Annotated in this window: 100 protein-coding genes and 1 pseudogene (2 of these 101 only partly in view); 43 read left to right on the top strand and 58 right to left on the bottom strand. The window is 66.0% G+C overall.

Annotated features, from left to right (window positions below; genetic code table 11):
• The 8 genes in view from ACFB49_RS21350 to ACFB49_RS21315 are tightly spaced (at most 51 nt apart) and all read left to right on the top strand, a layout consistent with a single transcriptional unit that may run on beyond the window.
• On the top strand, window positions 1-3,339 hold the 3' portion of the coding sequence (locus ACFB49_RS21350; RefSeq protein ID WP_380873589.1) for a hypothetical protein. It extends 78 nt beyond the left edge of the window; only the last 3,339 of its 3,417 coding nucleotides appear in the window; its start codon lies off the left edge, out of view; it ends in the stop codon at window positions 3,337-3,339.
• Between the two features lie 5 nt (window positions 3,340-3,344).
• Window positions 3,345-3,755 carry a hypothetical protein gene (locus tag ACFB49_RS21345; protein ID WP_380873588.1) on the top strand — a complete coding sequence of 137 codons (411 nt, stop codon included), beginning with the start codon at window positions 3,345-3,347 and terminating at the stop codon, window positions 3,753-3,755.
• Window positions 3,756-3,804: 49 nt separating this feature from the next.
• Window positions 3,805-4,254 (top strand): hypothetical protein, encoded by a 450-nt coding sequence (locus tag ACFB49_RS21340; RefSeq protein WP_380873586.1) that lies wholly within the window; start codon window positions 3,805-3,807, stop codon window positions 4,252-4,254.
• Window positions 4,255-4,275: 21 nt separating this feature from the next.
• Window positions 4,276-4,890 (top strand): TIGR02594 family protein, encoded by a 615-nt coding sequence (locus ACFB49_RS21335; RefSeq protein ID WP_380873585.1) that lies wholly within the window; start codon window positions 4,276-4,278, stop codon window positions 4,888-4,890.
• Complete coding sequence (locus tag ACFB49_RS21330; RefSeq protein ID WP_380873584.1) at window positions 4,887-5,252, top strand: hypothetical protein; 366 nt, start codon at window positions 4,887-4,889, stop codon at window positions 5,250-5,252. Before ACFB49_RS21335 ends, ACFB49_RS21330 begins: the two co-directional genes overlap by 4 nt.
• A complete protein-coding gene (locus ACFB49_RS21325) occupies window positions 5,249-5,545 on the top strand; it encodes a hypothetical protein (protein WP_380873582.1) in 297 nt (98 codons plus the stop codon). Before ACFB49_RS21330 ends, ACFB49_RS21325 begins: the two co-directional genes overlap by 4 nt.
• A complete protein-coding gene (locus ACFB49_RS21320) occupies window positions 5,542-6,036 on the top strand; it encodes a hypothetical protein (protein WP_380873581.1) in 495 nt (164 codons plus the stop codon). Before ACFB49_RS21325 ends, ACFB49_RS21320 begins: the two co-directional genes overlap by 4 nt.
• Window positions 6,037-6,087: 51 nt before the next feature.
• The gene (locus tag ACFB49_RS21315) at window positions 6,088-10,023 is read left to right on the top strand and encodes a hypothetical protein (protein ID WP_380873579.1); all 3,936 of its coding nucleotides are present in this window, start codon (window positions 6,088-6,090) and stop codon (window positions 10,021-10,023) included.
• A 10-nt stretch (window positions 10,024-10,033) separates the two neighbouring features.
• Here ACFB49_RS21315 and ACFB49_RS21310 read toward each other — a convergent pair whose 3' ends face one another.
• A complete protein-coding gene (locus tag ACFB49_RS21310; protein WP_380873578.1) occupies window positions 10,034-10,957 on the bottom strand; it encodes a phosphotransferase in 924 nt (307 codons plus the stop codon).
• Window positions 10,958-11,015: 58 nt separating this feature from the next.
• Between ACFB49_RS21310 and ACFB49_RS21305 the strand changes: the two genes are divergently transcribed.
• Window positions 11,016-11,978, top strand: coding sequence for a class I SAM-dependent methyltransferase (locus ACFB49_RS21305; protein WP_380873576.1), 963 nt, complete (start codon window positions 11,016-11,018; stop codon window positions 11,976-11,978).
• Here the strand turns inward: ACFB49_RS21305 and ACFB49_RS21300 are convergent.
• Window positions 11,947-12,555 (bottom strand): PEPxxWA-CTERM sorting domain-containing protein, encoded by a 609-nt coding sequence (locus ACFB49_RS21300; protein ID WP_380873574.1) that lies wholly within the window; start codon window positions 12,553-12,555, stop codon window positions 11,947-11,949. The genes ACFB49_RS21305 and ACFB49_RS21300 overlap by 32 nt on opposite strands.
• A gap of 204 nt (window positions 12,556-12,759) precedes the next feature.
• The gene (locus ACFB49_RS21295) at window positions 12,760-13,815 is read right to left on the bottom strand and encodes an acyltransferase family protein (protein ID WP_380880072.1); all 1,056 of its coding nucleotides are present in this window, start codon (window positions 13,813-13,815) and stop codon (window positions 12,760-12,762) included.
• Here ACFB49_RS21295 and ACFB49_RS21290 point away from each other — a divergent pair.
• On the top strand, window positions 13,708-13,938 hold the full coding sequence (locus tag ACFB49_RS21290; protein ID WP_380880147.1) for a hypothetical protein: 231 nt from the start codon (window positions 13,708-13,710) through the stop codon (window positions 13,936-13,938). The two genes, ACFB49_RS21295 and ACFB49_RS21290, sit on opposite strands and share 108 nt — an antisense overlap.
• Window positions 13,939-13,954: 16 nt before the next feature.
• Here ACFB49_RS21290 and ACFB49_RS21285 read toward each other — a convergent pair whose 3' ends face one another.
• Entirely contained in the window at window positions 13,955-14,161 is a 207-nt protein-coding gene (locus tag ACFB49_RS21285) for a hypothetical protein (RefSeq protein WP_380873572.1), read from the bottom strand.
• A 178-nt stretch (window positions 14,162-14,339) separates the two neighbouring features.
• Here ACFB49_RS21285 and ACFB49_RS21280 point away from each other — a divergent pair, with 178 nt between their 5' ends.
• Complete coding sequence (locus ACFB49_RS21280; protein ID WP_380873570.1) at window positions 14,340-14,630, top strand: hypothetical protein; 291 nt, start codon at window positions 14,340-14,342, stop codon at window positions 14,628-14,630.
• Between the two features lie 2 nt (window positions 14,631-14,632).
• Here ACFB49_RS21280 and ACFB49_RS21275 read toward each other — a convergent pair whose 3' ends face one another.
• Window positions 14,633-14,845, bottom strand: a complete 213-nt coding sequence (locus tag ACFB49_RS21275) for a hypothetical protein (protein ID WP_380873568.1) — start codon at window positions 14,843-14,845, stop codon at window positions 14,633-14,635.
• 381 nt (window positions 14,846-15,226) lie between these two features.
• Between ACFB49_RS21275 and ACFB49_RS21270 the strand changes: the two genes are divergently transcribed.
• Window positions 15,227-16,402: an AAA family ATPase gene (locus tag ACFB49_RS21270; protein ID WP_380873567.1), complete on the top strand. Its 1,176-nt coding sequence runs from the start codon at window positions 15,227-15,229 to the stop codon at window positions 16,400-16,402.
• 18 nt (window positions 16,403-16,420) lie between these two features.
• Here ACFB49_RS21270 and ACFB49_RS21265 read toward each other — a convergent pair whose 3' ends face one another.
• A complete protein-coding gene (locus tag ACFB49_RS21265) occupies window positions 16,421-17,011 on the bottom strand; it encodes an exopolysaccharide biosynthesis protein (RefSeq protein WP_380873565.1) in 591 nt (196 codons plus the stop codon).
• 183 nt (window positions 17,012-17,194) lie between these two features.
• On the opposite strand from ACFB49_RS21265, the gene ACFB49_RS21260 reads away from it, so the two are divergent.
• Window positions 17,195-17,335 carry a hypothetical protein gene (locus ACFB49_RS21260; RefSeq protein WP_380873564.1) on the top strand — a complete coding sequence of 47 codons (141 nt, stop codon included), beginning with the start codon at window positions 17,195-17,197 and terminating at the stop codon, window positions 17,333-17,335.
• A 273-nt stretch (window positions 17,336-17,608) separates the two neighbouring features.
• On the opposite strand, the gene ACFB49_RS21255 is transcribed toward ACFB49_RS21260, so the two are convergent.
• From ACFB49_RS21255 to ACFB49_RS21245, 3 genes are all read right to left on the bottom strand, one after another.
• On the bottom strand, window positions 17,609-17,923 hold the full coding sequence (locus ACFB49_RS21255) for a hypothetical protein (RefSeq protein WP_380873562.1): 315 nt from the start codon (window positions 17,921-17,923) through the stop codon (window positions 17,609-17,611).
• 78 nt (window positions 17,924-18,001) lie between these two features.
• Window positions 18,002-20,428 (bottom strand): zinc-dependent metalloprotease, encoded by a 2,427-nt coding sequence (locus ACFB49_RS21250; RefSeq protein WP_380873561.1) that lies wholly within the window; start codon window positions 20,426-20,428, stop codon window positions 18,002-18,004.
• 78 nt (window positions 20,429-20,506) lie between these two features.
• Window positions 20,507-20,959: a MarR family winged helix-turn-helix transcriptional regulator gene (locus tag ACFB49_RS21245; RefSeq protein WP_380873559.1), complete on the bottom strand. Its 453-nt coding sequence runs from the start codon at window positions 20,957-20,959 to the stop codon at window positions 20,507-20,509.
• A 91-nt stretch (window positions 20,960-21,050) separates the two neighbouring features.
• On the opposite strand from ACFB49_RS21245, the gene ACFB49_RS21240 reads away from it, so the two are divergent.
• The gene (locus tag ACFB49_RS21240; RefSeq protein ID WP_380873558.1) at window positions 21,051-21,800 is read left to right on the top strand and encodes a DUF899 domain-containing protein; all 750 of its coding nucleotides are present in this window, start codon (window positions 21,051-21,053) and stop codon (window positions 21,798-21,800) included.
• 311 nt (window positions 21,801-22,111) lie between these two features.
• Here the strand turns inward: ACFB49_RS21240 and ACFB49_RS21235 are convergent, their stop codons facing one another.
• Window positions 22,112-24,877, bottom strand: a complete 2,766-nt coding sequence (locus ACFB49_RS21235; protein ID WP_380873557.1) for a TonB-dependent receptor — start codon at window positions 24,875-24,877, stop codon at window positions 22,112-22,114.
• Window positions 24,878-25,096: 219 nt separating this feature from the next.
• Between ACFB49_RS21235 and ACFB49_RS21230 the strand changes: the two genes are divergently transcribed.
• Window positions 25,097-25,486, top strand: coding sequence for a VOC family protein (locus tag ACFB49_RS21230; protein ID WP_380873556.1), 390 nt, complete (start codon window positions 25,097-25,099; stop codon window positions 25,484-25,486).
• A gap of 3 nt (window positions 25,487-25,489) precedes the next feature.
• Here the strand turns inward: ACFB49_RS21230 and ACFB49_RS21225 are convergent, their stop codons facing one another.
• Both ACFB49_RS21225 and murA read right to left on the bottom strand, forming a co-directional pair.
• Window positions 25,490-27,691 carry a putative bifunctional diguanylate cyclase/phosphodiesterase gene (locus ACFB49_RS21225; protein ID WP_380873555.1) on the bottom strand — a complete coding sequence of 734 codons (2,202 nt, stop codon included), beginning with the start codon at window positions 27,689-27,691 and terminating at the stop codon, window positions 25,490-25,492.
• Between the two features lie 68 nt (window positions 27,692-27,759).
• Window positions 27,760-29,043, bottom strand: a complete 1,284-nt coding sequence (gene murA / locus ACFB49_RS21220; protein WP_380873554.1) for a UDP-N-acetylglucosamine 1-carboxyvinyltransferase — start codon at window positions 29,041-29,043, stop codon at window positions 27,760-27,762.
• A gap of 161 nt (window positions 29,044-29,204) precedes the next feature.
• Here murA and ACFB49_RS21215 point away from each other — a divergent pair, with 161 nt between their 5' ends.
• Window positions 29,205-29,939 (top strand): Crp/Fnr family transcriptional regulator, encoded by a 735-nt coding sequence (locus ACFB49_RS21215; protein WP_380873552.1) that lies wholly within the window; start codon window positions 29,205-29,207, stop codon window positions 29,937-29,939.
• A gap of 172 nt (window positions 29,940-30,111) precedes the next feature.
• On the opposite strand, the gene ACFB49_RS21210 is transcribed toward ACFB49_RS21215, so the two are convergent.
• Entirely contained in the window at window positions 30,112-30,918 is an 807-nt protein-coding gene (locus tag ACFB49_RS21210; protein ID WP_380873550.1) for a cold-shock protein, read from the bottom strand.
• Window positions 30,919-31,172: 254 nt separating this feature from the next.
• On the opposite strand from ACFB49_RS21210, the gene ACFB49_RS21205 reads away from it, so the two are divergent.
• The 4 genes from ACFB49_RS21205 to ACFB49_RS21190 are packed head-to-tail and all read left to right on the top strand — an operon-like array spanning window position 31,173 to window position 33,812.
• Window positions 31,173-31,973: a TerC family protein gene (locus tag ACFB49_RS21205; protein ID WP_380873549.1), complete on the top strand. Its 801-nt coding sequence runs from the start codon at window positions 31,173-31,175 to the stop codon at window positions 31,971-31,973.
• 50 nt (window positions 31,974-32,023) lie between these two features.
• Window positions 32,024-32,641 carry a ribonuclease D gene (locus tag ACFB49_RS21200; RefSeq protein ID WP_380873548.1) on the top strand — a complete coding sequence of 206 codons (618 nt, stop codon included), beginning with the start codon at window positions 32,024-32,026 and terminating at the stop codon, window positions 32,639-32,641.
• Complete coding sequence (gene lptC, locus ACFB49_RS21195) at window positions 32,641-33,279, top strand: LPS export ABC transporter periplasmic protein LptC (protein ID WP_380873547.1); 639 nt, start codon at window positions 32,641-32,643, stop codon at window positions 33,277-33,279. The genes ACFB49_RS21200 and lptC overlap by 1 nt, the downstream gene beginning before the upstream one ends.
• A 5-nt stretch (window positions 33,280-33,284) precedes the next feature.
• Entirely contained in the window at window positions 33,285-33,812 is a 528-nt protein-coding gene (locus ACFB49_RS21190; protein ID WP_380880070.1) for an LptA/OstA family protein, read from the top strand.
• Between the two features lie 92 nt (window positions 33,813-33,904).
• On the opposite strand, the gene ACFB49_RS21185 is transcribed toward ACFB49_RS21190, so the two are convergent.
• On the bottom strand, window positions 33,905-34,900 hold the full coding sequence (locus tag ACFB49_RS21185; protein WP_380873546.1) for an adenosine kinase: 996 nt from the start codon (window positions 34,898-34,900) through the stop codon (window positions 33,905-33,907).
• Between the two features lie 80 nt (window positions 34,901-34,980).
• Here ACFB49_RS21185 and ACFB49_RS21180 point away from each other — a divergent pair, with 80 nt between their 5' ends.
• Together ACFB49_RS21180 and ACFB49_RS21175 are read left to right on the top strand one after the other, a co-directional pair.
• Window positions 34,981-35,679, top strand: coding sequence for an EI24 domain-containing protein (locus ACFB49_RS21180; protein ID WP_380873545.1), 699 nt, complete (start codon window positions 34,981-34,983; stop codon window positions 35,677-35,679).
• Entirely contained in the window at window positions 35,676-36,038 is a 363-nt protein-coding gene (locus tag ACFB49_RS21175) for a hypothetical protein (protein WP_380873543.1), read from the top strand. The genes ACFB49_RS21180 and ACFB49_RS21175 overlap by 4 nt, the downstream gene beginning before the upstream one ends.
• Here ACFB49_RS21175 and queG read toward each other — a convergent pair.
• Window positions 36,013-37,164 carry a tRNA epoxyqueuosine(34) reductase QueG gene (gene queG / locus ACFB49_RS21170; protein ID WP_380873541.1) on the bottom strand — a complete coding sequence of 384 codons (1,152 nt, stop codon included), beginning with the start codon at window positions 37,162-37,164 and terminating at the stop codon, window positions 36,013-36,015. The two genes, ACFB49_RS21175 and queG, sit on opposite strands and share 26 nt — an antisense overlap.
• Before the next feature lie 23 nt (window positions 37,165-37,187).
• On the opposite strand from queG, the gene ACFB49_RS21165 reads away from it, so the two are divergent.
• Genes ACFB49_RS21165 through msrB form a run of 3 tightly spaced genes read left to right on the top strand, consistent with a single transcriptional unit; the run spans window position 37,188 to window position 39,921 of the window.
• Window positions 37,188-38,144 carry an ABC transporter ATP-binding protein gene (locus tag ACFB49_RS21165; protein WP_380873539.1) on the top strand — a complete coding sequence of 319 codons (957 nt, stop codon included), beginning with the start codon at window positions 37,188-37,190 and terminating at the stop codon, window positions 38,142-38,144.
• Window positions 38,141-39,370, top strand: coding sequence for an ABC transporter permease (locus tag ACFB49_RS21160; RefSeq protein WP_380873537.1), 1,230 nt, complete (start codon window positions 38,141-38,143; stop codon window positions 39,368-39,370). The genes ACFB49_RS21165 and ACFB49_RS21160 overlap by 4 nt, the downstream gene beginning before the upstream one ends.
• 50 nt (window positions 39,371-39,420) lie before the next feature.
• Entirely contained in the window at window positions 39,421-39,921 is a 501-nt protein-coding gene (gene msrB / locus ACFB49_RS21155) for a peptide-methionine (R)-S-oxide reductase MsrB (RefSeq protein ID WP_380873535.1), read from the top strand.
• On the opposite strand, the gene ACFB49_RS21150 is transcribed toward msrB, so the two are convergent.
• The 3 genes from ACFB49_RS21150 to ACFB49_RS21140 all read right to left on the bottom strand — a co-directional run bounded on the left by ACFB49_RS21150 (window position 39,918) and on the right by ACFB49_RS21140 (window position 42,653).
• Entirely contained in the window at window positions 39,918-40,673 is a 756-nt protein-coding gene (locus ACFB49_RS21150) for an isocitrate lyase/phosphoenolpyruvate mutase family protein (RefSeq protein WP_380873534.1), read from the bottom strand. The genes msrB and ACFB49_RS21150 overlap by 4 nt on opposite strands.
• Window positions 40,674-40,761: 88 nt before the next feature.
• Window positions 40,762-41,562, bottom strand: a complete 801-nt coding sequence (locus ACFB49_RS21145; protein ID WP_380873532.1) for a LytR/AlgR family response regulator transcription factor — start codon at window positions 41,560-41,562, stop codon at window positions 40,762-40,764.
• The gene (locus ACFB49_RS21140) at window positions 41,559-42,653 is read right to left on the bottom strand and encodes a sensor histidine kinase (RefSeq protein WP_380873530.1); all 1,095 of its coding nucleotides are present in this window, start codon (window positions 42,651-42,653) and stop codon (window positions 41,559-41,561) included. Before ACFB49_RS21140 ends, ACFB49_RS21145 begins: the two co-directional genes overlap by 4 nt.
• Before the next feature lie 643 nt (window positions 42,654-43,296).
• Between ACFB49_RS21140 and ACFB49_RS21135 the strand changes: the two genes are divergently transcribed.
• Both ACFB49_RS21135 and ACFB49_RS21130 read left to right on the top strand, forming a co-directional pair.
• Window positions 43,297-45,153 (top strand): putative bifunctional diguanylate cyclase/phosphodiesterase, encoded by a 1,857-nt coding sequence (locus ACFB49_RS21135; protein ID WP_380880068.1) that lies wholly within the window; start codon window positions 43,297-43,299, stop codon window positions 45,151-45,153.
• On the top strand, window positions 45,150-47,033 hold the full coding sequence (locus tag ACFB49_RS21130; protein ID WP_380873529.1) for a CHASE4 domain-containing protein: 1,884 nt from the start codon (window positions 45,150-45,152) through the stop codon (window positions 47,031-47,033). The genes ACFB49_RS21135 and ACFB49_RS21130 overlap by 4 nt, the downstream gene beginning before the upstream one ends.
• Before the next feature lie 138 nt (window positions 47,034-47,171).
• Here ACFB49_RS21130 and ACFB49_RS21125 read toward each other — a convergent pair whose 3' ends face one another.
• From ACFB49_RS21125 to ACFB49_RS21075, 11 genes are all read right to left on the bottom strand, one after another.
• Window positions 47,172-48,278 carry an SET domain-containing protein gene (locus ACFB49_RS21125; protein WP_380873528.1) on the bottom strand — a complete coding sequence of 369 codons (1,107 nt, stop codon included), beginning with the start codon at window positions 48,276-48,278 and terminating at the stop codon, window positions 47,172-47,174.
• A gap of 175 nt (window positions 48,279-48,453) precedes the next feature.
• A complete protein-coding gene (locus ACFB49_RS21120) occupies window positions 48,454-49,464 on the bottom strand; it encodes a transporter (protein WP_380873527.1) in 1,011 nt (336 codons plus the stop codon).
• 191 nt (window positions 49,465-49,655) lie between these two features.
• Window positions 49,656-52,151, bottom strand: a complete 2,496-nt coding sequence (gene gyrB / locus ACFB49_RS21115; RefSeq protein ID WP_380873525.1) for a DNA topoisomerase (ATP-hydrolyzing) subunit B — start codon at window positions 52,149-52,151, stop codon at window positions 49,656-49,658.
• A gap of 39 nt (window positions 52,152-52,190) precedes the next feature.
• Window positions 52,191-52,625, bottom strand: a complete 435-nt coding sequence (locus ACFB49_RS21110) for an energy transducer TonB (RefSeq protein WP_380873523.1) — start codon at window positions 52,623-52,625, stop codon at window positions 52,191-52,193.
• 113 nt (window positions 52,626-52,738) lie between these two features.
• Window positions 52,739-53,284 (bottom strand): energy transducer TonB, encoded by a 546-nt coding sequence (locus ACFB49_RS21105; RefSeq protein WP_380873521.1) that lies wholly within the window; start codon window positions 53,282-53,284, stop codon window positions 52,739-52,741.
• 63 nt (window positions 53,285-53,347) lie between these two features.
• Window positions 53,348-54,430, bottom strand: a complete 1,083-nt coding sequence (gene recF, locus ACFB49_RS21100) for a DNA replication/repair protein RecF (protein ID WP_380873519.1) — start codon at window positions 54,428-54,430, stop codon at window positions 53,348-53,350.
• Window positions 54,431-54,507: 77 nt separating this feature from the next.
• Window positions 54,508-55,512 carry a diguanylate cyclase gene (locus tag ACFB49_RS21095; RefSeq protein WP_380873517.1) on the bottom strand — a complete coding sequence of 335 codons (1,005 nt, stop codon included), beginning with the start codon at window positions 55,510-55,512 and terminating at the stop codon, window positions 54,508-54,510.
• Between the two features lie 111 nt (window positions 55,513-55,623).
• Entirely contained in the window at window positions 55,624-57,174 is a 1,551-nt protein-coding gene (gene rpoN / locus ACFB49_RS21090) for an RNA polymerase factor sigma-54 (RefSeq protein WP_380873515.1), read from the bottom strand.
• A gap of 45 nt (window positions 57,175-57,219) precedes the next feature.
• Window positions 57,220-57,999, bottom strand: a complete 780-nt coding sequence (gene lptB, locus ACFB49_RS21085; RefSeq protein WP_380873513.1) for an LPS export ABC transporter ATP-binding protein — start codon at window positions 57,997-57,999, stop codon at window positions 57,220-57,222.
• A 127-nt stretch (window positions 58,000-58,126) separates the two neighbouring features.
• Entirely contained in the window at window positions 58,127-59,311 is a 1,185-nt protein-coding gene (rlmN, locus tag ACFB49_RS21080; RefSeq protein WP_380880066.1) for a 23S rRNA (adenine(2503)-C(2))-methyltransferase RlmN, read from the bottom strand.
• A 66-nt stretch (window positions 59,312-59,377) separates the two neighbouring features.
• Complete coding sequence (locus ACFB49_RS21075) at window positions 59,378-59,872, bottom strand: hypothetical protein (protein ID WP_380873511.1); 495 nt, start codon at window positions 59,870-59,872, stop codon at window positions 59,378-59,380.
• Between the two features lie 149 nt (window positions 59,873-60,021).
• On the opposite strand from ACFB49_RS21075, the gene ACFB49_RS21070 reads away from it, so the two are divergent.
• The 3 genes from ACFB49_RS21070 to dnaN all read left to right on the top strand — a co-directional run bounded on the left by ACFB49_RS21070 (window position 60,022) and on the right by dnaN (window position 62,631).
• Complete coding sequence (locus ACFB49_RS21070; RefSeq protein WP_380873509.1) at window positions 60,022-60,594, top strand: outer membrane protein; 573 nt, start codon at window positions 60,022-60,024, stop codon at window positions 60,592-60,594.
• 260 nt (window positions 60,595-60,854) lie between these two features.
• Window positions 60,855-61,370: an outer membrane protein gene (locus tag ACFB49_RS21065; protein WP_380873507.1), complete on the top strand. Its 516-nt coding sequence runs from the start codon at window positions 60,855-60,857 to the stop codon at window positions 61,368-61,370.
• Between the two features lie 148 nt (window positions 61,371-61,518).
• Window positions 61,519-62,631, top strand: coding sequence for a DNA polymerase III subunit beta (gene dnaN, locus ACFB49_RS21060; RefSeq protein WP_380873506.1), 1,113 nt, complete (start codon window positions 61,519-61,521; stop codon window positions 62,629-62,631).
• Window positions 62,632-63,253: 622 nt separating this feature from the next.
• Here dnaN and ACFB49_RS21055 read toward each other — a convergent pair.
• From ACFB49_RS21055 to ACFB49_RS21045, 3 genes are read right to left on the bottom strand one after another with little or no spacing between them, the layout of a single operon-like run.
• Window positions 63,254-63,802 (bottom strand): DUF2585 domain-containing protein, encoded by a 549-nt coding sequence (locus ACFB49_RS21055; RefSeq protein WP_380880064.1) that lies wholly within the window; start codon window positions 63,800-63,802, stop codon window positions 63,254-63,256.
• Window positions 63,803-63,816: 14 nt separating this feature from the next.
• The gene (locus ACFB49_RS21050; RefSeq protein WP_380873504.1) at window positions 63,817-64,251 is read right to left on the bottom strand and encodes a lipocalin-like domain-containing protein; all 435 of its coding nucleotides are present in this window, start codon (window positions 64,249-64,251) and stop codon (window positions 63,817-63,819) included.
• Complete coding sequence (locus tag ACFB49_RS21045) at window positions 64,248-64,793, bottom strand: DUF1697 domain-containing protein (protein ID WP_380873502.1); 546 nt, start codon at window positions 64,791-64,793, stop codon at window positions 64,248-64,250. The genes ACFB49_RS21050 and ACFB49_RS21045 overlap by 4 nt, the downstream gene beginning before the upstream one ends.
• A 75-nt stretch (window positions 64,794-64,868) precedes the next feature.
• On the opposite strand from ACFB49_RS21045, the gene gmk reads away from it, so the two are divergent.
• The 3 genes from gmk to ACFB49_RS21030 all read left to right on the top strand — a co-directional run bounded on the left by gmk (window position 64,869) and on the right by ACFB49_RS21030 (window position 66,555).
• Entirely contained in the window at window positions 64,869-65,501 is a 633-nt protein-coding gene (gene gmk, locus ACFB49_RS21040; RefSeq protein WP_380873500.1) for a guanylate kinase, read from the top strand.
• Between the two features lie 62 nt (window positions 65,502-65,563).
• Entirely contained in the window at window positions 65,564-66,121 is a 558-nt protein-coding gene (locus tag ACFB49_RS21035; RefSeq protein ID WP_380873498.1) for a hypothetical protein, read from the top strand.
• Complete coding sequence (locus ACFB49_RS21030) at window positions 66,118-66,555, top strand: cupin domain-containing protein (protein ID WP_380873497.1); 438 nt, start codon at window positions 66,118-66,120, stop codon at window positions 66,553-66,555. The genes ACFB49_RS21035 and ACFB49_RS21030 overlap by 4 nt, the downstream gene beginning before the upstream one ends.
• A gap of 6 nt (window positions 66,556-66,561) precedes the next feature.
• Here the strand turns inward: ACFB49_RS21030 and ACFB49_RS21025 are convergent, their stop codons facing one another.
• Together ACFB49_RS21025 and ACFB49_RS21020 are read right to left on the bottom strand one after the other, a co-directional pair.
• Window positions 66,562-66,906 (bottom strand): glycine zipper 2TM domain-containing protein, encoded by a 345-nt coding sequence (locus tag ACFB49_RS21025; RefSeq protein ID WP_380873495.1) that lies wholly within the window; start codon window positions 66,904-66,906, stop codon window positions 66,562-66,564.
• A 437-nt stretch (window positions 66,907-67,343) separates the two neighbouring features.
• A complete protein-coding gene (locus ACFB49_RS21020; RefSeq protein ID WP_380873493.1) occupies window positions 67,344-68,093 on the bottom strand; it encodes a sulfite exporter TauE/SafE family protein in 750 nt (249 codons plus the stop codon).
• A 67-nt stretch (window positions 68,094-68,160) separates the two neighbouring features.
• Between ACFB49_RS21020 and ACFB49_RS21015 the strand changes: the two genes are divergently transcribed.
• Window positions 68,161-68,658 carry a hypothetical protein gene (locus ACFB49_RS21015; RefSeq protein ID WP_380873491.1) on the top strand — a complete coding sequence of 166 codons (498 nt, stop codon included), beginning with the start codon at window positions 68,161-68,163 and terminating at the stop codon, window positions 68,656-68,658.
• A 2-nt stretch (window positions 68,659-68,660) separates the two neighbouring features.
• On the opposite strand, the gene ACFB49_RS21010 is transcribed toward ACFB49_RS21015, so the two are convergent.
• The 4 genes from ACFB49_RS21010 to hemC all read right to left on the bottom strand — a co-directional run bounded on the left by ACFB49_RS21010 (window position 68,661) and on the right by hemC (window position 71,992).
• Window positions 68,661-69,356: a pirin family protein gene (locus ACFB49_RS21010; protein WP_380873490.1), complete on the bottom strand. Its 696-nt coding sequence runs from the start codon at window positions 69,354-69,356 to the stop codon at window positions 68,661-68,663.
• 120 nt (window positions 69,357-69,476) lie between these two features.
• Window positions 69,477-70,370, bottom strand: a complete 894-nt coding sequence (locus ACFB49_RS21005; protein WP_380873489.1) for a hypothetical protein — start codon at window positions 70,368-70,370, stop codon at window positions 69,477-69,479.
• Window positions 70,371-70,406: 36 nt separating this feature from the next.
• On the bottom strand, window positions 70,407-71,084 hold the full coding sequence (locus ACFB49_RS21000) for a uroporphyrinogen-III synthase (protein WP_380873487.1): 678 nt from the start codon (window positions 71,082-71,084) through the stop codon (window positions 70,407-70,409).
• Window positions 71,081-71,992, bottom strand: coding sequence for a hydroxymethylbilane synthase (gene hemC, locus ACFB49_RS20995; protein ID WP_380873485.1), 912 nt, complete (start codon window positions 71,990-71,992; stop codon window positions 71,081-71,083). Before hemC ends, ACFB49_RS21000 begins: the two co-directional genes overlap by 4 nt.
• Before the next feature lie 42 nt (window positions 71,993-72,034).
• Between hemC and tsaD the strand changes: the two genes are divergently transcribed.
• Window positions 72,035-73,066, top strand: a complete 1,032-nt coding sequence (gene tsaD, locus ACFB49_RS20990; protein ID WP_380873483.1) for a tRNA (adenosine(37)-N6)-threonylcarbamoyltransferase complex transferase subunit TsaD — start codon at window positions 72,035-72,037, stop codon at window positions 73,064-73,066.
• Window positions 73,063-74,037 (top strand): NAD(P)H-dependent glycerol-3-phosphate dehydrogenase, encoded by a 975-nt coding sequence (locus ACFB49_RS20985; protein ID WP_380873481.1) that lies wholly within the window; start codon window positions 73,063-73,065, stop codon window positions 74,035-74,037. The genes tsaD and ACFB49_RS20985 overlap by 4 nt, the downstream gene beginning before the upstream one ends.
• On the opposite strand, the gene ACFB49_RS20980 is transcribed toward ACFB49_RS20985, so the two are convergent.
• The 9 genes from ACFB49_RS20980 to ACFB49_RS20940 all read right to left on the bottom strand — a co-directional run bounded on the left by ACFB49_RS20980 (window position 74,038) and on the right by ACFB49_RS20940 (window position 90,241).
• The gene (locus ACFB49_RS20980) at window positions 74,038-75,570 is read right to left on the bottom strand and encodes a lipopolysaccharide biosynthesis protein (RefSeq protein WP_380873479.1); all 1,533 of its coding nucleotides are present in this window, start codon (window positions 75,568-75,570) and stop codon (window positions 74,038-74,040) included.
• A 50-nt stretch (window positions 75,571-75,620) separates the two neighbouring features.
• Window positions 75,621-78,695, bottom strand: a complete 3,075-nt coding sequence (locus ACFB49_RS20975) for a CHAT domain-containing protein (RefSeq protein WP_380873478.1) — start codon at window positions 78,693-78,695, stop codon at window positions 75,621-75,623.
• Entirely contained in the window at window positions 78,692-84,643 is a 5,952-nt protein-coding gene (locus tag ACFB49_RS20970; protein WP_380873477.1) for a beta strand repeat-containing protein, read from the bottom strand. Before ACFB49_RS20970 ends, ACFB49_RS20975 begins: the two co-directional genes overlap by 4 nt.
• Entirely contained in the window at window positions 84,643-86,406 is a 1,764-nt protein-coding gene (locus ACFB49_RS20965) for a ShlB/FhaC/HecB family hemolysin secretion/activation protein (RefSeq protein WP_380873476.1), read from the bottom strand. Before ACFB49_RS20965 ends, ACFB49_RS20970 begins: the two co-directional genes overlap by 1 nt.
• A gap of 272 nt (window positions 86,407-86,678) precedes the next feature.
• Window positions 86,679-87,395, bottom strand: a complete 717-nt coding sequence (locus ACFB49_RS20960) for a hypothetical protein (RefSeq protein WP_380873474.1) — start codon at window positions 87,393-87,395, stop codon at window positions 86,679-86,681.
• Between the two features lie 289 nt (window positions 87,396-87,684).
• Window positions 87,685-88,440 (bottom strand): 23S rRNA (guanosine(2251)-2'-O)-methyltransferase RlmB, encoded by a 756-nt coding sequence (rlmB, locus tag ACFB49_RS20955; protein ID WP_380873471.1) that lies wholly within the window; start codon window positions 88,438-88,440, stop codon window positions 87,685-87,687.
• Window positions 88,441-88,502: 62 nt separating this feature from the next.
• Window positions 88,503-89,042, bottom strand: coding sequence for a translation initiation factor IF-3 (infC, locus tag ACFB49_RS20950; RefSeq protein ID WP_380873469.1), 540 nt, complete (start codon window positions 89,040-89,042; stop codon window positions 88,503-88,505).
• Window positions 89,043-89,189: 147 nt separating this feature from the next.
• Window positions 89,190-89,726, bottom strand: coding sequence for a YceD family protein (locus tag ACFB49_RS20945; RefSeq protein WP_380873468.1), 537 nt, complete (start codon window positions 89,724-89,726; stop codon window positions 89,190-89,192).
• Window positions 89,723-90,241: a ubiquinol-cytochrome C chaperone family protein gene (locus tag ACFB49_RS20940; protein WP_380873466.1), complete on the bottom strand. Its 519-nt coding sequence runs from the start codon at window positions 90,239-90,241 to the stop codon at window positions 89,723-89,725. Before ACFB49_RS20940 ends, ACFB49_RS20945 begins: the two co-directional genes overlap by 4 nt.
• A gap of 155 nt (window positions 90,242-90,396) precedes the next feature.
• On the opposite strand from ACFB49_RS20940, the gene ACFB49_RS20935 reads away from it, so the two are divergent.
• Window positions 90,397-90,888: an outer membrane protein assembly factor BamE gene (locus tag ACFB49_RS20935; protein ID WP_380873465.1), complete on the top strand. Its 492-nt coding sequence runs from the start codon at window positions 90,397-90,399 to the stop codon at window positions 90,886-90,888.
• Between the two features lie 98 nt (window positions 90,889-90,986).
• Here the strand turns inward: ACFB49_RS20935 and ACFB49_RS20930 are convergent, their stop codons facing one another.
• The gene (locus ACFB49_RS20930) at window positions 90,987-93,251 is read right to left on the bottom strand and encodes an NADP-dependent malic enzyme (RefSeq protein WP_380873464.1); all 2,265 of its coding nucleotides are present in this window, start codon (window positions 93,249-93,251) and stop codon (window positions 90,987-90,989) included.
• A gap of 100 nt (window positions 93,252-93,351) precedes the next feature.
• Between ACFB49_RS20930 and mutS the strand changes: the two genes are divergently transcribed.
• Window positions 93,352-95,967, top strand: coding sequence for a DNA mismatch repair protein MutS (gene mutS, locus ACFB49_RS20925; protein ID WP_380873463.1), 2,616 nt, complete (start codon window positions 93,352-93,354; stop codon window positions 95,965-95,967).
• 4 nt (window positions 95,968-95,971) lie between these two features.
• On the opposite strand, the gene ACFB49_RS20920 is transcribed toward mutS, so the two are convergent.
• Genes ACFB49_RS20920 through ACFB49_RS20910 form a run of 3 tightly spaced genes read right to left on the bottom strand, consistent with a single transcriptional unit; the run spans window position 95,972 to window position 101,706 of the window.
• On the bottom strand, window positions 95,972-97,393 hold the full coding sequence (locus ACFB49_RS20920; protein WP_380873461.1) for an efflux transporter outer membrane subunit: 1,422 nt from the start codon (window positions 97,391-97,393) through the stop codon (window positions 95,972-95,974).
• The gene (locus tag ACFB49_RS20915; protein ID WP_380873459.1) at window positions 97,386-100,541 is read right to left on the bottom strand and encodes an efflux RND transporter permease subunit; all 3,156 of its coding nucleotides are present in this window, start codon (window positions 100,539-100,541) and stop codon (window positions 97,386-97,388) included. The genes ACFB49_RS20920 and ACFB49_RS20915 overlap by 8 nt, the downstream gene beginning before the upstream one ends.
• A 4-nt stretch (window positions 100,542-100,545) precedes the next feature.
• The gene (locus ACFB49_RS20910; protein WP_380873458.1) at window positions 100,546-101,706 is read right to left on the bottom strand and encodes an efflux RND transporter periplasmic adaptor subunit; all 1,161 of its coding nucleotides are present in this window, start codon (window positions 101,704-101,706) and stop codon (window positions 100,546-100,548) included.
• A gap of 156 nt (window positions 101,707-101,862) precedes the next feature.
• Here ACFB49_RS20910 and ACFB49_RS20905 point away from each other — a divergent pair, with 156 nt between their 5' ends.
• Together ACFB49_RS20905 and ACFB49_RS20900 are read left to right on the top strand one after the other, a co-directional pair.
• Window positions 101,863-102,510 (top strand): TetR/AcrR family transcriptional regulator, encoded by a 648-nt coding sequence (locus ACFB49_RS20905; RefSeq protein ID WP_380880062.1) that lies wholly within the window; start codon window positions 101,863-101,865, stop codon window positions 102,508-102,510.
• Window positions 102,507-103,277, top strand: coding sequence for an NUDIX hydrolase (locus ACFB49_RS20900; protein WP_380873455.1), 771 nt, complete (start codon window positions 102,507-102,509; stop codon window positions 103,275-103,277). The genes ACFB49_RS20905 and ACFB49_RS20900 overlap by 4 nt, the downstream gene beginning before the upstream one ends.
• Before the next feature lie 61 nt (window positions 103,278-103,338).
• Here ACFB49_RS20900 and ACFB49_RS20895 read toward each other — a convergent pair whose 3' ends face one another.
• The 4 genes from ACFB49_RS20895 to hisS all read right to left on the bottom strand — a co-directional run bounded on the left by ACFB49_RS20895 (window position 103,339) and on the right by hisS (window position 107,613).
• Window positions 103,339-104,169 carry a DUF4167 domain-containing protein gene (locus ACFB49_RS20895; RefSeq protein ID WP_380873452.1) on the bottom strand — a complete coding sequence of 277 codons (831 nt, stop codon included), beginning with the start codon at window positions 104,167-104,169 and terminating at the stop codon, window positions 103,339-103,341.
• Window positions 104,170-104,469: 300 nt separating this feature from the next.
• Window positions 104,470-105,291 carry a peptide chain release factor N(5)-glutamine methyltransferase gene (gene prmC / locus ACFB49_RS20890; protein ID WP_380873450.1) on the bottom strand — a complete coding sequence of 274 codons (822 nt, stop codon included), beginning with the start codon at window positions 105,289-105,291 and terminating at the stop codon, window positions 104,470-104,472.
• Window positions 105,284-106,366, bottom strand: a complete 1,083-nt coding sequence (prfA, locus tag ACFB49_RS20885; protein ID WP_380873449.1) for a peptide chain release factor 1 — start codon at window positions 106,364-106,366, stop codon at window positions 105,284-105,286. The genes prmC and prfA overlap by 8 nt, the downstream gene beginning before the upstream one ends.
• Window positions 106,366-107,613, bottom strand: coding sequence for a histidine--tRNA ligase (gene hisS / locus ACFB49_RS20880; protein WP_380873448.1), 1,248 nt, complete (start codon window positions 107,611-107,613; stop codon window positions 106,366-106,368). The genes prfA and hisS overlap by 1 nt, the downstream gene beginning before the upstream one ends.
• Window positions 107,614-107,701: 88 nt before the next feature.
• On the opposite strand from hisS, the gene ppa reads away from it, so the two are divergent.
• The 3 genes from ppa (at window position 107,702) to ACFB49_RS20865 (ending at window position 109,208) form a co-directional block, all read left to right on the top strand.
• On the top strand, window positions 107,702-108,235 hold the full coding sequence (ppa, locus tag ACFB49_RS20875; protein ID WP_380873446.1) for an inorganic diphosphatase: 534 nt from the start codon (window positions 107,702-107,704) through the stop codon (window positions 108,233-108,235).
• 93 nt (window positions 108,236-108,328) lie between these two features.
• Window positions 108,329-108,940, top strand: coding sequence for a bifunctional 4-hydroxy-2-oxoglutarate aldolase/2-dehydro-3-deoxy-phosphogluconate aldolase (gene eda, locus ACFB49_RS20870; RefSeq protein ID WP_380873444.1), 612 nt, complete (start codon window positions 108,329-108,331; stop codon window positions 108,938-108,940).
• 97 nt (window positions 108,941-109,037) lie between these two features.
• Window positions 109,038-109,208, top strand: a complete 171-nt coding sequence (locus tag ACFB49_RS20865; protein ID WP_380880145.1) for a hypothetical protein — start codon at window positions 109,038-109,040, stop codon at window positions 109,206-109,208.
• Here the strand turns inward: ACFB49_RS20865 and ACFB49_RS20860 are convergent.
• The 3 genes and pseudogenes from ACFB49_RS20860 to ACFB49_RS20850 form a co-directional block, all read right to left on the bottom strand.
• Window positions 109,149-109,469: pseudogene (locus tag ACFB49_RS20860) on the bottom strand (GIY-YIG nuclease family protein). The gene ACFB49_RS20865 and the pseudogene ACFB49_RS20860 sit on opposite strands and share 60 nt — an antisense overlap.
• 136 nt (window positions 109,470-109,605) lie before the next feature.
• Complete coding sequence (pbpC, locus tag ACFB49_RS20855) at window positions 109,606-111,738, bottom strand: penicillin-binding protein 1C (RefSeq protein ID WP_380873442.1); 2,133 nt, start codon at window positions 111,736-111,738, stop codon at window positions 109,606-109,608.
• A gap of 1 nt (window position 111,739) precedes the next feature.
• Window positions 111,740-113,846, bottom strand: partial view of an alpha-2-macroglobulin gene (locus tag ACFB49_RS20850; protein ID WP_380873440.1) — the 3' portion only. It continues 3,629 nt past the right edge of the window; the window shows 2,107 of its 5,736 coding nt (coding positions 3,630-5,736); its start codon lies off the right edge, out of view; its stop codon occupies window positions 111,740-111,742.

Below are 113,846 nucleotides of genomic sequence, written 5' to 3'. Positions count from 1 at the left end.
AACGATGCTGCCGTTTGCCATCTAAACGGGCAGACCTGGTGGCCGGCGATCGCCCAGTTGCCGACGCTGGCATATGATCTGTTCGACGGCGGTTTCGGTGGCGCGATTTCCACGCCGGCGGCAAACCTCGCCCTTGTTGTCGAGCCGTTCCCGAACCTGCCACGTTACATGCTCGCCGATGCGCGTATTCAATTGTGGACCGGCGAGGTCGGCGACGCGTGGGCCAGTTGGACGCAGCGCTTCGACGGCCGGCTGAAGGCTCAGCCGACGGTCGCCGACGGTATTGCCAACATCACCTTTGCCGTCGACGATCGCTGGTTGGATCAGCCGCTGTTGACGACCTATGCGGGCACAACCGGGGCGGAGGGTCCGGCGGCGCTGAAAGGGACGGTGAAGCCGCTCGCGCTGGGCGCCCCGCGTTACGTCGAAGGCGTGCTCGTGGACCCGACGAACAACGTCTTTCAGGTCTCGGGCTATGGCCTGATCGAGGATGTTGAGGTCGCGCTCGAGCGGCTGGCTCGGTTCGGTGCCTCGGCCAGCGATTATGCCAGCTATGCCGCGCTCGTCGCCGCGTCGATTCCGCCGGGGCGCTGGGCGACGTCCAAGGCCGTCGGCATGGTGCGGTTCGGCGCCCCGCCGGCGGGGCAGATCAGCTTCCTCGTCAAAGGCGACAAAGCTGGGCCTAACGGTTGGGCCCGCAAGCCCGGCCAACTGATCCGGCGGCTGGCGCTCCTCGCTGGCGGCACCGGCAAGATTGACGATGCGTCGCTGAACGCGCTGGACGCGGCGCGCCCCTATAATGTCTCGCTTTATGCAGGCGCACAGGCCACCGCGCGGGAACTCATCCAATCGATCGCCGCCTCGGTGAACGCGGTCGCGGGCGTAACCTGGATGGGGAAGCTGTTCGTCGCCCCCGTCGGTATCGGTGCCCCGTCCCTGACTTATCAGGCCGATGGGTCGGCGCTTCCGCCTGTCGCGAAGGTCGATCAGCTGGAAATGGCCGCGCCTTGGTGGAAACTGGCGATCGAGGCCGAACGGACCGAGACCGTTCACGGCATGGGCGACGTGGCATTCACCGCCGAGCTCATCGACATGGGCGCCTATGTTTCCACCGCGACCTATCGCGAAGGCAATATCGTCCAGAACCAGAATTCGAGCTGGCTCTATATCAACCCGACGCCGACGGCCGGTAACGCGCCGCCGACGCTACCGACCACCAGCAATGCCTATTGGAAGGTGCTCGCCAAAGCGGGCGACACCGGCGCACAGGGGCCCAATGGGGCCGATCCCTGGCGAGCGATATTCGACCCGACATATTACAGCAACTTGGGCGGCGGGGACTTCCAGCGGATCGCAGCTACAGGTTGGAGCGGCCAATATATCCGCTCCAACGAGAAAATCTCGAACGGCGCTCGCGTATCGTTCACTCCCCCGCTCCTCGGCGAAGCCGTGGTGGGCATGCATCGAACCACGACACCGGCAGTCGCCAGCGAGTGGGTCTCGATCGACGTAGCCTGGCACAAGGCCCCCGCCGGCATGACGGCCGTCAACCGATTGGGCGGCACGCTTTCGACCGGTTATCCCGCCGCCGCCGCGAACGATATCTATGAGGTCCAATATCGCGAGACATCGGCGACGGCCGGCATTGTTGAGTGGCTGAAAAACGGCGCTGTCGTGCAGTCCTATGTCACAACGGCCGGGCTGGGCTTCTACTTCTTCAGCACCATCGCCAGTCTGAATGTGAAGATCGAAAGCGCGCGGTTCGCGTCGCTCGGTGCGGCGGGCGCTGACGGACTGTCCATCGCGGAACTGACCATCTATCGCCGAGCGACATCTGCTCCGGCGGTGCCGTCAGGCGGTAGCTATAACTTCGCCACCGGCGTTCTGACACCGCCGAGCGGATGGTCCGCGACGGTGCCCGCAGGCAACGATCCTTGCTACGCCGCGTCTGGCGTTGCGGCTATCCAAGGGTCGGCTGGCACAGATACCCCGGACTGGTTGGGTGTCGGTCTCGCCTTCCAAGAGGGCGCGGCCACCAACGTCGTCTTCCGCCGCTCGGCGACACAGCCTGCCACGCCAGGGGCGTCATCCGGGACCCCGGCAAGCTGGTACGATTCGACCGGCAGCGTGCCCGCCGGGGCCGATCCAATTTGGGCGAGCTATGGCAGCCGCCCCAATGCTGGCGCGAACTGGACGTGGCAGACGCCGAAAAGGGTCGAAGGGCAGGATGGCCTATCCGTCGCGGAACTCACGATCTATCGCCGCGGGACGTCGGCGCCGGCTACGCCCACAGGCGGCAGCTACAATTTCGGCACCAAGGTTCTCACCCCGCCGAGCGGCTGGTCCAACGCCATCCCTGCTGGAAATGACCCCTGTTATGCTTCATCCGGCTTTGCCTCCATTCAGGGCACTACCGGCACCGACACCCCCGACTGGCTCGGCGTGGCCCTTGCCTTCCAGGAGGGCGCGTCGACGAACATCGTGTTTCGCCGCTCTGCGACGCAACCCGCAACCCCTTCGGCATCCGCCGGCACACCGGCAAGCTGGTACGATTCGACCGGCAGCGTGCCCGCCGGCGCCGATCCGATCTGGGCAAGTTATGGCAGCCGCCCCAATGCGGGCGCCAACTGGACGTGGCAGACGCCAAAGCGGGTCGAGGGGGCGGATGGTACACCCGGGGACCCTGGCCTATCGATCGCGGTCACGCCGGGGCATGTTCAGGTGGCCGCAGCGGTAGATGGCACCCCAAAGTCGGGGGTGCTGCCGAAGACGGCGCAGATTATCCTTTTCGCTGGCACGACCAGTGTTGTCGAAAGCGCCAGCTATTCCATCACGCCGAGCGGGTGCGCAGCGACCGTCTCCAATACGGCAGGGACGCGCGGCAGGATCACCGTCACGGACGTCACCACTGATACAGCTTATGCTGACATCACTGCGACCTATTCCGGCTATTCGATCACGCAAAGACTGCCCGTTCCGCGCACGCGCGACGGGGCGTCGGCACAACAGGGCGGGCCGGCCGGCACAGTGCTGCGCGTCGTTCTCTCACCCGGCCAGTCCGCCAGTTTCGAGGGTTGGAGCTATTATATCGGCACCACGACGTCGGGCACGATGGGCTATCAGCTCCAGCGCGCAGAGGATAGCGGATCGCCTTCCTATTCGGCCTTCGCGACGGCGGTCGGCAACCCCTATGGCCCGTCCGAGAGCGTCGGCAATGGCGTGACCGGATCGTTCACCAACACGAGCGGCGTGACGAAATCCTATCTCGTCCGCGGTGTGCCGTCCGGCCAATCGGGCACGCTCCTCGCTTCCGAAAGCTTCATCAAACAGACGGGGTGACCGGCATGTGGTTTCTCATCGACGCGTCGACGGGCGCGATTGTGTCCGATGTTGTCGAAGAGGAGCCGACCCCGGCCGAGGGGCAGGAGGCGGTCATCGTCTCGCCGCTCTATCTGATGGAGCCGCCCAAGGCGGTGTGGGATCCTGTCACCCGCGGGTTCATCGACATTATTCCGGCGCTGCTCACCGAATGGGAATTCCGACTGCTCTTCGGCGATGCCGAGCGGATCGGGATCCTCGTTGAGGCGAAGACCAATGTCATCATCGAGGACATCCTCGGGCTTCTGGCCGCCGCAAAGAATGGCATCGACCTCGCCCATCCGAAGGTCATCGCCTCGGTCAACTACCTCGAATCGGTCGAACTGATCGCCACCGGTCGCGCGGCCGAGATCCTAGCCGGCACGCCGCCGGCCTGACGGAGCGCCCCTCATGTCCCAGCCTCACTATGCCACAGGAGCAATGCCGATGAGCCCGTGGCTCGAAAGCTGGATCGCGAAATATGGGGCCATCCTTCTCGGCGTCGTCATCGGCACGAGCGCGAAATACGGCCTCACGCTGGTCGAGGGCCGCAAGGTCACCACACGCATGATCGTCGCTGATGCCCTCCTGATCGGCATGGTCGTGCTTGTCGCGCGGACGGTCGTCGTTCGGCTGGGGCTCAGCGATGCGGATGCTGCGATGATCGCCGCACTGTTTGCGGTGTCGTCAGACCGCGTGATCCGGCTGATCCGGGAGCGCTTCCTCCGCCGCGTCGATGCCGAGGCGCGCTCGATCGCCGCTGAACAAGTGGGGCTGGCCCGCCAGGTCGTCCAGGCCGAGCAGTCGGCAAGCAACATCATCGAAGACACGCTCACCGGCCGGGCGCCCGACGAATATGTCGCACTGAGGCCGCACCCGTCTCCCGACGACCTCTGATCTAACCGAAAGGACTGAAACATGCCGTATCCGAAGGGATACGAGCACCTCGGCACGCTCGGGGTGCTCCCCCGCGTCGTGTCCGAAGGGCTCAAGCTTGTCGGCACCGTCGAGACGCCCGGTGCGGCGTCGAACCCGATCATCATGGCCTGGCGCGACGAGCTCAACCGCGCCGGCAAGCCGATCGTCGGTTATTCAAACGACGGCATCCCATGGTGCGGCCTTTACATGGCGATTGTCGCGCTGCGCGCCGGTAAGCCCGTGGTCGCCAACCCGCTCTGGGCGCGCAATTGGGCGACGTTCGGCGCGGCCGTTGCGCGGAACCGTGGAACGGCAGCCACGCCGAAGCTGGAATTCCTGCCCGGAATGGCGGCCTCGCTCGGTGACGTTCTGGTCTTCGTCCGCGACGGCGGGGGGCACGTCGGGATCTATATCGGCGAGGATGGCGACCAGGCCAAGAACACCGGCGCCTATCATGTCCTCGGTGGCAACCAGTCCGATCAGGTCTGCATCCGGCGCATCGAGCGTGCCCGCTGCATAGCGGTGCGCCGTCCGCCCTTCACGTCCGCCCTGCCCGCAAGCGCCAAGCCCTACCGGCTCACGGCGGCCGGCGCGATTTCGAGGAATGAAGCATGAACCGCCAGCATATTCTCGCTGCCGCGATCGCTTTCACGGCGATGTGCCTGCTTGCCCTCTCGGCATGCCAGCCTCCGCGCGGGTCCGACGGCTACAGCTTCGAGCAGGCCGAATGGTCGAACAGCAACCTCCGCGTGACGCTGGTTCTGCATCCGACGCTCGGCGACCTTGAGCGCGAAGGAAAGGCCGCGGGCGCCCTCGTCCATCGCGAAGAGGATATCCAGGCGTGGAGCCTGATCGACGCGCACGGCAACTGCACCGTGCATATCGTCGACCCTGCCAAGCGCTACATGCCGGAATTCGCCGGCCATGAGCTTACGCACTGCGCCTTCGGCCGGTTCCATGGCGCGAGGCTCCGGTGACCGATCGCGAGGCTGCCGAGATCCTCGAAGCCGCGGAGCAGGACCGCGCTTCCATGGCCGAAGAGAAGGCCGCGACCTCGGCGCCTATCGGCATATCGTCGCGGCAGATCTTCGCGATCGCCATTCTCGCCATCGGAAGCTGGATGATCATTTCCGGCTGGATCCTGCTCACGGACGCCAGCGAGGCTGAGCGGGCCGGAATCCAGAAGGCGGCGGAGACGATCGCGACGGCGGCCTTCTTCTTCTACCTCGGGTCGTCCGCCTCGTCCCGAAACAAGGACCATCGGCCATGATCCCCGGCGCTGTCCTCTCTGGCGCCGGCATGGCGCTGCGCGCGCTCCGCCGCTTCTGGTGGGCCGTGCCGATCATTGGTCTGGCGCTAGCCCTTCAGGTCACGCGACACACCCTCGCCGAGGCGCGCGAAGACCATCAGGCCTATGTCGACGGGATGAAGGCCGCCCAGGCGGCCGAACTGGCGAAGCGGCTGGAAACCGAGCGCGCCCGCACCGTCATCAACCAGGAGACCGACCTTGCGCATCGACAAGCGATGGATGCTCAGCGCGCTCGTTATGAGCAGCGCCTGCGCGAACTCACTGGACGGCCCGATGCCGCCCTGCCCCGCATTCCCGACCCCGCCCGCAGCTTTGATGCAAACGCCTGCGGTGACGGACTTCTCTCAATACCTACCGAAACCGCCGTCGCCCTGATGATGGCGGCCGACGACAACACCCGACAACTACTCGACCTGCAGACCTGGGTTCGCCGTCAAATCGACGTCCGCTGAGCCCGTCCATTTCTCGCCTGGCGCGCTGCGCCATCATCCCGGAGACCGCCCATGAAGACGATCCTGCTTTGGGATCCGCGCAACGCTATCCTCGCGCCGAAGCGGCTGACGCTTCCGGACGAGGTCGCTTCCGCGGCCGTGCGCTCCGGCCTCGCCGCGGCCGCCAATCCCGGGGATCAGGGCGCGCTGCAGGTGGGCGGTGCCGTCGACCCTGCCAATCTGCGCGAGGTCGCGATCCAGCACGGCGTTGTGCCCGATATGGCGCGGGTGTGGCTGCCCGAGGCGGTCATCGCGGTCGCGGCGCCGTTGGGCATCGTCAGCATGATTTCCGGCTCGCTGCCGAGCGGGGTCGCTCCGACCCTCGCCGCGCTCACCCTGTCGAGCTATGGCGGCGCAGCTGGCAGCCCGTTCTCCGCGAACATCCTGGGCAAGACTGCCGGTTCGACGATCACGATCCAGACCAATCCCGGCGGCCGCTATTCGCTGGGCGGTTCGGGCGAGAGCCGGACGCTCGTCTGCTCGACACCGATTGCGACGACCGAGAATGTCGTGCTCCGCGAGACGCTTGCCGGCGCGACGAACAACCCGCGCGATAGCTCGCTCGGGATGACGTTCGCCGGCGAGGGTGCGCCGGTCAACACCGCCCCGCCGGAGATCGAGGGCCTTGAGGTCGACGGCGCGACCCAGACGCTGGACTATGGTTTGTGGGACGATACGACGTCGCTGACGGTCGAATATCAGCGCGACGGCGTCACGATCACCACTTACACGCCGAACTATGGCGATGCGGCTCCGACGCGGGCCTTCAGCGCGGCCAATGACGTCGGCAAGGCTCGCCGCCTGAAGATCGTTGCGCATGGCCCTGATGGCGACAGCGAGCCGGTCTACAGCCCTGTCCGTGTCGCCTTTCCGGAAGCCAATTATTACCGCACCTCGTTCGCCAACGATGCCGGCAACCCGGATCCGACGCTGCTCTACCAGTATAACGAAGCGTCCTCGCCGGCTGGTGCCGACTTCACCACGACCGGGACGGCGGCGCAGCATCAGAGCCTTCGCGCCTCGGGCAACGAACTCAAAGCCTATGCCTCGGGCAATTCTGTGTCGTGGCTGCGCTCGAACGGCGCGACGAAGGGCAAGCTGCGCGTCTGGCCGATGCGCAACCCTGGCGACAATGCGACCACTCAGAACCGCCTTTTCTACGTGTCCTATGCCGACACCACTAACTTCGCCTATGTGACGATGACCGGGACGTTCGTGACCCTTTATTCGCGCGTGGGCGGCACGGACACGGTGCTTATCAACGCCGCGACGAGCGGCTATTCGACCGGCGACGTTTATGCGGTCGTTCCGGTCGTCGACAGCGGCAACCTTTATTACCAGCTTTGGAAGAACGGCGTTCACCTGTCGGAGAGCGTCGCGCTCAATGGGGGCAAGGGCGCCGGTCCGATCCATGCAACGCTCGCGGCCGCGACGCAGGTCGGGTTCCGCAACGGCATCGGCGATGTCACCGGCCTGACGCTGCCGGCCAATTATATCAGCGAGATCGAATATGTGACGCCGCAGGCGAACGCACTGCTCGTCTCGACCGGCACGCTGATCGTTTCGCCCGATGATGCGACGAAGGTCCGGATTCCACTGCTCATCAGCTATCTCGGCACCGCCAATAACGCACAGGTGATGGTGCTCGGACCTAGCGGCGAGGTACTGCTCGATTGGACCGCTGCCGGCACGCCGACCTATGTCGATGTGACCGGCGCCGACAATGGCGGTATCGGCGCGGTCTATGTCCGCGACCCCGATCTTCCCGGGTCGATCGCGACCTGCCAGACGGCGTTCCCGGTTCTGCCTCTGGTCCTCGGCCGCCTCGGCGCCAACCATGGCTATGACCGCTATTATTCCACCCAGGACAAGTTCACCGACGCCGGCGGCAGCGGCATCGAATGGACGAAGGTTTCGGATGGCGGCGCGATCGTCCAGCGGTCGAAGCAAATCACCAGCGCCGGCGCGGGCCTGACGTCGGCCGATGGCGCCGGCTCCACCTTCAAGATGGACATGGACGGCAAGTTCTATGGAACGAACGGGGCCGGGGAAACCGAGTTCTTTCTCGGTGTCCGCCGCTTCTACGCCCGCGCCGGCACCTACCAGATTAAGCTGGTGCCTGGCCTGACGATCACCGCCGGTGCCGTCTCCGGATCGTGGTCGTATGTCGACGACACGTTGAGCTACACCATCGACACCGCGGGCGTGAGCCGGGTCAATTATTGGAAGATCACGAAAGCCTCGATCGAGGCCGCCGGCGGCGTGCCCTGGCCGCAGGTCAAGCTTTCGACTGACCCGGCGCTTGGCGCCGTCGCCATCAACTCGGTCGCCGCCGCGTCGATCCCGCAAATCGCGTCGGTCAGCCGCTGTATGACCGAGAGCGACGTCAACCATTGGGACAACCGGGCCGGCGGCCGCACGGCAACGGCGCTCCCCGTGGACACGGTTGCGAACTATGGAACGCAAGGGAATTTCGACCCCATCTCTCGCCTGATCGCCTTGGCGAACATCGGGCAGGACGTGTGGATGACACCGCCTCATACCGCAGGCGACAGCCTCATCACGGCTTGGGCAACGCGCCTCGCCGCGTCGGTCAGCGCAATGGCGATGGTCCTCGCCGAGTTGGCCAACGAGATATGGAATGAAGGCTTCCCTCGCCAGTTCCTCGAATCCAAGCTGGAAGGCTGTCGCCGTGGCTACGGCCCGATCGGCGTCACCACGCACGCTGCGGCGGTGCCTGAAACGATCATCGACGGCGCCTATTCGAACGTCAGCACCGCTCGGATCGTCAATCGCAACACCCGCGCCGTCACCGGCTCCTATCCGGCCGGAACCCTGATGTTCGCGGAGGTCAGCGGCGTTGGCTGGCAGGTTTACCAGGCCACCGGGACGACCGTCGACGGCCAAACTCTCCCCGCGGGGTCGACAGAGGGCACGTCCGCGAACAACTGGACGATCAAATACAACACGACCTCGACCTTCCGCGCGCAGCTGCGCTGGATCGGTCGACGGTCGAAAGAGGTGTGGGCGCTCATGGACGCGGCGTTCGCGGCCGCCGGCAAGCCGCGCCCGCTGCACGTCATTTCGTGGCAGGCGACGTCCAGTTTCTCCGTGCTTCAGCCCGCGCTCGACTTCGATAGCGTCTACCTCGAGGTCGATCGGGTTGCCATCGCGCCATATTATGGTGGCGGCGTCGCCGGGTATGAGCTCGGCAACTATATGAGCGCCGCGGATGATGGCTGGACGGAAGCTCAGCGCGATCTGATGTATGCGGGGAACACGGCCGGGTTCATCGCTGCATATCTGCCTCGCGCGACGACCGCCGCAAATGCGGTCGTGTCGCATGTGCGAACGAACTGGACCCTGCCCGTCGCGATCTACGCCAAAGCCAATCGTGGCAATAAGGATGCGATCCGCGTCACTGCCTATGAGCTCGGCGACCATGGCACACCGTTCAACTATCCGGACCAATGTCCGGTGTGGTCGCCAGGGACGTGGGATGCGGGCACTTTTGCAGTTGGCTCCGATGATCAGACTTATCGCGCCATCACGACAAACAGCGTCAACCCCGTCGGCAATCCGGCGCAGTGGGCATTGTTTGTCGACGGCAACGGCGCAACATGGAACGACACGAAATCGCGCGCCCACCGCAACGCGACTCCTCGGACCGTCGAGGCTGCATTCACCGCCCTTTATCGTTCAGAGGAATACGCAACGCTGCGCGTCACCTTCTACCGCGGTCTGATCAATGCCGGTGTCGCCGAGCTTATGGATTTCCAGCGCAACGCCAGCAATGCCTACAACATCGCGACTAATTTCGCCCTGGGCTACATGCCTATTACGGGCGTCGGCATTGATCCTTGGCGGACGATGATGAGCGAGGTGGACACGTCATCGAACGAGATGTTCGATGCCTATGCGGCGCTCAATGCGGAATTGCAGCCATAGGCCGGACGCGTCAGCCGCGGGACATTATAGCCGGCGGCCAACGCAACTCGCCGCCGATCGCCCCGTCGTAGAGCGTCACAAGGTTCTCTGCCAGTTGATGAAAGCGCTTGATGGGAAACTCGCCGAGGTTGTTGGCGAGGTGTCCCAGGCCGCCCATCAGGTAGACGAGCATATCCTCGCTCCTGCATTCGAGCTTCGCATAATGCTTGCCAAGCTCTCGGGCGAGTGCGGCCGGGCCAATGTGGAATGACCCCGCCATCGTGAGCAGGTCGAGAATCGGATAGCCGTCGACCAGCGAACCGCCCCAATCGATCAGATGGAGTGGAGGGCCGCCTCGCTTGCCGCGCAGCACGTTCCCGCGCCACAAATCCCCGTGCATGGGAACGGTGACGGGCCTGAAATAGCCGTTGATGAGATGCCGGTTGGCGGCGATGGCGGCTTGCTGCGTCAGTGACCCCTGCGGCGCGATGTCCCGCATCGTCTCGACGGCGCGCTGATAGCGTTCGATCCCGCAGAACCTAAAGGTTCCGGCAACATTTTCGAGCCATGATGCGACATGACCCCGCATAAGCCGGCGATCGGCCCACGAAAGGCCGGGCGCCTTGAACAGTGGTCGCCGATAGGGCACGACGGCGAAAGACGAGTTAAGGATGTGTCCGGTGTCTGTTGGAGTAAGGATCACGTCACCCAATCGACCGAGCGCCGCTTTCATTGTTGCGGCCTTGTCGAAGTCCTCCCTGATCGCATTCGGGAAGCGCGCGGGCGAGACGAGCAACACGCTTCGCTGTCCCGACGCTCGTAAATGGAAGGCCAGCGACGAATCGGCGACGTCGACGTCTTTGCCGATACGCTTCAATTTGGCGTGGCCGAAGCTGGCAATGCTGGCGAATTCGAGCGTCGAGCGCTCGGCGTTTATTATAGATGCCCCTTCCATTTGCCGAGCGTGACACGAATATGACGTTTCGGCAACAAACCTGTGACAAGTGAGGCGTATGACCGACTTCCCAACCTTTCAGCCGGCGTTCGGAATCGAGCGCGACGGGGACATCTTCGTTGATCCGGCTTTGTCCTCCTTTGAATCTGCCGACGAGTTGGCGGCGCTCGAGCGCCTGCTTTCGATCGCGCGTGAAAAGGATTGGAGGACCGCAGTCAGCGAAGTCCATGGCCGCACGCTGCTCAGCTATGTCGACAATCCCGAACGGCTGATCTTCCTCCCTCTGCTCGACCTCAAGCCGCATCACCGCATCCTCGAAATCGGGCCGGGCCTCGGTCAAATCTCGCTGCCGATCGCGCGCCAGGTGGCAACCATGGATGCGCTGGAAGTCGTGCGGGGGCAGGCCCGGTTCTGTGCGGAGCGCGCGAAACAGGAAGGGATCGATAACGTCCGCTTCACCGCCGGCGGCAACCGATGCTTGCTGCCCTATGAGGACGACAGCTTTGATGGTGTCGTATTCAACCTCGTGCTGGAATGGTGCGGCGCGCGACAGGACGGCCTAACCCACGAGGAAGCGCATATGCGCCTGCTCAAGGAGATCGATCGGGTTCGGAAGCCCGGCGGCTTCGTCTATCTCGTCACGAAGAACCGTTTCGGCCTGCGCTGCCTGACCGGCGGCCGCGACGAGCATATGGGCAATATGCGGTTCGGGAGCGCATTGCCGCGCTGGCTCGGCAGCAGAATGTTCGGCTCAGATCGGCAGCCCGGCTATCTCCACAGCCACAACGCGCTGGCAGGCATGCTACAGCGGGCCGGGTTCAACGATCTGCAGAGCTATTGGGCGGCACCGGAAATGCGCTGGCCCACGAAGATGATCCCGCTAGACGGCGACGTGTCAGGCGAGAAGGCGCGGGGCGGTTTCGATCTCGGGGAGAGCCGCAGGACGGCTGCGATCATGCGCATGCTGCCCGGCAAGATGGTCAAGCACTTCACGCCGGGGCATGTTTTTCTGGCGCGGTAGAGGTCCGACGCAGTGCCGCGCCGATTAGGCCGAAGCCCGCGATCATCATCGCCCAGCTCGCGGGCTCGGGCACGAACATTCCCAACACCGGGCCCTGCAAAGACGCAGACCCATTATGATGACCATAATGCCAACTGAAACCGCCGCTTAGCAGTTTGCTTGAGGCGATGAGATCCGGATTGCCCTCGATCACCTGATCGAAAATCAGGTCGATGCCCATTCCTTGATAGAAACCCCATAGCTCAGGTGCTGAGAAGCTGAGTTTATTGCCTGAATAGGTCGGAGCGAGGCAGCCATCCCCCAGCCAGCTTGGGCTTTCGATGGCGGCGCAAGCATAAGCAGGACCAAACGGCGCTGAGGGGCCTTCAAGGAAAAACCGACTGTTCCAACTTTCAGCCCGAAGTGTCATCTGGCTCGGACCAAGGTGGGAAATTTCGGGCACCTGCTGGTCAGGCGGCTGATAAGCGTCATTCCATGTATATGTGAGGTCCGCCACGAGCGTGATCTTGACTGTCGCCTGCGCCGCACCGGTCCACATCGCGACGACAAATGCCATCGCCCCCAAAGCCATCCGCATGATCCAATCCCCTTTCGGAGCCGTTACAAATCACACGATTCCGAGTCGCGGCAACTGAGTGAATCGGCGTGTGTCAGGATGGGGCGGTCAAGCCAGAGTGCCGAATGCAGTCAGCGCGGTGGCGATGGCCCAATATCAGCGCAATAAAGCGCGGCCCCAGATGATCAGATATCGATGTTGTGGCGCTCACACTCAGCAACATCATTAAGCTTCAGCGGTAGCCGATCGAGCGGTGCCGGTTGGAAAATACCGGGCCGGGAGCCGCTTCTTCTGGCGAAGTGCGTGCTTCTCGATCAGATGCCAGGACGCCGCCGCGAACGCGATTGTCAAAGCTCCCGCCACTACCACCAACGACCAGGGTTGACCTTCAAACCACGGGAAAACGGCGACGAGCGCCTGCGCAATCGGGAAGCCATAGAGGTAAACGCCATAGCTATAGTCGCCGCTGCTGAGCAGCCGACTTTTCGGGAAAGCGATCATGCCGACGAAGATGGTCGCATAGGTCACGAACAGCGGCGCTATGTAGATCAGGCTGTCGATGCTGAGCGTCGCATAGGTGACGACGACCGAAATAGCGAAGATCCATGGCCGGGCGGGGATGCGGTCGCGCCAGTGATAGAACAGCATGCCGACGAAGAAATAATAGACGATGACATGTGTCGGGAACGGCCCGCCCGTCACGGAATTGCCCAGCTGGAAGTGCATCGCCGCGAGCACCACCGTCATGAGCCCGACGGCAATGGTGAACAGCGTCCGGTTGTAAAGGATGCGGGTCGCGAGGGCCGCCCCGGCGATCAGATAGCAGTAGAATTCGCCGGGCAAGGTCCACAGGTTCGCGTTGACGATGTGCGGCACCGGGTTCGCCTCAAAGACGCCAGGCAAGACGAACGTGACGAAGCCCGCTGCATTGCCGAGGTAATGGCGAAGCGCCGGATCGGCGAAGTATTGCGACAGCGGCAGCGTCGTCAGAAGCGGCCCGAGCAGGAACGCGGACAACGCCACCTCGACGGCAAGCGCCGGGAAGATGCGCAGCGATCGGTGGGCCAGAAAGGTCGACGTCGATTTGAGCCGGAACGCGCTGCCTGACACAAGGAAGCCGGACAGGGCGAAGAAAGCCGGCACCATCGCCAGTTTGATGCCCTTGGTTGCGCCATGCCAGCCATGGGGAGCGGTCGTCGCGGGATCGGAGATGATGGCAGTCGCCGGCGTTACGTCACCGACATTGGCGAACGCGGCTACAAGGCTATCGCCGCCGGCAATCCAGCGGGTGTGGCCGACGAAAATGGCGACGGCCAGCAGGACGCGAAGAATGTCGAAACCGGGACCGATACCGCGATTTCTTGCGAGTATCTGGCCGAATGTCTCGCCACTCTGGAACCCTAAAAGCCGTGTCAGCATGTCAATTCTCGGCTAGATTGGTTGCCCCAGAGGAGGCGTTGCCCGGCGGAGCCGCACGCGGCATCTTCCAATCAGGGTCGCCGGCGGACATCATCTCGCCGAATGCCTCTCGATCGCTGGCGGAATCGGAAGTTGCGGCGATGTAGATGCCGGCAACAGAAACCCCGACGGCGAGCAATGCCGCCGCGCCCAGAACGTGCTGTTTCATCAATCCCCCTGCGAATCCGCGGCACGATAGGCGAAAGCTCTATCGCAGCAAAGGGTTCAGATCCGGTTAGAACCCTCTCGATGGCGGTGTGTCAGGATGGGGCGCCCGACGGGGCAAAATAGCGCCCGGCCGATTCGCGCCCTTGCCCTGATCGTTCGCATTCTGTTCTCGTGGAGCGATGCGGACGCTCAAGGACATCGACGATTCGGGATGCGAACTGCGGCTCTGGTGCTACGCCTGCCAGCGCTCCGCAGAGATCGACAGCATCATATGGATGGACTTCGTCGATAAGGGCTGGTCGATCGAGGTCGACGAGGCCCGCAAGCGCTTCACCTGCAAGCGGTGCAAGTCGTCCAAGGATGTGCTCCTGGTGGCCGCCTCGCCGAACGCGCGGCGCCAGGCAACATCAAAGAGCATGGTCGAGGCGATCTTCTTCCACCATCGGAGCAAGAAGAAGCGCGGTCGGTGACGTCAGTGCAGCGCGGCCGGCCGGCTGTCGAACTCGAGCAGCGCGGCGCCCACCTGATACCACCGGATGGCCTCCGCGTCGTCGCCGGCGGTCCTGGCGCTCTCGATCGCCTGCCAGATGGCATCGTTGACGTGGTCGCCATGCACGTCGATTAGCGCGAACAGCGTGTGCCACGCTTCAGCCGTCGCCTCGACGGCGATTTCCCCTGTCGTCATCCCCGCTCCCCCTTCGATGGGGGATAGAGAGCGGGGCAAATCCAACAAGTCCAGCCTGCCGCGATACCCACGCATAGTCGTCCGGTGTCGCTCCGGTGTAAGTTGGCAATGTTCCCTAGGTTTTCCGCGTTTGTTCACGCTGTTTCACGCGTCAGCTACGCGCGAAACCGGCTAAATATCTACAAGCGCTTGCCTTCGGGAGGCAGGGGCCGGAGGTTCGAATCCTCTCTCCCCGACCACTAACTTCACCCAGAGAAAGCTATTTTGAGCAGGGCGCCCACGCCTTGGTTCCAGCCCGTAACGGCCGTGGCGACGCGCACACGCCGATTATAGCAAGTTTACCGAGTTTACAGAAAATCGATAAACTTGCATAACATCGCTATGGATCCCCGTCGCAACCCTTTCGCCCCCGGCGCCGGGACACCGCCGCCCGAGCTGGCAGGTCGCGGTGCGCTGCTGGAACGCAATGCCATCGCGCTCGATCGCATTCGCATGGGGCGCGCGGCGCGGCCCTCGATTCTTTATGGTTTGCGCGGCGTCGGCAAGACGGTGCTGCTTTCGTCGATGCGCGACGCAGCCGAAGCCGAAGGTATGACCATCGTCGCGATCGAGGCGCCGGAGAACCGGTCGCTGCCCGGCATCCTTGTCCCCGCGCTGCGCGCCGCGCTGTTGCGGCTCGACCGGATGAAGCAGGCGTCCGCCGGCGTGAAGCGCGCACTGCGGGCGCTGGCCGGCTTCGCCAAGCTCAAGGTCAAATATGATGATCTCGAAGTCGCGATCGATTTCGAACCGGAACCCGGCCTGGCCGACAGCGGTGACCTTGAAGCCGATCTGGCGGACCTGATCGTCGCCATGGGCGAGGCCGCGAAGGAACGGTTGAGCGCGGTCGTACTGGTGATCGACGAACTGCAATATGTGCCCGAAGAGCAGCTCGCCGCGCTGATCAGCGCGCTCCATCGCGCCAGCCAGAAGCAGTTGCCGATCACCATGCTGGGCGCCGGGCTGCCGCAGTTGCTGGGCCAGATGGGCCGCGCCAAATCCTATGCGGAGCGCCTGTTCGAATTCGTGGCAGTCGGGCCGCTCGATGATAGTGCCGCCCGCGACGCGATCCGCCTGCCGATCACGCGCGAGGAGGAGGCGATCGAGGAGAAGGCGCTTGCCGCGATCATCGCGCAGACTGAAGGCTATCCCTATTTCCTGCAGGAATGGGGCAAGCATAGCTGGGATGTGGCCGAAGCCTCGCCGATCACCGCCGGAGATGTCGCGCTCGCTACGGTGAGCGCACTGGCAGAGCTGGACGCCAGCTTTTTCCGTGTGCGCTTCGATCGGCTGACGCCGGCGGAGAAGCGCTATCTGCGCGCCATGGCGAGCCTGGGACCGGGGCCGCACCGATCGGGCGACGTGGCCGAGGCGCTGGGGGTCAAGGTTTCGAGCGTGGCACCGACCCGCAACAGCCTGATCGCGAAGGGCATGCTCTATAGCCCTGCCCATGGCGACACCGCCTTCACTGTGCCCCTGTTCGATGCCTTCATGCGGCGGGTGATGCCCGAAGGGTGAAGCCCACGGCCGTGATACTTATTCGATCAACTGGCTCACCCACTCTCCCACCTCGAACACCCCATAACCGAACCCCACCGCAAGCGCGGCGCTGGCGATCGTCGTGGCGATGCCGCCCAGCACGGGCACGCCATCGCGGCTGAGCAGGCCGAGCGCGAACAGCGAGATCGCGGCGCCCGGCAAGACATTGTTGAGCGGCAGGGGCAGCACCAATATGATCGCGAGCGCGAGGCAGATCAGCCCGATCAGCCGGCGCCCGATGGTGCCCGTCAGCACGTCCAGCCGGCGTTTCAGCACAATTTCCACCTTACGCGTGACCGCGCTGACCTTCGTCGCGACGAGAGCGAACTTCTCTGTCGAGACCTCGCGGCGGAGTATCCAGTCGGGCAGCCAGGGTCGGCGCACACCGAAGATCAGTTGCGCGGAAAGGATCATCAGCGGGACGCCGAGCACGATATCCACAAAGGGCGGGGTCGGGAACATGTTCGGCGCGGCGAGCAGGAAAAGCAAACCTGCGAAGCATTTGGGGCCGAGGGTGGAGGTCAGATCGCCGATCGAGATCGTCTCGCCCGCACAGCCGGAAGAGAGCACATCCAGCGTGTCGGTCAACAGGGTGTCCGACCCTGGCGAGACTTCGCAGCTATTTGGCTGGATGGCGGCGGGTTGGGAGGCGATCGACACGATCGATCAAGCGTGCCGGCCTTCCGAATGTTCCGCCCTGCTCGCGCGATTCTTGCCCGGCGGAGCATCGGCAAGCCACACGCGTTTTCAGTCCGACAAAGGAGACGCCCGATGACCGATGTCGATCCGCAAGCCGAACAGGATGAAGAAGGGATCTGCCCGCAGTGCCGCGGCACCGGCAAGGTCGCAGGCGAACCCTGCCCGCGTTGCGACGGCACCGGCAAATTGGTGGAAGGGATCGGCGGCGGATAAGCTTGCGGCCGGCCGGAAGAACCTTCGCCCCCCACTGGATCAGACAAGGTCCCAAAACGCGAAGGGCCGCCTCGACGGGCGGCCCTTCCATTGTCCTGCCTTGACGCGGCAGCTCAGGCGAGCCGGACCCCCGCGGCGGAGGTCTTGCCCAAGCGAGCCGCCATGTGCGGCATATGACAATGAGACATCAGACCACCTCCTTTCCGTTGTTGAACGATAGGAGGGATGTAGGCGGCCCGCGGTGATTTTCAATCGGGCGGGCCAGAATCGATACTACCGGTCCACGTCGGCGGTCACGCGGTGGAAGAAGGGGTGTTCGGGCGATGATCCGCGCCGGATGTCGTTGAACAGGCCGGCGCCGAGCGTCGGCAGGATCGCTTCGACCAGCGTCACATGCTCCAGATTGCGGACGTCGATATGGACGCGCAATTCGCCTTCGTAGGAGAAGCTGACGATCGCTTCGGACGGGCAGGCATCGACCAGCAGCGCCGAGATCTTCTGCAACTCGTCTGAAACTATTTTGGCCCTGGGCTTGGAAGGAATGCGCGATATGCGCCCCGCACTGGCATTCTTCTCGGCTTCAGCCACGCAATACTCCCATGAACGCGATTCGACGGCGCCACACTAACAAAGGTCGGCGTGGCTCCAAGCAGGAATTGACGAAGCTCAGGGCAGCGCCATCCAGTCGCTCTCGCCGCCGATCGGCATGCCCGGGGGCACCCGCGCCTCGCGCTTGCGCGACGCGACGAGCTGGTCGAGCGCTTCGCGATCCTGGAGGAGCCTTGCGATGCTGCGGCTCCAGGCGGCGTCGGCGGTAGTGCCGGAGGCTTTGGCGAACTGCTTCGCCAGCCCGGCCAGGCGATCGTCGACGAGCGCGGCGACGCCCGGATCGGTGCGGGCGTCGCGGGCGACGTCGGCGAGCGAGACGATCGTGCGCCAGGCGATGCGGCGGCCGAGCTCGCTATCGCGCGTCGCGATCGTGGCGGCGGTGAGGCGGTCGAGCAGCTCGGCGACGCCGAAGCCGTCCTGCCGGGCGACGCGGGTCAGCCGTTCGGGTGCGAGCAGCGTATCGAGCGTCACCGTCGCCGCGACGTCGGCGGCAACCAGCGGATCGAACACCGGGCCGCCGGCATTGGCGAACACCTCGATATCGAACTGGCGGTCGTCATTGCCCTCCTTGCCGGCCGACAACAAAGGCACGAGCGCGGGCGGCACGGTGAGCGCCTGCGGTGACAGCGTCGCCAGCAGCGCATCGAGCGCCTTGCGCTGGGCGTCGGCGGGAACGGCGCGCGCGGTCTCATGCCCGTCGCCCGCGACCGCATAAGCGAAATCCATGCCGCCGATCAGCTTGGCGGCGGCCTCCACCTGATAGCGGTGGAGCAGCCACACCGGCACGAACTTGCGGCGGAGATTGCTGACCGGCTCGTTCGCGTGGAGCGCACCAAGGCCGAAGCGATCGACCGCGGCGCGGCGAACGTCGATCATGCGGTGGAGCTCCGCCACGGGATCGGCACCATCGTCCCAGAGACTCCCCCAGGGCTGGGCGGTGTTGGCGGCGCGGGCATCATTGTCGCTGGTGAAGCGCAGGCCCGCCGCCTGCATCGCCGCCGCCTTGGCGCGGGCGGCTGCATCGGCATTCTCGCCGGGAGCCGGCTCGCCATAGAGCCAGTCGACCGCGAAGGCGTCCCATTTGCCGATGCCGACGCCATAAGCGTCCGACAGGTCCGGCGCGCCGTCCTTCAGGCCGATGCGGGGCGCGGGATAATCCATCACCGAGGCACGATCCTGCGTGCTGGCCGCGAAATTATGGACGAGGCCGAGCGCGTGGCCGACCTCGTGCGCGGCGAGTTGGCGCAGACGCGCGAGCGCGGCCTGCGCCGGATCATTGGGGCCACCCTGCCCCACCTGGCCCGCGCCGACCAATCCTTCGAAAATCAGCATATCCTGCCGCACCCGAAGCGAGCCCAGCAGCACCGATCCCTTGACGATCTCGCCGGTGCGCGGATCGGCGATCACCTGGCCATAGGACCAGCCGCGCGTCGCCCGGTTGACCCAGTTGACGACATTGTAGCGGACGTCGAGCGGATCGGCGCCTTCGGGCAATATCTCGGCGCGGAAGGCATCTTCATAGCCGGCGGCCTCGAACGCCTTCGCCCACCAGGCGACGCCATCGGCGAGCGCGGTGCGGATCGGCTCAGGTGCGGAGCGGTCGATATAGAAAATGATCGGTTTCTTGACGCGCGAGCGCTGGGCGGCGGGATCGACCTTTTCCAGCCGGAAACGGTTGGCGAGATCATAGACGATCGGCTGGCCGAGCGGCACAGCGAAGTCGAGCGCCTGGCTGGCGAAACCGCCGGCGCGCGGATCGAAGCGGCGGGGGCGATAGCCGACATCGGGTAGGCGGATCAGCGAGTGGCGGACGACCAGGCTGATCTGGCGCGGATCGGGAGCGATGTTCGCGACCTCGTCGCCCGGCGTGTCGGACGCATAGGTCTGCCGCGCTTCGAGCTCGATATTGTCGGGGAAGACCTTCACGGTGGCGGGATCGGCTGCGCTCAAGGCGTCGACCAGCTTGAAGCCGGAGGCACCACCGCGCTTCAGCGCATCGGCGATGCCGATCACGTCGCGGGTGAGGAAGCCCGATACGTCGAGCAGGACGCGGCCGTTCGCCTCCGTGCCGGCGATCTCGCCGATCCAGACGGTCGAGTAAGCGAAGCTGTCACGCGCGGCGGCCTGCTCCGCAGCGGGCGCGTCGGTGGCGCGGAAGCGGGGATTCTCGAACTCGATCGCCACCTTCTTGCCGAGCCGGCGGAAGCGCAGGATCTGCGTCGGCCCGTTCATCGCGCGATCGAGCCCAATGGGCGCCGAGCCGAGACCGGTGCGCAGCGCGGTTGCATAGAGGAAGCGCCCCATCGTCCCGTCCGCACCGGCAGGCGGCAGCGAGAGCAGGATGCGGCCCGCATCGCGATCGACATGGACCGGCAGCAGGCCATCCGACAGCGTGGTTCCCTGCAGGACGGGCGATGCCGCGGCATAAGCGGCTGGCGCAGCGCAGGTGAGGAGAAGATAGGCGATCAGGATGCTGCGGTTCATGAGGCCTCATCGGCAGGGGAGATGAGGCTTGGCTATCGGGCGCAGACGAGGACGGCAAGCCCTTAGGCCGCAAGCAAATCACGCGATGATGAGGAGCTTTTCGCGTAAGCCGTCGGCGTCGCCGACCTGATCCTCGATCGCGCCATGGGTGCTTTCCCAGATCGGCACCGCGGACGCCAGGACGGCGCGGCCTTCAACGGTGAGGGTGAGGAGGCGGCTGCGGCGGTCGGCGGGGTCGGTCGTGACATTGACGAGGCCGCGGCGTTCGAGCGGTTTCAGCGCCGCTGTAAGCGTGGTGCGGTCCATGGCGAGGAAGTCTGCGACCGACTTGATCGACGGCGGGATCGGCCGGTTCAGGGACATCATCAGCGAAAATTGGCCGCTGGTGAGGCCGACGGGGCGCAGCGCATCGTCGAAGCGACGGGCGAGCGCGCGGGCGGCGCGCTGGACGTGGAGGCAGAGGCACGCATCGCGGACCATCAGCGTGGTCGCAAAGGGCACGTCCGGGCGCTGGCCAAGCGGCTTTGACATGAATGATATATGTTGATATCAACGTAAATTGTCAAGCGGGACTCGTTAAAGGACGCGCGGTTGAGGGGCCGTGCCGATCAGGAGAGTATCGATGCAGACGAACCGTGTCGTGTCGCGTGAGGAGTGGCTGGACGAGCGCAAGGCGCTGCTGGAGCGCGAGAAGGAATATACCAAAGAGCGCGACCGGCTGACCGCGGCGCGCATGGCCCTGCCCTGGGTGCGGATCGACAAGGATTATCAGTTCGACACGCCCACTGGCCGCAAATCACTGGCCGACCTGTTCGACGGCCGCAGCCAGCTGATCGTCTATCATTTCATGCTGCCGCCCGAATGGGAGGCCGGATGCCCCGGCTGCTCCTTCATCGGCGATCATCTGGGCGGGACGCTGCCGCACCTCAACCACCATGACGTCACTTTGATCGCCGTTTCGCGCGGGCCGCTGGACCTGATCGAGCGCTACAAACAGCGGATGGGCTGGAATTTCCCCTGGGCGTCATCGGCCGGATGCGACTTCAACTATGATTTCGACGTGTCCTTCCGCGCCGAGGATATCGCGGCCGGCACCGCCACCCACAATTACCGGCCGGCGCGCGACACCGGCGAAGCGCCGGGCCTCAGCGCCTTCTACAAGGACGAGCAAGGCCAGATATTCCACACTTACTCGACCTATGACCGCGGGCTCGAGGAACTGCTCGGCACCTATATGATCCTCGATCGCGCGCCCAAGGGCCGCAACGAGGAAAGTGGCATGGACTGGATGAAGCGGCACGACGAATATGAGGACGTGGCCACCGCCCATGCCTGCTGCGGCGCGGACGCCAAGGCCAGCGTCGCGGCCTGACCGGCGATGCTGTGCTGCGCGATCGCGGCGATCGGCCTGGCCGGTGCGTGGATGGCGCACCGGCTACGGCTGATCGGCGGGCTCGCTTTGCTTACGGCAACGGCGGTCGCCGGCGGCAGCATATTGCTGGATCTTCGAGACCATGACGGGGCCACGATGAGCGCGTCGCAGGCATCGTCCACGGTGTCGCTCTGCTCCGGCACCCGCCCGCGACCGGACCCGCCCTACCCCAAACTCGGAGCTGAGCGGACAAAAGAAAAGGCCCGCTGCCGTGGTGGCAGCGGGCCTTTGCCTTGTCCGATGAAGTCAGATCAGAACTTCGTCCGCACCGTCACGCCATAGGTGCGCGGTTCGGCCAGGAAGGCGTTGAACAGTTGGGTGGTCGGCGTGCCGAAGGCCGCGGTCTGCGCAGTGGTGCCGCTGCCCTGGCCCGGCGCGTCGAACGCGACCTGCTTGTAATTCTTGTTGAAGATGTTCTGGCCCCAGAACTCGATGCCCCATTTGCCTTCGTCGCCGATCAGGCCGACGCGGGCATTGACCACCATCACCCCGCTCTGCCGCTTTTCGAGATCGAGGTCGGAGCCGGTGTTGAGCTCGCTCTGATAGCGATAATCGGCATAGAGGAGGGCCTGGACGCCGTTCCAGCCCAGATCCGGCGTCCAGGTCGCCGAACCGGTGAGCGTGTAGAGCGCCGAGTTGGAGATGCGCGAACCGGGTAGCTGGAAGAAGGCCGCGCTGAGCGGACGACCATCCACACCCACCAGATTCTTGCGATATTTGGTGTCGGAATAAGTGAAGCCCTGGATGACGCGCAGGTTGGGCGTCAGCGTTGCATAGGCCTCGACCTCGACGCCCTTGCTGACGACGCCGCCCTTCACCTTGCCGGTGCAGGCGCCGTTGGTGCTGTCGCTGTCGGTCGGCGCAGTGCCAAGATCGTCGCTGCAGCCGTTCACATTCTCAACGACGAAGTTGATGCCGTTGAAGGTGTTGAGCTGGAAATTGTCGAACACCGAATAGAAGGCGGAGACGTTCAGATCGAAGCCCCTGCCGTTGAACTTGGCGCCGATTTCGGTCGAATGCACGCCTTCCGGCTCGAATTCCAACTGGCTGAGATCGGTCGGCCCGCCATTGCCGACACCGATCGCACCGGTGCCGTTGATCAGCGTCCGACCATCTAGCACGACGCGGCCATTACGGTTCAGACTGTTGCGATCGAGGTTGAAGCCGCCCGCCTTGTAGCCCTTGGAATAGCTTGCATAGAGCAGCAGTTCCTCGATCGGCTTGTAGCTGAGGACGGCGGTGTAGGTGAACTCGTCCTCGCTCCGCTTCTCATTATCCTCGACGAAGGCGCCGCCGGCGATGCCGGGGACGAGGCAGGCAAGCTGTTGGAGCGCGGCGAGCGGCGAGGCGCTGATCGCGCGGCAGAGCGTGTTGTTGTCCGACAGGCTGGCGTCGAGCGACTTCTTCTCGTTGGTGTAGCGGCCGCCGAGCGTGACGCTCAGTTGGTCGGTGATGTCGAACACATTGTGCGTGAAGACGGCGAAGTTGCGGCTCGTCTGCTTGTAATGATCGTCGACGCCGACGCCGTTGAAGCTGAAGCCCGGCATGCCGAGCGCCGCCGCCACCGCATTATAGCCGCCGACCGGAACGCCCGGCGCATTGCCGCTCAACAGCGCGATGACCTGGCGGGTCGCCGCCGGCAGCGCCGGATTGCTGGCGATCGCGCCGCCGACCGCGCGGTTGAAGCAGTTGGTGCCCGGGATCGACAGCAGCGACGGCACGCCGAGCTGCGAGCCGAGATTGGCGGCGAGCAGACAGTTGGCGAAATTCTGATAGTCCGCGCCCGTCTTCAGATTGTCGTTATAGGTCAGCTTTTCATTGGCGTAATAGCCGCCGACCAGCCAGTCGAGCTTGCCGTCGAACGCCTCGCCCTGCACGCGCAATTCCTGCGTGAAGGTCTGGAAACGCTGGTTCGCGCTGCCATCATCGTCGCGATAGAGGATGTCGAGATTGTTGAAGTCGGCATCCTGGCCGCGCTTCCACTTCCAGTCGCGATAGGACGTGATCGAGGTGAGCTGCGCACCGCCGAAATCATAATTGATCTCGCCCGACAGGCCCCAATCCTTCACGTCGCCGCGATAGGAGCGCCCCGGCGTGATCGAAACATCGCGCTCATAGGTGTCCTCGTTGATCACCGCACCCAGCGCGCGCTGGATTCCGGCGATCGACGAGGGGCCGAAGACCAGCGTGCCATCGGGGGCGCGCGTCACGTTCTGCGTGGGCAGATAGGGCGCGCCGCAGCATTCCTCGTTACGATCCGAATAGTCGCCGATGACGCGGATGGAGAGTTCGTCGGTGGGTTCGTAGAGCAACTGGCCGCGGGCCAGCCAGCGATCGCGATTGTTGAGATCGCGGCCCGAGATGACATCCTTCAGGAAGCCGTCGCGCTTCGTGTAGATGCCGTCCAGGCGGAAGGCGAGCGATTCGGTGATCGGCCCGGTCAGGCCGAGCGCGCCGCGGATATAATCATAATTGCCGTAGGTGAATTCGGCCGTGCCCTCATGCTCGAACTTGGGCTTGGCGGTGATGACGTGGATCAGGCCGGCCGATGCGTTGCGGCCGAACAATGTGCCCTGCGGCCCGCGCAGCACCTCGATCCGGTCGATCGCGCCCAGTTCCGTGAGGCCGACGCCCGAACGGTTGCGATAGACGCCGTCGATGAAGGTCGCGACCGAGCTTTCAAGGCCGGGATTGTCACCGACCGTGCCGACGCCGCGGATACGGGCGACACCCGCGCCGGCTTCCGACGAGGTGGAGGAAACGAGCAGTGAGGGCGAAACCTGGTTGAGCTGGCGAATATCGGTCGCGCCCGAATTCTGCAGCGTATCGGCGGTCACCGCCGAAACCGACAAGGGTACGTCCGACAGCGCCTCGCTGCGGCGCGTGGCCGTGACGATGATGTCGCCCTGATCAGGGGCAGCCGCGTCGGCGACTTCGGCAGCAGCCGTGTCCTGCGCGACAACGGGGGTGGAAAGGGCGAACAGCCCGGATGACAGCAGCCAGAGCGCCTTTTTCATCAGTCTCTCCCACTTTTTAGTTTTTCGAATTTTTTCTGATTTCCGTTTACGTAAACGGTCAGGGAAAGCGATTCCAGTGGAAACGGCGCTTTTAACCTCGAAAACCGCCGTACTTGCGACGTTTCTGCAACAACTGCTTCGTGATACATGGATGGAAAACCGCCCCCTTTTCCGATTGACGTTACGGAATACGAATATAGCGCGAGGAGGTTTCCAAAAATGGGCGTGCTCGGAATTGGTGGCATTTTTTTCCGCGCGCGGGAGCCGGAGGCGCTGCTGACCTGGTATCAGACGCATCTCGGCGTCGGCCATGGCTGCGTGGCGGAGGGGGCCGGCGAGCCGAACGAATGGGTGTGGCAGACGATGGGTGGACCGGTGGTATTCCAGCCCTTCAAGGCCGACAGCGATTATTTTCCCGCGGACAAGCAGTGGATGATCAATCTGCGCGTATCCGACATGGATGGCCTGCTGGAGACATTGCGCGCCGAAGGCGTGGCGGTCATCACCAAGGCCGAATGGGATGCCACCCCGGAGATCGGCCGCTTCGCGCGAATCCACGATCCCGAAGGCAATGCGATCGAATTGTGGGAGCCGCCGACGGGCGCCTGAACGCTATTCGGCGAGGACGCCGAGCAGCTTGAGACCGAACTGCCGGTCGATCGTCGGGCGCGGCGCGGGCAGCGACAGCAGATAGCCCTGAAGCGATCCGCAGCCCACCGCGGTCAGCCATTCCGCCTGAGCTTCGGTTTCCACGCCCTCGGCCGTGACCGCGATGCCGCGCGCCGCGGCCAGGCCGACGATCGCGCGGATGATCGCGCTGCCGCCCTCGCGCCGGTCGATACCGGCGACGAAGGACCGATCGACCTTGATGCGATCGACCGCGAAGTCGCGCAGATGGTTGAAGGAGGAATAGCCGGTGCCGAAATCATCGAGCGCGATACGCACGCCCTGCGCGCGCAGCAAGGCGATATTGCGTTCGCAGGCGGCGGCATTCTCGACGAAGCTGGTCTCGGTGATCTCCAGCTCGATCCGGCGCGGGTCCATGCCGCTCGCCGCGATCGTGGCGAGCACCCGCTTGGCGAGATCGGGGTTGCGCAACTGCACGGCCGAGACATTGATGCAGAGCGTATCGAGCGACCAGTTGCGCGCGGCGCTGCAGGCTTCGCGCAGCACCCAATCGCCGATCAACTCGATCATGCCGCTGTCTTCGGCGATCGGGATGAAGGTGGCGGGCGACATCAGCCCATAGACCGGATGTCGCCAGCGGATCAGCGCCTCGACCCCCGTGGCCGCCCGCGTGCGGGCATCGTGGACGGGCTGATAGTAAAGGTCGAACTGGTCGCCCGCCGCAATTGCGACGCGCAGATCATTCTCGATCTCGCGCCGGCGCTGGAGCGTCGCGTCCATCGCATTGGTGAACAGCACATGGCGGCCGCGGCCGAGCGCCTTCGCCTCATAGAGCGCGATATCCGCCTTGCGGCTCAGCTCGATGCGGTCGACCGCATGGGCAGGGGCGATCGCTACGCCGATGCTGACCCCGACATTGACGCGGGTGCCATCGAGATCGAAAGGCTCGCCGATCGTCTCCACCAGCCGCAGACACAGCATCTCGGCCAAAGCCTCGGAGACACCGCCGGACAGGATGATGGCGAATTCATCGCCGCCCAGCCGCACCACCGTGTCGCTTTCGCGCGTCGCCGCCTTGAGCCGCCCGGCCACCTGGCGGATGAGTTGGTCGCCTGCGGCATGGCCCAGCGTGTCGTTGACCGCCTTGAAACGGTCGAGATCGAGATAGAAGAGCGCGACCGCCGGGCCGCCGCGCCGCACCGCCGCCAGCGCATGATCGAGGCGATCCTGGAACAAGGCACGGTTGGCGAGGCCGGTCAGCGTGTCGTGGAAGGCGAGATGCTGGGCATGGGCCTCGCTCGCGCGCAGCGCCACCAGCGTGCGGCGGATGCGCACCAGCAGCAGCGCGACGATGATGCCGATGAAGGCCAGCGCGGCGGTCAGCCCGGGCGTCAGCCGCGCCATCACCCGCGTGCCGGGCGAGAAAGGCTCCCACAGCACATAGCCGATCGTCTCGCCCCGCCGGGTGCGCAGCGGCGCGTTGGACAGGCCATCGGCGCCATCCAGCGTCCAGGCGAAGCGCGCGCCGCTGAAACCATATTGTCCGGCCAGTTCGCGCAGGAAACCGCCGTCGAGATGACGGACGCTGATATGGAGAAATTCGCGGCCTGCCACCTGCGGATAGCGGCCGGTTTCGGTGACGATGGGCTTCACGCTGATGATTGATGGACGCCCATCGACGATGGTGATGTCGCTGGCTCCCGCCGGCGGCGCGATCGGGCCGGAAGCGGATCGGAGGCCACGGCGCGCGCCGGCGCGGACCTTTGCGATCAGCGGCAGCGCGCGGGCCCGCAAGGCCTCGAAATCGGCGAGGGCGGCGCGCTTGCCTTCGCGCATCACATAGATGGGTTCATTGTCCGGGTTGAGGACGATAACGTCGTCATGGCCGTAATAGCGGTTGAACCAGACGCCGAGATTATTGTCGAACCAGACGAGATCGGGATGCGGCCTGCGCACGGCCACCACGGCATCGTCCCACACGGTCGACGCCTCCTGATCCTTGCTGATCCCGGTGATGTTCTGATCGAGGACGGCGGTGAATATCTGCCGCTGCCGCGCCTCGGCAATCTGGTCGATCTCGTGGGTGGACCAGCTGAGTGGCACCACCACGATACCCGCGATCAGAGTGACCGCGGCCGCTACCGGCAGCAGGAACTGGCGAAGGAAACCGCTCGTCAGCTTGGGCACAGGACGTAAACTCGTGGAACGCAAACCGCCCTGTTAACGGCAAATGGTTAACGACTCGCTAACAGGCGTCAGTCGCCACCGGCGCGTTCGATGTCCGCACCCACCTGCGACAATTTCTCCTCAAGCCGCTCATAGCCGCGATCGAGATGATAGACGCGGTGGACCTGGGTTTCGCCCTCGGCCGCAAGCCCGGCGAGCACCAGGCTCATCGAGGCGCGCAGATCGGTCGCCATCACCTCGGCGCCCCGCAGCTTGTCGACCCCGCGCACCACCGCGGTGCGGCCGCGCACCTGCACGTCGGCGCCCATCCGGGCCAGTTCGGGGACGTGCATGTAGCGATTCTCGAAGATCGTCTCGGTCAGCACGCTGGCGCCGTCGGCCAGGGCCAGCATCGCCATGAACTGCGCCTGCATGTCTGTCGGAAATGCCGGGAAGGGTGCGGTCGACAGCGTCAGCGCCTTCAGCCGGCCGTCGGCGGCAACGGTGACGCCGCTGTCCTTCACCGTGACCTGTGCGTCCGCCTCGACCAGCCCGTCGAGGATCGCCTGCATGTCTTCGGCCTTGGCGCCGGCGAGTTCCAGCTCACCGCCAGTGATCGCCGCCGCGCAGGCATAGCTCCCGGCCTCGATGCGGTCGGGCATGACGCGATAATCGGCGCCGTGCAGGCGGTCCTTGCCGTGGATGACAAGCCGCTCGGTGCCGATCCCCTCGATCTCCGCGCCCATGGCGACAAGGCAGTTGCAGAGATCGGTGATCTCCGGCTCGCGCGCGGCATTGTCGATCACTGTCTCGCCTTTGGCGAGGACCGCGGCCATCACCGCATTCTCGGTGGCGCCGACCGATACCACCGGAAAGACGATCTTGCCGCCGCGGATGCCGCCGTCCGGCGCGATTGCACGGACATAGCCGGCCGCCAGCTCGATTTCCGCGCCCAGCGCCTCCAGCGCCTTCAGATGGAGGTCGATCGGCCGGTTGCCGATCGCGCAACCGCCCGGCAGCGACACCGTCGCCTCGCCTGCGCGGGCGAGCAACGGCCCGAGCACCAGAATCGAGGCGCGCATCTTGCGGACGATGTCATAGGGCGCGACGGTCGACGCGATCTCGTGCGCGTCCATCGTCATCACCCGGCCGAACTCGCCGTCCGGGCCGCGCGCGACCTTGGTCGAAACACCCAACTCGTTGAGCAGATGGCCGAAACTGTCCACGTCGGCGAGACGTGGCAGGTTGCGCAGCGTCAGCTTGCCATCGGTCAACAGCGCGCAGGGCATGAGGGTGAGCGCGGCATTCTTCGCGCCCGAAATGGGCAAGCGGCCGGCGAGGCGCTGGCCGCCCCGAATGATGATGCGATCCATGGCCCGCTTCTATCGTTTCCGGCCCACCGTGCAAGCCACGCGGCCATTGTTCGTTTCGCATGGAGAAAGTGGCCGACATTGATCGTTGTTAGGGCGGAACCGATTTCCTTTCGCCTAGACACCAAGGTCCGACGGGGGGAAATCCAGATAATGGAAAGATTGTGACCGGAAGCTGTTTTGCCGAGCGGCTCGAGCATTATCTGCCGCTTACCGAGAAAGAAAGGACCGCATTAGCGCGACTTGAGGATAGCGAGCGATCCTTCCGCCGGGGCACTGTGATCCGGCGTGAGAATGATCGTGCGCATGAGATCTTCGTGCTGCGGTCCGGCTGGATGTACAGCTATGCGCTGCTGGATGATGGCAGTCGGCAGATCTTACGCCTTCATTTTCCCGGAGATTTGGTCGGAACGTCGGGCGGCGCCTTCATCGACGCCAGCGATTCGCTGGCGGCCCTGACCGATGTGAAGCTGTGTCCTTTCGAAAAGGGCGCGCTGCGCGTGCTGTTCGAGGAACATCCGCGGCTGGCGGCCCTGCTTTTCGTCATCACCCAGGCGGAGCGTGTCTCGCTGACCGACCGGCTCGCCTCATTGGGCCGCACCTCGGCGCGGTCGCGGGTGGCCGCCTTGCTGCTCGATACGATCGATCGGCTCCGGGTGATGAAACGGGATATCGGCCAGAGCTTCCATCTGCCGTTGACGCAGGAGGAGATCGGCGACGCGACCGGCCTGACCTCCGTCCATGTCAACCGCATGATGCGCGTGCTGGTGGAGGACGGGCTGATCAGTCGCAACAATTCGACGATCACGATCAACGATGAACGCCGGCTGGCGCAGGTGGCGAATTATATCAATCGCTATGCCGAACTCGACACGAGTTGGCTGCCGGCGCCGCGGTAGGGCGAACGCCCGACGCCACAAGATCGGCACCCCAGCGCGGCTGAGGTCCATGACTATGAAGGCAAAAACGCTTCTCCGCTGGCATGGCGGAAATGCCTAGATCCACCGCCCCAAAGAAAAAGCCCGGCCCGCACATGCGGACCGGGCTTTTTTTCAGTCGGCGAACGCGATCTTACTGGATCGGGTTCAGGTTCACCGCCGCATATTTGCCGCGACGATCGACCTCGAGCTCGAACTCCAGCCGATCACCCTCATTGAGGTTGGTCATGCCGGCCCGTTCGACGGCCGAAATGTGAACGAAAGCGTCCGGCTGGCCGTCATCGCGCTGGATGAAGCCGAAGCCCTTCATCGCGTTGAAGAACTTCACCGTGCCGCTGGCGCGCTCACCGGTGAGCTGGCGCTGCGGGCCACCACGACCGCCATCTTCACGGTCGCGCGGCGGGCCGCGATCGGTGACCGGAAGCGGCTCGCCTTCGATCTTCAATTCGGTCGCAGAGATGCGGCCGCCGCGATCGACGAGCGTGAAGCCCAGCGGCTGGCCTTCGGCAAGGCCGGTCAGGCCGGCCTGCTCGACAGCCGAGATGTGGACGAAAACGTCCTCACCGCCATCGTCGCGAACGACGAAGCCGAAGCCCTTCTGGCCGTTGAAGAACTTAACGACGCCAGTGCCTTCGCCGATGACCTGGGCCGGCATCCCGCCGCGGCCACCGCCGCCGCCGAAGCCACCACCGCCGCCGCCGCCGCCGAAGCCGCCGCCACCGCCGCGATAACCGCCGCCGCCGCCGCCGCCGCCGAAGCGATCGCCGCCGCCACCATAGCCGCCGCCACCGCCGCCGAAGCGATCGCCGCCGCCGCCATAGCCGCCGCCACCGCCGAAGCGATCACCGCCGCCGCTATAGCCGCCGAAGCTCTCGTCGCCGAAACCGTCGCGCTTGTCCCTGCCGCCGCGCTGCCCGCGCCGTCCTCTATCGAAACTCATGCTTGCCCAAGTCTTTCCCGTCGCCCCACAATCTCGCAAGTTCTCTAAGCCGGGCGCGGCCACGAGACTTCCGGCGCCAAAACCAGCACGCCAGCGACTCTCAATAGCGTAAAAAGATGAGGCGGGCGAGCGCTTTCGACTCGTCTCCGGATGGGACGGTCACAGCACACGCCAGTCCGTAGCTGAATCCACGATTTACAGTTTGTTGCACAGTTGCGCTTGTGAGCATCGCGAAGCACCTCCACATCTCGCGCATGACCGAAATATTTGCGCTGTTCGCCGATCCGGCCGTCTGGGCTGCCCTGGTTACGCTGATGGTGATGGAGGTCGTGCTCGGCATCGACAATCTCATCTTCATTTCCATTCTGTCGAACAAGTTGCCGGCCCACCAACAGCAGAAGGCGCGCCGCCTGGGCATCAGCCTGGCCTTGATCATGCGCCTGGCGCTCTTGTCGATGATCGCCTGGATCGTCGGCCTGACGGCACCGGTGTTCGACCTCGGCATCCAGGGCGCGCCTGGCGCACATGGCGAGCCGACGTTCGAGACGCAATTTTCCTGGCGCGACCTGATTCTGATCGCCGGCGGCCTGTTTCTGGTGTGGAAGGCGACCAAGGAAATCCACCATTCGGTCGACCAGACACCAACCGACGATCTTCTCGACAAGGACAAATCCACGGTCGTGGCAATCAGCTTCGGCGCGGCGATCTTCCAGATCCTGCTGCTCGACATGGTCTTTTCGATCGATTCGATTCTGACCGCGGTCGGCATGACCGATCATCTGCCGGTGATGATCATCGCCGTCGTCACCGCGGTGATCGTGATGCTGATCGCCGCCGATCCGCTTGCCAATTTCATCGCTCGCAATCCGACGGTCGTCATGCTCGCGCTCGGCTTCCTGCTGATGATCGGCGCGGTGCTGATCGCCGACGGTTTCGGCGTCCATGTGCCCAAGGGCTATATTTACGCCGCCATGGCCTTTTCGGCCGGTGTCGAGATGCTCAACATCTGGCAGCGGCAGGCGCAACGCAAACGCGCGGGCAAAACAACGCCGTGAATGGTCAATCGGCCATTGAGCGTTAAGCCCAGCGCGCTTATGCGGGTCGGATGACCGTATATTTTCATGAAGAAGATTTGCCGGCGGGCGTGCTCGCCCCCGGCCCCGTCGCGATCGATACCGAGACGATGGGCCTCATCACCCAGCGTGACCGGCTGTGCGTCGTCCAGATTTCCGACGGCCAGGGCGACGAGCATCTCATCCGCTTCGGCCCCGGCAGCGATTATGCCGCGCCCAATTTGAAGGCGGTCTTGGCCGATCCTTCGCGCCTCAAGCTCTATCATTTCGCGCGCTTCGATCTCGCGGCGATGAAATATTGGCTCGGCGTGATGGCGGAGCCGGTCTATTGCACCAAGACGGCCTCGCGCCTGATCCGCACCTACACCGACCGGCATGGCCTGAAGGAGCTGGTGCGCGAGATTCTGGGCCAGGAAGTCTCCAAGCAGCAACAGTCGTCCGACTGGGGTGCGCCTGAACTGACCGACGCCCAGCGCGATTATGCCGCGTCGGACGTGCGCTACTTGCATCAGCTCCGCGAGAAGCTGGACGTCCGCCTCGCCCGCGAAGGGCGCGCAACTCTCGCCCAGGCCTGCTTCGACTTTCTGCCGCACCGCGCCGAGCTCGATCTGGCGGGCTGGCCGGAGATCGACATCTTCGCGCATATCTGATGTCCAAGGCAGCGGATCTCGCACGGAACACACGCCAGGTCTGGGCCGCCCCGGGGGCGAGCCATGATCGCGTGATCGGGTTGCTGCGGATTCTGCTGCCATCGGCGATCGGCGGGCTGATTGCGGTGCTCGCCGTGACGCCCATCACCATGGGACGGGACATTTCCTTCGTGCTCGCCAAGGATCGGGTCGAGGTGGCGAAGGAGCGGATGCGCGTTGCCGAGGCCGTCTATCGCGGCGAGGATTCGAAGGGCCAGCCCTTCCGCATCCGTGCCGGATCGGCCGTGCAGACCACATCGCGCGATCCGATCGTGCGGCTGGCGGACCTGTCGGCCGAAATCAAGCTTCCGGAAGGCCCGGCCACGATCGGCGCCAAGACCGGGCGCTACGACATGAACAGCGAGAAGGTCTATGTCGACGGGCCGGTCCGCTTCCAGACGCAGGACGGATACCAGCTCGACACCCGCGACGTCGCCGTCGACCTGAAGACGCGACAGGTGGCGAGCGGCGGCGCGGTGGACGGCAAGATGCCGCTTGGGCGTTTCAGCGCGGACCGCATGACCGCCGACCTGCCGACCCGCGTCGTGGTGCTCGATGGCCGAGCGCGCTTGCATATCGTGCAGGGCGGCGGCAGATGAGCGGAATGACGCGCGGACCGGCCCTCCTCCTCTCCACCCTCCTCATCCTCTCGGCCGGCCCGGCCCTGAGCCAGGGGAGCGTCTCAGCGCTCAAGGGGCATAACAGCAATGCCCCCGTCGATGTGGAGGCCGATCGCATCGAGGTGCAGGACCGCGCCGACCGCGCGATCTTCTCCGGCAATGTCCAGGTCCGCCAGGCGGATATGACGATGAATGCCGCCAGGCTGACCGTCGCTTATTCGGGCGGTGCCAGCGGCACGCAGATCCAGCGGCTCGATGCGTCGGGCGGCGTCACGGTGCGCAGCCCGTCCGAAACGGCGCGCGGATCGGTGGCGATCTATGATCTCGATCGCCGGCTGATCACCATGCTCGGCAATGTCACGCTGACCCAGGGCCAGAACACTGTGAATGGCGGGCGGCTGGTGATCGATCTCAACAGCGGCCGTTCGACCATCGACGGCAAGGGCGTCGGCGCCACCGGCCAGGGCGGCCGCGTGACCGGCCGCTTCACGGTCAAGCAATCCGGAAACTGATCCCCCTTCCATTACAGGTCTACTGACGCCGTTCTTGTCGAGCGCAGTCGAGACACGGCCCCGAACTGCGCGCGACACGAACGGGAGGGGAATTAGCCCAGCTTCGCGGTCACCAGCGCCTTGATATCCGCCACCGGCCGCGCGCCGAAGTGGGAGATCACTTCCGCCGCCGCGACCGCGCCCATCGTCAGGCTGTCGGTGAGCGAACGGCCCTGCGCCTGGCCCGCCAGGAAACCGGCGGCGAAGAGATCGCCCGCGCCGGTGGTGTCGACGATCGCGGCGATCGGTTCGGCCGGCACTTCGGCCCGCGCGCCTTCCTGGATGGCGATCGCGCCCTTTTCGGAACGCGTCACCACCAGCGTCGGCACCTTGGCCGCGGTGGCGGCGACAGCCGCCTCGAAATCATCGCTCTCGTTGAGCGACAGGATCTCGGTTTCGTTGGCGAACAGGATATCCACGTCGCCATTGGCGATGAGCGCGTTGAAATCGCCGCGATGCCGCTCGATGCAGAAGGTGTCCGACAGCGTGAAGGCGACCTTGCGGCCCGCGCCCTTCGCTGTTTCGATCGCGGCGCGCATCGCCGCCCGCGGTTCGGCCGGATCCCACAAATAGCCTTCGAGATAGAGGATCGCGGCCGATGCGATGAGGTCGCGGTCAAGTGCTGCCGCCGGCAGGAATTGCGAAGCGCCGAGATAGGTGTTCATCGTCCGCTGGCCATCGGGCGTCACCAGGATCAGGCAGCGCGCCGTCGGCGGCTCCGCTTCGCGCACTGGCGTATCGAAATGGACGCCGAGCGCGCGGATGTCGTGCGCGAAAACCTCGCCAAGCTGGTCCTGCGCGACCTGGCCGATGAAGCCGCAGCGCGCCCCGAGCGCGGCCGCGCCCGCCACCGTGTTCGCCGCCGAACCGCCGCTGGCTTCGAGCCCCGGCCCCATCCGGCCGTAGAGGCTGGTCGCGATCTCGGTGTCGATCAGCCGCATCGATCCCTTGGCCACGCCTTCGGCCGCGATGAACGCATCATCGGCCTGGGCGATCACGTCGACGATGGCGTTGCCGATCGCGATGATGTCGAGGCGGGTATCGGACATGCGGGCTCCCTTCGGGATCAAATTCAAAAGGCGCGCCTAAACGGCGGCGGGGCATGGCGCAACCGGGCGATGCGCGATAGATGGGCGTCATGGTCCGCGCGCTTTCGCTATCGATCCGCCAATTGTCGGATCGCCGCATCGCCAAGGTGTTGGCCAAGTCGGTCGCGCTGACCCTTGCCATCTTCATCGCGCTGGGCGTCACGCTGCGCTGGGCGATGACGGGGCGCGACCCCTGCGCGCTGGCGCCGGGCTATACCTGCGTGATCGGATCGACCGAGGGCAGCGTCGCCGCGGTGCTGCTGACCCTGGTCGGGCTGTGGCTGCTGTTCCCGGCGATCGCGGTCGGCGTGATCGGCCTGTTTTCGGACGAGGTGGTCGAAGCCGTCGAGGACCGCCACTATCCGGACGAGGCGGCGCGCGCCAAGCCGCCGGGCTGGCGGGAGGCGATCCGGCTCGGCCTGGGTTCGGCGGGACGGCTGATCCTCTACAATATGATCGCTTTGCCCTTCTATCTGCTGCTGCTGCTCACCGCCTTCGGGCCGGTGGCCCTGTTCCTGATCGTCAATGCCGTGGCGCTTGGCCGCGATCTCGACGAGATGGTGGCGGTGCGCCATCTCGACGCCGAACAGCGCAAGGCCCGAATCGCGGCCACACGAGGCGGTCGCGCGCTGACCGGGCTTGTCGCCACGGGCCTGTTCATGATCCCTGGCGTAAACCTCCTCGCCCCCGTGCTCGGCGCGGCGATGGCGACACATCGATTCCATGGGAGCCGCGGTTGAAGCGCCTTTCTTTCCTGTTCCTGCCCGCTCTGCTTGCCGGCTGTACCGCCACCACCCCGACCCCGCGACCGGCCCCGATCGTCAACGCGCCCCCGCCGACCGGGCTCGATCGCGTGCTCGGCCAGGATGCCCGTGCGCTGCAGCTGCTGTTCGGCGTCCCCGATCTCGACGTGCGCGAGGCGCAGGCCCGCAAGCTGCAATATGCCGGGCCGATTTGCGTGCTCGACGCCTATCTCTATCCCCCGGCGCAGGGCCGCGAGCCGATCGTCCGCTATCTCGACGCCCGCACGCCCGCCGGCGAGGATTTCGACCGCGCCTCCTGCATCGCCGCGCTCAGCCGCAGGGTGGAGGCGCGCTGAGCCATTCGGTGCGGACATCTTCGTCCGCATCGGCGCTTCGCGTCGTACTCTCCCGTGCAAAACCCTCTGGATCAATCCGGCCGAGTGCCCAAGCCGCGGCACCGCGGACCACAGGCGCGGGATCGTCGAGCAGCCGGGTCACCGCCGGCAACAGCCCCTCCCCGCCGTCATTGCCCGCAGCGATCAGCGCGTTGCGCACCATCCGGTCGCGGCCGATCCGCTTGATCGGCGATCCCGAGAATACGGCGCGGAAACCGGCATCGTCGAGTTCGAGCAGGTCGCCGATCTCGGGCGCGGCAAGCTCGGCCCGCGCGGAAAAGGCGCGGTTGGCGGCGGCGGCGGCGGCGAACTTGTTCCACGGGCACACCGCCAGGCAATCGTCGCAGCCATAGATGCGGTTGCCCATCGCCACGCGGAATTCGCGCGGGATCGGCCCCTTATTCTCAATCGTGAGGTAAGAAATGCAACGGCGCGCATCGATCCGGTAGGGGGCCGGGAAAGCTTGGGTCGGGCAGGCGATCTGGCAGGCGTCACACGATCCGCAGGTGCCGCGATGGCCGCCGTCGGGCTCCAGTTCCAGGGTCGTCATGATCGCGCCGAGGAACAGCCAGCTGCCATGATCGCGGCTGACGAGGTTTGTATGTTTGCCCTGCCAGCCGAGGCCGGCGGCCTCCGCCAGCGGCTTTTCCATGACGGGCGCGGTATCGACGAAGACCTTGAGATCCCCGCCCGCCTGATCGACCAGCCATCGGGCCAGCGCCTTCAGCCCCTTCTTGACGACGTCATGATAGTCCTGCCCCTGCGCATAGGTGGAAATGCGCGCGACGCCGGGCGCATCGGCCAGCCGCAACGGGTCTTCCGCCGGCGCATAGCTCATCCCCAGCATCACCACCGATCGCACGTCGGGCCACAGCCCGGCAGGCGAGCCGCGTTGCTCGGCGCGCTCCTCCATCCACAGCATGTCGCCATGCGCGCCGCTGGCCAGCCATTCGCGTAAGCGCCCCGCACTTTCGGGCGTCGCGTCGGCGGGCGCGATGCCGCAGGCGACGAACCCCAGCCGCGCGGCTTCGGCTTTCAGCGCGGCCGTCAACGTCTTGTTGTCGATATGATGCGATTGGGTGGGCACAGGATTCAGTCTAGACCAAGCGGGTGAACGTGACGAACGCGATCGAGGCGCACGGGCTGGTAAAGGATTTCGGCGGATTTCGCGCGGTCGATGGCATCGACCTTGCGGTGCCGGCGGGATCGATCTTCGGCGTGCTCGGCCCCAATGGTGCTGGCAAGACGACGACCTTGCGCATGCTGCTCGGCATCATCGATCCCGATGCTGGCCACCGCACTTTGCTGGGCGAGGCAAAGCCCCTCCGCGCGGCCGCCCAGGTCGGCTATCTACCTGAAGAACGCGGCCTTTATCCCGGCATGCAGGCGCGCGAGGCGATCGCCTTCATGGGTGCGTTGCGCGGCCTGCCGCTGAAGGAAGGGCGCGTGCGGGCCGACGCGATGCTGGAGACCTATGGCTTGGGCGACGCCAAGCGCAAGACGATCCGCACGCTTTCCAAGGGCATGGCCCAGACCGTCCAGTTGCTCGGCACGCTCGTCCACCGCCCCCGGCTGATCGTGCTCGACGAACCCTTTTCCGGCCTCGACGCGCTCAACCAGCAACGGCTGGAGGGGTTGATTCGCGAGCAGGCGGCGCAGGGCGTCACCATCCTCTTTTCCACCCATGTCATCGCCCATGCCGAACGGCTGTGCGAGCGCGTCGCGATCATCGCCGGAGGGCGTATCCGCTTCGAAGGCGGGGTCGAGGAAGCGCGCAGCCGCCTGCGCCCGCGCGTCCGCCTCGTCACCCGTGTGGCCGATGGCCCATGGCGGGCGGCGCTCCCGGCTGAGGCGATGCGCAAGGACGGCGTCTGGCAGTTCGACGTGCCGGACAGCGGGATCGAGCCGCTGCTGAAGGCGCTGATCGACGGCAGCGCCGGCATCGAGACCCTGTCGATCGAGCGGCCCGGCCTGCACGATGCCTTCGTCGCCATCGCTGGCGAGGCGGCGGCGCGCGAAATGGATGCGACGGCGCCCACGGCCGAGGAACTGGAGGCGGCGGCATGATGAACGTGATCCGCGCCGCCTGGGTGATCGCGCGCCGCGATTATGTGGCGAGTGTCTTTTCGAAGACCTTTCTGCTCTTCCTGCTCGGGCCGCTGCTGCCGATCCTCGCCGGGCTGCTGTTCGCGACGGTGGGCGCCAAGACCGAGGCCGAGACCGCCCATCCCGTGGTGGCCGTGATCGCGTCGCCCGCCGATGGCGAGGCGCTCAGCACCGCCCGCACCCGCCTGGCCGAGCGGCTAGGCGAAATGGCGCTGCCCAATCTCCGTATCGTCGCGCCCGCTGCCGATGTGGAGGGACAGACGCGCGAACTGCTCGCCGATAAGGAGCATGGCGTCGTTGCGGTCGCACGCGGCAGGATCGAAACGCCGCTGCTGATCGGCCCGCGCGGCGCCGTCAACGCCGTCCAGGGCAAGCTGGCCCTGATCTACGACACCACGCGCGCCGGCCGTGCGCTTGCCGTCAACGGAGTCGCGCCGCCCGACACCGTCAATTTCTCGATCCGCACCGTCGACAAGGCGGCGGGCAGCGATGCCGCCAACCGCGCCGTCACCGCGCGGATCGGCCAGCTGGTGCTGATGATGCTGACGATGATCCTCGCCGGCATGCTGCTGTCCAACCTGATCGAGGAAAAATCGAACAAGGTGATCGAGGTGCTGGCGGCCGCCGTGCCGGTGGACGCGATCTTCCTCGGCAAGCTCGGCGCGATGCTCGCCATGTCGCTGACCGGCATTGCCGTCTGGGGTGGCACCGCCGCCCTGCTGATGCGCGGCCTGTTCCCCGCCGCCGCGGCCGCGCTGCCGCCACCGGCGATCGGCTGGGGCATGTTCGTTACGCTCGGCGTCGTCTATTTCATCGCCTGCTATCTGCTGCTCGGCGCGCTGTTCTTAGGGATCGGCGCGCAGGCATCGAGCGTGCGGGAGGTACAGACCCTGTCGATGCCGGTGACGATGGGCCAGCTCGGCGTGGTCGCGCTCGCCTCCAGCGCGGTCGGCGCGCCGGCAAGCGGGCTGGCGATAGCGGCGATGATCTTCCCGTGGAGCTCGCCCTTCGCGATGCTCGCGCGGGCGGCCCATTCCGGCGACATCTGGCCGCATCTGGTGGCGATCGGCTGGCAGGCCTTGTGGATCGGCCTCATCATCCGCTTCGCGGCGCGACGCTTCCGCGTGGGCGTGCTCAAATCGGGCGCGCTGAAGCGGCGGCGCCTGCTTTTCTGGCGTACCGCCTGAAACCAGAAGCCGCTTTCTCCCGTATATCTCCCAGATACCAGGAGAGCGTGATGAACGTCGACAGGCGGCAATTTCTGGGGGCCGGGGGCACAGCGCTGGTGGTCGGCACGATCGGCGGCTTCAACCTCGCCGCGTCGGCCGGCGCCGCCGCCACGGGCAAGTTCGAATATGCGCTGAGCGACGCGGCCTGGCGGAAGAAACTGGGCCCGGACGCCTATAGCGTACTGCGCCAGGAAGCGACCGAGGCGCCCGGATCATCGCCCTTGCTCAAGGAGAAGCGCGCCGGCACATTCACCTGCCGGGGTTGCGGCCTGCCGCTTTTCTCCTCGCACACCAAATATGACAGCGGCACCGGCTGGCCGAGCTTCTGGCAGCCGCTACCCAAAGCCGTCGCCACCACCACCGATTATAAGGTCGGCTTTGCCCGCACCGAGGTCCATTGCCGCCGCTGCGGCGGGCATCTCGGCCATGTCTTCGACGACGGCCCCAGGCCCACCGGCAAGCGTTATTGCATGAACGGGCTGTCGCTGAAGTTCGTGGCGAAGGCTTAGCCGTAGATCGCCCGCGCGGCGTCCTCCACCGTCTTCATCGCCAGCCGATAGGGACCGGGGCCATAGCTCACCCGCGCGACGCCGAGCTGGGCGAGGCGCGGCGTTTCCGGCACGCCGGGGAACATCATGATATTGACCGGCAGCGGCGATGCTTCGCACAGCCGGGCGATCAGCCCTTCATCGACCAGCCCCGGCGCGAAGAAGCCGCTGGCGCCGGTATCGGCATAGGCCCGCGCCCGTTCGATCGCGTCGGCGAGCTTCGCTTCGTCATGCTCGACGGCGGGTGCCTTCAGGAAGATGTCGGTGCGGGCGTTGACAAAGGCGTGGGGTGCGGCCCCCTTCATCGCGGCGATGCGGCGGGCCTGCTCGGACGCGGCATATAGCCCTTCGCCGCCGACCAGCTGATCCTCGAAATTGAAGCCGACGGCGCCGGCCTCCGCGGCACGGGCGGCATTGGCCGCCACTGCGTCAGGGGTCGCGCCATAACCACCCTCGAAATCGAGCGTCACCGGCAGATCGACGGCCGCCACGATCCGTTCGAAATTGGCGAGCGCGAGATCGAGCGGGATCGCCTGGCCATCACCGAAGCCGTTGGCGGCCGCCACCGACCAGCTTCCCGTCGCGAGTGCCGGCGCACCCGCCTCGGCCACCGCCTTGGCGCTGCCGGGATCCCAGATATTGAAAAGGACCAGCGGCTTGCCGGGGACATGCAGTTCCGCAAAGGCGCGCGCTTTTTCCGCTTCGATCAGCATGGATCACTCCCTGAAAGACAGATGCCCCACCTTAGAGGCAGGGCATCCGAACTTCATCCCGGCGATTGCGGTGAAAGCGCGGTGTCCGTCAGTGGACGAAGCGCGCCACCACGTCGCGATAGGACCGGCTCACCTTCACCTGCGCGCCCGAATCGAGCACCAGGAAACATTCGCCATTGGTGTGCGGCTTCACCTGCTTGACGAGATCCAGGTTGACGATCGTCGAGCGGTGGACACGCTGGAAGCGGCGCGGATCGAGGCGCTTTTCCAGATCCTTCATCGTTTCGCGCAGGATCAGCGTGTTATCGCCGGTATAGATGCACATATAATCGCCGGCGGCATCGATCCGCTCGATCGTGTCGACATCGACGCGGAAGATCTGCCCGCGATCCTTGATGTTGATGAGCTTCTCGAAGCGGTTCGATGCCGGCGCATCGGAGGATTCGGGCATCGCCTCGGCGGCTTCGGGGGCGACTTCGGCGAGAACTTCCTTCAAGCGGCCGGCTTCCTCGGCGCTGCGCTTTTCGGCGAGGCGCAGGCGCACGCGGTCAAGCGTGTCGGCCAGCCGCTCGGTTTCGACCGGCTTCATCAGATAATCGACCGCATCCGCCTCGAAGGCGCGCAGCGCGTGATCCGAATAAGCGGTGACGAAGACGAACAGAGGCGGTTCGACCTCCATCAGCCCCTGGACGACCGAGAAGCCGTCGAAGCCGGGCATCTGGATGTCGAGGAAAACGAGATCGGGCTTGTGGGTCTTGATCGCGCGGATGGCTTCCCTGCCGTTGGTGCAGGTTTCGATGATTTCGACATCCTCATGGGGTTCCAGGCGGAGTTGCAGGCCTTGGATGGCGAGCGACTCATCATCGACGAGGATGGTTCGGATTGTCATGCGGCTTCCTTGGGCTCTTCCGTCGTGAACGGTATTTCGATCATGACGCCGAACCCGGCCCCCCGTTCCCCCTGAATCTCGAAACGGTGGTCGGCGCCATAGGCCTGCGCCAGCCTGTCGCGTATGTTCGCCAGGCCGACACCCGTCGAATATGTGGGGCGGTTCACCGCGTCGTGCAAGCCGGGCCCGGTATCGGACACGGTGATCTGCACCCGATCCCCGGCAAGCCGCGCTTCCACGGCGATCTCCGCCCCCTCTTCCTGGGGCGTGACCGCATATTTGATCGAATTTTCCACCAGCGGCTGCAGCAGCAGCGACGGCAGGCGCGCCCGCGATACTGCGGGATCGATATCGAAGCGCGGCTGCAACCGCTCCTCGAAGCGCATCTTCTCGATCTCGAGATAGAGTTTGAGCGTCTCGACCTCCTGCGCCAACGTCACCTGGCCCGTGGGTTCGTTGACCAGTGTATAACGCAAAAAGGAGGACAGGCGCGACAACATCGCATTCGCCCGGTCGGTCTGCTTCAGCAACACCAGCGTCGAGATCGAATTGAGCGTGTTGAACAGGAAATGCGGGTTGAGCTGGTAGCGCAGCATCGCGAGTTGCGCGGAGGCGGCCTGCGTTTCGAGCCGCGAAAGCTGGTCGGTCTGTTCTTCCAGCAGCAGATAGAAGTTGATGCCGTAATAGAGCGCCGACCAGGCGGCGAGCAGCGCGAAATCGAGCAGGATGGCGCCCAGGAACTGCACGCCCGACGGCATCTCGCCGGGGCGGTAGAAGGTGGCGTGCGCCCACACCTCGATCGTCGAGAAGGCGCCCGATGCGATCAGCACGACAAGGATCGATCCGCCCCAGGTGATGATCGGCTTCTGGGCGATCAGCCGGCGGAAGATCGACGCCATCAACAGCGTCAACGAATAGCCCGTCGCGGTGTTGAGCGCGCTGGGCACCAGAAACAGGAGCCCCATGCCGTTGGCGAGGCCGCCCAGTGAGCGGAGGATCAGATACCCCGCCCAACCGGCCGACTGGAGCATCCAGAAGGCGCGGTTCTTGTCGTCGAAAAAGGGCTTCGATCCGAGGCTGAGTAAGGCCATGTGCCCATGCATAGAGGGAATTTACGGCTTGGGGAATCTCTGACGGTCATTTGGCGCCGTCGGCCTCGCCCGATCAATTTGGTCGACGGCATTGCCGTTTTCGTCGCGCCATCCGGCATCCGTCGCCCGCACGGTCTATCCGGTCGACAGGCTGCGGACGCCCCGCGACCGGCTGGCTAGAAGATCATCATTGTTTGAGTGTTTCGAGAAGGTTGGTTCGGTGTCCGCCAGGCTGCACGTCCTCTCCCTGATGTTTTTGCGACAGCAGGGAAAGCGGTCACAGCCACGGCCGGCGCCACTGGCGGGCCTGTTCGGGGATCCGGACGGCAGCGTTCCTTGCGAACGCGGCTCGCTGGACGCCGAAGCCGACTGGGCCGATTTGTTTGCGCAGCCGCGCAGACGCTGTCCTTAGTATGAGTAGCTTTTCCGCTTACCCTCTTCCCGTCGTCCGCCACAGCGACGGGGACGGCGGGCCAAGTGCCCGCCGACCTGCCGCCCGCTGCACATACGCGACCCTTGCAGCGGGCGGCAGGCCAAATTTCCCGGAAATAAACGAAATATTATCCTTCTTTCACTAGCCCAACAGCCTGCAACTGACTGTGGGGTTCATGTGCGCGTCCTGATCGTAGACGACGAACCGGCGATGCATGACGCCTACAAGCGCACTCTTGGCGCTCAGCAGGCTACACCTGGCCGCAACGCGCTGGCCGCGATGGCATCCGAACTATTTTCCGATCGCGCCGCCCCCGCCCCCTCCGATGATGAGGAAGCCTTCCGCCTGGGCCATGCCAATCAGGGCCTCGACGCCGTGGCGATGGTGCAGCAGGCGATCCGCGAGGGGGACCGTTATCGCGTCGCCTTCATCGACATCCGCATGCCGCCCGGCATCGACGGCAAGGAAACCGCTCGGCGCATCCGCGCGCTCGATCCCGATATCAACCTGGTGATCGTCACCGGCTATTCGGATTACAGCCCGATCGAGATCTCCCGCGCGGCGGGGCCGATCGACAAGATCTTCTACATCACCAAGCCGTTCGAAGTGAACGAGGTGCACCAGACGGCGCGCGCGCTCTGCCGCCGCTGGCAGGTCGACGCCGAGCTGGCCCAGACGCGCGCCGAACTGGCCGACAAGGTGGTCAAGCTCGAGGAAAAGACGCTGGCGCTCGCCGCCAACGAGGCCCGCGCGGTCCATATGGCGAGCCATGATTCGCTTACCGGCGCACCCAACCGCCTGGCCTTCCTGCGCGAGCTTTCCGAGCGGATGCAAGGCGCGCCGCAGTCCCCCTTCGCGGTCGGCATGCTCGATCTCGATCGCTTCAAGAACGTCAACGACACGCTGGGCCACGCCGCCGGCGACGAGCTGATCCGCGAAGTGTGCAAGCGGCTGGCATCCGAAGTGGGCGAAGGCGTGGTCGCACGGCTGGGCGGCGACGAGTTCGGCATATTGTTCAGGGTGCGCGACAAGGCCGAAGCCGTGGCGCGCTGCGAACGGATCGTCGCGGTCTGCTCCACCACCTGCATGATCCTCGGCCATGCCGTCCAGGTCAGCGCCTCGATGGGGCTGGTCTTCGCCGACCCCGGCCCCGATGCCGAGAAGGTCGATCATATGCGGCTGGCCGATCTCGCGCTCTATGAGGCGAAGCGCGCCGGCCGCAGCCAGGTGCGCCTGTTCGACGAAAGCATGGATGAGAGCGTCCGCTTCCGCCAGCGGATCGAGGCCGGGTTGCGGCAGGCGATCGCGCGGCGCGAATTGCAGGTCGTCTACCAGCCGATCGTCGCGCGCGAGAAGCTGGACGTCGTCGGGTTCGAGGCGCTGCTGCGCTGGACCAGCGCCGAGCATGGCACCATCTCGCCATCGGTGTTCATCCCGATCGCGGAGGAGAGCAACCTCATCCACGAACTGGGCGACTGGGTGACCAACGAAGCGCTGACCGAGTGCAAGCGCTGGCCGCACCAATATGTCTCGATCAATTTTTCGCCCCGCCAGTTCCGCCGGCAGGATTTCGTCGATGGGCTCGCTGCCAGGGTGGCCGGGTCGGGCGTCCCCCCGCAGCGGGTGCAGATCGAGATCACCGAAACCGCGATCTTCGACGATGATCTCCGCGCCGCCGAAACGCTGCAGCATCTGCGCAGCCTCGGCTTCCGCATCGCGCTCGACGATTTCGGCACCGGCTATTCCAGCCTGTTCAACATCCGCAACTTCGCGCTCGATTGCCTAAAGATCGACAAGTCCTTCATCGACGGTCTCGGCCGTGAGGTGGAATCGGCCGCGATCGTCAATTCGGTGACCCACCTTGCCCGTTCGCTCGGGCTCGGCGTCGTCGCCGAAGGCGTGGAGAGCGAAACCCAGAACCAGGCGTTGCGGCTTGCCGGCTGCTCGCACCTGCAAGGCTATTATTTCGGCCGCCCGGCCGACGCCGATACGACTGCCGAACTGGCGGCCCATGCCGTCCTCGACGATACGACGCTGCAACCCACCCTAGGGCTGATCCGGCCGTGACCCAGCGGCGCCTCGCTTTGCCGGCGTTCGTCCGCAAGGCCTCGCTGGGCGTCAAGCTGGCGGTGATCCTGACCGTCGCCGGCATCATCGGCTTTGCCGGCATCCTCGCACTGCTGACCACCGTGATCACGCCCAGTTTCGACAAGCTCGAAAACAGGGCGGTCGAAGGCCATATCGATCGCACGCGCGCCGCACTGGAGGAATATGCCTCCAAGGTCGAGATCGCCGTCAAGGATTATGGCGTCTGGGACGACAGCTATAAATATATGAACGAGGGCGGCGCGCGGTTCGAGGAGACGGTCTTCTCGGTGCTCGCCTTCACCAATCTCGACATCAACGGCATGGCCTATGTCGATAATGCCGGGCGCATCACCTACTCGCGCTATGTCGACCTCGAAACGCAGGCCGACGATCAGGGCCGGACCGGAAAGTTCGAGGCGCTGATCACCTCGCAATCGGTCCGCAAGCTCGCCGCCGCCGGCGAATCCGCGCATTTCTATTCCCGGCTGGGCGATCGCATCGTCGCGGTCGGCATCGCCAAGGTGCTGATGAGCGACGGCACCGGCACCAGCCCCGGCTATGTCGTGATGGCGCGCCAGATCACGTCGGAGCAGTTGAGCCATCTGATCCAGCTCAACGCCCGCTTCGGCATCGGCCGTGCGCATCAGCCGACGGCGGTACGCGAACGCCCCCGCACGCTCGACATCGCGGTCGATATCGATGGCCTCAACCGCATCCATATTGCCAATGCGACCTTTGTCGTGCCGCGCGACTTCACCCTGCTCGGCCAGCGCATCCTGGTGCTGACGGTAATCGGCACCGCGGTGCTGCTCGTCGTCGTGCTGCTGGTGCTGCGGCGCGTGATTGCGCGCCTCGTCATCACGCCGCTCGCCCAGGTCGAACGCCACATGCAGGAGGTTTCGGGTTCAGGCCAGCTTCGCCCCTTCGTCGATCAGGAGCGCGGCGACGAGGTCGGATCGCTGGTCCGCAGCTTCAACGCGATGCTCGCCCAGCTCAAGGATCTGCGCGAACAGGTCGAGATCCAGTCCTTCAAACTCGGCCAGAGTGAGAGCGCGATCGGGGTGATGCACAATGTCCGCAACGGCCTCAATCCGATCAGCGTGATCGTGTCGCAGGGGCTGAGCGCGGAGGCGGTGCTTTCGGCCGACGATGTCGCCCGCGCGCTGGCAGAATTGGCGCGTGACGAGACGCCGCCGGTTCGCCGGCAGAAGCTCGTCGCCTTCCTGGTCGCCGCGCTCGACATGCATCGTGGCCAGCATGAAAAGCGCCGCGCCGACCTGATCAGCGCGCGCGACTGCCTCAACAATGTGCTCGAGATTATCGGCCATCAGCAGACGATCGCGCATGAGCGGATCGATACCGAGCCGTGCGACATCCTCTCGGTCATCCAGCAGAATGCCGCGCTCGCCCGCTATGCCGCCAACAGTGCGATCGAATTCACCTGCCCGGACGTGACGGAGCTTGCAGCCGCCAACCGTATCCTGCTGAGCCAGGTGATCGGCAACATCTTCTCCAATGCGGTGGAATCGATCGACAGCAGCGGGCGCGACAGCGGCCGCATCACCGTCGCCATCGACCGTTTCGCACACCCCACCGGCGACGTCGTCGAGATCCGCGTCACCGACAATGGCGAGGGCTTCGATTCCGATCGCGGCCAGCAGATCTTCCAGCGCGGCTTTTCCAGCCGCCGCCAGAAATCGGGCGGGCTGGGCCTCCACTGGTGCGCCAATTCGATCAACGCGATGCATGGCACGCTGACTTTGGTCAGTCCCGGCGTCGATCAGGGCGCAACCGCGACGATCACGCTGCGCGCGGCGGACACGCCCGAGGACGACAGAGCAAGGGCAATCGCGGCCTGACACAAGTACCCCTGCCGCCCCGAGCCCCTGGGCTTGGGCTATGCCGAACCCGAGGACAGGCTGCGTCGAGGGAGGTGTCACAAGTGCTCCGCAACGTGTCTCGACTGCGCTCGACACGAACGGGAAAAGGTCTTGCGCCTATTGCAGATAGGGTGGGACGAGGCCGAGGCCGCGATAGCGTTCGCGCAGTTCGTCCGCCAGCTCGGCAAAATCGCCGATCGTGCCGCGGCAGACATGGGTGCGGCACTCACAATCCATCCGCCAGCGGCTCTCATAGAGCGTCGTCGAATAGTCCCAGCTGATCTCGTCGCCCGGCTGGATGTCGCGGATCGCGTGAAGATAGACGCCCTGCCCGTCGAAGCGCAGGCCGGCATTGGGATCGCAGCTATGGTTGATCAGGTCGTCGACCCCGCCGGACGGACCCATATAATGATCGGCATCGATCTGGACGTAGCGATCGGCCTGGCCGCTGATCCGCTTGGGTAGCTGCGACTTGTGAAGCCGCGGCCCCTGGAACTCGATGATCCGGTCGCCGGCTGCGAAGGGCACGGCCGAGAAGACCGCCTTGCCGAGATGATTTTCGCCGATCGCGAAGATCCTCGGTTCGGCGCGGTCGACTTCGCGGATGTAGAAATCGCCGCGCGAAAAGCCGAAGGAGCGCCAGGGGTTGATCGTCGCGAGGCCGATGATGAACCACATGCTGGCATGGCAGACCAGTTCGACGAAGATGTAGGGAATCTCGGCCCGCTCGTCGCTCAAGCCGGCAATGATCACCAGCAGGGTCGCGAGATCGCCGATCGTCCACAGGCCCCAGGCGGGCGAGCGTTCATGCTCGCGATCGGCGATCGCGCTCTGCCAGGTGGGGATGAAGCTGAGAGGGATCGCCGCGACCACCAGCATATGCGCCCAATAGGCCGACTGGAACACGCCCCAGATCACCAACGCGGCAAGGCTGAGGCCCATGCACAGGCTTTCGGTGCGCGTCGGCGGCTGCCATTCGGATTGGCGCCAGACGGCCAGGGTCACGAGGATGCAGGCCATCGCCGAAATGGCGAAGATGATGTTCTGGGCGGCGCCGTGGTTGACCGCCTGATAGGTCATCGCCTCGATCGCGGTCGCGGCGCTCCAGATCAGCCAGGACGCGCGATTGGGACGCACCATCTGGCGGCGAATGCCCAGCCAGTAGAATAGGTAGGCGGTGATGTTGCAGACGATCGCTGCATACCACCATGCTTGTGTAATCATGCCCGCCCCGATCGGCCGGCCGGGGCCTCAACCCCGATCAGCCGCCTGATCCTCCCACGCATCCGGCCGAGGCCGGATGGGGGACTTGTCGCGCAAGCGCATCCCCCGCGCAAGCATGTCGGTCGATATGCCTCGCTTTTCCGCAGATTTTACGACGCGCTACGGGGCCGCGGCGTCATTGCGCAGGCGGAGGGACGGCCGGCATCACCATATGGAGCGGCAGCGAGAGACCCATCCAGACCGATGCGCCCTTCAGGCGATTGGTCGCGTCGAATTCCTGCAGGAAGCGGAAGCGCACCGTCGCAGGTGAGCGGCCGAGCATGCCGTGCGCGGCCATGGTTGCGCCGACACCGAACACTTCGCCCTTGAACGATCCCAGCCGCGCACCCGCACCGCTGTCGCCCGAAAGCTGCTTCAGATAATAGCCCTGCACGCCGGCGGAGAAGCTCTTCGAGAAGCTCTTTTCGACCGCGCCCTCAAGGTGGAATTCGTTGCCCGAATCATAGTCGGTATGATCATTCTTGCCGTTGAAGGTGACGCCGGCCTTGCCTGACACATCCCACCCCGCCTCGGGATCGTTCCAGCTCAGCGCCAGCGAGCCATCGACCACCCAGCGATGAAAAGCGAGGTTGGCGAGCTGGTCCTCGCGATAATTGCCGATCGGGAAATTCACGATCGTGCTCGCCTGGATATGGACCTTGCCGGTCTTCCAGCCGAGCGCAACGGTTCCGATCGGATCGCCCACCACCGTCGCGGAATCATGACGGTTGACCGAAATCTGCCCGCCGAGCGGACCGGTGAGCACGGCATTGACGTCGATGATCGGCGAGCCGAACGGCACCGCCCCGCCGATCGCCAACGTGCCGCCGGCGAAATTGGTGGTGGGCACCCACAGCATGGTCGGGAAATCCGCGACGATCGTCGCGTCGAGCCCGGCAACGACATTGCCGCCGATCACGAACTGCTTGCCGCCCTTGGCGGCGCCGTCATAGACGTAGATTTCATTGTCCAGATAAACGCCCGGCAGCGGCGGCATCACCGCCGCTTCGGGGCCGCCCGATCCGAGCAGATAGAGGCTGGCGCCGCCTTCGGTCGCCTGAGCCGATCCCGCCCAGCCGATCGCGATCAACCCGCCTGCTGCTCCTAAAATGGCGGAAACCCGCCGGCCGGTCAGTCGCATCGTCATGGGCTTCGTCCGCTTGGCTACTGGACAAGGCCGGCATGATCGACAGTCGCCCCGCGCCTGAACATCGGGATAAACCCCGATAGGCCGGGGTTTAATCCTTCGGGGGCGGCGGTTTGGCGGCAGATTGTCGCCCCGATCCCACGCATGCCCACCGGGGATGCGCGGCACAGGCGCTAGCGATGCGGATCAGGTCAAACGTCGAGATTGGCGACCGACAGCGCGTTTTCCTGGATGAATTCGCGTCGCGGCTCGACCACGTCACCCATCAGGCGGGTGAAGATCTCGTCGGCGACGTCGGCCTGGGCGATCTCCACCTGCAGCATCGAGCGGTTGGCGGGATCGAGCGTGGTTTCCCACAGCTGTTCCGCGTTCATCTCGCCCAATCCCTTGTAGCGGCTGATCGACAGGCCCTTGCGGCCGGCGGCGAAGATCGCATCGAGCAGTTCGGACGGCCGGTTGACCGGCTTGCCGCGCGTATCGACGACGGGTTCGTCGACCTCCTCCGCGTCAGCTGCCTTTTCCGCCGACTTGGCCGAGACGATCCGCGAGGTGGTCGCATAGCTTGCTGCCTCCTCGCCGGCGAGCGCGTGGAGCTTGCGGGCTTCCTGCGAGGCCACGAAAGCGCCGTCGATCAGATAATGGTCGCTCACCCCGCGCCACAGGCGGATGAGGTGATAGCCACCCTCCTCGGTCGCCTTGCCCGACCAACTCGCCTCGGGATCACCGCGGCCGAGCCAGCCGGCGACGCGCGCCGCCGCTTCCTCATGCGACTGCGCCGAACCCGCAGGATCGAGCGCGCCGGTCAGCGCCAGCGCCTCGACGATCGCGGGGTCGTAACGGCGCGGCACATAGCCCATCAAAGTCCGCATCCGCCGGGCATGATCGATCAGCCCGCGCAGATCCTCACCAGACCGCGCACCATCGGCGGTTTCCAGGATCATCGATCCGAGGCCGGCATCGACGAGATATTCGTCGAGCGCGGCATTGTCCTTGAGATAGACCTCCGACCGGCCCTTCGCGACTTTATAGAGCGGCGGCTGGGCGATGTAGAGGTGCCCCTTCTCGATGATCTCCGGCATCTGCCGGTAGAAGAAGGTCAGCAGCAGCGTGCGGATATGCGCGCCGTCGACGTCGGCGTCCGTCATGATGACGATCTTGTGGTAGCGCAGCTTCTCGATGTTGAAATCGTCGCGGCCGATGCCGGTGCCCATCGCCTGGATGAGCGTGCCGATTTCCTTCGACGACAGCATCCGGTCGAAACGCGCGCGCTCGACGTTGAGGATCTTGCCCTTGAGCGGAAGGATCGCCTGATAATGGCGGTCGCGGCCCTGCTTGGCCGATCCGCCGGCCGAGTCACCCTCGACCAGGAACAGTTCGGACTTGGCGGGATCGCGCTCCTGACAATCGGCGAGTTTGCCGGGCAGCGAGGCGATGTCCATCACCCCCTTGCGCCGGGTGAGTTCGCGCGCCTTGCGCGCGGCCTCGCGCGCGGCGGCGGCATCGATCACCTTCTGAATGATCGCGCGCGACTGCGCCGGATTCTCGTCGAGATATTCGGCGAGCTTGTCCGCCATCAGCGCTTCGAGCGGCTGGCGCACCTCGGACGAAACCAGCTTGTCCTTGGTCTGCGACGAGAATTTCGGGTCGGGCAGCTTGACCGAGACGATCGCGGTCAAGCCCTCGCGCATGTCGTCGCCGGTGAGCGTGACCTTCTCTTTCTTCAGCATGCCCGACTTGTCGGCATAATTGTTGAGCGTGCGCGTCAACGCCGCGCGGAATGCGGCCAGGTGTGTGCCGCCATCGCGCTGGGGGATGTTGTTGGTGAAGCAGAGAACCTGCTCATAATAGCTGTCGTTCCACTCAAGCGCGACGTCGATGCCGACATCGTCGCGCTGGCCGTGGATCGCGATCGGATCGGGCATCAGCGGCGTCTTGGCGCGGTCGAGATATTTCACGAAGGCGGCGATGCCCCCTTCGTAGAACAGTTCGACTTCCTTCTTCTCGGCATGGCGCCCGTCGATCAGGAACAGCCGCACGCCCGAATTGAGGAAAGCGAGCTCGCGATAGCGATGCTCGAGCTTTTCGAAATCGAACTCGGTGACGTTCTTGAACGTGTCGGTCGATGGCAGGAAGGTGACGCGCGTGCCCTTCTTGTCGCCGGCCGGGCCGACAACCTTCAGGGGCGCGACCGCATCGCCGCGGGCGAAGCGCATATAATGCTCCTCACCGTCGCGCCAGATCGTGAGATCGAGGAAATCGGAAAGCGCGTTCACCACCGACACGCCGACGCCGTGGAGGCCACCGGACACCTTGTAGGCGTTCGAATCCGATGTGTTGTCGAACTTACCGCCGGCATGAAGCTGGGTCATGATGACCTCGGCCGCCGACACGCCTTCCTCGGCATGGATGCCGGTCGGGATGCCGCGGCCATTATCCTCGACGGAAACCGATCCATCGGGGTTGAGCGTGATCAGGATGCGGTCGCAATGACCAGCCAGCGCCTCGTCGATGGCGTTGTCCGACACCTCGAACACCATGTGGTGCAGGCCCGATCCGTCATCGGTATCACCGATATACATGCCGGGGCGTTTGCGCACCGCATCAAGGCCCTTCAGGACCTTGATCGAATCGGCGCCATAATCATTCTGGGAAGGGGTGTTCTCGGGTTCGCTAGCCATGCCGAGCATATAGGGAATCGATGCGCCAAACCCAAGCGAAATGGGTGATCAGGAGGGCGGCGGCCTGAAGGGTGCAGTCCAGCGGACGCGACGAAAGTCGATTGCCGGCACGGGCGCCCCTCGGAAGGTTGCCGGGGAAAAGCGGGCCCGAGCAGAAAGGGCATTGCAGGCTGCCATGTCGAGGCGATCGTGACCGCTGGTCCCAATTACTCGGCACCCGGTGACACGCCCTTTCTCGCCAATCTCCAGCAACACTTCGGTGAAACCCGAGGCCCTCGCCGCGAAAAGTTCTTTGGGATAGTCGAAGGTCGTCACCCACCGAGCTTGATCCCCAATCGACCGCGCGGGTGCGACATCTTTGGGTATCCCGCGTTCAATCAGCGTGCGGCAGGCTGCCTTATCGCGCTCCTCCGAGCCGCTACTGATGATGGGGCGGCAGTTTTCAACGCCGGCTGCGTCGTTGGACTCATAGATCAGCGTCACGCCATCTATGCGGGCCGCCGGATAAGCGTCTCCAGCCGCAGCGTTTGCAGACGCCGCACTGCCCGCCGCCAACCCGATCAGCGTCGCGCGAAGCGCGAGACTCCCGCGCAAGATCAGCGCGCCACCGGCTTGGCCCACACGACGTCGCGCACGCCCACCGCGCGGACCGGCTTGCCCTTGTAGGTGGCCGGCGAATAGCGGCTGCGGGTGAGCATCAGGTTGCAGCTCTGCTGGTCGAGCCGCGGCGATCCGCTGGAATAGCTCACCCAGCAACCGCTGACCTTGCCGGCCTCGTCGATCTCGACGATCGTCTCGGTGGTGCCCGATTCCCCACGCTTGACCGAAAGTTCGGGATAATCGGCGGGCTGCACCACCGCGCCCTCGCCGATCGGCATGGCCGGGATGACCTCCTTCGGGGTGCCGCGGCTGCGCAGCGTATCGCAGGCCTCGCGGTCGCGCCGTACCGAACCGGCGCTGACGATCGCCCGGCAGCGCGCGATCCCACCGCGGCCGTCGCCGCTATAGGCCAAAGTCGCCTTTTCGATCACCACCGCGGGATAAAGCGCGGCTCCATCGCTTTCCGCGCCGGTCGCCGCGACGGCGGGCAGTGCCAGCGGCAGCGAGGACAGGATGATGCAGCAATTGTGAAGCCTGGTCATGGTCATTCCCCTCTAATGACATGTCTGGTTTAACGCCGCGGCTTGCTCCGGAGCAAGCTGCACTTAGCCATCCATCACCATACCCTGCACCACGACGAAGCGCTGTGCGTCGGCCTGTTCGAACAAGGCGGGTTCGGTGCCCGTCATCCACACCTGCCCGCCGCCGGCCGCCAGCCGATCGAACAAGGCCGCACGGCGCAGCGGATCGAGATGCGCGGCGACCTCATCGAGCAGCAGGATCGGCCGCCGGCCGACATCGGCGGCGACCAGATCGGCATGGGCCAGGACGATGCCGAGCAGCAGCGCCTTCTGCTCGCCGGTCGATGCGCGGGCGGCGGGCTGCCCCTTGCCGAGATGGGTGACGGCGAGATCGGTGCGATGCGGCCCTGCCAGCGTGCGGCCCGCCGCACCGTCGCGGCCTCGCCCTGTGGCCAGTTCGGCGCGGAAGGCATCCTCGTCCGCCACCGCCCAGCCATCGAGCGCGAGGCCGGCGCGCGCGAAAGGCCCTTCGGCCTGTTCGGTCAGCCGCTGCCCCAGCGCCGCCACCGTCCGCTCGCGCGCCAGCCCGAGCGCGGTGCCATGTTCCGCCATCGCCACCTCCAGCGAAGCCAGCCAGGCCGGATCGGCCTGCCGCCCGCTTTCGCGCACGTCGGCGAGCAGGCGGTTGCGCGCGCGCATCGCGGCCTCATAGCGCGCGGCATGGACGGCATGGGCGGGTTCCAGCGCCAGCACCAGCCGATCGAGGAAGCGCCGCCGCCCGCTCGCGCTATCGACGAACAACCGGTCCATCGCGGGCGTCAGCCAGAGGACGGCGAGCCATTCGGACAGCGCATTGGCCGAGGCAGCGGCGCCGTTGATCCGCACCTGCCGCCGCTCGGGCGCCGTCGCCAGCGCGCCCGTGCCGATCTCGACGTCGCCGGCCAAGCGCGCCGCCACCGCGAAACCGCCCGGCCCGTCGCTGCGCGCCATTTCCGACAGTGCAGCGCCCCGCAGCCCCCGGCCGGGGGTGAGCAGCGACACGGCTTCCAGGATATTGGTCTTGCCGGCGCCATTCTCGCCGGTCAGCACGATCAGACCCGGCCCGCACGTCACGAGTGTCGAGGCATAGGATCGAAAGTCGGTGAGCGCGAGGCGGACGACGGCCATGCCGCCTCCTATCCTCTTATCGCGCGAACGGGAATCCCGCCAGAAGCGCGCAGCGCTTCCACCTCAAACAATCAGGCTCAATCCGCCAGGCAGATCCGGTTGCGGCCCTCATTCTTGGCGCGATACAGCGCCTCGTCCGCCGCCTTGAGCATGGCGGAGACATCCCGCCGCCCCCGCATCCCGGAAATGCCGGAGGAGAAGGTGACGCGGCCGAGCGTCTCGCCGGTCTGGCGCAAGGTCACCTGCCGGGCGGCGACATCGGCGCGGATCGTGTCCAGCCGGCTCATCGCCTCGTCTGGCTCGTTGCCGTCGAACACCACGACGAATTCCTCACCGCCATAACGCGCGACGAACAGGCTATCCGATCCGACCCGCGACAACGAGGAGGCGATCAGCTTGATCACCTGATCGCCGATCGGGTGGCCATGGGTGTCGTTGATGCGCTTGAAATTGTCGATGTCGCAGATGGCGAGCGAGAATGTGACGCGCTCATCCTTGGCGGCGTCGAAGGCGTTGCGCAGCCGGGCTTCGAGCGCGCGGCGATTAGGCAGGCCGGTCAGCGGATCGCTGTTGGCGGTGAGCGATGCTTCGGCAAGCTTCGCGCGCAGCCCCTGGATTTCCTCCGATGCCTTGCGGATCTTGTCCTCGGCCGCCCAGGCGCGCTCGGTCATCAACCGGGTTTCGGCGAGCAGATCGGCGATCACCAGTTCCGGCCCCTGCCCCGTGGCAAGCGTCGAGGCACCCGCTTCCAGCGCATCGGCGAAGCGGCGGGTGCCGTCCTGTGCGTCGCCCATCGCGGTTGCCGCTTCCTCGGCCTTCTGCCGCGCTTCCTGCGCGAAACGGATGATCTCGTCGGTCGCGATCGCGCGGCTGTGGAGCGCGACCAGCCCGGCGACGGCGGTGCGCGTCAACCCGCCGTGGCGCGCGATCGCCTGGTCGACGCTGCGCACCAGCGCATCATCCGCCCCCAGCACATAGCGCCGGCAGATATCGAAATTGGATACGGTGGGATCGAGCGAATTGGCGAACAGCAGCTCGCCGATTCGATCCCACAAATTCCGCGCTTCGATGGTGGCCGCCATTCGTCTTCGTCGCCCCCGACGTATTCCCGGACGCAGGACGCGTCCAAACCTTATCCCTATTAACCGACAGGCGGTTGCCGGGCTGTTAACAACGCCGGAAAGATATGGATTTCAGGCCGCGTGCTTGGTCAGCGCCCGTTGCCGACGGCGCTGCACCGACGATCCCAGCCCCATTGCCTCGCGATATTTGGCGACCGTGCGGCGCGCGATGTCGAAGCCGCGAACCTTGAGCAACTCAACCAATTTGTCGTCGGACAAGATATCGTCGCCCTCGCCCGCGATCAGCTTGGCGATATGGCTCCGCACCGCTTCCGCCGACACGGCATCGCCGCCGTCCGACGCCTGGATCGCGCTGGTGAAGAAATATTTGAGCTCGAACAGCCCGCGTTCGCACATCACATATTTGTTGGATGTGACGCGGCTGACGGTAGATTCGTGCATGCCGATCTCGTCCGCTACCGCCTTCAGCGTCAGCGGGCGGAGATGCTCGACGCCCTTGGTGAAGAAGGCTTCCTGCTGCTTCACCAGTTCGGTCGCGACCTTCATGATCGTCCGTGCGCGCTGGTCAAGCGCCTTCACCAGCCAGTTGGCGCTGGCCAGGCAATCGGACAGCCAAGCCTTGCTGTTCTTGTCCTGCGGGCCGCTTGCCAGCTCCACATAGTAACTGCGGTTGACCAGCACGCGCGGCAGCGTCGCGCTGTTGAGCTCGATCGCCCAGCCCGATCCGGTGCGGGCGATGAACAGGTCCGGCGTCACCGGCTGGATGCGCGCGCCGCCGATCTTCAGGCCGGGCTTGGGATCATAGTTGCGCAGCTCGCGGATCATGTCCGCCATATCTTCCTCGTCGACGCCGCAGATGCGACGAAGCTGCGGCAGCGCACCGCGCGCCAGCAAGTCGAGATTATCGATCAGCCGCGCCATCGCCGGATCGTAGCGATCGGCTTCCTTCGCCTGCAGCGCGATGCATTCGGCAAGCGTCCGTGCGCCGACGCCGGTTGGCTCGAAGGTCTGGACGACCGCCAGCACCTGTTCGATCTGGAACAAGGGCACGCCCAGCCGCTGCGCCATTTCCAGCGGCGATCCGGTGAAATATCCCGCCTCGTCGATCAGATCGACGACCATGCTGGCGATGACCAGATCATTGCCCGAAAGCACGCTGCCCGCCTGCGCCAGCAGATGATCCTGCAGCGAAATATCCTCGGTCATCGCCCCGAAATCGGGGCCGTCCTCCGAATAACCGCTGCCGGGCGTCGCCATGTCCATGCCCAGCCCGCCGTCCAGCCCGCGCGGCGAATCACTGATGCTGTCGTGCTGGAAAACCTCGGCATCATAATCGACGTCGAGCGGCGCATCGGCGCCGGCATCGCCGGTTTCCATCAGGCGATCGGAGGTTATGGGCTCGTCGCCGCCGTCGCCGAAGGATGCGTCACCACCATCGAAATCCTCGGCGAAGTCGGCGGCGCCCTCGGGCTCACCGCCGGGCTCGGCCCGTTCGCTGTCGCCGGCGCCGGCTTCGAGCAGCGGGTTCTTCTCCAGCTCCTCGGCGATGAAGGCTTCGATCTCGAGGTTGGAGAGCGCCAGCAGCTTGATCGCCTGCTGGAGCTGCGGCGTCATGACGAGCGACTGGCTCTGACGCAGGTCGAGGCGTGGCCCCAGCCCCATCAGCCGCGCTCCGGCTCAGCAAAGGATCGCCGACTGCCCATCATCTCAAAGGGCGAAGCCCTCGCCCAGATAGAGGCGGCGGACATTCTCGTCGGCGACCAGCGCTTCGGGGCTGCCCGAAAACAGCACGCGGCCGTCATAGATGATGCAGGCGCGATCGACGATGTCGAGCGTCTCGCGGACATTATGGTCGGTGATCAGCACGCCGATGTCGCGGCGCTTCAAATCCTTCACCAGATCGCGGATGTCGGCGATGGAAAGCGGATCGATGCCCGCGAACGGTTCGTCGAGCAGCATGATCGAGGGATCGGCCGCCAGCGCGCGGGCGATCTCGCAACGGCGCCGCTCGCCGCCCGAAAGCGCCATCGCCGGCGACGTGCGCAGCCGTTCGATATGGAAATCGGCGAGCAAAGTCTCCAGCCGCTGCTTGCGCACCTCGACATCGGGCTCGACCATTTCGAGCACCGCGGCGATATTCTGTTCGACGGTGAGGCCGCGGAAGATCGAGGTTTCCTGCGGCAGATAGCCGAGGCCGAGGATCGCGCGGCGATACATCGGCAGGCGCGTGATATCCTGCCCGTCGAGCAGGATACGGCCGGCGTCCGGCTTCACCAGCCCCATCACCGAATAGAAACAGGTCGTCTTGCCCGCGCCGTTGGGGCCGAGCAGGCCAACCACCTCGCCGCGTGCCACGTCCAGCGACACATCGGTCAGCACCTGACGCTTGTCATACGCCTTGGCGATGGAAACGATCGAAAGGCCGCGCGAAACGCCCTCTGCATCGGGGAAGCCCGACGGACGTTCGAGGGTGGCGCTGTCGTTCATGCCCTATCCGATCGCATGGAAATGGTTGGCAAAGCGTTAGCCGTACCGAATTGGCAGGCTTTATGCATGATAGCCCCGCCTTCGCAGAAGCGAAAGGGGTCAACCAACCATCAGGCGATCGGATGGATCAGCCGAGCGCGGCCTGCTTCTCCTCGGCGCGGCGATCGAGTTCGGCGCGGCTGATCTTTTCCGACGCCGATTTGAGCTGCCCGCACGCGGCCATGATGTCGCGGCCGCGCGGCTGGCGGACGGGCGCGGAAATGCCGGCCTTGAAGATGATGTCGGAGAAACGCGCGATCCGCTCGTCCGACGAACATTCATAAGGGACGCCCGGCCACGGGTTGAACGGGATCAGGTTCACCTTCGCCGGCAGCTTGTAGTGGCGGATCAGGCGGACCAGCTCGCGCGCATCCTCGTCGCTGTCATTCTTGTCCTTCAGCATCACATATTCGAAGGTGATGCGGCGCGCATTGTTGGCGCCCGGATAGGCGGCACAGGCCGACAGCAATTCCTCGATGCCATATTTGCGGTTGATCGGGACGATCTCGTCACGGATCTCCTTGGTCACCGCGTGGAGCGAGACGGCGAGGTTGACGCCGATCTCCTTGCCGGCCTTCTCCATCATCGGCACCACGCCCGAGGTGGACAGCGTGATGCGGCGCTTGGAGAGCGCGAGACCGTCGCCGTCCATAACGAGCGTCAGCGCATCGCGGACATTGTCGAAATTATAGAGCGGTTCGCCCATCCCCATCATCACGATGTTGGTGAGCATGCGGCCTTCGGGCTGGCTCGGCCATTCGCCGAGCGCATCGCGCGCCAGCATCACCTGCCCGACGATCTCGCCGGCGGTGAGGTTGCGGACGAGCTTCATCGTGCCGGTGTGGCAGAAACGGCAATTGAGCGTGCAGCCCACCTGGCTCGACACGCAGAGCGTCCCCCGATCGGCATCGGGGATGAACACCATCTCATAATCCTGGCCGTCGTCCGACCGGAGCAGCCATTTGCGCGTGCCGTCCGACGAGACCTGCGCCGTCACCACCTCGGGCCGCCCGATCACGAAACGCTCTTCCAGCCACGGGTGCATGGCCTTGGCGATGTCGGTCATCACCGTGAAGTCGGTCGCGCCGCGATTATAGATCCAGTGCCAGAGCTGCTTGGCGCGCAATTTCGCCTGCTTGGGCTCGAGCCCGGCATCCCCGAGGAGCGCGCGCAACTGATCGCGAGTCAGGCCGATCAGGTCGAAGCGGCCGTCGGCGCGCGGAACCTGCGCGCGCGGAACCGGCACCGGATCGATGCCGCCGGGAATCTGCATGTGGGCGTTCATGCGCCGCCACATAGTGAAAGTCGGCCGATTTTGCCAGTATTCCCCGTCAGGGCATCAGCCGATGCCTGAACAGGCGATCGCGGCGGCGTCGATCGCGGTGGCGGCACCGCGAAGAACATACTGGTCGGTGTGGCGCTTGCCGTCCTCCCCGCGCATTTCCACGCGCATCGCTTCGCCCCCGCGCATGGCCGCGACGATCGCCGCGTCGGCGCTGGCATCGGGTGCCCAGGCATCCGCCCCGCCGGCGACGAGATCGAAGCGGCGGCCATCGACGAACAGCACCACCGGCGTCCCCTTCTGCTTGACCAGCCCCAGCCGGATATGGAGCTGGCCGCGCACCTTCTTCCCCGGCCAGTTCGATATCGAAGCGAAGGGCCGCCACGGCCGGCTCAGCGGCGCGTCGACCGCCTCCGATATGGCATAGCAGCGCAGCGGCCTCGCATCCTTGAACGCCGCCCAGCCGCCGAATAGGCCCAGCGGCTCGCGCGCCTCGGCCGCGCCCGCCACCAGCAGCGCCGGCAGCAACGCCGCCGGCCAAATGCGCTTCATCCCCCACATGGCCCAGACCATCCACCGATTGTGGCTTTGACGCAACAGTCTGGATTCACCTGCATATCGTTCATGCAACCGACAGGTGCCCCATGCGCTTAAGGCCGCCTGCCCCACGGTTCGGGGCAAGTACCTGATGGAGCTATTTTATGCGTAAAGTTGCAACCGCCCTTCTCCTCGCTTCGGCCGTCGCTGCGACGCCGGCGCTGGCGCAGGATGCCGCGAATTTCGCCGGCCCCCGCGTCGAGGGCGTGATCGGCTGGGATCGCGTGCAGGCCAATGGCGGGCACGATGACGGCGTGCTGTACGGCATCGGCGCCGGCTACGATCTTCAGAGCGGCAACATGGTCTATGGCCTTGAGGCCGAGCTGACCGATTCCGACGTCAAGGCCTGCGTCGGTGCCGCCACCACCGCCGATCCGCGGCTTTGCGCAAAGACCGGTCGTGACATCTATGTCGGTGGTCGCGTCGGCGCCGTCGTGGGCGGTTCGACCTTGCTCTACGCAAAGGCCGGCTACACCAACGCCCGCTACAAGGTCTCGGCCGATGACGGCACCGTGTTCATCAGCGACGGCAGCAATCTCGACGGCATCCGCGTCGGCGCCGGCGCGGAATATGCGCTCAGCCCGAACACCTATCTGAAGGCCGAGTATCGCTACTCCAACTATGAGCAGGGCCTGGAGCGTCACCAGGTTGTCGGCGGCTTCGGCTTCCGCTTCTGATCTTCCCGATCTGAACGCTTGGAAGGGCGGCGGTGGGCAACCATCGCCGCCCTTTTTCGATTCGTGATCTGATTGCATCACCCCCTGTGACATCGATCTATGAATCGACATAAATTTAAGCATTTGACCTGTTGCATATGCGCAACAATCACAATTTTGCGCTGGCCTGGCGGATTCCTGAGGCCTAGAGGCGGCCCCGGGTCGTCCCCGTTCCGGGGGAAACAGAACAGAATATCCGCGACCGTTATCAGGAGTAACCAATGAAGCGTTTTGTTGCCGCGGCGCTCGCCGCGACCGTCCTTGCTACGCCCGCTTTTGCGCAGGATGATGCCAACTTCACTGGCCCGCGCGTCGAAGCCATCGTCGGCTATGACGTCGTCGGCATTCCGGGCGTCAGCGATCCCGACGGCGTCGCCTATGGCGTCGGCCTCGGCTATGATTTTGCCGCCGGCGGCATGATCCTCGGCCTTGAGGCGGAAATCGCCGATTCCTCGACCAAGATCGGTGACCTGGTTTCGGATCGCGACATCTATGTCGGCGCTCGCGTCGGCACCGTGATCGGCCAGTCGCTGCTCTACGCGAAGGCCGGCTACACCAACGCCCGCTTCGAACAGGACGGCTTCGGCGGCGCGAATGGCGACGGCTTCCGTCTCGGCGCGGGCCTGGAATATGCCCTCGGCAACAACATGTTCCTCAAGGGCGAATATCGCTACTCGAACTATGAGGGCGACATCTCGCGCAACCAGGTCGTCGCGGGCTTCGGCTTCCGATTCTGATCGGTTGGGCCGCCAACAGACCGCCATAACGAGCAAGGGAGGCCGGGGCGCAACGCCCCGGCCTTTTTTGTGTCTCCCCCACTGGCGGGCGGCGGAAGCCGCGTTATAACGCTTCTTCATTTATGCTTGCGGGGAATCCGGGGAACGTATGAAGGCGACGATCGAGCGAGCGACGCTGCTGAAGAGCCTGAGCCACGTCCAGTCCGTGGTGGAACGGCGCAACACCATTCCGATCCTGTCGAACGTGCTCATCGAAGCCGCGGCCGAAGGTGGCCTGCGCCTGATGGCGACGGACCTCGATCTCCAGATCGTCGAGACGATCGAGGCCGCGGTCGACATCCCCGGCGCAACCACCGTTTCGGCGCACACCCTGTTCGAAATCGCCCGCAAGCTGCCGGAAGGCACGCAGGTCGAACTCACCGCCGCCGATGGCAAGATGAAGGTCGTCGCCGGCCGTTCCAACTTCAACCTGCCGACGCTCCCGCGCGATGATTTCCCCGTCATCGCCGAAGGCGAGCTGCCGACGAAGTTCGAGCTTCCCGCCGCCACGCTCCGCCAGATCATCGACAAGACGCGCTTCGCCATCTCGACGGAGGAGACGCGTTACTATCTGAACGGCATCTTCATCCACGTCTCGGATGAAGCCCAGCCGGTGCTGAAGGCGGCCGCGACCGACGGCCACCGCCTCGCCCGCGTCACCGTTGCCCGCCCCGATGGCGCGGCCGGCATGCCCGACGTCATCATCCCGCGCAAATGCGTGGGCGAGTTGCGCAAGCTGCTCGACGAGCTGGACGGCACCGTCGAAGTATCGCTCTCCGCCACCAAGATCCGCTTCGGCCTGGGATCAGCGATCCTGACGTCCAAGCTGATCGACGGCACCTTCCCGGATTATTCGCGCGTCATCCCGACCGGAAATGACAAGCTGCTCAAGCTCGATCCCAAGAGCTTCATGCAGGGCGTCGACCGCGTCGCGACGATCGCCAGCGAAAAGACCCGCGCGGTCAAGATGACGCTCGATCGCGACAAGATCACGCTGTCCGTCACCAGCCCGGAAAACGGCACCGCGGCCGAAGAAGTGCCCGGCGAATATGTCGCCGACAGCTTCGATATCGGCTTCAACGCGCGCTATCTCATGGACATTCTCGGCCAGATCGAAGGCGATTCGGTGGAAGTCCACTTGGCCGACGCCGCCGCGCCGACGCTGATCCGCGAGAATGACAAGGCGCCCGCGCTCTACGTGCTGATGCCGATGCGGGTGTGATCCGCCCCCTCTTGCTAGAGGGAACGACGAAATCGACGGACACAATGCCACGCAGCTCTGAGCTGCACAGTCGGTGTTCGCCGCCCCAAACAACCCGCCATGCCACTTCAGCGAAGGCTGGGGTGGCTATCACGGCAAGCCGCAGCACTCGTTGAGAGAGCCATGGATGCCAGCCTGCGCTGGCATGACGTCTATGGCGGGGCGAGTGGACCTGTTGCCCTTGGTCGTCATCCCAGCGAAAGCTGGGATCGCGCTCTTTCAAGCCCGGCACGTGACGCCATCGCCGCCACTAGATCGCACCTTGCCATCGGAACTCGGTTCGGCTCAACCCTTTCAATGTAGGACTTTATCTGTTCCATACTGCGCAATGGAGCAGTCCCCCCGTTTGCAGTCCCCCGGCAGCCTCGCCGCTTGGTTGCGTCACCGGTGCGTTGATGACGCATCGGGGACGCGCAGGCGGCGCGCCACCGTGGCGCGGCGTCGCGTCGGCGTGGCGCCATCGTCGCCTTGGTGTCGCATCACTGTCGCTTCGGCGTCGCCATACCGCCGCCTCGGCGGCGCATCTGGTGGCGGGAGCGGTAAAAAAGCGCTCACAACCCTCAACTTCCTCAACTTCGGTGAATCAGCCGCCCTGCCACACCTTGATCGCGTCGATCGGCCACAGCAGCATCACCACGTTGAGCGTCAGATTGTCGCGGATCACCCACAGGGTCAGCAGTTCGAAGCCGATGGCGATCGCGATCGTCAACGCCACAGGCAGCCGCCATGCGAGCAGGAAGCCCAGGCCCATCCAGCCGATATCCGACGCCGAATTGATCACGCTGTCGCCCGAATAGCCGAGCGCGATCGTCGCTTCGCGATAACGGTTGATGATGAAGGGGCTGTTCTCCACCACCTCCCACGCGGTCTCGATCGCGACGGCGAGGATCAGCCGCTCGCCCATCGGCCGACCGCGCAGCAGCCAGAATCCGAGGGCGTAGAACAGAAAGCCGTGGATGATATGGCTTGGCGTGTACCAGTCGGCGATATGCTGGCTGTTCCCGGCATCGACGGCGCCGTGCCACAGCTCCACCGTGCCGCAGGTGCAGATCGGCGGCCGCCCCATCGCCAGCAGCACCAGCACCCCCGCCAGCGCAACGCCGGCGGCGATCAGGGCATGGCGTGTGCCGATCCCCCCTTTGGCCGTCACTTCGCGGCGCGCCGCCACTCGATCGTCACCCAGCCGGTCGGCGTCTCCGCCTCCAGGAACAGCCGGTCGCCCTCCAGCCGGCAATGCCGCGGCTGGTCGCCCTGCACGTCGGGATACCAGGCGCCGCGGATATGATGGGTGACGATGCAATGCTCTGCGTCGACCGTGTAGGTGCCGAAATAGCCGACATAGCCATGATAGGCGTCGGCGACCTGCTGTGCGGTCAGTTCGTGCGGCGGCTTGCCGAAGGGGGCGATGCCGGCACGGAGCATGTGGACCGACATATGCCCGTCGGGCGCGTAGATGATCACGCCCTTGGCATCATGGCCGAACGGATGCTCGATCTCCTCGTCGTGGCGCCGGTTGGTCCACAGCACCAGTTCCCACGATCCCAGCAGCGCCTCGCGCAGTTCCGCATCGCTCCGCTTCATCCGCCTGTCCCTCCTGTCATCGCAGTCAGCGCCTGCACCGTGCGCCAGTTGCGCGCGGTGCTCGGCGATCCGACCGCCTTGTCGATATAGCTGGGTGTCAGCTTCGACGTGCCCGCACCATCACCAAAATGAATCCAGATTGCACCATCGCCTTGCTTTATCGTCTCATTCGGTGCTGCCCGCTCTTGCAACCGCGCCACCGCATCGGCCGCGGCCGGCTGCTTCGACGTCAGCATCATCACCCGATTGGGTTCGGTCGTCGACGGTTGGGGCAGCGGGTTGGTGGCGCCGTGCTGCGCCCATTGCGCCGCGGTCCGCAGAATGATCTCGACCGGAAAGCCGAAGCGCTTGGCGATCGCTGCCTCCAGCTCTTTCTCGATCACCTCAGCCTTCTTCGAGGAGGTGAACAGCAAATTTCCGCTGGCGAGATATGTGCGCACCTCGCCATGGCCGAGATCCTCGCCAAGCTTGCGCAGCTCCGCCATCGGCACCTGCCGTTTCCCGACATTGATGGCACGCAGCAGGGCAATCCATTGGGTCATGCGGCCCATCCTGCCCCGATGCGGTGCGATGCGCCACCCGTTGACCTTTTCCCCCTGCGCAAGGCAAAGGCGATCATGCCCTACGCCAATCTCGCCCGCCGCGGCGTCCTGTTCGTCCTCTCCTCGCCATCGGGCGCCGGCAAGTCGACGATCGCGCGCAAGCTGCTCGCCGCCGATCCCGGCATCACCATGTCGGTCTCCGCGACGACACGGCCGATGCGCCCCGGCGAACAGGAAGGGATCGACTATCATTTCGTCGACCTGGAAGAATTCCGCCGGATGACCACGGACGGCGAATTCCTCGAATGGGCGCATGTCTTCGACAATCGCTACGGCACGCCCAAGGCGCCCGTCCATGCCGCGCTGGAATCGGGCCGCGACGTATTGTTCGATATCGACTGGCAGGGCGCGCAGCAGCTCCACCAGCAGGCCGGCGGCGATACGGTGCGCGTCTTTATCCTGCCGCCCTCGCTCGACGAACTGCGCCGCCGCCTAACCGGTCGCGGCACCGATGACGCCGAAGTGATCGCGCGGCGCATGGAGCGCGCCGCGGCCGAGATCAGCCATTGGGACGGCTATGATTATGTGCTGATCAATGATGACGTCGATCGCTGCTTCGAACAGGTCCGCACCATCCTTGAAGCAGAACGGCTGAAACGGCGGCGCCAGACCGGCCTGATCGGCTTCACGCGTAAATTGATGGGCTAACTATCGCCGCGGCGACAACGCGCTTATCCTGCCCCGCATCCAAGCCTTTTGGGGAGGGTGCGATGATCAAGCTGATCCTGGGCGCGATCGCGGGGGGAATTGCCCAGTTCCTCGTCGGTTTCATCTTCTGGGGCACGCCGCTCAGCCGCCTGGCGTTCAGCACCGCGGGCGAGGCAGAGAATGCGGCGGTGCAGGCCTCGCTGGCACAGAATCTGACGGTGACGGGCACGGGAACCTATGTCGTCCCCTGGCCAGATACCGCACAGGGGACGACATTGTTCGGCCAGGGGCCGGTGGCGACGATCCATTTCAACACCGGCGGCTTTCCGGCGTTCGATTCGGGGGCGCTGGTAAGCGGGCTGATCCTGTCGATCATCACCGCCGGGCTGATCGGCCTGGCGCTGTGGGGCGTCGCCGGTCGTGTCACGACCCTGGTCGAGCGGATGAAACTGGTGGTGCTCTTCTCGCTCGCCGCCGTGCTCTACCTTCATATCGGCCAGCCGATCTTCAACCATTATGGCTGGGGGTATTTCATCTATATGGGCCTTTCCGACCTGTTCGGGCTGGTCGTCGCCGGCCTCGTCATCGCCCGCTGGTTCCTGCCCAAACCCGCCGCATGAGCGACGATGAAGCGCAGCGCCTGATCGCCAAGCTCTGCCTGGCCCCGCATCCCGAAGGCGGCTGGTATCGTGAGACCTGGCGTGCGGGCGCGGCCCCAAGCGAGCGGGCAACGGGGACGGCGATCCTGTTCCTGCTGGAAGCCGGCCAGCGATCGCACTGGCACCGCGTCGACGCGACCGAGATCTGGCTGTGGCACGCCGGCGCGCCGCTTGCATTGCGCGTGGCCGATGAAGCGGAGGGCGTGCACGAAATCCGCCTCGGCAATGATCTGGGCGCCGGCGAGATCCCCCAATATGTGATCGCACCGCACGCCTGGCAGGCGGCCGAGGCGGATCGCGGCTGGGCGCTCGTGTCCTGCGTTGTCTCGCCCGGCTTCAGCTTCGCAGGGTTCGAACTGGCGCCACCCGGTTGGTCTCCGGGCGACGCCAGCTAGACGATATCAGCGGCAGGTGACGTTGCCGCGATCGATCTCACGCCCAAGCGCTGCGCCGATGCCGGCCCCCAGCAACGTCGCCAGCGTCTGCGAATCGCCATAGCCAAGCTGGTTGCCGATGATCCCGCCGACCACCGAGCCGATGATGAGGCCGGTGGTGCCGTCGCTGCGCCGGCAATAATAGCGGCCATCATAGCCGCGATAGATGCGGTCGCCGCGTCCCATCCGTCGCACCGGATAATAGCGACTGTCGCGATAATAACGCTGGGCGTCATAGCCGCCGTAGCGGGGATCGTACCGGTTCCAGTCATATTGGCGATAGACCTGCCAGCTCCCGGATGGCCGGTGCACCTGCGGCGATGTCGGCCGGTAGGGCGGACGCTGCGGCGGACGTGCGTTCGATGGGGGACGCGCGTTGGAGGGCGGCCGGGCATTCGACGGCGGCTTGTTATGGGCCGGCGGACGCGCGTTTGACGGCGGCTTGCTGCTTGCAGGCGGCCGTGCATTGGATGGTGGCCGCGCGTTCGACGGCGGACGCTGGGCGGGGGGACGCGCGTTGGAAGGTGGCTTCGCCCCGGATGGAGGATGTTTGCCGCCACCGCCCTGCGATCCACCATGGCCCGGGGGCGGCCCGGATTGCGCCATGGCCATGGGGGCCGCGAGAATGAGGATAAGCCCGGCTGCAATCATAGTGCGCATGCAACTCTCCGCCCGCCCCTGACCCTTCGGACAACTCGTTGCGGCGGCTGCGGTTGCAGCGAGTGGAAAATATTCCGGTGCCTCAATGATCAGGCGATCGCGTCCCAGACGAGCTTCGCGCCCACCAGGATCATCAGCACATAGACGATCACATAGAAGCGAGCGGCCGACACGCGGCGCACGAGTGCCACGCCCGCGAATGTCGATATGATCGCAACCGGCAGCAGCGTCGCCGTCATAAGTAGATTGGTGGGCGTGAACTGGCCGAGTGCGGCATAGGCCGGCACCTTGATCCAGTTGACCGCAGCGAAGAAGATCGCGTTGGTGCCGACGAAAATGTCGCGCGGCAGGCGGCGTGGCATCACCCACATCTGGAATGGTGGTGCGCCTGCATGGGCGATCTGGCTGGTAAATCCCGAGATCGCGCCAAAGATCGATCCCACCCAGCCCGGCGATTGTGATGATGCCGTGATCGCGCCGGCCCGTTCGACCCACAGGCGGTGGAAACCGAACAGGATCGAGATGAAGCCGAAGGCCGCCAGCACGACATCGGCCGAAACCCGCGCGGCGAGCAGCCAGCCGAGGAAGATTCCCACCACGGCACCGGGCAAGGTCACCGCCAGCACATGGCCATCCCAGGTCTTGCGGAACGCCCATACGCCCACCGCATCCTGCACGATCAGGATCGGCAGCAGGATCGCCGCCGCCTGCACCGGCGGCAGCGCCAGCGCGAGCAGCGGCATGCCCAGCGAGCCGAGCCCCGCAAAACCTCCCTTCGCCAGCCCGACCAGGATCACCGCCGGGATGGCGAAGGCGTAGAAGGTCCATTCGACGGGCATATGCGTTATTCTCTTTCAGCTTGGACGCGGGCGATGCAAGCTCCGGCGACATGCAGGAGAAAACCTGATGCGTGGAGCAAGGATTGTCGGCACCACCGCCGCGCTGGTCGCCACCGCCTGCGGCACCGGTGCCTCGCAGACGACGACCGCGGCACCCACCGTGCCCGATCAGGGGATCATGGTCGATGATCGCCCGCAGGGGCCGGAAAGCCATCTCGGCGCGCACAAGGTGGTGGTGGATTATTATGCGCTGCTGGCGGATCGGCGCTATGCCGACGCGTGGAAATTGTGGGCGGACAATGGCAAGGCCAGCGGCCAGACGGCTGACCAGTTCGCCGCCAGCTTCGCCAATGTCACTCGCTACGAACCCAAGGTCGGCGGCATCGGCCCGATGGAAGGTGCCGCCGGATCGGTCTTCATCACCGTCTTTGTCGACGTGAATGGAGCCCGAACCGACGGCACGCCGATCCACCAGAAGGGCTGGGTGAGCCTGCGCCGGGTGAACAATGTCCCGGGCGCAACGCCCGAACAATTGGCCTGGCGGATCACCAAGGTCCCGATTTAGCGTCAGGCCGCGTCGACCAGCACCACCTCGGCATCGTCTATGGCGGTGACGGTGATGGTGTCGAGATCGCGGATCGCGGCACCGTCGCGGGCATTCACCTCGACCTCGTTCACCGTCACACGGCCCGTGGCCGGCACCAGATAGCCGCGCCGATCGGCACCGATCGCATAGGTCGTGCTCTCCCCCGCTTTCAGCGTCGCGCCAAGGACGCGGGCATCGGTGCGGATGGGGAGCGCATCGTCGCCCTCATAGCCGCTGGCCAGCGCCACGAAGCGCCCGGCGCGATCGCCCTTGGGGAAGGGACGCGCGCCCCAACTCGGGCTTTCGCCGCGGCTGGTCGGCAGCAGCCAGATCTGGAAGATGCGGGTGTCGACATCCTCCATGTTATACTCGCTGTGCGCGATGCCGGTGCCAGCGGACATCACCTGGACGTCGCCCGCTTCGGTGCGGCCGTGATTGCCCAGATTGTCCTTGTGGGTGATCGCACCCTCCCGGACGTAGGTGATGATTTCCATGTCCGAATGCGGATGCGGCGGAAAGCCGGTCTTGGGCGCGATCACGTCGTCGTTCCAGACGCGCAGATTGCCCCAGTTCATCCGCGCAGGATCATGGTAGCCGGCGAAGGAGAAATGATGGTGCGCGTCGAGCCAGCCGTGGTTCGCGGCGCCGAGGGTCGAGAAGGGGCGAAGTTCGATCATGGTCCGTCTCCAGGCCGCTGCGGAATGCAGCGATCGCTTGAGAGGGAGATAGGCGCGATCAGTACCGCAATAAACGTAGATGATCGAAATTCATCGTTTCACAATTTGAACCATTTGCTTCTAGACCGCCTTGTCCCCGGCAATCGGCCTGTCGATATTTTCCGACGGCACCGCAACCGGCGGCGCGGGCCGCGGTGAGAGCAAGGCGGCCGTCTCGATCTTGTCGAGCGCGGTGCGGGCGGCGTCGTAGCGGCGCGCAGCCGCGATCCATGCGGTCGCCTGGCCCTGCCCCGGCATCCGCGACACTTCAGCCAGCGCCTCGGCCACGCGGCCGCCTTCCAGTGCGCGCTTGGCGCGGACCAGTCGATCCGCCGGCGCGGGCGATGGCGCGTTGGCCTTGCGGATCACCACCATGCCGGCGATCTCGCGCTTGAAGCCGTCCCACCAGCTTTCATTGGGCGCCTGCGACGCCAGCGCCGGCGCGACGTCGCCAAGTCCGGCGCGCAGATCATCAAGCGTCACCGGTTCACGGCCGGCGGCGATGATCGTCGCCACCGCCTGAGGTTCGGTCGCGCCGAAGCGGTCGCGCAACAGCCCTTCGATATAACCAAGCTGGACACCCCGATCGAGCGCGCGGCGCGCGGCGAAAGCGACCAGGAGCCCTTCAGCCCGATCAGCATTGCCGACAGCAGCACTCGCCCGCGCATCGATCCGCCCGAGCCGCGCCTCTATCTCGGCCACGCGACGGTCGATCGCCGCTTCCGCCATGGGGTCGACCTGCGGCAGCGATGGTGTCGCCGTCATCGGCTGTTGCGCCTGTTGCTGCGGTGGTGGGGCGATCAGGATCGTACCCGGCTTCGTCAGCCATTCGCCGGCCGGCTGCCAGGCATGGACGAGATAAGCGGTGGCACCCACGCCGAGCACGAAGGCGATCCCGCCGATCAGAAGGGCGGGCCGTGCGCCGCCCGACTGTTGCGCGGGCGTGGCGGCCTGTGCCTCTTGCTCCGTCACCATTCCGTCCATCCTGTCCGCCACCCGGTCCATCGCCTGTCAGTCGGCTTGATCGCACAGCCGCGCCGCTGCCGCCAGTAGCGCCGCATCGTCAGGATGGTATGCCACCGCGACGGCGGCCCAACCCTCCCCGGCAGCGCTCGCCGCCGCAGCGCTGATCGCGGCGATGCGTACCGCACTGCCATTGCCGACCAAGGTTGCAAAATGGGCCGCGGCGCGCGGCGAATGCAACAGGGCGACCGCGCCATCGGCCAAGGCGGACCTTGCGACATCGGACAAAGCGGCCACCGGATCGACAGCATAGACGATCGTGCGCGTCAGATGGAGCGCCGGGTGTTTTACGTCGCGATGTTCCCGGCCGGCAAAGTGGAGCACCCGGCGATGGCCCGCCGCTGCCACCATATCAAGCAAGGCCACCGCGTCGCTTTCGCCCGCGCGGACATCGGTAAAACCCGCGCCCCGTGCTGCTGCTGCCGTCGCCTCCCCTACCGCAAAGACCGGCAACCGGCGATAGCGCGCCAGTTGTTCACCGCCCAACCGAACCGCATTGGCCGAAGTCAGCATCAGCGCATCGAACGCTTCAGCCCCCTCCGCCTGCCACGGCACCGCCGACGCGACGAACAAAGGGGCGACCACCGCCTCCAGCCTCAGCGCCGTCGCCCGCGCCGCCGTCGCCGCAGCACCGGGCTCGGGCCTGAGGACGAGGACGCGCCTCACTTGCCGAACAGGCTCCTCAACGCCGGGCTGGCACGATCGAGCAGCTCATGGGCAAGGCCGGCCGCATCGTCCGGCCCGCCGATCTGCCGCTCGCCGGCCACATGCTCGGCGCCATCCTCGGTCAGGATCTCGGCACGCAACCGGATGCTATCGCCTGCCATTTCCGCGAGCGCGGCCACGGGCGATTTGCAGTCGCCGGCAAGTGCGGCGAGGAACGCCCGTTCGATCCGCACACAAGTGCTAGTCGCAACATCGTCGATCGCCGAAAGGGCGGCCACCATCGCCTCGTTGCTCGCCAGCGTCTCGATGCCGACCGCGCCTTGCGCCGGGGCCGGCAGCATTTCGTCCACCGCAATCGGATTGCCAACATCGGGACGGTCGAGCCGCGACAGGCCGGCGGCCGCGAGCAAGGTCGCATCAGCCTCGCCCGCCGCAAGCTTGGCCAGCCGCGTATCGACATTGCCGCGGAACAAGGTGACGGTCGTATCAGGCCGCGCGCGCCGCACCTGCGCCGATCGCCGGGGCGACGAGGTGCCGATCACCGCATGGGCGGGCAGCGCCTTCAGGCTTTCCGCGCCGATCAGCCGATCGCGCACATCGGCGCGCGGCAGCATGGTGGCGATGACGATCTCCGCCGGGCGGATCGTCTCGACATCCTTCATCGAATGCACCGCGAAATGGATCTCCCCGTCGATCAGCGCGCGATCCAGCTCCTTGGTCCAGAGCGCCTTGCCGCCGACTTCGGACAGCGCGCGATCCTGAATGCGATCGCCGCTGGTCTTGATTGCGACGATCTCGATCGCATCTTCGGGCCAGCCATGCGCGGCGCGAAGTGCTGTCTGAACCATGCGAGCCTGGGTGAGAGCCAGCGGCGAACCGCGCGTGCCGAGACGGATAGGAAATTGCATGACGGTTGCTCTAATGCGCTGCGCGGTGGCAGGGAAGCGGGCATGACCCTGATCCTCGGCCTCGAATCCTCCTGCGACGAAACCGCCGCCGCGCTCGTCACCGCCGATCGCGCGATCCGCGCCCACCAGCTTGCGGGGCAGGAGGCGGATCACCGCCCGTTCGGCGGCGTCGTTCCCGAGATCGCGGCCCGCGCCCATGTCGAGGCGCTGACCCCGCTGGTGGAGGCGGCATTGGCCGAAGCGGGCGTGTCGCTCGCCGATGTCGATGCCATCGCCGCCACCGCCGGGCCCGGCCTGATTGGCGGCGTGATGGTCGGCCTCGTCACCGGCAAGGCGCTGGCGCTGGCCGCCGGCAAGCCATTGATCGCCGTCAACCATCTGGAAGGCCATGCGCTTTCGCCGCGGCTCGCCGACCCTGATCTGGCCTTTCCCTATCTGCTGCTGCTGGTCTCCGGCGGCCATTGCCAGCTGCTGCTGGTCGAAGGCGTCGGCAAGTATCGGCGCCTCGCCACCACGATCGACGATGCGGCGGGTGAAGCGTTCGACAAGACCGCAAAACTGCTCGGCCTCGGCTTCCCTGGTGGCCCCGCGGTCGAGAAAGCGGCGCGCTCCGGCGATCCCAAGGCCGTGCCGCTGCCGCGTCCGTTGATGGGATCGGGCGAGCCGCATTTCTCCTTCGCCGGCCTCAAGAGCGCGGTGCTGCGCGCCCGCGATTCGGGGCAGTATCGGGCTGAGGACATTGCCGCCTCCTTCCAGCAGGCGGTGGTCGATTGCCTGATCGATCGCACGCGCCGTCAGCTCGATCAGGTCGATGCGACCGCCCTCGTCGTCGCCGGCGGGGTCGCCGCCAACACAGCGGTGCGCACGGCGCTGGAGACGCTGGCGGCGGATCATGGGCTGCGCTTCGTGGCGCCGCCATTGTGGCTTTGTACGGACAATGCGGCGATGATCGCATGGGCGGGGGTCGAGCGATTCAAGGCGGGGCTGTTTGACGATCTCGACGCGCCGGCGCGGGCACGCTGGCCGCTGGATCCCAACGCCGAAAAGGCTCGGGGAGCGGGGGTGAAGGCATGATCGGTATCCTTGGCGGCGGCGCATGGGGCACAGCGCTCGCCCAGGTCGCGGCGCGCGACGGACGCGAAGTGCGGCTGTGGGCGCGCGAGCCGGAGGTCGTCGCCTCGATCAACGAGGATCATGAAAACCGCTTGTTCCTGCCCGGCATCGCACTCTCCCCGTCGATCCGCGTCAGTGACGATCTCGGCTGGGTGGCGGAGGCCGATCCGCTGCTGGTGGTGACACCGTCGCAGCATATGCGCAGCGTGCTCGACCAGCTCGACACACGCGCCCGCCACCTGATCCTGTGCGCCAAGGGCATCGAGGCGGGATCGATGCGGCTGATGCACGAGGTCGCGCATGAAGCCTGCCCCGCGGCCACGCTTTCGGTGCTGTCTGGCCCCACTTTCGCGCATGAAGTGGCCAAGGGCCTGCCGACCGCGATCACGCTTGCCTGCACCGACGCGGACGCCGGCGGGAAAGTCGCCGCGCTGATCGCGCGTCCCTCCTTCCGCCCCTATCTCGCCACCGATGTCGTTGGCGCGGAGATCGGCGGCGCCGTCAAGAATGTGCTGGCGATTGCTTGCGGTGTCGTCGAAGGGCGTGGCCTCGGCCAGAATGCCCGCGCCGCGCTGATCAGTCGAGGCTTTGCTGAAATGACCCGTTTCGGCCTCGCCCGCGGCGCGCGGGCCGAGACGCTGGCGGGCCTCTCCGGCCTCGGCGATCTGGTGCTCACTTGCAGTTCGACCAGTTCGCGCAACTTCTCGCTTGGCGTCGGCCTCGGCCAAGGCCGCGCCGCCGCCGACCTCCTCGCCGACCGGCGCACCGTGGCCGAAGGCGCCTTCACCGCACCGGTGCTGCGGGAAGCGGCGGCGGCGGCCGAGGTCGACATGCCGATCACGCAGGCCGTCTGCGCACTGCTCGCAGGTGAGGCGACGGCAGATCAGGTGGTCGAAGCGCTGCTGGCGCGGCCGATCCGCGCCGAACGCTGATCAGCGGGTCGAGGGCGCGGGTTCGGCCTCGACAGGGGCCGACTGGCCCTTCTTGAGCTTGAACAGCACCCGGTCCTCCGCGGTGAAACCCTTGAACCAGATCACCAGACCATAGCTCAGCAGGATCAACGGCAGGCCGACGGTCAGTTCCAGCCATTCGGGAACCTGGATCGCCACGAAGCCGACCACGGCGGCGGCTGCCGATGCCCAGACCAGCGCCCAGCGCCAGCCGGAAACCGGCGCGTCCAGCAGCCGCGACAACAGCCGTGCTTTCGTGACCGAGGCGAAGCCCAACGCGACCGGTAGCGCCAGCGCCGGCCCGACGGCCTGCACCGCGACGGGCCAGTGCAGCGCCTGCGCGCCCAGGATGAAGGCGAAGCTGAGCGCGATCTGCAGACTGATCGTCGCCAGAGAGATCATCAGGTTGCGATGGCGCGCGATATAGATCAGCGCCGATTCGGAAACGACCGCTGTCGCCGCCACGACCTCGGCCAGCAACAGGAAGGAAAGCGCCGCAGTACCGCCGACGAATTCCGGCCCGGCAAGGCCCATCACCGCTTCGCCGGGGATGGAAAGCGACAGCGCGATGCCGGCCTGCGCCGCGATGATCCAGAAGCCTACCTGCCGCACCTGGGCCGCGACCGCGGCCTTGTTCCCGGCTTCGAGATTCTGGGTGATGACCGGCCCGAGGATCGGATCGAAGCTCGTCTTCAATTTTTGCGGCAGGGTGACGATCTGCTGCGCCACCCAATAGATACCGACCACCGCCGGCGCGAAGAACAGGCCGAGGATGAAGCGGTCGACATTGCGCGTGCCCCATTCAATCGCGTCGGCCGCGGCAAGCGGCATGTTGCGCCGGGCCATCGCGAACAACGGCCGCGGCTCCGGCTTCCAGCCGCGCGGCAGGCCGTAGGAGCGGATGAACGGATAGAGCGAGGCGGTGAGCGCCGCGACCATCGACAACGCATAAGCGAGGATCAGCCCGTCGCGCTGCGAATAGAAATAGAAGCCGAAGGCCGCGATGCTGATCGTCCACGGCTCGATGATCGCCCGCGCCCGCACGGTCGCGCCCACGTCGCGCCGATAGGCCAGGGCCGCCAGCGACACATCGGACCAGGCGATCGCGAAGATGATCAGCGGCATCAACTGCTCGAGGCCGTTGATATTGCTGTTGGGGAACATGAGCTGCGGCAAGGCGGCGAGAATCACTGCCGCAATGGCGGATGCGCAGCCCGCGATCAGCAGCCCATCCCAGACGATATGGACATGCGGCCGTTCATTCTTCGACAATTGCTGCGCGAGACCGCGCTTCAGCCCCAGTGTCGCAAGCTGGGCGGCAAATTCGATGACGAGGATGGCGAGCGCGAAACGTCCCAGCTCGGTCGGGCCATAAAGGCGGCCGGCAATGAACAGGAACGGGATACGCGCGACAAGCCTCAGAACAAAGCCGAAAAAATTCGTGCGTCCGCCCTTCGCCAGATCGGCGATATCATCCTGTTGCTCTGCCGCCGCGCGCGACCCCGGCCTCTCCATCACTCTTCTCTTAAGGCCTCCCGCCGCGCGCTGCGAGGCCTTATTGCACGTCAGTTCTTCAGCAGCGGCCTCGTCCCGTCGCCGACGATGGTGAAGGCCGACCAATAATAAGGATGCGACGTGTTGACGTCGTCCATCAGCCCCTGTTGCGCATCGCGCAGCGCGGTCGCCATGGATGTGCCCTGCGGCGCCTTGAACATACCGGAAATCAGGCGCTTGGTGGCGTCATAATCGTCCGGCACCGGCCAGTGGCTCGCCACCACCGATCGCGCGCCCGCGCCGACGAAGGCGCGCACCAGACCATCAAGCGCGAAATTGCCGCCGGTGGTGATGCCCGCCTCACGCGTCGCCGCCACTGTCGCCATGCCAGCCGTGTCGCAGGCGGACAGGATCACGACGTCGGCGTCGAGCCGGAGATCATAAATCTCCTTGAAGGTCAGCAGGCCATCCGATGATCCCGTGCCGAATGAGGTGAGCAGCGCCGGACGCGCCGGGCATTCGGGCCGCGGTGCGGTGACGAGGCCGTGGGTGGCGAAGTGGATGATACGATAATCGTTAAGATCCTGACGGCCGATCAGCGACGTGTCCGAGAAGGAACCGCCGGTCAGCACCGTCGACCGCGCTTCGCCGACGATGCCGCGCGCCAGCGCCAGTTCGACCGGGGAGATCGGATTTTCCCAGGTAGCGAGCGGCCAGCCGCATTCGCCGCTTTCGGTCTTCTCCCATTCGGTCATCGCCGCCGGGCTGAGCGACGGCCGGGCATTTTCGCCAAGGCCGAGATAGCCCTTGGTTCCGGCCGATGGCGCGATCGCACGGACATCGGCAAAGGAGCGCGGGGAAACCGCGATCGAAACGTCGCGCCCGCGGCCGAGCCAGGCGATGCCGCGGAAATCGAAGGCATCGGCGCGCGGGTTGGCGATGCGCTTGGTATAGGCATCAACCCCGGCCTGATCGGTGATCAGGAGGTTGGGCGGAAGTTGCAGCATCGGGCCATCGGGCTCGAAGATCAGGTGGCTGGTTGTCGCCAACTCCTTCTCGACATTACCAAATAATGTCACGAACATCTTGCGCGCCAGCACCGCATCGAACGGATAGGTGACGGGCGCGCCATCCTCCAGCCGGACGATGCTGTCGCGCAATTTGGCGACATCGGCCTCAAGCTGCGCCGTCGTGGTGGCAACCCGGAACGCCCGCACCACATCGGCGGCGACATAGATGGCGTAGGCGTCCTGCCCGACCAGGCCGAGCTTGTAATAGGCCTCACCCTTGCGCAGCATCTTCTGGAGATCGGCGAGCGGCAGCGCCTGGGGCGCGAGCACACGATAGCGCGGATATTGGCTGAGCTTCGATTGCAGCGCCGTCTGGTCGCGCTCCAAGGTGACCAGCGCATCGCGGGCATTGGCGAGGTTCTGCTGCTGTTCGGCGGTGAGATCGGTGGCAGCGGCGAGCCGCGCGATTTCCGTCTGGGTGCGTGCGATCTCGCGGGTCCGCGTCACCGACAGGCGGAAAAGCGCGGAGGCTTCGTCATTGCCTTCCGAAAGCTCGCGCGCGAGCACGGCCTGCGTCTGGGCAACGCCCGGCCGCTGCAGGATCTGGCTGGCGGAGAACATCGCCGCGGCCGCCTGCGGATCGCTGTCCGCGCGCTGGACCAGCAAAGCGAAATAAGGCGCCAGCAGATCGCGCATCGCCGTCGCCGATCCGGGCAGCGCCTCGCTCGCGCTGACGACTTCGCCATAAAGTGCCAGCGCCCGATCATTCTGACCGCGCCGGCCGAGGAAAGCGGCAAGCCGCGCCTTGGCGGCAAGCAGGGCCGGCGACTGCGGATGCTCGGCCTCGAAGATGCGCAGCGCCTCGTTGAAGCTGGCCTCCGCGGTGCCGTAATCGCCTTCCGCTTCGGCGATCGCCGCGAGTTCCGACTGGGTTTCCGAACGCAGCCAGGCGGTGGAGGTGACGCGGCCGTTGCGAACCGCGGCGATCGCACGCACCGAATCGTCGAGCTGTTTGCGCGCGCCGGCATTGTCACCCTGCACGCGCAGCGCGACGCCACGCAGCTGCATCGCCTGACCGTCGAGGATCTCGGCGCGCTCGAAGGGGCTCAGGCGGCTGTCGATACCGCCGAGCCGCTCCAGCGCCTCATTCTCGCGGTTGATCTGGTCGGCGAGGTTCGGGCTGATCACGCCCCCGGCAATCGCCGCATCCTCCTTGCCTCGCGCCATCGGCGTGACGGCCTTGTCGAGTTCGGTCAGCGCCGCGCCCGGTTTCTTCTGGTTGAGCAAGTGGATCGCACGGAAATTGCGCAGCATCCGCTGGGTGACGCCATCGCGCGCGCCCGTTGCCGTCGCAGCCTGCGCGAACAAAGCGTCCGCCGCGGCGAAATTGCCGAGGTTGGACTGCTGGAGCGCCTGGTTGACGAGATATTCGCCGCTGCGCGTCGATGCCGATCCCTGACGCTGGGCCAGAGTCTCGAAGAATTCCGACGACTCGGCATAGCTGCCGCTATTGTTGCGGACATAGGCTTCGGCAAGCGCGCGATCGGCATCAAGCGTGCCGGCCTGGACGCGGGCGAAGGCTGCGGGATCGCCGGCCGATGTCGTCGCCACCTGCACCTCGCCCGTCGCCGGCCGGTTGGTGACGATCGAGGTGAGCCCCAGCTTCAGCGCCGAATCATAGCCGCCGAGCCCTTCGGCGACATAGACGGTGTCACGCCTGGCGATGCTGTAGAGGCGGCGGTCCACCCCCGTCGCGCTGTCGCGGCATTCGCTGAGGGAGACGGCGCCGATCCCGTCGATATTCGTGGCCGAGGGCGCGGCACATTGCAGCGTCGCCGGCCGCTTGGCGGCGAGTGCCGCCAGCGGATCGCCGTTTTTGGTGCGCAGTGCATAGAGCGAGCCGACCGCGCTCGCCGCGTCACGGCAGACGATGTTGTAGCCGCGATCGAACATGGTGCGCAGATTGGCATCGGCGGGTGCGCTCTGCGCGGTGCAGAGCACGCCCGAGGTGCCGATGCGGAAACTGTCCTGCACCGACAGCGGGCGCGTCGCCGCCCCGGCTGGGGCCGCCAGCATCGACGCCAGGCCGGCCGCGGCCGCCGTCAGCGCCAGGGACTTCTTCAACGACCGGCTCATTGGCCGCCTCCGCTATTGGTGCTGCTAGGCTCGACATTGCCGATCAGGCTGGGGTTGCCGCCGCTGGTCACCGGTTCCTCCACTGTCGGATCGGCATCCATCGGCCGCGTGTCGATAAGCGCGACGGGTCGCGCGATCGGGCTGCGGCTGGTGGCCTTCTGTGCGGCCTCCTGCTCCTCCTCCTCAAGCAGCGGCTGCGGGTCGGCGGACTGATTTGCGATCGCCTGCACGTCGGTCGCGATGCTGACGACGGTGTCGTCCTGCTCCGGCACCGGCGCCGCAGCGTCGCAGACCGATGCGCTCAACAGACAGCCATTGACGCTCGACGAGGCGGAGAAGCCGCCCTGCGAGGAGGAGGAGATGCTGATCGCATCACGCACATCCTGATGGATGACGAAGCCGCCGCTGCCGTCGGCGAGGCGACCATAGATCACCAGATCCGTAGGCGCAGTCGATGCGGCAAGCGAGATCACCTGCAACCCGCCCTGCCCAGCGGTGAAGCCCCCGAAGGCACCGGTGGAGTTGCTGTTCTGGATCAGGATGGTGTCCCGGCCGGCAAGCTGTATCCGCCCGGCCTGAATGAAGCCTTCCGGTCGCGACTGTCCGCCCGCCCGCGCCAGAGCCTGATCGCGGCCCGAGAAACGCGGATTGCTGGCGAGTTGGCTGAGCAGGCTGGCGCTCGCGACATGGATATTGTCGCCGACAATCTCCAGCCCGCCGCCCAATGTCGTGCCGCTGCCATAGATGCCGATGCTGCCGGTGTCGGTGACGACCTCGACCCGATCGGCCGCCGACAGGCGCAGCGCGTTGGCCGAGCTCATATTGTCGAAGCGGACGGCGCCCGTGACGCGGATCGAACCGCCGGACTGAACAGTGAAGGCGCCGGTCGGATTGGTGATGTTGGCGCCGCTGCCGGCCTGGGCGCCGTTCAACGTCAGTCCGCGCAGCTCGACATTGCCGCTGGAGCCGAACAGAATGTTCGCCGCGCGCACCCTCTGCGCCTCCGCACCATCGAGCATATAGCCCGACACCGTTCCGGTGCCGCCGATGACGGCATTGGCCGCCGTCGTCGACAAGGTGAGGCTGGTCGTGCCCGAACTGCCGAGCCCGCCATTCGCGCTGATCGCGATGTCGCCCGAAGCCACCCGGATCGTCGGGGCCGTGGCGATGCCATTGAAGGTCGCAAGACCCGCCACATCCACGTTGATCGAGGTCTGCGCGGACAGCGCACCCTGCGCCGTGAAGGACTGGCCGGCGGCAGTGAACTGGCCGGTCGACACCGGGCCGCCGATCGTGACCGAGCCGTTGATGCGGACAGGCGCCGACGCGAACAGTGCCGTCGGATCGAAGCCCGGCGGGACCAGCAGGGAGAGCTGGCTGACATCGGCGATGTAGATGGTGCCGGTGGGTGCAGTGGTAATTCCACCGAGCGACGCACCGGTGGCCGCAAGCACGCCGACGTCGCCATTCGCCGCGCTGATCATATTCGTCGAGATGCCGCCGGTGTCGGCGACCAGACCGACCGAATTCTGCGAGGAGATCGCGCCCGTGCTGACCGAGCCGTTTGCGTGAACGGCAACGCCGAAGGGGGTTTCGGGAAGGTCCGCCGCGGTGACGCTGCTTGCCAGATCGCCCAGAGATATGTTGCCGCCGTAGCTCAGGACATCGACCCCGAAGGCGGTTATGTCACCACCCGAAATCAAGCCGGCGGCTTCCAATTGGGCGATGCCGCCGGCCTGGATGTCGACCACGGAGATCGTGCCGTTGACCGTGTATAGGGTTACGTCGCCACCGGCCTGAAGGTCCACGGTGTCAATGCCGCCGTCGCCGGTCAACGTCACGTCACCCGGCACGACAATCGGCGCCGTCAATGTCAGCGTCTGACCGGTATCGGCATAGAGCTGGCCCGTGACGGAGATGCTCTGTGCGCTGAACGCGCCGGTCGAGGCTGCCCCGAAGCTGCCGGTCGTGATCGCGCCGTTGATCGTGATCGGCCCGGCCATGCGGACGGGCAACAATGCGAACAGCGGGGTCGGATCGAAATCCGGCCCCAGCAGCGATTCCATGCTGATATCGGCGATATAGACCGCCTGGTTCGCGCCGGTGCCGGTGGAAGCGCCGGCCAGCGTCACGCCGTTGGAGCCGAGCATGAGCAGGCTGCCGGCCGTCGTCACCGGACCGACCGTCATTGTGCCGGCACGCGCCAGCAGGCCGATGTCGCTCGCCGCATCGATCGTGCCGACGATCATGGTCGTGCCGGCGTCGATGCCGACGCGGTAGCGCGCGAGCGGATCGGTCGACGGGTTGACGATGCCTGCGCTGATGCTGGTGACCGAGACGCTCGTCCCCGAAACCGCCGTCACCGAATCGCCCGAAACGATATTGCCCGCGGTGACCGATCCGGTGGCGGCCGTCAGTTCGACATCGCTGAGCGCGGTGATATCACCCGCGCTGACCGCGCCGGCATCGGACAGCAGTTCGACAACATCGCCGCTGTCGACATTGCCGACGGTGACAGTGCCGGTCGCCGTCACGAAGACGCCATTATCGCTGGCGAGATCGCCAAGACGGACGGCTCCGGTCGAGAAGAAGCTCAGGCTGCCGGTGCTGGCGAAGCCCGCCGCGGTGTCGATGTCGGTGCCCGCCGTCAGCGACAGCAGGTTGGCGCGCACCTGCCCCGGTGCCGCCGGCGCAGGGCCGGTCGCCGTCACCCGGTCGACGATCGCGCCGCCTGCAAATACCGACAAGGTATCCGCCTGAATCACGCCATTGTCGGTGACGATCGCCAGATCGCCCGGCGTGGACAGCGAAAAATCGGTGTTGACCGTCAGCGTGCCGTTTGTTGCGGTGAGGCTGCTGGGAAGCGCGGCCGACGGACCCGCGACATCGCCGATCACGGTCATCGCCAGCGAATCGACGGTGGCGGTGCTCAGGCGGACATCGACGTTGGCGAGGCCGTAACGCGCTTCGCCCGTCGTGCTGCCGGCACCACCGGCGGCAAGGCTGATGCCGGTGATGTTGCCCGCCGTCAGCGTGCCGGGGTCCGTGGTTTGGTTGCGCTCCGTGACGAGGACCACGATGTTGCCGCCTTCGGCATCGCCGCCGGTGCCGATCGTGCTGCCATTGCCGCCATCGCCGCCGACCGCATTGGCCGTCAGCGTTACGTCGGTCGCCGTCACCGGCGAACCGCGCACGAGCAGCACGGCGCCCGTCAGATCGGGATCGACCAGCGCATCGCCGCCGCGACCGCCGGCCCCCGTGGTCAGGCCGTCGCCACCGGCGCCGCCCCTGCCGCCCTGGCTGTCGGCCGAGGCGATGACCGAGCCGAGATTGGCCGATCCGGTGGAGGCCGGCGTGGCTGTGCCGCTTGCCGTGCCGACCGTGACATTGCCGCCGGTGCCGACGCCGCCAGCGCCGCCCGTGCCGCCTGCCGATGCGGAATCGCTGCCGCCGGTGCCGCCGTCGCCGCCGAGACCGGTCGCCACCGCAAGCACTTGCGTCACGGTCACGCTGCCATTGCCGGCGCTGCCGAACACCCGCGCGTTACCGCCGATGCCTGCCCCGCCGGCGCCACCGGTGCTGCCGGGCAACTGGCCCATTCCGCCATTGCCGCCGGTGCCGCTGGCTTCAAGGTCGACGATGTTGAGGCTGATTGAGCTGGCCGACGTGCCGTTGGCCGCGACGATCTCGGCATCGCCGCCGGTGCCGATGCCGCCCGCACCACCGCCAAAAGCATCGCCGCCAAAACCTTCGGCCTCGACACTGATAATTTCGGTGCCGGTGGTGCCGCCGATGATCGCGCCTTCGCGCGCCAGGATCGTGCTCCGGCCGCCTGTGCCATTGCCCGCCGTGATTCCGTTGTCGCCGGCGCCGGTGGCGCTGACGAAGATGTTGCTCGACAGCGTCATCGTCCCGCCGATTGCGACGATTTCCGCAATACCACCCACACCCGATCCACCGCTTCCGGAGAAGCTGGCGGCACCGAGGCCGCTGGCAATCACGTCGACGATGCCATTGATCGAAACCGAGCCGCCCGGCTGGTAGATGTTGATCCGCGCGGTGCCACCGGTGCCGGAGCCGCCATTACCGAAGCTGCTGGCGGACCCACCCGAACCACCGGCCGCAACCGAGACATCGCCGCCGATCGTCAGCGCACCCGCGCCTGCGCCGACATTGGTTTCACCGCCCTGACCGAAGCCGCCGGTCGTCCCTTCGAGGACGAAACCACCGCTGCCGAGCACCGACGAGGTGGCATCACCCTGGATGTCGATCGTGCCGGTGACGGCCGTGATGTTGGCAAGGCCACCCGTGCCGGTGCCCGAAATACCGTCGCCGCCGCCCCGATTGGCACCGCCAAAGCCCACGGCCGACATCGACACCGAACCGGCGATGTCGACCGATCCATTCTGGTCGGAGGTGACGAATATCCGTCCGCCGGTGCCGTTACCGCCATCCACCCCAACGGAATCGAGGCTTCCCGCACTGCCGTCGGCGGACAGCACCAGATCCCCGCCGACGCTGATCGCGCCACCGTTGGAGCTCAGTTGCGCGGTGCCACCCGTGCCGCTGCCGGTCGACCCCGTGCCGGTCGGGTTGCCGCCGCCGGCCGCGTTGGAGGTGATGGTAGCGCCGCCCAGGATGTTCAGCGTCGCCCCGGTCTCGGTATAGATCAGCGCTTCACCGCCCGACACGTCGACGGGCGTGGAGATGTCGCCGAAATTATCGGCGATGACGGTGGCGTTGCCGCCGATCGTCATCGTGTCGCCACTGATGCGCGAACCGATATGCGCGCGCGCGCCGCCCTGGATGCGGACGTCGGAAGCGAACTGGCTGGTGGCGGTCGTCGACGCGACGAACAGGTCGGTCGTCGCCCGCCCCGTCACTGCGGAGGTGAAATTGGTGCCATGGACGTGGATGCTGGCATCGAACGGCGCCGCGGTGCCGACGAAGCTAGTGTCGGAGACGTTCCGCCCTGCCGAAAGCACGACGACATTGTTGACCACATCGGCCGCGCCGGCGACGTCGAAGCCGAGCTGGCTGCCGCTGTTGATCATCATCGTGATGGCGTCGTTCTTGGGGATCGCCACCATGTAGATGCGGTGATTGTCACCCGAACCCGTGCTCGCCGGGCCTGTCGTCGTGCCATTATGTTCAAGCGGGGTGCCGTCACCGGTCGAACCGACAGTGACATTGATGTCGAACAGCCCGTTGAGGATGGTGATCTGCGCCGCCTCGGCCGCGACATAGGCCGCCGAGCCGTTGACCGTCACCGTGCCCGACTGGGTGACGGTGGGTGCTACGATCGCGACATAGCTGCCTTCGGGCGCCGCGTTGATCGCGGCACCCGCCTGAATGTCGACATAGCTGCCGGCCGCCGCCTGCTGGAGCGTGAAGTTGCCGCCGGTGATGAAGTTGCCGCTGGCATCCACCACCGGATCGCTGGCGGTGAGGACGAGGCTGCCGACGTCGAACACCGCGCCCGCGCCGGCGATGATGCCGCCGGGGCTGTAGAACCACACCGCGCCGCCCTGCGCGGTCGTGCCCAGTCCGTCGGTCAACTGGCTGTAGACACGCCCGTTGAACTGCACCGGCCGCGCCGGATCGACCGGTATGATGCGGTTGAGCACCACATAATCGGTGACCGCGGAATTGTTCTGGTAGGTGACCTGCGTGCCGCCGGGCAGGAAGTTGATCGATCCGCCGCCGGTCGCGGTATCGCTCGGCGTCCAGTTGATCACCGACTGCTGCGAACCAACCGTGATCGTGTCCTGACCTGCCACTGATCGGTCGATATTGACGTTGCCCGACTGGACGGTGAAGCCGCCCTGGAACGCCTGGCCGAAAGCGGGCGTAGCGCCCAGCGCCAGCCCCGCGGCAAGCGCCGCCGCCGACGTCAGCATCGCCTGTGCGGACGGAACCCGCGCGATCGAGTTGCGGTTCGCGAACATCAGCGGTCTCCCCACGGGAACAGTCGGGTCGTCAGCGAGATCAGCAGGCGGGCGTCGCCCTTCTCGGTCTGGAAGCCGGCCTTGCGGGTCGGCACGGCGAGCGCCATGTCGAGCCGCAGACGGTTGGAGAGGCTGGCGCGCACGCCGCCGCCGACCGAGGTCAGCTTCTGTGGATCGCCGGCCACATTCTTGTTCCACACCCAGGCGGCATCGACGAACAGAAAGGGCTGGAGCGCGATATTGCCCTTCGCGAAGGGCGAAAGCCGGCCGGTGCGCGCTTCCACCTGGAAGCCGGCGCCGCTGTCGCCGATGATCGTGCCCGGATCATAACCGCGGCCGATCGTGTAATTGCCGCCCGAATATTCCTCGTAGCTGAACAGCGGATCGAAGGCATATTGCAGCCGCGGCATCACCGCGACCGAGAACATCGGCGAATAGGCATATTCGAGCAGGCCGTTGAAACGGACGAGTGTCGACGTCGGATCACCGTCCAGCCGGCTCGGCGGCGTCCGCCCGCCCAGGCAGGCGCCGCCGCCACAGCCATCGCTGGCGCCGAAGATGTCGAGGCCCTTGCGGAGTTCGAACGACCCCGCCATCCGCCATTGCGGCGCGCGCTGATCGGCCATGTCGGTGGCGTCGGCGTCAAGGCGCAGATAGGCGACGCGCAGCTTGTCGCTGGTCAGCGGCCCGATGAAATCCACCTTCTGATCGACATAGTCGAAGCCCGCCGAGCCACGCAGGTTGAGCGCCTGCGTCCGCACGAAGGGATAGGCTACCTCGGCCCCGGCAAACAAAGTCCGCGCCTCGAGATCGGCGCCGCCGGGGATCGGGCCGATATCCGGGTTGGTCCAGGCGTAAGTGAAGCGGCCGCTGATCGTCAGCCCTTCGGGGCCGACGCGGAAATCATGGCCAAACTGGAAGACCTGCTGCTCGTCAAACTCGGCCGTGCTGTAGAGCGCGATCGTCGTGCGATCGCCCATGCCGGTCAGGCCATAGAATTGGGCGCGCAACTGGCCGCCCCAGCGCCCGGTATCGTGCGCGGCATAATTCTGGGCGTTGAAATCCACCTCGAACGGGGTGGTGAGCACCGTCACCTCGCCGATCAGGTCGCCCGGCGCCGTGCCCGCGGGGCGGAGCGAGAGACGCACGTCATGGCCGGGCAGATCGCGGGCGAGCAGCAGATAGCGTTCGGCATTGTTGCGGTTGAAGATCTCGTCCTGGGTCAGCCGGTCGAGATAGCGAGCGATCAGATTTTCGGTGCGGCCGGCATCGCCGCGCACGCGGATCGCGGTGACGCGGGCATAGAGCACCTCGAAGCGGACCACGCCATTCTCGATGCGCTGGGTGGGCACCTGGACGGCGGCAAGATAGCCTTTGCGGCGCAACAAAGTGGCGGCGGCGTCGCGGATCTCGCAGATGGCGGCGACGGGCTGCTCGCTGCCAAGATAGGGGGCAAAGGTCGGCCGCAATTCCTCGGCCGTGGCACCCTTCAGATTGTTGAACACCGCATCGGTGATCGTCACCTTGACCTTGGCATAAGCAGGGTCGGCGAGCGGACAGGCCGACCGTTCGATATCGCCTTCCACCTTCAGGCGCGGGCCGGGCGCCGGGGGCGGCGCCACCGGCCGTTCGATCTCCTCACGGGTCGGCGGCCGGATCTGGGGCGGAACGGGAAGAATTTGGGCAAATAGCGGAAAAGAATAGACGATCGACGCAAGCCCGAGCGCGCCCGTAAGCGCGCGGACACCAATTCCTAATTTCACACCAGCCCCCTGGTTACGTGCCTTTACCAGCACGATGATGACGGCATCTAGGTCATTATCGTTACGCCTGTCATTACCCGATTGCGGTAAAATTTCGTGAACAGAGCCGCCGCTGCAACATCGCAAGCTTCTGTCGCCCAACCCGAATCAGACTTTCATCTGGGCGGGCGATAGTCGTGGGCTGTCGCACACGCGGAAACGGGAGCGCACGATCGCAACATGCACTCCCGTTTCTAAGCTGATCACCGCGCCTTGCCGGCGTGGCGGCAATCCTATTGCGCCAGCCGCAGCGACGCCGTCGGCGCGTCCTTGGTCAGCGGCGTCGCCCGCCAGGTCAGCGTCTTCATGCCGCCCGCGCCGGTTTGCGCGCCGGCTTCGTTATTGTGGATGACGATTTCCGCATCCGTGGTCAGCGTGAAGGTGCCGTCGAGCGCCTGGTTGCTGCTCGGCATCCCCGGCGCGGAGCCGGCCTTGCTGCTCGACCCGCTATAGCCCGGCGCCACCATCCGCACCGTTCCGCCCTTGCGCAGCTCGACGACAATGAACGGGAAGACGATCTCCGCGTCCGAATTGAACGGATAGATGAAATTATGGTCGAGTTTTCCTGAGATCTCATAGTCGATCAGGAACTTGCCATTGCCGAGATAGGTGGCGGACTTGTAGCCGGCCTCCTTGGTCAGCGCCTCGGCGATCGCCTTGCGCTTCACCTCATTCTCGGCGGCTTCCTTGGCCTTCTGCGCCTTTTCCTTCGCCTTCTCGGCCTTCTGCTCGGGCGTCTGTTCGCTTTCATCCTCGCCGGAGGACGAACCGCCGAAGCCCGCCGCCATGGCTTCCGAAGGATCGAGCGCGATCACCTCGCCCTTATAGGCGAAGGTGAAGCTGCGATCGGCCTTCACCGTCAGTGCGGAGGTGAACTTGCCCGGCTGCAGCAAGCATCCGGCCAGCAGCATCGGCGCCGCCAGTGCAGCGATGATTCGCATCCATTGCATTCCCGCTCTCCCCCAAGGCTGTGATGGTTTCAGGCTCTCCCAGCCGGGAACGCGAATCAAGGCCCTCAATGGGCGAAGCCTGAGGGAAGGCCATGTTGGAGCGGCGTTAACCCCTCTCGTCACCCCGGGCTTGACCCGGGGTCCCGCTTTGACGGGTGCGTCAGGCAAGTTGGCCGTGGAAATCTTGCTATTCGCATCCAGCACAAGTTTGGATTTTCCGCGACAGAAACGGAAGGAGCGAGACCCCGGGTCAAGCCCGGGGTGACGAAAAGGTGGGGCCGCTTCGACTTCAGCCCGCGCCCTGATCGCGCGTCGCCACCGCATAAAGCGCGATCGCGGCGGCATTCGAGATGTTCAGGCTTTCCACCCGCGGGCTGATCGGCAGCTTGGCGAGTTCGTCGCAATGCGCCTCGGTATTGGCGCGCATACCCTCCCCTTCGGCGCCCAGCACCAGCGCAATCCGGTTGGTGCCGATCGTTTCGCCCAAGGTCTGCTTGGCATGGCCGGTCAGTCCCACCCGCCAGAAGCCCGCTTCGGCAATCTCGTCGAGCGCGCGGGCGAGGTTCACCACGCGTACCCACGGCACCTGTTCCAGCGCACCGGAAGCCGATCGCGCCAACGCCCCGGATTCGGGCGGCGCATGGCGATCCTGCGTGACGATGCCGAGTGCATCGAACGCCGCCGCCGAGCGCAGCACCGCGCCGACATTATGCGGGTCGGTCACCTGATCGAGGACGATCAAAGGGCGGCGATCGTCGCGGCCCTGTTCCAGCAGATCGCCCAGCCAGATATCGGGCAGCGGATCGACCTCGATCACCAACCCCTGATGCGGCGCATCGGACGGCACGAGCCGACCGAGGTCTGCCACGTCGGCAAAGGTGACGGGGATGACCGGCGGCACGTTCAGCGCGGACAGCGCTTCGCGCGTGCCCCACATCTTGCGGACAGTGCGGTCGGGATTGGCGAGCGCTGCGGTAACCGCATGGCGCCCCCAGAAGCGGGGCCGGCCCGAAGCCGGCGCGGATGGACGATGGCCTCTACGCATAAGCGCGTCTTGGCCGGATGGCGGGCGCGGCGCAAGCATTTCGCTCGGCCGCGCCGCGACACTTATTTCGGAGCGAGCACCATCAGCATCTGACGGCCTTCCATGCGCGGGAACTGCTCGACCTTCGCGACTTCGGCGACATCGGCCTGGACGCGCTGCAGCACCTGCATGCCGAGCTGGCCGTGGGCGAGTTCGCGACCACGGAAGCGCAGCGTCACCTTCACCTTGTCGCCTTCCTCGATGAACTCGAACACCTTCTTCATCTTGGTGTCATAGTCATGGTCATCGATGTTCGGACGCATCTTGATCTCTTTGATCTCCTGCGTCTTCTGCGATTTGCGGGCGAGGTTCGCCTTCTTCTGCGTCTCGTACTTGAACTTGCCGATATCCAGGAACTTGGCGACGGGCGGATCGGCGTTCGGAGAAACCTCGACCAGGTCAAGACCGACCTCCGCCGCCTGCTCGATCGCTTCGCGCGTATACATTACGCCCAGATTCTCGCCGTCTCCATCAATCACCCGCACCTTGGGCGACTGGATGAACTCATTATATCGCGGGCCATTGAGCGGCATCGGCGGCTGCCCCAACGGGCGGCGCATCATGGGCGGACGTATAGCAGTTTCTCCTATCGAGGCTTCCAGCAAGGGCGCGATGTAATGCGCGCGACCGCATTTTGGAAGATGCAGCGGTCGCCGCAATCAAGAATCCTGTCGATCTGTTGCAGCCCGGACGCGTTTGCCCGGCCGATATCAGCCGCCAAGCTTGTCCTTCAGTGCCTTCAATGCGGCAAAGGGGCCAGTTTCGACCTCATCTTCCTTCAGCACGCCCGCCGCCTTCAACACCGCATCGGCGTTCGGGCTGCGGGGGAAGGGATCGAGCGCCAGCGCCATCGTCTCCGCCACCGCCTCGCCAATGTCGATCTGGCCACCGGCGAAGGGAATGGTGTCGCAATCGCTTTCGGACAGCTCGATCTCGTCCGCATCGCCGATCTGGTCTTCGGGGATGAAGCGCAGGCGGAAGGATTCGTCGATCGCGGCCGGCACAGGCTCGCCCGTCGCGGTGCAGGGCTGGGCGACATCTGCTTCGATTCGCCCCGTCGCCAGCACCGCCTGCCCCTCGCGGTGGAGGCTGGCAGTCGCCACCAGCCGATCGAGCGACAGCAGACCAAAGCGCTTCGCCAGCGCGGCGCGTTCCTCGGCCGAAGCCTCGATTTCGATCGTCCGATCCGCCTCGCCCAACGTGTCGAGCCGGACGGGCCGCGAAAATTCCGGTGCGGGCGTGGTCATGGCCGGGGCAGCCGCCCGGCATAAAGATCAGCAGCGGAAGCCGTCGCCAGCGCAGCATGCAGCGCACGCACGCGGGCCTGGACGGGGCCCGTGTCGGCAGGGGCCTCGCCACGCCACAGGTTGCGGGCGAGCGCGTCGTGCAGCGGCTCCTGGCCCTCCAGCGCGGTGCGATACGCACCGATCCGGCCGCCAAGCGCGCTCATCATCCGGCCGACATGCTTGCCGACGACGACATCGCCGATGCCGATCTGGCGGAGCTGGCCGTCCATATCGTCGACGAACAATTCGGTGAGCAGGGTCGACGGCAGCCGCCCGCTGTCTCCTTCCGCCTCCAGCCGGATCAGCACCAGCGCCATCACCAGCGCCACCATGTCGAACCGGCCGTCGACCGTATCGGGCACCTGGCCGTCGAGATACCAGAAGGGCGTCCGCGCTTCGGCGACGATTGCGTCATAGAGAGGCCGATAGGGAGCACGCTGATCGCGTTCGGGAAAGAGACGGCGGAGAATGGACACGGGAGTTCGGACTTTCCAGCTTCTGTTCGGCCCACGCTTGCGTCGGCATGGCCTCCGCGCATATTGAGGCGGACGGCCTTCGATGCAATCCTTATCGGCGGCAGCCCCGACGCAGGGCTAATCGGCAATTTTGCGTCAATCAGGAGAAGTCCAGGATGCCCTCCATGTTCACGCGCCTCGGAACGGCGACGATCGCTCTGACGGTGCTGGTGACGGCGGGCGGCTGCACCCGCATCCGCGACCATAAGGGCTATGTCGTGGATTCGACCCTGGTCGACACGGTGCAGCCGGGCATCGACAACAAGGATTCGGTCGCCAAGACGCTCGGCCGGCCGAGCTTCACCGGCCAGTTCGATCGCGGCGCACAGAGTTGGTATTATGTCAGCCGCGATACCCGCCAACTCGCTTTCGCCAACCCGCGCGCCGTGGGGCAGACGACATTGGCGGTCCGCTTCGACGCGAGCGGCAATGTCGTCGCGGTCGACAAGAGCGGCCTGGAGCGCGTCGTCAACATCAGCCCCAATGGCGACAAGACGCCGACGCTGGGCCGCGACCGCGGCTTCTTCAGCGAATTGTTCGGCAATATCGGCCGGGTCGGCGGCGTCGGCGGCATGGGCTCGGGCGGCACCACCGACAACCCGCAGTAACAACAGCCGTCATGCCAGCGAAGGCTGGCATCTCCTTGTTCTGGTCACCCAAAAGCGGAAGATCCCAGCTTTCGCTGGGATCACGGTATTGGGCAGGATCAGCGGGCGATGCCGCCCGCTGCCAGCACGGCCAGCGTTACCAGTTCGGATGCGGTCGATCCCATCGTGGCGATCTGCACCGGCTTTTCCATGCCGACCAGCATCGGCCCGATCACCGAGTCGCCGCCCAGTTCGCGCAGCAGCTTGGCCGAGAGATTGGCCGACTGCAGGCCCGGCATCACCAGCACATTGGCTGGGCCCGAAATGCGCATGAACGGATAATTCTTCTGCAGCTTCGGGTTGAGCGCCACGTCCGGCGCCATCTCGCCTTCATATTCGAAGCTGACGCCCCGTTCGTCCAGCAGCGCCACGGCGCCGCGGATCGGCTCCAGCCAATTGCCCGAGGGATTGCCGAAGGTCGAGTAAGACAGGAAGGCGACACGGGGCTCATGCCCCATGCTGCGGGCCACCGCCGCCGTCTGCTCGGCGATGTCCGCCAGCTCTTCGGCGGTGGGACGTTCGGTGATCGTCGTATCGGCCATGAACACGGTGTGGCTCTGGCCGACCAGGATGTGGATGCCGAACGGCTTACGCCCCGTTGCCGGATCGAGCACGCGGCGCACCTGGCGCATAGTCTGCGAATAGGTGCGGGTGACGCCGGTGATCATCGCATCGGCCTCGCCCAGTGCGAGCAGCAGCGAACCGAAGATGTTGCGATCCTGATTGACCATCAGCTCGACATCGCGGCGCAGATAGCCGCGGCGGTGCAGCCGCTCGTAAAGATAGTCGACCATCTTCGGCACCAGCGGGGAGATGCGGCTGTTGTGCAGCTCGAACTCTTCCGGCTTGTCGACGCCCAGCGCGCGCAGGCGATCAGGCACATCGTCACGTCCGACGAGCACGGGGATGCCGTAGCCGCCGTCGCGGAACTGGATGGCGGCGCGCAGCACCACTTCCTCTTCCGCCTCGGCGAAGACGACGCGCTTGGGATGAGCCTTGGCGCCTTCATAAGCGAGCGTCAGCACCGACGTCGTCGGGTTGAGGCGTCCCTTCAGTTCGTCGCGATAGGCGGCGAGGTCGAGGATCGGTTTGCGCGCCACGCCCGAATCCATCGCGGCCTTGGCAACCGCAACCGGCACGATCTCCATCAGCCGCGGATCGAACGGCGCGGGAATGATATAATCGTTGCCGAAACGCGGCGCCGCGCCGCCATAAGCGATAGCGACCTCTTCCGGCACCTGCTCGCGCGCAAGCTCGGCCAGCGCCTGCGCAGCGGCAATCTTCATCTCCTCGTTGATCGTCGTCGCCCGCACATCGAGCGCGCCGCGGAAGATGAAGGGGAAGCCGAGCACGTTATTCACCTGGTTCGGATAATCCGAACGGCCGGTGGCTATGATCGCATCGGGCCGCGCCGCGCGTGCTTCCGGCGGGGTGATCTCCGGGTCCGGATTGGCCATGGCGAAGATGATCGGCTTGTCGGCCATCGTCTTGACCATTTCGGGCTTCAGCGCGCCGGCAGCCGACAGGCCGAGGAACACGTCGGCCCCCACCATCGCCTCTGCCAAGGTGCGCCGGTCGGTCTTCACCGCATGGGCGGACTTCCACTGATCCATGCCGTCTTCGCGGCCCTGATAGATCACGCCCTTGCGATCGCACATCAGCACGCGATCGGACGGCACACCCATCGACTTGATCAAGGCCGCGCAGGCAATCGCCGCGGCCCCCGCGCCATTCACCACCACATCGATGTCGCGGATATCGCGGCCGGTAAGGTGGCAGGCGTTGATCAGGCCCGCCGCCGCGATGATCGCGGTGCCGTGCTGGTCGTCATGCATGACGGGGATGTTCATGCGCTCGCGCAGGGTCTGCTCGATGATGAAGCAGGCCGGCGCAGCGATATCTTCCAGGTTGATGCCGCCGAATGTCGGCTCCATCAGTTCGACGGCGGAGATGAACTTGTCGACATCCTCCGTGTTCAATTCGATGTCGATCGAATCCACGTCGGCGAAGCGCTTGAACAGCACCGCCTTGCCTTCCATCACCGGCTTGGACGCGAGCGCGCCGAGATTGCCCAGGCCGAGGATCGCGGTGCCATTGGAGATGACGGCGACCAGATTGCCCTTGGCGGTATAGTCATAAGCGGTTGCCGGATCGGCGGCGATCGCGCGCACCGGCACGGCCACGCCCGGCGAATAAGCAAGGCTAAGATCGCGCTGCGTCGCCATCGGCTTGGACGCGATGATCTCGATCTTGCCCGGCCGTCCATGCGAGTGGAAAAGCAAGGCCTCCCGCTCCGAAAACTGGACGTTGCTGCCTTCGCTCATCGCTGTCCCCCTGGGAAATAACTGAAACGCACATGCCGTGTCGCGGATGGGGCCTTTTGGGGCATGGCTGGACGGCGGACAAGCCGCTATCAGCGCTGACATGGCTCGTGGAACGAATGAAAATGGCGATAACGGCGCGACGATGACGCCGATGATGACGCAATATCATGCGCTGAAGGCGGATGCGCAGGATTGCCTGCTCTTCTACCGGATGGGCGACTTTTTCGAGCTGTTCTTCGACGACGCCAAGATTGCGTCCGCCTGCCTGGATATCGCGCTCACCTCGCGCGGAGACGGCGTGCCGATGTGCGGCGTGCCCGCCCATTCGGCAGAAGGCTATCTCGCCCGGCTGATCAAGGCCGGCCATCGCGTCGCGCTTGCCGATCAGACCGAGACGCCCGCCGAAGCCAAGAAGCGCGGCGGATCGAAGGCGCTGGTCGGCCGCGCGATCATCCGCGTCGTCACCGCCGGCACGCTGACCGAAGAGGCGCTGCTCGATTCCCGCACCGCCAACTGGCTGGTTGCGCTGGCCGAGGCGGGCGGGCGGATCGGCCTTGCCGCCGCCGATATTTCGACCGGCCGGTTCGAGCTGGCGCAGGTGCCCGCCGGCAGCCTCGATGCCGAACTCGCCCGGCTGGGTGCGGCCGAGACGATCGCGCCCGATAATTTGGCCGATGCTCCCGCCGATACCATTCCCCAGGACCCACGCCATTTCGACAGTGCGGCCGGGGAAGCGAAGCTGAAGGGGCTGTTCGGGGTCGCGACGCTCGACGGTTTCGGCGGTTTCGGCCGGCCGGAGCTGGCCGCCGCGGCCGGGCTGATCGCATATCTCGATCGCGCCGGGCAAGGGAAGCTCCCCTTCCTCCAGCCGCCGGTGCGCCGTCAGCCCGCCGATCATATGCTGATCGACGCCGCCACCCGCGACAGCCTGGAACTGACCCAGGCGCAGGGCGGTGGCCGCAAGGGCAGCCTGCTCGATACCGTCGACCGCACCGTCACCGGCGCAGGCGCACGGATGCTCGCCGCCGATATCGGCGCGCCGCTGGCCGATCGGCTGGAGATCGAAGCACGGCTCGATCTGGTTACCCGCTTCGTCGACGACGGCGGCTTGCGCGATCTCGTCCGCACGAAGCTCAAGGCCGCGCCCGATATCGGCCGCGCGCTCGGCCGCATCGTCGCTGGGCGCGGCAGCCCGCGCGATCTCGGCCTGCTCCGCGACGGCCTCGACGAAGCCCATGCGCTGCACGAGCGGCTGCTGGTGATCGCCGACCGGCCGGCGCTGCTCGATCGCCTTCTGCCCGACCTGCGCGGCCATGGTGCGCTGATCGACCTGCTCGCCCGCGCGCTCGTCCCCCAGCCGCCGATCGACGCGGCGCAGGGCGGCTATATCGCCGAGGGCTATGATCCCGCGCTCGATGAGCTGCGTGGGCAGGGTGGCGAGGGCCGTCGCGCCATCGCCGCGCTGGAGGCGCGCTATCGCGAGGCGACCGGCATCGCCAGCCTTAAGATCCGCCACAATGGCGTGCTCGGCTATCATGTCGAGGTGCAGGCGAAGCATGCCGATCCGCTGATGCGGCCGGATTCCGGCTTCACCCACCGCCAGACGCTCGCGGGCGTCGTCCGCTTCAACGCGCCCGACCTGCATGAGCAGGCGATGCGTGTCGGCCAGGCGGGGGCGCATGCGCTGGCGGCCGAAGCCGCGCATCTCGAGGAGCTGATCGCCACCGCGCTTTCCGCCAAGACGGCGATCGCCGCCACCGCCGATGCTCTGGCCCGGCTCGATGTCGCGGCAGCCCTCGCCGAGCGCGGCATCGAAGGCGGCTGGTGCCGCCCCACCTTCGCCGAAGAACCCTGTTTTGCCGTGCAGTCAGGTCGCCACCCGGTCGTCGAGGCCGCTGTGGCGGGCACCGGCGAGCGTTTTGTCGCCAATGATTGCCAACTCTCGCCCGATCGCCGCCTGTGGCTCGTCACCGGCCCCAATATGGGCGGTAAATCGACCTTCCTGCGCCAGAACGCATTGATCGCGGTGCTGGCGCAGGCCGGCAGTTACGTGCCCGCCACCTCCGCCCGGCTCGGCCTGGTCGACCGGCTGTTCAGCCGCGTCGGCGCGTCGGACAATCTCGCGCGTGGGCGATCGACCTTCATGGTCGAGATGGTCGAAACCGCGGCGATCCTCGCGCAGGCGACCGAACGCTCGCTCGTCATCCTCGACGAGGTCGGCCGCGGCACCTCCACCTATGACGGTCTCGCCATCGCCTGGGCCGTGGTCGAGGCGGTCCATGACATGAACCGCTGCCGCTGCTTGTTCGCGACACACTATCACGAACTGACGCGGCTGGCCGAACGGCTCGATGCGCTCTCGCTCCACAATGTTCGCGCGCGCGAATGGAAGGGTGATCTCGTCCTGCTCCACGAAGTCGCCGATGGCCCGGCCGATCGCAGCTATGGCATCGCCGTCGCCAAGCTCGCGGGGCTGCCGCCCGCCGTGCTGGCGCGCGCTAAATCGGTGCTCGCCAAGCTCGAAAGCGGCCGCGCCGCGACGGGCGGGATCGCCGCGGGGCTCGACGATCTGCCGCTGTTCGCGGCCGCGGTCGCCGCGCCCGAGCCTGCCGCCGATCCGCTGCGCGAGGCGCTGGACGGGGTCAGCCCCGACACGCTTTCGCCACGCGACGCGCTCGACCTGCTCTACCGGCTGAAGGCGCTCGCCGCCTCCTGACGCCTCATTCGTGCGGCGTCAGGCCCCCACCCAGCGCCACATAGAGCGATACGAGATTGGCGAGATCGGCGCGGCGAAGCTGGATCAGCGCCTGTTCGGCCGAGAACAGGTTACGTTCGGCGTCGAGCACCTCGATATATTGCGCGACACCGTTCTGGTAGCGCGAGCGCGCCAGTTCGGCGAGGCGCCGCTGGGCTGCCGCCGCGCGCTCCTGCGCCGCCACCTGATCGGCCAGGTAACGCCGCCCGGCAAGCGCGTCGGCCACTTCGCGGAAGGCAGTCTGCACCGTCTTCTCATAGGTGGCGACCGAGATATTCTCGCGCGCCTCGGCGACCGTCAGATTGCCCTTGGTGGCTCCCCAATCGAAGATCGGCAGGCGGATCGTCGGGCCGATGCTCCACACGAAGCCGGCGTCGTTGAACAGGCCTTCCAGATCGGTCGAAGCGAAACCCGCCGATCCCGTCAGGCTGATCGTGGGGAAGAAGGCCGCCCGGGCCGCACCGACATTGGCGCGCGCCGCACGCAGCTGCTCTTCCGCCGCCAATATGTCCGGCCGGTTGTTGAGCAGTTCGGACGGCAGGCCCGGCCCGATATCGCGGACGATGCCCTGGCGCGCCATCGGCAGCGCCGCCGGCAGATCCTCGGGGATCGGACGGCCGATCAGCACATAAGAGAAATTGCGCGTCTGCGCGCGGGCCAGTTTCAGGCTGGCCAGCTCGGTCTCCGCCTGGGTCAGCAGCGTTTCCGCCTGGCGATAATCGAGCGCGGAGGTGACGCCGGCGTCGAGACGCAGCTTGGCGATACGCAGTCCTTCACGCCGGCTGGTGAGGGTCCGCTCGGCAAGTTCGATCCGCTCGGCCTGTTCGCGCGCCTGAAGATAGTTGATCGCCACGTCACGGATCAGCGACAGGCGGAAGGCCCGCTCGGCGGCGACGGTGGACAGATAGCTCGCCCGCGCAGCTTCGGACAGATTGGCGACCCGGCCCCAGAAATCGAGCTCGAAAGAAGTCACGCCGACCTGCAGGTCATAGCGGTTGGCGGTGGCCGCGCCGCCAACCTCGCCGAAACCGGGAATCTCGATCGGCGGGGTGTTGGTGCGGGCGCGGACGGCGCTGCTGCTCGCGTCGATCTGCGGCAGCCGCGCCGCGTCCTGGATGCGATATTGGCCGCGCGCTTCCTCGATCCGCGCCACGGAAATGCGCAGGTCGCGATTATTGTCGAGCGCCATCTGGATCAGCGTCTGCAACCGCGGATCGGTGAAGAATTCCTGCCAGCCGATATCGGTCGCCTTGCGGTCGCCGCCCTCGGGTTGGAACTCCGCCGGATAGACCGGTGCCGCGGCAAAGGGCGGCCGCGTGTGCGGCGGCGCCATCGAACAGCCGGCAAGCGCGGTGACGAGCAGCAGCGAGGCGATGCGCTTAGCCATGCATCGCCTCATCGGCCAGCGGCGCACCGGGGGCATGGGGCGGCTTGCGGGTCAGCCAGCGCCGGACCGCGAGATAGAAGAGCGGAATGAAGAAGATTCCCAAAATGGTCGCGGCGATCATCCCGCCCATCACGCCGGTGCCGACGGCGCGCCGGCTGGCCGCACCCGCACCGCTCGAAATGAACAAAGGAACCATGCCGAGGATGAACGCCATCGACGTCATGATGATCGGCCGCAGGCGCAGCTTGACCGCATCGAGCGTCGCATCGAGCACGCTGGCGCCATCCGCCTCCCGCTCGATCGCGAACTCGACGATCAGGATCGCATTCTTCGCGGCAAGGCCGATGATGGTGATGAGCCCGACGTTGAAATAGACGTCCGCCGACAGCCCGCGCATCATCGAGAAGAGTACCGCGCCGAGAACGCCGAGCGGCACGACCAACAGCACCGCGACCGGCACCGACCAGCTTTCATAAAGCGCGGCAAGCAGCAGGAAGACGACGACCAGCGACAGGCCGAGCAACGCGCCGATCTGACCGGCGGACTGGCGTTCCTCATAGGAAATGCCGGTCCATTCGAAATCGAAGCCTTCGGGCAATTGCTGGGCCAGCCGCTCCATCTCATCCATCGCCTCGCCGGACGAACGCCCAGGGGCGGCCATGCCCGAGATGGTCATCGCCGGATAGCCGTTATACCGCTGAAGCTGGGGCGAGCCCGCCGTCCACTGTGCCGTGGTGAAGGCACCGAATGGCACCATCTGGCCCGCGGCATTGCGCACGCGCAGGTTCAACACATCCTCCGGCGTCATCCGCGAACGCGCATCCGCCTGCAACATCACCTTCAGGATGCGGCCGTCATGCGTGAAATCATTGGCATAGGCCGAACCGAAGGCGATCGAGAGCGTCGCATTGACGTCGCCGATCGACAGGCCGAGCGCACGCGCCTTCACCCGGTCGATCTCGACCTTGAGCTGCGGCGCATCCTCCTGGCCTTCAGGCCGGACGCCGGTCAGGATCGGGCTCTGGCTGGCCAGTCCGAGCATCATGTTGCGCGCCTCGACCAGCTTTTCATGCCCCACCGCGCTGCGATCCTGCAGCATGAAGGTAAAGCCGCTGGCATTGCCCAACTCGCGGATCGGCGGCGGATTGATCGTGAAGATCAGGGCTTCCTTGGCCTGCATCAGCGCGCCGAACGCGCGGCCGACAAAGGTGTCGATGCCGTTCTCCTTGCCCTTGCGATCCTTCCAGTCCTTGAGCGCGACGAACATCATCGCCGAATTCTGGCCCTGCCCGAAGAAGCTGAACCCGCGGATCAGCACATAATGGCTCACCTGCGGCTGCTGGGCATAATAGGCCTTCACCTGCTGGATCGCCTCCTCGGTCCGCTCCAGCGTCGCGCCGGGCGGGCCCTGGACGATCGTGATCGCATAGCCCTGGTCCTCGCTCGGCAGGAAGCTGCTCGGCAGGCGAAGGAAAAGGAGCGCCGTCAGGCCGACCAACGCCAGGAAGATGGCAAGCCAGCGCATCGGGCGCGACAATATGCCGCGGACATGGCCCTGATAGCTGTCGGTGGTCCGGCCGAACCAGCCATTGAAGCGCGCGAAGAAGCGCTCCAGCCAAGGCAGGCGCCGCTTCGCATTGGGGTCATGCGGCTTGAGCATGGTGGCGCAGAGCGCCGGCGTCAGCGTCAGCGCGAGCAAGGCCGAGAAGGCGATCGACACCACCAGGGTGATCGAGAACTGGCGATAGATGCCGCCGGTCGATCCGGGGAAGAAGGCCATCGGCACGAACACCGCCATCAGCACCAGGGTGATGCCGACGATCGCGGTGGTGATCTGCCCCATCGCCTTGATCGTCGCCAGCCGTGGCGACAGATGCTCCTCGGTCATGATGCGCTCGACATTCTCGATCACGACGATCGCGTCGTCGACGAGGATGCCGATCGCCAGCACCATGCCGAACAAGGTCAGCACGTTGATCGAGAAACCGAACAGCCACAGGCCGAGGCAGGCGCCGGCCAGCGCGATCGGCACGACGAGCGTCGGGATCAGGGTCGCCCGCAGATTCTGCAGGAACAGGAACATGACGAGGAAGACGAGCGCCATCGCCTCGCCCAGCGTCTTCACAACCTCTTCGACCGAGATGCGGATGAAGGGCGTGGTGTCATAGGGCACCGACCATTTGATGTCCGGCGGAAAGCCTTTTTCCAGCTCGGCCATGCGGGCGCGGACGCCCTCGGCGGTCTTGAGCGCATTGGCCCCCGGCACGGTGACGACGGCGATGCCGGCCATCGGCTGGCCCGACAATTCGGTGCCGATGCCATAGCTTTGCGCGCCCAGTTCCACCTTGGCGACATCGCCCAGCCGGATCGTCGACCCGTCGGGATTGGCGCGCAGGATGATGTTGCGGAACTGATCCGCATTGGTGAAGCGGTTCTGGGTGATGATCGTCGCGTTGAGCTCGCTGCCCTTGGAGACGGGCTGATCGCCGAGTTGCCCGCCGGCCGTCTGGCTGTTCTGCTCCTGGACGGCCGCCAGCGCTTCCGCCGCGGACAGGCCGTAGCCCGCCAGCTTGTCGGGATCGAGCCAGACGCGCATCGCATATTCGGAACCGAGCAGACGCAGGTCGCCGACGCCCGGCACGCGGCGCAGTTCGTCGATCACCTTGGCCGAGGCGAGATTGCCCAGCGCGAGCTTGTCGGTCGTGCCGCTCTTCGACGAGATCGCCAGGATCATCAGGAAGCCCGAGCTCGCCTTGTTGACCTGGATGCCCTGGCGGCGGACCTCCTCGGGCAGGCGCTGCTCGACACGGCGGAGGCGGTTGTTCACCTCCATCTGCGCAACGTCGAGATCGGTGCCCGAACGGAAGGTGACGGTGATGCTCGCGGTGCCGTTCGATTGGCTGTTCGAGAGCATGTAGAGGAAGCCCTCGACGCCGTTCAGCTCCTGCTCGATCACCTGCGTGACGTTGGTGGAGAGCGTCTGCGCGTCGGCGCCCGGATAGGTGACGCTGACGGTCAGCGACGGCGGCGCGACGCTAGGATATTGTTCGATCGGCAGGCCGCGGAGCGCCATCAGGCCCGCAAGCGCGATGCCGAGCGCGATCACCCATGCGAAGATGGGACGATCGATGAAGAAGCGGGCGAACATGGGTTCAGCGCGCCGAAGCTGGCTTGGCGCCCGGCGTGGCGGGCTTGGCTATCGTCACGGGCTGGCCGGGGCGGACCTTCTGCAGGCCGTTGACGATCACGCGGTCGCCGGCCTTCAGCCCTTCATTGACGACCCATGATCCGCCCTGCAGGTCGCCCACCTTCACCGGTCGCGCGACGGCGATATTGTTCGCGCCGACCACCATCACGCTCGCGCCCTGGCCACTGACCTGGACGGCGCGCTGCGGCACCAGGATGCCGTTCGAGTTGATGCCGGCCTCAACGCGGGCGCGAACGAACTGCCCAGGCAGCAAAAGGCGCTGCTTGTTGGGGAATTCTGCCCGGAGCGAGACCGTACCGGTGGATTCGTCGACCGACATGTCGAGGAAGTCGAGATGACCGGCCGGCGCGTAGACGGTGCCGTCCTCCAGGATCAAGGTCACGCGGACGCGATCGAGATTGGCGGCCTTGATCTCCCCGGTCGCCATTCTGCGACGCACCTGCAGCAGCTCGCTGCTCGATTGCGAGAAGTTCACATAGACCGGGTCGAGTTGCTCGACCGTCGTCATCAGCGTCGCCGACGCTGCACTGACCAAGGCACCTTCAGTCACCTGTGCGCGGCCGGCGCGGCCGGCGATCGGCGACGTCACCAGCGTGTAATTGAGGTCGAGCTTGGCGCGATCGAGCGCGGCGCGGGCCGACGCGACGTCCGCCTCCGCCTGACGCGCCGAAGCCACGGCCGCATCATATTCCTGATTGCTGATCGCCTGCTGTTTCACCAGCGGCGCATAACGGCCAACGACGGCGCGGGCATTGGCCGCCCCGGCCTCGGCACGCGAAAGCGCGGCGGCCGACGAATTATAGGCTGCCTGGTTCTGGCGGGGATCGATACGGAATAGCGGCCGATCGGCACCGACGTCGGTGCCTTCCTCATACATCCGCCGTTCCACGATGCCGTCGACGCGAGATCGCACCTCGGCGGTGCGGACGGCCTGAACACGGCCCGGCAGCTCGATGACGCTCGCAACCGCGCCGGGCGTCACGGTGACGACATCGACCGCGGGGGGCGGCGGCGCCGGTTGCTGCTGGCTTCCACATGCGGAAAGCAGGGCAAGCCCCGCCAGCACGGCGCCGAGCCGCGGCGATACCCCTGTTATAGCGCGCATGCGCACCAACGCTCCCTTACAACCCAGGCGGCGACCCAGCCTGTATACTTATGTTACGCAAACCGAACGTGAAGTCGATTGCACTTGTGATTTTTCTGTAATGTAGGATACACTACACGTCAAGCGGGAATGATGCACCGCACAATCCGGGGAGAAATGTGCGTGTCGACGGGAGGTTCCGACACGAGGACCGAATCGGATCGCCGCGAACGCCGCCGCCATGCGATGCTGGATGCGGCACGTAAGCTGTTCGTCGAGCGCGGCTATGACGCGGTCAGTCTCTCTGAAATCGTCAAGCTGTCGGGCGGATCGCTGGCCACTCTTTACGAGCTTTTCGAGAACAAGGCCGGCCTGCTCGGCGCGATCGTCGCCAGCCAGCGCTTTGGCACGCATGAAAAGATCGATGCCGTCATCGAACGCGATGGGGCTCCGGCCGCCATGCTGAAGGAGATTGCCGGCATCCTGATCGACGGCTTTTCCGACCCCGAAACGCTTGGCCTCATCCGCGTCGTCATGGGCGAGACGCTACGCGATCCGGCCTTTGCGCAATCCATCTTCGAAGCGGCGCACATTCCGTCCGTCGAGCGGCTTTCGGCGCTTTTTGCGGACTGGCATGCCGCAGGCCGCGCGACTATCCCGGACCCCATGCTTGCCGTTCATATGTTCCTGGGCCTCGTCCTCCACGCCCCGCAGACGCGCGCCTTGTTCGGCGAATCCTGCAATCCGCTGATGCTGCCGCGCGATGCGCTGCTGCGCGAGGCAACGGCGATGTTCGTTACCCGCTACGGGATCGACGCCGCATGACCGACGAGATGGCCCCAGCGATTCCGGCCGCGACGCTCGTCCTGATGCGCGAGCGGGACGATTTGCCGCCCGAACTGCTGATGCTCGAACGCGCCGGTACTATGGCGTTCGCCGCCGGTGCGCTGGTCTTCCCAGGCGGCCGCATCGATCCCGGCGACGCCGCGCTCGCCGCGAATCCGGTGGTGGTGGGACATGCCGTGCCCGCCGACGCTGCCGCCCGCATCGCCGCGATCCGCGAGACGATCGAGGAAGTCGGCATCGCGATCGGCATCTCCCCCGCGCCCGATCATGCGACGATCGCCTCCTTCCGCGAGGCGCTGGCCGAAGGCGGCGATTTCGGTGCGCTGCTCGCGGCCGGCGGCTGGACGGTCGACCTGGATGCGCTGGTCGCCTTCGCCCGCTGGCGGCCGAACTTCAAGGAAACGCGGCTGTTCGACACCAATTTCTATCTGGCGCTGGCGCCGGCCGAAGCCGAACCGGTGGCCGACGGTGGCGAGAGCGTCCACGCCTTGTGGGTGGGTGCGGACGAGGCGCTGGCGGGCGCCGAGGAAGGCCGCTTCCGGGTGATCTTTCCAACCAAGCGCAATCTCGAGCGGCTGGCCTTGCTCGTCGATTTCGCCGCCGCGCGCACCCATGCCGCCAGTTTCACGATCGAGGCGGTCACCCCCTGGGTCGAGGATCGTGACGGCGAACGCTTCCTCTGCATCCGCGACGATCAGGGCTATCCGGTGACTTCGGTGCCGCTCGCCAACGAATTGCGCGCCTGAAAACAAAAGGCCCGCCTTCCGGTATGGAAAGCGGGCCTTTCGGTTGATCTGGTGTTGCCGATCAGGCTTCGGCAGCGGCCGCATCGGCCCGCGGACGGCGGGGGCGCCGCTTGGGCTTCTCCTCAGCCGCAGGTTCACCGGCATCCGCCGCATCGCTCGACAGCGAAAGCGACGGTGGCAGGCGATCCATCTCGATCCGCTCGACGGCTTCCGTTTCGACAACACGACGCGGACGGCCACGGCGGCGCGGCGCTTCCTCGGCTGCGACAACCGGCTCCGGCGCGGCCTCGACAGCGGCGACAGGCTCGTTGGTCTCCGCCGGCGCTTCGTCGCGCGGCTGGCGATATTCGCGCTGCTGCCGCGGGGCACGCTCCTCACGGAAACCCCGATCCTCGCGCTGGCCCCGGTCCTCGCGCTGGCTGCGCGCTTCGCGATCCTCGCGCGGCGCACGATCTTCGCGGGGACCACGATCGTCGCGGGCCTCGCGTGGGGCACGCTGGTCGCGGCGGTCGCGGAAGTTGCGCTCGCCGGTCTCGCTCGGCTGGCGATCATCGTCGCGGTCGCCCGCGGCGCCCATCGCTTCGCCGTCGCCCTCGTCATCGCCATAGTCGCCGTCGTCGAAACGGTCGCGGCGCTGCTGCTGCTCTTCGAAGCGCGGGCGATTTTCAGCCAGCACGCGGAAATAATGGTCCGCGAACTGGAGATAATATTCGGTCATGACCCGGTCGCCCTGGGTCTGGGCATCGCGCGCCAGCGTCTTGTATTTCTCGAGCAGCTGGGCGGCATTGCCACGCGCGCGATTATCAATCCGGTTGCCGTTTTGGCCGTTGCCACCTTGCCGGGGCGCGCCACCGCGCCCACGGCGGCGGCCGTTCTGACGATTGTTGATCAACGTTTCGCTGCCTTCGTCACTGGTGGTCGTTCAATCGCCACTCCCAATCCGGGCCCGTCCCGGACCTTGCGGATACCCGTCCCCGAAATGTGCGAGAAAGCAGGTGCGATGCCGTAGCGGCCTCGCAACCGCCTATCGCAAAACCGGCGCCGCCAAAGGCGGACGTCGCGGCAAAGCCATCGGGGGTCGGCGGGGGTTCTACAGCCTGTTGCTTAACGAACCCCCCGGTCCTGATTGCCGATGTAGAGGCTCGCCGGGCAGATTCCAAGGGGAAATATGCGATGCAGCAAAGCCGTTCGATCAACCGTGTATCAGGACGCACCGATCGCGGCGCCCGAGATCCTGACGGACCGAACATCGCAGCCCCAAGTCCTTGAAAAGTCCGGTCACGGCCACCGCCTGCTGATGGCCGATCTCGACCGCGCCCAGACCGCCCGGCGCGATCAGCCGGGCGAGCATGGGCGCCAGCCGCCGATAATCGTCAAGCCCGTCCTCGCCCGCGAACAGCGCCGAATGCGGCTCATGCTCGGCCACATCGCGCGCCAGCGCGGCGCCAATTTCCACATAAGGCGGGTTGCACAGGACGAGATCGAACTGTCCCTCCAGATCGACCGCCCAATCCCCCAGCCGGAACTGCGCCCGGCCATCCAGGCCCAGCGCCGCAGCGTTCGCGCGGGCATAAGCGAGGGCCTGTTCGGACCGGTCGATCCCTAGCCCCCGCGCCTCCGGCCATTCGGCGAGCGCGGCCAGCAGCAGCGTCCCCGGCCCTGTCCCCAGGTCGAGGATGCGCTTTGGCCCGCCCTTGCCGAAATGCTCGACCGCCGCCTCGATCAGCGTCTCGCTGTCCGGCCGCGGGATCAGCGCGCCGGGGCCGACCTCAAGCTCGATCGTCCAGAAAGCCCGTCTGCCGGTGATGTAAGCGACCGGCTCGCCCGCCGCGCGCCGTTCGATCAGCCCCGCGAACCCCGCCGGCACCGGATCGCCCAGCCGTCCGAGCAGCATCGCCTCGCGCGAGATGCCGAGCGCGTGCGCCATCAGCAGTTCGGCATCGAGCCGCGGCGTATCGCTGTCGACAAGGCGTCCGGCGGCCACGACAAGCGCCGCCGCCACACTCTCAGGCATCGAGATTGGCGAGCCGCGCGGCCTCGTCCTCGGCGATCAGCGCGGAAACCAACTCGTCCAGCCCCGGCCCTTCCAGAATCTCGGAGAGGCGATGGAGCGTCAGGTTGATCCGGTGATCGGTGACACGGCCCTGCGGGAAATTATAGGTGCGGATGCGTTCTGACCGGTCGCCCGATCCCACCATCGCCTTGCGCTCGCCCGCCCGCGCGCTCGCCAGCCGCTCGCGCTCCTGCTCGTAGAGGCGCGTGCGCAGAACCTTGAGCGCCTTGGCCTTGTTCTTGTGCTGCGATTTCTCATCCTGCTGGATGACGACGAGGCCGGTGGGCAGGTGGGTGATGCGCACCGCGCTGTCGGTGGTGTTGACCGACTGGCCACCCGGCCCCGACGAACGATAGACGTCGATGCGGAGATCCTTGTCGTCGATCTGGACGTCGACATCCTCGGCCTCGGGCAGCACCGCCACGGTGGCCGCGGAGGTATGGATACGTCCGCCGCTCTCGGTCGCCGGCACGCGCTGGACGCGGTGGACGCCGCTTTCGAACTTCAGCCGCGCGAAGACGCCCGCCCCCGTCACCGAAGCGACGACTTCCTTATAGCCACCCAGTTCGGCCGCGTTGGCGGAGATCAGTTCGACCTTCCAGCCGCGATCCTCGGCATAACGCTGATACATGCGGAACAGGTCGCCCGCGAACAAAGCCGCCTCATCGCCGCCGGTGCCGGCGCGGATTTCCAGCATCGCCGCGCGTTCGTCCGCCGCATCGCGGGGCAGCAGGCTGAGCGCGAGCGCGCGTTCCGCATCGGGCAATCGCGCGCGGATCTCTGCCGCTTCCTCCGCCGCCATCTCGCGAATCTCGGCATCGGCCTCGGGATCGTCGATCATATGGCCGAGATTGGCGAGTTCCGCGCGCAACCGGCGCACCTCGCCCGCAGCCGCGGCCACCGGCTCCAGCTCGGCATATTCCTTGGACACCGCGACAAAGCGCTCGGCGGCGAGATCGCCGCGCGCCATCATCGCCTGCAATTCGTCGCGCCGCGCCTCGATCTGCGCGATCCGCGCGGGGGGGATGCTCACCATCAGCCGGCGAGCGCCTGTGCGAGAGCATCGATCGCCACGCCGCGCTGCGTCCCGTCGGTCAGGTTCTTCAGCGCGACCTCGCCACGGGCAAGCTCGTCGTCGCCGATGATCACGGCGAAGCGGGCGCCCCTGGCATCGGCCTTCTGCATCCGCTTCTTCATATTGCCCTTATAGGCCATGTCGCAGGTGATGCCTGCGCGGCGCAGATTGGCGATGATGCCAGTGGCGGCGATCTCGGCCGCCTCGCCCATCGGCACGAGCGCCACGTCGATCGTCTCCGCAGCAGGCTGGTCGATCAGCATCGCCAGCCGCTCGATGCCCGCCGCCCAGCCGACCGCCGGGGTGTGCGGGCCGCCCAGCGCCTCGATCAGCCCGTCATAGCGGCCGCCGCCCAGCACGGTGCCCTGCGCGCCCAGCCGGTCGGTGATGAACTCGAAGGCGGTGTGGCGGTAATAATCAAGGCCACGCACCAGCGCGCCGTTGCGCACATAATCGACGCCCGCCGCCTGCAGCCCCTTCTGCACGGCGTCGAAGAAGGCACCGGCCTCAACCGACAGATAATCGTCGATCACGGGCGCCGCGTCCGCCACGGGGCGATCCTTTTTGTCCTTCGAATCGAGGATGCGCAGCGGATTCTTCGCCAGCCGCTCGACGCTTTCTTCCGAAAGCTCGCCGCGATGCGCCTCGAAATGCTTCACCAGCGCCGCCCGCCACGCCTCGCGCGTCTCGGCATCGCCCAGCGTGTTGAGCGTGAGCGTCACGCCGTCCGCCACGCCAAGTTCGCGGAGCAGCTGATCGGCGAAGACCAGCAATTCAACGTCCGCCGCCGGCTCCGCCGCGCCGATCACCTCGGCATCAAGCTGGTGGAACTGGCGGAAACGGCCCTTTTGCGGGCGCTCATAGCGGAACAGCGGGCCATGCGTCGCGACCTTGAGCGGCGCATGCTGCTGCCAGCCGTTGGTGAGATAGGCGCGCGAAATGCCCGCGGTGAATTCGGGCCGCAGGGTCAACGAATCGCCCCCGCGATCCTCGAACGAATACATTTCCTTCGACACGACATCGGTGGTCTCGCCCAGCGAGCGCGCAAACACTGCCGTCGCCTCGAAAACCGGCACTTCGACCCGGCCGAAGCCATAAAGACGGCGCACCTTGTCGAAGGTTTCGACCACCCTGCCGAAACGCTGCGCCTCCTCGCCCAGCATGTCCTGGGTGCCGCGAATGGCCTGGGGTGTGGTGATCTTGGTCATGGGTCGCGGTCCCTAGAGCAAACTCTGGCCGGAAAAAAGCAGTGGATGCCGCTTGACCCGTCACAAAGGGGGACTATTGCGCCGCACCATGAACATCGAAATGATCCCGACCGGCGATAATCCGCCTGAGAGCCTCAACGTCATCATCGAAGTCCCCGTCGGGGGCGAGCCGGTGAAGTATGAGTTCGACAAGAAATCGGGCGCGTTGTTCGTCGATCGCATCCTGCACACACCGATGCGCTATCCGGCCAATTACGGCTTCGTGCCGCACACGCTTTCGCCCGATGGCGATCCGCTCGACGCGCTGGTTGTCGCGCGCTCGCCGTTCATCCCAGGCTGCGTCGTCAAGGTGCGGCCGATCGCGGTGCTGAAGCTGGAAGACGAGGCCGGCGGCGACGAGAAGCTGCTGACCGTGCCGGTGGACGCGACCTTCCCTTATTATGAGAAGGTCGACGAGAGGGAACATCTGCCTGCCATCGTGATGCAGCAGATCGAGCATTTCTTCACCCACTATAAGGATCTGGAAGCCAAGAAGTGGGTGCGGATCGGCACCTGGGGCGATGCGGCCGAAGCCAAGCGCATCATCCTGGAAGCGATCGAAGCCTATAAGGCAGCCAAGTAAGCGACGCGAGGCGCTTTCCCTTCGCTCGATCCCCCTCTAAACCTCCGCTCGGTCCGCAGGTCTGAACCCTGCGTGGAAAGGGCAGGGCACAAGATGATGATCGACGAGGTGATGGAACTGGCCCCCGTGGTGCCGGTGTTGGTGGTAGACGACGTCGCCCACGCCCGTCCGATTGCCGAAGCGCTGGTCGCCGGCGGCCTGCGCGCGCTGGAAGTGACGCTGCGCACCGCCTCCGCGCTCGATGTCATCCGCGAAATGGCGAAGGTCGAAGGCGCAGTCATTGGCGCCGGCACCGTCCTCAACGCCGATCAGCTTGAGGCGGCGGTGGATGCCGGCGCGCGCTTCATCGTCAGCCCCGGCCTCACCAAATCACTCGGCAAGGCGGCGGTGAAAAGCGGCGTGCCCTTCCTGCCCGGCATCGCCACCGCGGCGGATATCATGCGCGGGTTCGATCTCGGCCTCACACGTTTCAAATTCTTCCCCGCCGAAGCCAATGGCGGCATCCCGGCGCTGAAGGCGCTGGCGGCCCCCTTCTACGAAGCCCGTTTCTGTCCCACCGGCGGCATTACCGAGGCGACCGCGGCCGATTGGCTGGCGATCCCGGCCGTCAAGTGCGTCGGCGGAAGCTGGGTCGTCCCCAAGGGCGCGCCCGACACCGCGAAGATCGAGGCACTGGCCCGCGCAGCCTCCGCCCTCCGCGCCTGATCTTCGGTCCCCACACCTAATTCTCCGTCATCCCGGCGCAGGCCGGGATCCCGCTTCTTCTTCCGCGCCTCCCAAACGGCGAGGAGAAATTCCACTGGTGAACAACCGTCAGGTTTCGAGCAGCCGCGCCGGGCAGCCGAACCTCGGCTATGTCGGGGATAGCGGATATCCGCTCTTCGTCACCCCGGACTTGTTCCGGGGTCCACCGTCACGCGGGCGACGCGGCCAGAGGTTCCAACCCGAACGCTACAGCCAGATCATTCCATGAGGGATTGTCCCGTGCGATCAGGTTCCGTTTTCAGTCCCGCCGCCAGCGCTTGATCTGCTTCTCGCGCAGGATCGCAGCCTCCATCGTGCCTGCCGCCTCCCAATAGACCAGGCATTTGATGCCATATCGCTTGGTGAAGCCGTCAAACATGCCTTCACGATGCTGGGCGACACGGCGAAGGAGATCGGCGGTTACGCCGACATACAGCGTTCCGTTAAAGGCGCTGGCGAGGATATAGACGCAAGGCTGTCGCTCGATCATCAATGCTGATGTGTGCTGCACGGTGGACCCCGGAACACGTCCGGGGTGACGAGGGGCGTTCGTATCGTCGACGGCGTCCGCAATGTCCGCGTGTCCCGACAGTCAGCAATGCGGCGGATACTGCCAATATCCGCCTTCACCGCACGCTGAACAGCACCCGATCAACTGCGCGGCCGGAAAGATCCACCAGCAGCAACCGGTGCTCGCCCGGCCCCACCAGCACCAGAGGCTGGCCGTCCGCCGACCCCAGATCGCGCCGATCGAGCAGCAGCCGATGCCCCAGGGTCGCCCCCTTGGTGGCGATGCGGACGCGCTGGCGGTCCATCGGTATGTCGGGGTCGATCGCATAGACGGTGCCGGGCACCGGATCGACGATGCGCGGGCGGCGCGCCTCGGGCGGGGCGGCGGCCAGCATCGGTTGCGCCGTGCCCTTCAGGAACCATTCCATGCGCGCGGGTTCGACGCCCCTGGCAAAGCTGATCCGCTGCCGCACCAGCCCCGGCGGTGGCGCGGGCGACCTACCCGGCCGATCGCGATGCAAGGTCAGCATGATCTCACGCCACACCGGCGCGGCGCCGCTGGTGCCCGATACGTCGACCATCGGATCGCCTTCCAGATTGCCGACCCACACCGCGACGGTGAAACGATCGGAAAAGCCAATGCACCAATTGTCGCGCATCGCCTTGGACGTGCCCGTCTTGACCGCCGCCCAGAATGGCAGCCGCAACGCGCTGTCCAACCCGAAGGTCACCGCCCGCGCGCCGGGATCGGCCATCATGTCCGCCACCATGAACGCGGCCTGCGGCGTGAAGACCGCGCGTGCCGCGGCGGCCGGATCATCAGCCTTGATGCGCAGCGGCGTGAAGTGCCCGCCATTGGCCAGCGTGCGATAGGCATTGGCCTGTTCGAGCAGAGTCACTTCGGCCGACCCCAGCGCAAGGCTGAAGCCGTAATAATCGCCATCCTCGGTCAGCCCGCGATAGCCCGACGAAACCAGCCGGTCGCGGAACGGCTCGACGCCGGTCAGCAGAAGCGTGCGAACCGCGGGCACGTTGAGCGATCCCGCCAGCGCGGTGCGTGCCGAAACCAGTCCCTTGAAACTGCGATCATAATTTTGCGGGACGTAAAGGCCGGAGGCGGTGTCGAGCTGCACCGGCGAATCGTCGATGATCGAGGCGGGCGTGAACCAGCCTTTCTCCATCGCCTGGGCATAGAGGAAGGGCTTCAAGGTCGATCCCGCCTGGCGATAGGCATCCGCGCCATCGACCGACGCCGCCGTCGATGACCCGCCGACCCCGCCGACATAGGCCAGCACATCGCCCGATCGATTGTCGACCACCACCACCGCGCCATCGCGCGCCCGCGACGGCCCCAGCCCGCGAAGCTGGCGGGTGAGCGCCATCGCCGCGATGCGCTGCGTGTTGGCATCGAGTGTCGTCATCACCGTCACGCCCGGCTCGCGCAGCAGCTTGGCGGCGAGATGCGGGGCGAGGCCGGGATCGAGCGCCAGCCGCCGCGCCGGCCCCAACATCGCGACGGCGGCTGATTGCAGCGACAGGCAATCGCTACGTCGGCCGATCGCGCAGGCCCGCCGTGCCACCTCTGCCGCGCTGGCCTGCGGCGAGGGGAGCAAAGCGGCCATCAGCAGCGCGTCATCGGGCGACAGCGCGGACGGGGCCTTGCCGAACAAGGTAAGCGCCGCAGCCCCCACCCCCTGCGCCTCGCCGCGGAAGCCGGAGAGATTGAAATAGGCTTCAAGGATCTGGTCCTTCGACCAGCCCTGTTCGAGCACCTGCGCAGCGCGCATCTGCCGCAATTTGTCACGCCAGCTCCGCGCACCGGGCCGGGCGAGCTCCGGGGCAAGGAAGGCCGCAAGCTGCATCGTCAGTGTCGATGCGCCGCGCGGTCGCTTGCCCGAAAGCCGGTCGCGCACACTGCCGCCCAATGCCCACCAGTCGACGCCGCCATGCCCGGCGAAGCGCCGATCCTCGGCCGCGACCACGGTTTCGCGGAGGACAGGCGCGATCGCGTCGAGATCGGTCCAGGCCAGCCGCCGCACCTGGAAATCCACCCGCTCGGCATCGAGCAGGCGGCCTTCGCGATCGCGCAACCATGCCTCGCTCGGCCGATAGGTCTGCCGCACCTCGGCATAGCTCGGCATCGCCGGCGGCAAGGTCAGCAGCCACAGGCCGAACAGCGCCAGCGCGACAGTCAGCACGCCGCCAAGCAGGATATTGATGCCGGTCAGGTGGCGGCGCAGGTCCACCATGTCACCTCAGCGCCACCGTCACCGGCCGGTTGGGGATCGCGCCCCGAATATCGGGCGAATACATCGCCTCCACCCGCGTCGGCGGCAACTGGAAGGTGCCGACGCCGTTCAGCCGCACCGCATATTCGACGGTGAAGCGCCCGCGCGGCACCCAATCGAAATAGCCGCGCCACGCATCCAGCCCGCGCCCGACATAAGCCGGCTGCACGCCCTCCCCGCCCGACGCCTGATCGGCCAGTTGCTGCGATTGCCCGCCGAGATTGCCGACGATCGTCGCGCCCGCCGGAATCGGGTCGCTCACCACCACCCAGTTGCGCTCGGCCGTAGCGTCGACGCTGATCCTGACCTTCAGCACGTCGCCGCGCGTCAGCCGCCCTTTCACCCGCTGCTGGATCACCGTCACCGCTTTCTCGATGCGATAGCCGGCGAACAAGGGCTGGCGGAGCGGGACTGCAGCGGTGAGCGAGACCTGCGCCCATGGCCCCGCCCCGCCGCTCTGGGCCAGCAGCAGCGGCGTGCGCGCCGATGGCAGCGGCAGGCGCAGCAGCGGCGCGTCGGTCGGTTGCGGCCAGCTCTGGCGGCGAGTGACAGGCCCAAGCGTCGCTGTGGTCGTCCCCGCCACCGCGCCCGGCGGATAGAGCGCGGCGAAGCGCCTGGCGGCGACCAGCCCCCAGGCATTGGCCGGCGTCGTGTCCCAGCTTCCCCGCCGCTGGCGGAGCGCCACGCCGACCATCATCCGCGGCGTTTCCTCCTGCCAGTCGGGCCGGCCGAGCACGCCCAGCAGCGCGCGGATCGCCATCTCGTCGCCGCTCGTCATCATCCACCATGGCGCCGAACCGCCATCGACGAGATCAAGCCGCGACCCTTCATAGATGAGGCGCGATCGCAGCACCTGTTCCGCCGCCGATCGCAGCCCGGCATTGCCGCCGGTCCCGTCGATCGCGACCAGCCAGTCGGCCAACGCGGACGTCGGCATGTCGGCGGGGAGCAGGCCGATCTGGCCGAGCATCGCCGGGGTCGCCGCCCCGTTGCGCGCCAGCGCCGCCAGTGCCGCGAGGCGGAGGAAGCGGCGATCGCCGGTGCCCTGCCCCGCGCTCGCCACGCGGCCATCGACCACCGCCTTCAGCGCCTCGACCATGCGCGCCTTGGCGGATGCGGGCACTGGATAGCCTGCCTCGGCGGTGATGTGCAGCGCATAGGCCGTCAGCGCCTCACTCCCCTCCATGCTCGCCACCGGGAAGTAACGGAGCAGGCCGTTGTCATCGAGATAGGCCGGAATTTCGCCCGCCAGCCGCTCCCAGGCGGCACCGTCCCCGGTCGCGACCGCCTTGGACAGCCGCTGCTCGAAGCAATCATAGGGGTAAGCCGCCATGTAACGTCGCACCCCATCGAGCGGAGGGGCCAGACTGTCGCTCAACCGGATCGACACTTCGCCACGCCCCGGCAGCGCGCCGGCCGGTGGCGCCAGCATGATGCTGGTCTGTGGGCCGACCCGGGCAAGCGTCGCCGCCCAGGTTTCCAGCGGCACGGCAGGCGTCACTTCCTGCTGCGCTGTCAGCTTGTCCACCGCACGGCCGTCCGACGAGCGCGCCGTCACCGTCCAGGACAGGCGGCCGATGCCGTGCGGCGCCGGCAGGTTCCACGTCACCGGCGCCGCGCTGCCGGCGGGGATGGTGACAGTCAGCGGCCGCGCCGTGCCGATCCGCGGCGAAACCTCGGCACTCGCCGTCACCGTCATCGGCTTGTCCGATCCGTTGCGCAGCGTGAAGCTCGCCCCGTAGAAATCACCCTCCCGCACCAGCGGCGGCAATCCCGCATAGAGCGACAGATCCTGCGCCGTCCGGACGGTGGCCATGCCGGTGCCGAACCGGTCGGCGCCTGCCGTCGCGATCGCGACGAGCTTGAACGAGGAGAGCGAATCGCTGAGCGGCACCGCCACCTTCGCCCGTCCCTGCGCATCGAGCGGCACGCGTCCCTTCCACAGCAGCACCGGCCGGAAATCCTCGCGGTTGACGGCCGATAGATCGCCGCCACCGCCACCGCCGGCCGCCACTGCCTTGCGGCCATAATGGCGCTTGCCGACCACCTGCATCTGCGCGGTCGAGGTC

The sequence above is a fragment of the Sphingomonas sp. DBB INV C78 genome (genome assembly GCF_042693015.1).
Taxonomy (GTDB): Bacteria; Pseudomonadota; Alphaproteobacteria; order Sphingomonadales; family Sphingomonadaceae; genus Sphingomonas_E.
The sequence above is the reverse complement of the archived record's forward strand: the minus strand, read 5'-3'. Positions and strand labels throughout refer to the sequence as shown.

Coding starts and splice junctions, on each gene's coding strand:
- ACFB49_RS21030 (WP_380873497.1), top strand. CDS start 66,118: ATGAGCGACGATGAAGCGCAGCGCCTGATCGCCAAGCTCTGCCTGGCC.
- hemC (WP_380873485.1), bottom strand. CDS start 71,992: ATGCAATTTCCTATCCGTCTCGGCACGCGCGGTTCGCCGCTGGCTCTC.
- ACFB49_RS21135 (WP_380880068.1), top strand. CDS start 43,297: ATGCATGACGCCTACAAGCGCACTCTTGGCGCTCAGCAGGCTACACCT.
- lptB (WP_380873513.1), bottom strand. CDS start 57,999: ATGAACGACAGCGCCACCCTCGAACGTCCGTCGGGCTTCCCCGATGCA.
- dnaN (WP_380873506.1), top strand. CDS start 61,519: ATGAAGGCGACGATCGAGCGAGCGACGCTGCTGAAGAGCCTGAGCCAC.
- ACFB49_RS21105 (WP_380873521.1), bottom strand. CDS start 53,284: ATGACCAGGCTTCACAATTGCTGCATCATCCTGTCCTCGCTGCCGCTG.
- ACFB49_RS20975 (WP_380873478.1), bottom strand. CDS start 78,695: ATGAGCCGGTCGTTGAAGAAGTCCCTGGCGCTGACGGCGGCCGCGGCC.
- hisS (WP_380873448.1), bottom strand. CDS start 107,613: ATGACCAAGATCACCACACCCCAGGCCATTCGCGGCACCCAGGACATG.
- ACFB49_RS21125 (WP_380873528.1), bottom strand. CDS start 48,278: ATGATTACACAAGCATGGTGGTATGCAGCGATCGTCTGCAACATCACC.
- ACFB49_RS21310 (WP_380873578.1), bottom strand. CDS start 10,957: ATGGAAGGGGCATCTATAATAAACGCCGAGCGCTCGACGCTCGAATTC.
- ACFB49_RS21180 (WP_380873545.1), top strand. CDS start 34,981: ATGGGCGTCATGGTCCGCGCGCTTTCGCTATCGATCCGCCAATTGTCG.
- ACFB49_RS21290 (WP_380880147.1), top strand. CDS start 13,708: ATGCCAGCCATGGGGAGCGGTCGTCGCGGGATCGGAGATGATGGCAGT.
- ACFB49_RS21315 (WP_380873579.1), top strand. CDS start 6,088: ATGAAGACGATCCTGCTTTGGGATCCGCGCAACGCTATCCTCGCGCCG.
- ACFB49_RS21045 (WP_380873502.1), bottom strand. CDS start 64,793: ATGACCCAATGGATTGCCCTGCTGCGTGCCATCAATGTCGGGAAACGG.
- ppa (WP_380873446.1), top strand. CDS start 107,702: ATGAACATCGAAATGATCCCGACCGGCGATAATCCGCCTGAGAGCCTC.
- ACFB49_RS20980 (WP_380873479.1), bottom strand. CDS start 75,570: ATGGAGAGGCCGGGGTCGCGCGCGGCGGCAGAGCAACAGGATGATATC.
- prfA (WP_380873449.1), bottom strand. CDS start 106,366: ATGGTGAGCATCCCCCCCGCGCGGATCGCGCAGATCGAGGCGCGGCGC.
- msrB (WP_380873535.1), top strand. CDS start 39,421: ATGAACGTCGACAGGCGGCAATTTCTGGGGGCCGGGGGCACAGCGCTG.
- ACFB49_RS21345 (WP_380873588.1), top strand. CDS start 3,345: ATGTGGTTTCTCATCGACGCGTCGACGGGCGCGATTGTGTCCGATGTT.
- ACFB49_RS21005 (WP_380873489.1), bottom strand. CDS start 70,370: ATGGTGACGGAGCAAGAGGCACAGGCCGCCACGCCCGCGCAACAGTCG.
- ACFB49_RS21050 (WP_380873504.1), bottom strand. CDS start 64,251: ATGAAGCGGAGCGATGCGGAACTGCGCGAGGCGCTGCTGGGATCGTGG.
- ACFB49_RS21280 (WP_380873570.1), top strand. CDS start 14,340: ATGCGGACGCTCAAGGACATCGACGATTCGGGATGCGAACTGCGGCTC.
- ACFB49_RS20930 (WP_380873464.1), bottom strand. CDS start 93,251: ATGAGCGAAGGCAGCAACGTCCAGTTTTCGGAGCGGGAGGCCTTGCTT.
- mutS (WP_380873463.1), top strand. CDS start 93,352: ATGGCTCGTGGAACGAATGAAAATGGCGATAACGGCGCGACGATGACG.
- ACFB49_RS21320 (WP_380873581.1), top strand. CDS start 5,542: ATGATCCCCGGCGCTGTCCTCTCTGGCGCCGGCATGGCGCTGCGCGCG.
- rpoN (WP_380873515.1), bottom strand. CDS start 57,174: ATGGGGCTGGGGCCACGCCTCGACCTGCGTCAGAGCCAGTCGCTCGTC.
- ACFB49_RS21230 (WP_380873556.1), top strand. CDS start 25,097: ATGGGCGTGCTCGGAATTGGTGGCATTTTTTTCCGCGCGCGGGAGCCG.
- ACFB49_RS20905 (WP_380880062.1), top strand. CDS start 101,863: ATGTGCGTGTCGACGGGAGGTTCCGACACGAGGACCGAATCGGATCGC.
- ACFB49_RS21335 (WP_380873585.1), top strand. CDS start 4,276: ATGCCGTATCCGAAGGGATACGAGCACCTCGGCACGCTCGGGGTGCTC.
- ACFB49_RS21070 (WP_380873509.1), top strand. CDS start 60,022: ATGCGTAAAGTTGCAACCGCCCTTCTCCTCGCTTCGGCCGTCGCTGCG.
- ACFB49_RS20945 (WP_380873468.1), bottom strand. CDS start 89,726: ATGACCACGCCCGCACCGGAATTTTCGCGGCCCGTCCGGCTCGACACG.
- ACFB49_RS20920 (WP_380873461.1), bottom strand. CDS start 97,393: ATGGCTAAGCGCATCGCCTCGCTGCTGCTCGTCACCGCGCTTGCCGGC.
- rlmN (WP_380880066.1), bottom strand. CDS start 59,311: ATGCAGATTCCCGGCGGCATCGATCCGGTGCCGGTTCCGCGCGCGCAG.
- ACFB49_RS21250 (WP_380873561.1), bottom strand. CDS start 20,428: ATGAACCGCAGCATCCTGATCGCCTATCTTCTCCTCACCTGCGCTGCG.
- pbpC (WP_380873442.1), bottom strand. CDS start 111,738: ATGGTGGACCTGCGCCGCCACCTGACCGGCATCAATATCCTGCTTGGC.
- ACFB49_RS20910 (WP_380873458.1), bottom strand. CDS start 101,706: ATGCGCGCTATAACAGGGGTATCGCCGCGGCTCGGCGCCGTGCTGGCG.
- ACFB49_RS21145 (WP_380873532.1), bottom strand. CDS start 41,562: ATGACAATCCGAACCATCCTCGTCGATGATGAGTCGCTCGCCATCCAA.
- ACFB49_RS21305 (WP_380873576.1), top strand. CDS start 11,016: ATGACCGACTTCCCAACCTTTCAGCCGGCGTTCGGAATCGAGCGCGAC.
- ACFB49_RS21235 (WP_380873557.1), bottom strand. CDS start 24,877: ATGAAAAAGGCGCTCTGGCTGCTGTCATCCGGGCTGTTCGCCCTTTCC.
- infC (WP_380873469.1), bottom strand. CDS start 89,042: ATGATGCGCCGCCCGTTGGGGCAGCCGCCGATGCCGCTCAATGGCCCG.
- ACFB49_RS21340 (WP_380873586.1), top strand. CDS start 3,805: ATGAGCCCGTGGCTCGAAAGCTGGATCGCGAAATATGGGGCCATCCTT.
- ACFB49_RS20935 (WP_380873465.1), top strand. CDS start 90,397: ATGCCCTCCATGTTCACGCGCCTCGGAACGGCGACGATCGCTCTGACG.
- ACFB49_RS21190 (WP_380880070.1), top strand. CDS start 33,285: ATGACGCGCGGACCGGCCCTCCTCCTCTCCACCCTCCTCATCCTCTCG.
- ACFB49_RS21275 (WP_380873568.1), bottom strand. CDS start 14,845: ATGACGACAGGGGAAATCGCCGTCGAGGCGACGGCTGAAGCGTGGCAC.
- ACFB49_RS21095 (WP_380873517.1), bottom strand. CDS start 55,512: ATGGCGGCCACCATCGAAGCGCGGAATTTGTGGGATCGAATCGGCGAG.
- ACFB49_RS21260 (WP_380873564.1), top strand. CDS start 17,195: ATGACCGATGTCGATCCGCAAGCCGAACAGGATGAAGAAGGGATCTGC.
- ACFB49_RS20985 (WP_380873481.1), top strand. CDS start 73,063: ATGATCGGTATCCTTGGCGGCGGCGCATGGGGCACAGCGCTCGCCCAG.
- ACFB49_RS21035 (WP_380873498.1), top strand. CDS start 65,564: ATGATCAAGCTGATCCTGGGCGCGATCGCGGGGGGAATTGCCCAGTTC.
- gyrB (WP_380873525.1), bottom strand. CDS start 52,151: ATGCTCGGCATGGCTAGCGAACCCGAGAACACCCCTTCCCAGAATGAT.
- ACFB49_RS21020 (WP_380873493.1), bottom strand. CDS start 68,093: ATGCCCGTCGAATGGACCTTCTACGCCTTCGCCATCCCGGCGGTGATC.
- ACFB49_RS21210 (WP_380873550.1), bottom strand. CDS start 30,918: ATGAGTTTCGATAGAGGACGGCGCGGGCAGCGCGGCGGCAGGGACAAG.
- ACFB49_RS21245 (WP_380873559.1), bottom strand. CDS start 20,959: ATGTCAAAGCCGCTTGGCCAGCGCCCGGACGTGCCCTTTGCGACCACG.
- ACFB49_RS21065 (WP_380873507.1), top strand. CDS start 60,855: ATGAAGCGTTTTGTTGCCGCGGCGCTCGCCGCGACCGTCCTTGCTACG.
- ACFB49_RS21200 (WP_380873548.1), top strand. CDS start 32,024: ATGACCGTATATTTTCATGAAGAAGATTTGCCGGCGGGCGTGCTCGCC.
- ACFB49_RS20915 (WP_380873459.1), bottom strand. CDS start 100,541: ATGTTCGCCCGCTTCTTCATCGATCGTCCCATCTTCGCATGGGTGATC.
- eda (WP_380873444.1), top strand. CDS start 108,329: ATGATGATCGACGAGGTGATGGAACTGGCCCCCGTGGTGCCGGTGTTG.
- ACFB49_RS21140 (WP_380873530.1), bottom strand. CDS start 42,653: ATGGCCTTACTCAGCCTCGGATCGAAGCCCTTTTTCGACGACAAGAAC.
- ACFB49_RS20900 (WP_380873455.1), top strand. CDS start 102,507: ATGACCGACGAGATGGCCCCAGCGATTCCGGCCGCGACGCTCGTCCTG.
- ACFB49_RS21120 (WP_380873527.1), bottom strand. CDS start 49,464: ATGACGATGCGACTGACCGGCCGGCGGGTTTCCGCCATTTTAGGAGCA.
- ACFB49_RS21240 (WP_380873558.1), top strand. CDS start 21,051: ATGCAGACGAACCGTGTCGTGTCGCGTGAGGAGTGGCTGGACGAGCGC.
- ACFB49_RS21015 (WP_380873491.1), top strand. CDS start 68,161: ATGCGTGGAGCAAGGATTGTCGGCACCACCGCCGCGCTGGTCGCCACC.
- ACFB49_RS21185 (WP_380873546.1), bottom strand. CDS start 34,900: ATGTCCGATACCCGCCTCGACATCATCGCGATCGGCAACGCCATCGTC.
- ACFB49_RS21010 (WP_380873490.1), bottom strand. CDS start 69,356: ATGATCGAACTTCGCCCCTTCTCGACCCTCGGCGCCGCGAACCACGGC.
- recF (WP_380873519.1), bottom strand. CDS start 54,430: ATGGCCGTCGTCCGCCTCGCGCTCACCGACTTTCGATCCTATGCCTCG.
- ACFB49_RS21160 (WP_380873537.1), top strand. CDS start 38,141: ATGATGAACGTGATCCGCGCCGCCTGGGTGATCGCGCGCCGCGATTAT.
- ACFB49_RS20960 (WP_380873474.1), bottom strand. CDS start 87,395: ATGCAATGGATGCGAATCATCGCTGCACTGGCGGCGCCGATGCTGCTG.
- rlmB (WP_380873471.1), bottom strand. CDS start 88,440: ATGCGTAGAGGCCATCGTCCATCCGCGCCGGCTTCGGGCCGGCCCCGC.
- ACFB49_RS21150 (WP_380873534.1), bottom strand. CDS start 40,673: ATGCTGATCGAAGCGGAAAAAGCGCGCGCCTTTGCGGAACTGCATGTC.
- ACFB49_RS20970 (WP_380873477.1), bottom strand. CDS start 84,643: ATGTTCGCGAACCGCAACTCGATCGCGCGGGTTCCGTCCGCACAGGCG.
- tsaD (WP_380873483.1), top strand. CDS start 72,035: ATGACCCTGATCCTCGGCCTCGAATCCTCCTGCGACGAAACCGCCGCC.
- ACFB49_RS21075 (WP_380873511.1), bottom strand. CDS start 59,872: ATGAAGCGCATTTGGCCGGCGGCGTTGCTGCCGGCGCTGCTGGTGGCG.
- murA (WP_380873554.1), bottom strand. CDS start 29,043: ATGGATCGCATCATCATTCGGGGCGGCCAGCGCCTCGCCGGCCGCTTG.
- ACFB49_RS21205 (WP_380873549.1), top strand. CDS start 31,173: ATGACCGAAATATTTGCGCTGTTCGCCGATCCGGCCGTCTGGGCTGCC.
- prmC (WP_380873450.1), bottom strand. CDS start 105,291: ATGCCTGAGAGTGTGGCGGCGGCGCTTGTCGTGGCCGCCGGACGCCTT.
- ACFB49_RS21300 (WP_380873574.1), bottom strand. CDS start 12,555: ATGCGGATGGCTTTGGGGGCGATGGCATTTGTCGTCGCGATGTGGACC.
- ACFB49_RS21270 (WP_380873567.1), top strand. CDS start 15,227: ATGGATCCCCGTCGCAACCCTTTCGCCCCCGGCGCCGGGACACCGCCG.
- lptC (WP_380873547.1), top strand. CDS start 32,641: ATGTCCAAGGCAGCGGATCTCGCACGGAACACACGCCAGGTCTGGGCC.
- ACFB49_RS21285 (WP_380873572.1), bottom strand. CDS start 14,161: ATGAAACAGCACGTTCTGGGCGCGGCGGCATTGCTCGCCGTCGGGGTT.
- ACFB49_RS21330 (WP_380873584.1), top strand. CDS start 4,887: ATGAACCGCCAGCATATTCTCGCTGCCGCGATCGCTTTCACGGCGATG.
- gmk (WP_380873500.1), top strand. CDS start 64,869: ATGCCCTACGCCAATCTCGCCCGCCGCGGCGTCCTGTTCGTCCTCTCC.